Annotated in this window: 62 protein-coding genes and 4 pseudogenes (2 of these 66 only partly in view); 40 read left to right on the plus strand and 26 right to left on the minus strand. The window is 72.6% G+C overall.

Annotated features, from left to right (window positions below):
• The 8 genes and pseudogenes from ACLJTM_RS17640 to ACLJTM_RS17675 all read left to right on the plus strand — a co-directional run.
• Positions 1-3,031, plus strand: a pseudogene (locus ACLJTM_RS17640) (SDR family NAD(P)-dependent oxidoreductase); its annotated part reaches 1,727 nt to the left of the window's first position; the annotation flags it as partial.
• Positions 3,032-3,334: 303 nt separating this feature from the next.
• Positions 3,335-3,775 (plus strand): annotated as a pseudogene (locus ACLJTM_RS17645) (phosphopantetheine-binding protein); the annotation flags it as partial.
• Between the two features lie 94 nt (positions 3,776-3,869).
• Complete coding sequence (locus ACLJTM_RS17650; protein WP_411104780.1) at positions 3,870-10,460, plus strand: type I polyketide synthase; 6,591 nt, start codon at positions 3,870-3,872, stop codon at positions 10,458-10,460.
• Between the two features lie 89 nt (positions 10,461-10,549).
• Positions 10,550-34,384: an SDR family NAD(P)-dependent oxidoreductase gene (locus ACLJTM_RS17655; protein WP_411104557.1), complete on the plus strand. Its 23,835-nt coding sequence runs from the start codon at positions 10,550-10,552 to the stop codon at positions 34,382-34,384.
• A complete protein-coding gene (locus ACLJTM_RS17660; protein WP_411104558.1) occupies positions 34,381-35,901 on the plus strand; it encodes a cytochrome P450 in 1,521 nt (506 codons plus the stop codon). Before ACLJTM_RS17655 ends, ACLJTM_RS17660 begins: the two co-directional genes overlap by 4 nt.
• Entirely contained in the window at positions 35,898-36,620 is a 723-nt protein-coding gene (locus ACLJTM_RS17665; RefSeq protein WP_411104559.1) for an SGNH/GDSL hydrolase family protein, read from the plus strand. Before ACLJTM_RS17660 ends, ACLJTM_RS17665 begins: the two co-directional genes overlap by 4 nt.
• A 26-nt stretch (positions 36,621-36,646) precedes the next feature.
• Positions 36,647-38,062: an MFS transporter gene (locus ACLJTM_RS17670; RefSeq protein WP_411104560.1), complete on the plus strand. Its 1,416-nt coding sequence runs from the start codon at positions 36,647-36,649 to the stop codon at positions 38,060-38,062.
• Between the two features lie 165 nt (positions 38,063-38,227).
• A complete protein-coding gene (locus tag ACLJTM_RS17675) occupies positions 38,228-40,639 on the plus strand; it encodes a bifunctional serine/threonine-protein kinase/ABC transporter substrate-binding protein (RefSeq protein ID WP_411104561.1) in 2,412 nt (803 codons plus the stop codon).
• 61 nt (positions 40,640-40,700) lie between these two features.
• Here ACLJTM_RS17675 and ACLJTM_RS17680 read toward each other — a convergent pair whose 3' ends face one another.
• Positions 40,701-42,071 (minus strand): phosphatase PAP2 family protein, encoded by a 1,371-nt coding sequence (locus ACLJTM_RS17680; protein ID WP_411104562.1) that lies wholly within the window; start codon positions 42,069-42,071, stop codon positions 40,701-40,703.
• A gap of 203 nt (positions 42,072-42,274) precedes the next feature.
• Between ACLJTM_RS17680 and ACLJTM_RS17685 the strand changes: the two genes are divergently transcribed.
• Entirely contained in the window at positions 42,275-42,568 is a 294-nt protein-coding gene (locus ACLJTM_RS17685) for a hypothetical protein (RefSeq protein ID WP_411104563.1), read from the plus strand.
• Between the two features lie 45 nt (positions 42,569-42,613).
• On the opposite strand, the gene ACLJTM_RS17690 is transcribed toward ACLJTM_RS17685, so the two are convergent.
• Positions 42,614-44,728 (minus strand): SpoIIE family protein phosphatase, encoded by a 2,115-nt coding sequence (locus ACLJTM_RS17690; RefSeq protein ID WP_411104564.1) that lies wholly within the window; start codon positions 44,726-44,728, stop codon positions 42,614-42,616.
• 1,390 nt (positions 44,729-46,118) lie between these two features.
• Here ACLJTM_RS17690 and ACLJTM_RS17695 point away from each other — a divergent pair.
• From ACLJTM_RS17695 to ACLJTM_RS17705, 3 genes are read left to right on the plus strand one after another with little or no spacing between them, the layout of a single operon-like run.
• Complete coding sequence (locus ACLJTM_RS17695) at positions 46,119-47,501, plus strand: acetyl-CoA carboxylase biotin carboxylase subunit family protein (RefSeq protein WP_411104565.1); 1,383 nt, start codon at positions 46,119-46,121, stop codon at positions 47,499-47,501.
• Between the two features lie 26 nt (positions 47,502-47,527).
• Complete coding sequence (locus ACLJTM_RS17700) at positions 47,528-49,678, plus strand: PEP/pyruvate-binding domain-containing protein (protein ID WP_411104566.1); 2,151 nt, start codon at positions 47,528-47,530, stop codon at positions 49,676-49,678.
• A gap of 48 nt (positions 49,679-49,726) precedes the next feature.
• Positions 49,727-51,028 (plus strand): MFS transporter, encoded by a 1,302-nt coding sequence (locus ACLJTM_RS17705; RefSeq protein ID WP_411104567.1) that lies wholly within the window; start codon positions 49,727-49,729, stop codon positions 51,026-51,028.
• Between the two features lie 43 nt (positions 51,029-51,071).
• Here the strand turns inward: ACLJTM_RS17705 and ACLJTM_RS17710 are convergent, their stop codons facing one another.
• Together ACLJTM_RS17710 and ACLJTM_RS17715 are read right to left on the minus strand one after the other, a co-directional pair.
• Entirely contained in the window at positions 51,072-52,139 is a 1,068-nt protein-coding gene (locus tag ACLJTM_RS17710; protein ID WP_411104568.1) for a PAS domain-containing protein, read from the minus strand.
• A gap of 549 nt (positions 52,140-52,688) precedes the next feature.
• Positions 52,689-53,297 carry a hypothetical protein gene (locus ACLJTM_RS17715; RefSeq protein ID WP_411104569.1) on the minus strand — a complete coding sequence of 203 codons (609 nt, stop codon included), beginning with the start codon at positions 53,295-53,297 and terminating at the stop codon, positions 52,689-52,691.
• 580 nt (positions 53,298-53,877) lie between these two features.
• Here ACLJTM_RS17715 and ACLJTM_RS17720 point away from each other — a divergent pair.
• The 7 genes from ACLJTM_RS17720 to ACLJTM_RS17750 all read left to right on the plus strand — a co-directional run bounded on the left by ACLJTM_RS17720 (position 53,878) and on the right by ACLJTM_RS17750 (position 60,046).
• Positions 53,878-54,282: a hypothetical protein gene (locus ACLJTM_RS17720; RefSeq protein ID WP_411104570.1), complete on the plus strand. Its 405-nt coding sequence runs from the start codon at positions 53,878-53,880 to the stop codon at positions 54,280-54,282.
• Between the two features lie 312 nt (positions 54,283-54,594).
• Positions 54,595-55,179, plus strand: a complete 585-nt coding sequence (gene sigK / locus ACLJTM_RS17725; RefSeq protein WP_411104781.1) for an ECF RNA polymerase sigma factor SigK — start codon at positions 54,595-54,597, stop codon at positions 55,177-55,179.
• Positions 55,176-56,027: an anti-sigma factor domain-containing protein gene (locus ACLJTM_RS17730; RefSeq protein ID WP_411104571.1), complete on the plus strand. Its 852-nt coding sequence runs from the start codon at positions 55,176-55,178 to the stop codon at positions 56,025-56,027. Before sigK ends, ACLJTM_RS17730 begins: the two co-directional genes overlap by 4 nt.
• 138 nt (positions 56,028-56,165) lie before the next feature.
• On the plus strand, positions 56,166-57,734 hold the full coding sequence (locus tag ACLJTM_RS17735) for a phospholipase D family protein (RefSeq protein ID WP_411104572.1): 1,569 nt from the start codon (positions 56,166-56,168) through the stop codon (positions 57,732-57,734).
• Positions 57,735-58,006: 272 nt separating this feature from the next.
• Positions 58,007-58,894, plus strand: a complete 888-nt coding sequence (locus tag ACLJTM_RS17740; protein ID WP_411104573.1) for a peptidoglycan recognition family protein — start codon at positions 58,007-58,009, stop codon at positions 58,892-58,894.
• Between the two features lie 169 nt (positions 58,895-59,063).
• Positions 59,064-59,447: an STAS domain-containing protein gene (locus ACLJTM_RS17745; protein WP_411104574.1), complete on the plus strand. Its 384-nt coding sequence runs from the start codon at positions 59,064-59,066 to the stop codon at positions 59,445-59,447.
• 140 nt (positions 59,448-59,587) lie between these two features.
• Positions 59,588-60,046, plus strand: coding sequence for an ATP-binding protein (locus tag ACLJTM_RS17750; RefSeq protein ID WP_411104575.1), 459 nt, complete (start codon positions 59,588-59,590; stop codon positions 60,044-60,046).
• Positions 60,047-60,062: 16 nt separating this feature from the next.
• Here the strand turns inward: ACLJTM_RS17750 and ACLJTM_RS17755 are convergent, their stop codons facing one another.
• Positions 60,063-60,623 carry a dihydrofolate reductase family protein gene (locus ACLJTM_RS17755; RefSeq protein WP_411104576.1) on the minus strand — a complete coding sequence of 187 codons (561 nt, stop codon included), beginning with the start codon at positions 60,621-60,623 and terminating at the stop codon, positions 60,063-60,065.
• A gap of 36 nt (positions 60,624-60,659) precedes the next feature.
• Here ACLJTM_RS17755 and ACLJTM_RS17760 point away from each other — a divergent pair, with 36 nt between their 5' ends.
• Complete coding sequence (locus ACLJTM_RS17760; RefSeq protein ID WP_411104577.1) at positions 60,660-61,736, plus strand: enoyl-CoA hydratase/isomerase family protein; 1,077 nt, start codon at positions 60,660-60,662, stop codon at positions 61,734-61,736.
• Between the two features lie 58 nt (positions 61,737-61,794).
• Here the strand turns inward: ACLJTM_RS17760 and ACLJTM_RS17765 are convergent, their stop codons facing one another.
• Positions 61,795-62,718: an SDR family oxidoreductase gene (locus ACLJTM_RS17765; RefSeq protein ID WP_411104578.1), complete on the minus strand. Its 924-nt coding sequence runs from the start codon at positions 62,716-62,718 to the stop codon at positions 61,795-61,797.
• 238 nt (positions 62,719-62,956) lie between these two features.
• Here ACLJTM_RS17765 and ACLJTM_RS17770 point away from each other — a divergent pair, with 238 nt between their 5' ends.
• Entirely contained in the window at positions 62,957-64,171 is a 1,215-nt protein-coding gene (locus tag ACLJTM_RS17770) for a cytochrome P450 family protein (protein ID WP_411104782.1), read from the plus strand.
• Positions 64,172-64,197: 26 nt separating this feature from the next.
• Here ACLJTM_RS17770 and ACLJTM_RS17775 read toward each other — a convergent pair whose 3' ends face one another.
• The 4 genes from ACLJTM_RS17775 to ACLJTM_RS17790 form a co-directional block, all read right to left on the minus strand.
• Complete coding sequence (locus tag ACLJTM_RS17775) at positions 64,198-65,265, minus strand: alpha/beta hydrolase (protein WP_411104579.1); 1,068 nt, start codon at positions 65,263-65,265, stop codon at positions 64,198-64,200.
• 124 nt (positions 65,266-65,389) lie between these two features.
• The gene (locus ACLJTM_RS17780; RefSeq protein ID WP_411104580.1) at positions 65,390-65,647 is read right to left on the minus strand and encodes a hypothetical protein; all 258 of its coding nucleotides are present in this window, start codon (positions 65,645-65,647) and stop codon (positions 65,390-65,392) included.
• Between the two features lie 134 nt (positions 65,648-65,781).
• Positions 65,782-68,091, minus strand: a complete 2,310-nt coding sequence (locus ACLJTM_RS17785) for an alpha-N-acetylglucosaminidase (RefSeq protein WP_411104581.1) — start codon at positions 68,089-68,091, stop codon at positions 65,782-65,784.
• A 57-nt stretch (positions 68,092-68,148) separates the two neighbouring features.
• Positions 68,149-69,840, minus strand: coding sequence for a ricin-type beta-trefoil lectin domain protein (locus ACLJTM_RS17790; RefSeq protein WP_411104582.1), 1,692 nt, complete (start codon positions 69,838-69,840; stop codon positions 68,149-68,151).
• A gap of 214 nt (positions 69,841-70,054) precedes the next feature.
• Here ACLJTM_RS17790 and ACLJTM_RS17795 point away from each other — a divergent pair, with 214 nt between their 5' ends.
• Positions 70,055-70,696 (plus strand): TetR/AcrR family transcriptional regulator, encoded by a 642-nt coding sequence (locus tag ACLJTM_RS17795; protein ID WP_411104583.1) that lies wholly within the window; start codon positions 70,055-70,057, stop codon positions 70,694-70,696.
• A 14-nt stretch (positions 70,697-70,710) separates the two neighbouring features.
• Positions 70,711-71,658, plus strand: a complete 948-nt coding sequence (locus tag ACLJTM_RS17800) for a serine/threonine dehydratase (protein WP_411104584.1) — start codon at positions 70,711-70,713, stop codon at positions 71,656-71,658.
• A 70-nt stretch (positions 71,659-71,728) separates the two neighbouring features.
• Here ACLJTM_RS17800 and ACLJTM_RS17805 read toward each other — a convergent pair.
• Positions 71,729-72,070 (minus strand): annotated as a pseudogene (locus tag ACLJTM_RS17805) (hypothetical protein); the annotation flags it as partial.
• Between ACLJTM_RS17805 and ACLJTM_RS17810 the strand changes: the two are divergent.
• The 4 genes from ACLJTM_RS17810 to ACLJTM_RS17825 all read left to right on the plus strand — a co-directional run bounded on the left by ACLJTM_RS17810 (position 71,973) and on the right by ACLJTM_RS17825 (position 76,493).
• A complete protein-coding gene (locus tag ACLJTM_RS17810; protein WP_411104585.1) occupies positions 71,973-72,338 on the plus strand; it encodes a hypothetical protein in 366 nt (121 codons plus the stop codon). The pseudogene ACLJTM_RS17805 and the gene ACLJTM_RS17810 sit on opposite strands and share 98 nt — an antisense overlap.
• Before the next feature lie 197 nt (positions 72,339-72,535).
• Positions 72,536-74,560: an FAD-dependent oxidoreductase gene (locus tag ACLJTM_RS17815; RefSeq protein ID WP_411104586.1), complete on the plus strand. Its 2,025-nt coding sequence runs from the start codon at positions 72,536-72,538 to the stop codon at positions 74,558-74,560.
• 103 nt (positions 74,561-74,663) lie between these two features.
• Positions 74,664-75,077 (plus strand): PaaI family thioesterase, encoded by a 414-nt coding sequence (locus ACLJTM_RS17820; RefSeq protein ID WP_411104587.1) that lies wholly within the window; start codon positions 74,664-74,666, stop codon positions 75,075-75,077.
• A gap of 93 nt (positions 75,078-75,170) precedes the next feature.
• Positions 75,171-76,493, plus strand: coding sequence for an MFS transporter (locus ACLJTM_RS17825; protein WP_411104588.1), 1,323 nt, complete (start codon positions 75,171-75,173; stop codon positions 76,491-76,493).
• 93 nt (positions 76,494-76,586) lie between these two features.
• Here ACLJTM_RS17825 and ACLJTM_RS17830 read toward each other — a convergent pair whose 3' ends face one another.
• From ACLJTM_RS17830 to ACLJTM_RS17850, 5 genes are all read right to left on the minus strand, one after another.
• Positions 76,587-78,194: an alpha/beta hydrolase gene (locus ACLJTM_RS17830; RefSeq protein ID WP_411104783.1), complete on the minus strand. Its 1,608-nt coding sequence runs from the start codon at positions 78,192-78,194 to the stop codon at positions 76,587-76,589.
• Positions 78,195-78,419: 225 nt separating this feature from the next.
• Positions 78,420-78,965, minus strand: a complete 546-nt coding sequence (locus tag ACLJTM_RS17835; RefSeq protein ID WP_411104589.1) for a hypothetical protein — start codon at positions 78,963-78,965, stop codon at positions 78,420-78,422.
• Between the two features lie 112 nt (positions 78,966-79,077).
• Entirely contained in the window at positions 79,078-80,154 is a 1,077-nt protein-coding gene (locus ACLJTM_RS17840) for an SCO0930 family lipoprotein (RefSeq protein WP_411104590.1), read from the minus strand.
• A 107-nt stretch (positions 80,155-80,261) separates the two neighbouring features.
• A complete protein-coding gene (locus ACLJTM_RS17845; protein WP_411104591.1) occupies positions 80,262-81,710 on the minus strand; it encodes an NADH-ubiquinone oxidoreductase-F iron-sulfur binding region domain-containing protein in 1,449 nt (482 codons plus the stop codon).
• Positions 81,707-82,600 (minus strand): hypothetical protein, encoded by an 894-nt coding sequence (locus ACLJTM_RS17850; protein WP_411104592.1) that lies wholly within the window; start codon positions 82,598-82,600, stop codon positions 81,707-81,709. Before ACLJTM_RS17850 ends, ACLJTM_RS17845 begins: the two co-directional genes overlap by 4 nt.
• 452 nt (positions 82,601-83,052) lie before the next feature.
• Between ACLJTM_RS17850 and ACLJTM_RS17855 the strand changes: the two genes are divergently transcribed.
• The gene (locus ACLJTM_RS17855; protein ID WP_411104593.1) at positions 83,053-84,495 is read left to right on the plus strand and encodes a PucR family transcriptional regulator; all 1,443 of its coding nucleotides are present in this window, start codon (positions 83,053-83,055) and stop codon (positions 84,493-84,495) included.
• A 123-nt stretch (positions 84,496-84,618) separates the two neighbouring features.
• On the opposite strand, the gene ACLJTM_RS17860 is transcribed toward ACLJTM_RS17855, so the two are convergent.
• The 4 genes from ACLJTM_RS17860 to ACLJTM_RS17875 form a co-directional block, all read right to left on the minus strand.
• Positions 84,619-86,010 carry a DUF1996 domain-containing protein gene (locus tag ACLJTM_RS17860; protein WP_411104594.1) on the minus strand — a complete coding sequence of 464 codons (1,392 nt, stop codon included), beginning with the start codon at positions 86,008-86,010 and terminating at the stop codon, positions 84,619-84,621.
• Positions 86,007-86,705 carry a DUF4142 domain-containing protein gene (locus tag ACLJTM_RS17865; protein ID WP_411104595.1) on the minus strand — a complete coding sequence of 233 codons (699 nt, stop codon included), beginning with the start codon at positions 86,703-86,705 and terminating at the stop codon, positions 86,007-86,009. The genes ACLJTM_RS17860 and ACLJTM_RS17865 overlap by 4 nt, the downstream gene beginning before the upstream one ends.
• 394 nt (positions 86,706-87,099) lie before the next feature.
• Positions 87,100-88,812: an alpha-amylase family glycosyl hydrolase gene (locus ACLJTM_RS17870; protein ID WP_411104596.1), complete on the minus strand. Its 1,713-nt coding sequence runs from the start codon at positions 88,810-88,812 to the stop codon at positions 87,100-87,102.
• Between the two features lie 2 nt (positions 88,813-88,814).
• Entirely contained in the window at positions 88,815-89,849 is a 1,035-nt protein-coding gene (locus tag ACLJTM_RS17875) for a questin oxidase family protein (RefSeq protein WP_411104597.1), read from the minus strand.
• Positions 89,850-90,440: 591 nt separating this feature from the next.
• On the opposite strand from ACLJTM_RS17875, the gene ACLJTM_RS17880 reads away from it, so the two are divergent.
• The 9 genes from ACLJTM_RS17880 (at position 90,441) to ACLJTM_RS17920 (ending at position 100,469) form a co-directional block, all read left to right on the plus strand.
• Positions 90,441-92,201: a WD40 repeat domain-containing protein gene (locus ACLJTM_RS17880; RefSeq protein WP_411104598.1), complete on the plus strand. Its 1,761-nt coding sequence runs from the start codon at positions 90,441-90,443 to the stop codon at positions 92,199-92,201.
• A 29-nt stretch (positions 92,202-92,230) separates the two neighbouring features.
• Positions 92,231-93,022 carry a GTP cyclohydrolase II RibA gene (ribA, locus tag ACLJTM_RS17885; protein ID WP_411104599.1) on the plus strand — a complete coding sequence of 264 codons (792 nt, stop codon included), beginning with the start codon at positions 92,231-92,233 and terminating at the stop codon, positions 93,020-93,022.
• Positions 93,019-94,029, plus strand: a complete 1,011-nt coding sequence (locus ACLJTM_RS17890) for a formylglycine-generating enzyme family protein (RefSeq protein ID WP_411104600.1) — start codon at positions 93,019-93,021, stop codon at positions 94,027-94,029. The genes ribA and ACLJTM_RS17890 overlap by 4 nt, the downstream gene beginning before the upstream one ends.
• Positions 94,030-94,035: 6 nt before the next feature.
• Positions 94,036-95,121 (plus strand): glycosyltransferase family 4 protein, encoded by a 1,086-nt coding sequence (locus tag ACLJTM_RS17895; RefSeq protein ID WP_411104601.1) that lies wholly within the window; start codon positions 94,036-94,038, stop codon positions 95,119-95,121.
• Between the two features lie 109 nt (positions 95,122-95,230).
• Positions 95,231-96,166: a nucleoside hydrolase gene (locus ACLJTM_RS17900; protein ID WP_411104602.1), complete on the plus strand. Its 936-nt coding sequence runs from the start codon at positions 95,231-95,233 to the stop codon at positions 96,164-96,166.
• A gap of 28 nt (positions 96,167-96,194) precedes the next feature.
• Entirely contained in the window at positions 96,195-97,619 is a 1,425-nt protein-coding gene (locus tag ACLJTM_RS17905; protein WP_411104603.1) for an MFS transporter, read from the plus strand.
• Positions 97,616-98,422, plus strand: coding sequence for a hypothetical protein (locus ACLJTM_RS17910; protein ID WP_411104604.1), 807 nt, complete (start codon positions 97,616-97,618; stop codon positions 98,420-98,422). Before ACLJTM_RS17905 ends, ACLJTM_RS17910 begins: the two co-directional genes overlap by 4 nt.
• The gene (locus tag ACLJTM_RS17915) at positions 98,419-99,780 is read left to right on the plus strand and encodes an NCS2 family permease (protein ID WP_411104605.1); all 1,362 of its coding nucleotides are present in this window, start codon (positions 98,419-98,421) and stop codon (positions 99,778-99,780) included. The genes ACLJTM_RS17910 and ACLJTM_RS17915 overlap by 4 nt, the downstream gene beginning before the upstream one ends.
• Before the next feature lie 32 nt (positions 99,781-99,812).
• Positions 99,813-100,469 carry an HD domain-containing protein gene (locus ACLJTM_RS17920; protein ID WP_411104606.1) on the plus strand — a complete coding sequence of 219 codons (657 nt, stop codon included), beginning with the start codon at positions 99,813-99,815 and terminating at the stop codon, positions 100,467-100,469.
• 130 nt (positions 100,470-100,599) lie between these two features.
• Here ACLJTM_RS17920 and ACLJTM_RS17925 read toward each other — a convergent pair whose 3' ends face one another.
• Positions 100,600-102,270: a carbohydrate binding domain-containing protein gene (locus ACLJTM_RS17925; protein ID WP_411104607.1), complete on the minus strand. Its 1,671-nt coding sequence runs from the start codon at positions 102,268-102,270 to the stop codon at positions 100,600-100,602.
• Positions 102,271-102,628: 358 nt separating this feature from the next.
• Between ACLJTM_RS17925 and ACLJTM_RS17930 the strand changes: the two genes are divergently transcribed.
• Positions 102,629-104,611, plus strand: a complete 1,983-nt coding sequence (locus ACLJTM_RS17930) for a flavin monoamine oxidase family protein (protein WP_411104608.1) — start codon at positions 102,629-102,631, stop codon at positions 104,609-104,611.
• A gap of 74 nt (positions 104,612-104,685) precedes the next feature.
• Here the strand turns inward: ACLJTM_RS17930 and ACLJTM_RS17935 are convergent, their stop codons facing one another.
• The 4 genes from ACLJTM_RS17935 to chvE form a co-directional block, all read right to left on the minus strand.
• Positions 104,686-106,602 carry a CASTOR/POLLUX-related putative ion channel gene (locus ACLJTM_RS17935; protein WP_411104609.1) on the minus strand — a complete coding sequence of 639 codons (1,917 nt, stop codon included), beginning with the start codon at positions 106,600-106,602 and terminating at the stop codon, positions 104,686-104,688.
• An 875-nt stretch (positions 106,603-107,477) separates the two neighbouring features.
• Positions 107,478-108,713: a multiple monosaccharide ABC transporter permease gene (gene mmsB, locus ACLJTM_RS17940; protein ID WP_411104610.1), complete on the minus strand. Its 1,236-nt coding sequence runs from the start codon at positions 108,711-108,713 to the stop codon at positions 107,478-107,480.
• A gap of 3 nt (positions 108,714-108,716) precedes the next feature.
• Entirely contained in the window at positions 108,717-110,264 is a 1,548-nt protein-coding gene (mmsA, locus tag ACLJTM_RS17945; RefSeq protein ID WP_411104611.1) for a multiple monosaccharide ABC transporter ATP-binding protein, read from the minus strand.
• Positions 110,265-110,385: 121 nt separating this feature from the next.
• Positions 110,386-111,480 carry a multiple monosaccharide ABC transporter substrate-binding protein gene (chvE, locus tag ACLJTM_RS17950; protein WP_411104612.1) on the minus strand — a complete coding sequence of 365 codons (1,095 nt, stop codon included), beginning with the start codon at positions 111,478-111,480 and terminating at the stop codon, positions 110,386-110,388.
• A 972-nt stretch (positions 111,481-112,452) separates the two neighbouring features.
• On the opposite strand from chvE, the pseudogene ACLJTM_RS17955 reads away from it, so the two are divergent.
• A pseudogene (locus ACLJTM_RS17955) lies at positions 112,453-112,731 on the plus strand (transposase); the annotation flags it as partial.
• 399 nt (positions 112,732-113,130) lie between these two features.
• Positions 113,131-114,561, plus strand: a complete 1,431-nt coding sequence (locus ACLJTM_RS17960) for a non-reducing end alpha-L-arabinofuranosidase family hydrolase (protein ID WP_411104613.1) — start codon at positions 113,131-113,133, stop codon at positions 114,559-114,561.
• A 227-nt stretch (positions 114,562-114,788) separates the two neighbouring features.
• On the opposite strand, the gene xylA is transcribed toward ACLJTM_RS17960, so the two are convergent.
• Positions 114,789-115,343 carry the end of a xylose isomerase gene (gene xylA / locus ACLJTM_RS17965; protein ID WP_411104614.1) on the minus strand. The gene runs 618 nt beyond the window's last position, so only the last 555 of its 1,173 coding nucleotides appear in the window; its start codon lies off the right edge, out of view — the gene reads right to left on this strand; it ends in the stop codon at positions 114,789-114,791.

Consider the following 115,343-nt stretch of genomic DNA (forward strand, 5'->3'; position numbering starts at 1 on the left):
CGCGTATCCGGTGTTCGCCGAGGCGCTGGATGAGGTCTGTGCGCAGCTGGACGACCTGCTGGGTCGGTCGTTGAAGGGGCTGTTGTTTGCGAGGGAGGGCTCGCCGGAGGCCGCCCTGTTGAACCGGACGGAGTTCACGCAGCCTGCGTTGTTCGCGGTCGAGGTGGCTCTGTTCCGGTTGCTGGAGTCCCTTGGGGTTCAGGCGGATGTGCTGGTCGGGCATTCGGTGGGCGAGCTGGCGTGTGCGCATGTGGCGGGGGTGCTGTCGCTGACGGATGCTTGCACGTTGGTTGCTGCGCGTGGGCGGTTGATGGGTGCGCTGCCTGCGGGCGGTGGCATGGTGGCCGTCCAGGCGACCGAGGCGGAAGTCAATGCCTCGTTCACCGGCTTCGAGGGGCGCCTGTCGGTGGCCGCGGTGAACGGGCCGCTGGCGACTGTGGTCTCAGGGGCCGTGGAGGTTCTGGAGAAATGGCTCCCCGTCTGGCGGGAGTCCGGTCGTAAGACGTCGCGCCTCAAGGTCAGCCACGCGTTCCATTCGCCACTCATGCAGCCGATGCTGGACGAGTTCCGCAGGGTCGCGGAGAGCCTCAGCTTCCAACAGCCCCAGGTGCCGGTTGTCTCCAACCTGACCGGGCGGCTTGCCACTGACGAGCTGACGGACCCGGGTTATTGGGTGTCGCACGTACGTGAGGCCGTCCGTTTCGCGGACGGTATCCGCACGCTCGCTGACGAAGGCGTGACGCGTTTCGTTGAGGTGGGCCCGGATGCGGTGCTCACCGCCCTGGCCCAGCAGACCCTCGACAGTGATGCCGACGGCGGTGCGGTGTTCGCCCCGGTGCTTCGTGCACGCACCCCGGAGGTGGAGGCGTTCGCCGGCTTCCTCGGTCAGGTGCATGGGGCGGGTGTGCCGGTGGATTGGGCCGCGTTCTACGCCGGTTCGGGTGCGCGGCGCGTGGAGCTGCCCACGTATGCGTTTCAGCGGGAGCGGTATTGGCTGGCGCAGAGTTCGGGGGCTGGGGATGCGGTGGCTGCCGGGCTCGGGCGGATGGATCATCCCGTGCTCAGTGCGGTGGTTGCGGTGGGTGATCGGGACGAGTGGGTGTTCACCGGTGTGCTGTCGCAGGATGCGGCGCCGTGGGTGCGGGATCACGTGGTCTACGGGTTGGTGGTCGTTCCTGGTACGGCGTTGGTGGAGCTGGCTGGTGCTGCCGGCCGGCATGCGGGCAGTGCGGTGGTTGAGGAGCTGGTGCTGGAGGCGCCTTTGGTGTGGGAGGGCGGTAGGGCGGTTCGGGTGCAGGTGACCGTGGGCGCTGCTGATGGTGAGGGTCGTCGTGAGGTGGCGGTGTACTCCCGTTCTGCGGTGGCGGGGAGTGGGGAGGGGGCGGAGGCGGCGACGTGTCATGCCCGCGGCACCCTGATCGGCGCCCCGGCGGAGGCGGAGGCGTTGGCCGACTGGTCGGCGCAGTGGCCCCCGGCCGGCGCGCAGCCGGTGGCGGTGGACGCGGTCTACCCCCGGTTCGCCGGACTCGGCCTCGACTACGGGCCGGCGTTCCAGGGAGTGCGAGCCCTCTGGCGTCATCAGGACACCGTCTACGCCGAGGTGGCCCTGCGCGAGGAAGAGGCCGGGGCATCGGCGGGCTTCGCCCTCCACCCGGCGCTGTTCGATGCCTGCCTGCACGGCGGCCTCGACTGGCTGGACGCAGGCGACGGCTCGGCCCGGCTTCCCTTCTCGTGGTCCGGAGTGCACCTGCACGGGACGCGCGCGGCGTCGGTCAGGGTGCGGATCGGATCCGTCGGCGAGTCCGCGCTGCGCATCGACATCGCATCCCAGCACGGCGAACCTGTCGCCGCAGTCACCCGGTTGGCGTTCCGGACGGTCGAGCAGGCGCAGTTGACCTCGGCACGGAGCCGGCAGGGGACGGCATCGGGTGACGCCTTGTTCCGGCTCGACTGGGTGCCGGTCGAACCGGTCAGCCGGGCCGGGCAGGAACCGGTCGGGGTGGTCACCCTGGGACCACGGCACCACACCGACCTCGACGCACTCGAACGGGCCGTGGCAAGCGGCGGCGCAGCCCCCGACCTCGTCGTCGCAGCCGTGACGCCTCCCGAGGGGCCGACCGCCGCGGCGGCCCACACCGTAACCCGGGACACGCTGGCCCTGATCCGGCGCTGGCTGGCCGCCGAGACCCTGGAGCCCGCCCGGCTGGTGATCGTGACCCGCCGCGGCGTCGCCGTGGGCGACGAGGCCCCCGACCTGGCGCTGTCCCCGGTGTGGGGGCTCGTCCGCAGCGCCCAGTCCGAGCATCCGGACCGGTTCCTCCTCGCCGACGTCGACGGGGAGGTGCCCGACTGGGCCGTGCTGGCCGCACCGGCCGAGCCGCAGTTCGCAGTCCGCTCGGGGCGGATGGTCGCGCCGCGCCTGGTCAGGGCCGGTCTCCCCGAGGAGCCCACCGGGTCCCCGCAGCCCTGGAACCCGGACGGCACCGTCCTGATCACGGGCGGAACCGGCGGCCTGGGCGCGGTGTTCGCCGAGCATGTGGTACGGGAGTACGGGGCGAAACACCTCCTGCTGGTCAGCCGGCGCGGCCCGGCCGCCGAGGGCGTACCGGAACTGGTCGCCGGACTCGAAGCGCAGGGCGCGCAGGTCCGGGTGGCGGCCTGTGACGTCGCCGACCGCGGCCGGCTGGCACAGCTCCTCGGCACGCTGGAGCACCCGCTGACGGCCGTGGTGCACGCCGCCGGTGTCCTCGACGACGGCCTGATCACGTCGATGACACCGCAGCAGGTGGAGCGCGTACTGCGCCCCAAGCTCGATGCCGCCTTGCACCTGCACGAGTTGACCGCGGACGCCGACCTGTCGGCCTTCGTGCTGTTCTCCTCGATCACCGCACTGATCGGTACGCCCGGACAGGCCAACTACGCCGCGGCCAATGCCTTCCTCGACGCCCTCGCCGCCCGGCGGCATGCCGACGGGCTGCCCGCGGTCTCCCTGGCCTGGGGTCTGTGGGCCGAAGCCGCCGGCATGGGCGGGGAACTGGACGACAACGACCGGGCCAGGCTGGGACGGATCGGGATACAGGCCCTGACCACCGCCCACGGCCTCGAACTCTTCGACCAGGCCCAGCAGTTCAGTGCCCCGCTGCTCGCCCCGGCCCTCCTGGACCTCGGCGGCCTGCGGACCCCGGCACACGCCGGCGCCCTGCCGGTGCTGCTGCGGGCCCTGGCCCCCGTACCGGCGCGCCGCACCGAGGCCACGACCACCACCCTCGCCCAGCGCTTCGCCGGCATCCCGGCAGCCGAACGGCCGCGGGCCGTCCTCGAACTCGTACAGCAGCAGGTCGCCGCCGTACTCGGACGCTCCTCCCCGGGCGGCATCAGCCCGGCGCGCGCCTTCAAGGACCTCGGGTTCGACTCGCTCTCCGCGGTCGACCTGCGCAACCGGCTGACCCGGGCGAGCGGTGTGCGCCTCGCCCCGACCATGGTCTTCGACCACCCGACCACGGCCTCGGTCGCGGAACTCCTGCTGTCCGAACTCGGCGGCACCGACACCGTGCACACCCCGGCCGGCCCCCGCATCGAGCAGCAGCTCGACGCCCTCGAAGCGAGAGTCGCCACCTTGGAGGACGTCGAGAAGGCGCAGGTGGCCGGGCGACTGCGCCTCCTCCTCAGCACGATCACCGACAGCGGCACGCAGCGGACCGGTGACCGGATCGATGCGGCCAGCACCGTGGACGAGGTCTTGGAGCTGCTCGACGCCGAATTCGGCGAGGCGTGAACCGCATGACCGAGACCACGACGTACCGAACAGGACACGGCGGATGAGCACTCAGACCAACGACGCCCAGCAGCAGGAGAAGCTCGTCCGCTACGTGAAGCGGCTTGCCACGGACCTCGACGCGACCCGGGCCCGGCTCAAGGACCACGAGGACCGCGCGCACGAACCGCTGGCCATCGTCGGGATGAGCTGCCGCTACCCCGGCGGCGTCACCAACCCGGACGAACTGTGGCAGCTCGTCGCGGAAGGCCGCACCGGCACCGCGTCGGAGTTCCCGGCGGACCGCGGCTGGGACCTCGACAACCTCTTCGACCCGGACCCGGACCACCCCGGCACCTCGTACGCCCGCGGTGGCGGATTCGTCGACCGGGCGGGCGAGTTCGATGCCGAGTTCTTCGGCATCAGCCCCCGCGAAGCCCTCGTCATGGACCCGCAGCAGCGCCTGCTGCTGGAGTCGGCCTGGGAGGCCTTCGAGGACGCCGGGCTGGACATCACGTCCCTGCGGGGCAGCGACACCGGCGTGTTCTGCGGAGTGATGTACCAGGACTACGGATTCGTCGCCGGAACGAGCGACCGGCGGCCCGAGGTCGAGGGCTACCTGTCGATCGCCTCGGCCGGCAGCGTCGCCTCCGGGCGCATCAGCTACACCTTCGGCTTCACCGGCCCCGCCGTCACCGTGGACACGGCCTGCTCGTCCTCGTTGGTCGCCGTCCACCTGGCCTCCCAGGCGCTGCGCTCCCGGGAATGCTCGCTGGCCCTGGTCGGCGGGGTCACCGTGCTGGCCCGGCCGAGCGTCTTCGTCGAGTTCAGCCGCCAGCGGGGCGTCTCACCGGACGGGCGCTGCAAGGCCTACGCCGCCGCGGCCGACGGGGTCGGCTGGGCCGAGGGCGCCGGTCTGCTCGTGGTCGAACGGCTGTCCGACGCCCGCCGCAACGGGCACCCCGTCCTCGCCGTGATCCGCGGCAGCGCCGTCAACCAGGACGGCGCGAGCAACGGCCTGACGGCACCCAACGGGCCGTCCCAGGAACGGGTGATCCGCCAGGCACTCGCGGACGCGGGGCTGCGCGCCGCCGACGTCGACGCCGTCGAGGGCCACGGTACGGGCACGCCGCTCGGCGACCCCATCGAGGCGAAGGCGCTGCTCGCGACGTTCGGGCGCGAACGCGAGAACGGTCCCCTCAGGCTCGGCTCGGTCAAATCCAACATCGGGCACACCCAGGCCGCGGCAGGCGTGGCCGGGGTGATCAAAATGGTCAAGGCCCTGCAGAACGGCCTGCTGCCGCGGACCCTGCACGTCGACGCCCCGTCCACCAACGTCGACTGGACGGCCGGCGAGGTCGCCCTGCTCACCGAGGCGCAGCCCTGGCTGCCCGGCGAGCGGCCGCGCCGCGCGGGCGTGTCCTCCTTCGGTGTCGGCGGCACCAACGCGCACGTGATCCTTGAGGAAGCCCCTACGGAAAGCCTCGTGGACACACCTGCGGGAGCCCCCGCGCAGGCATCCGCGGAAGCACCCGCGCAGGCATCCGCGGAAGCACCCGCGCAGACGCCCGCAACAGCGCTTGCGCAGGCGTCCGCCGGGGCGGACGGGCAGCCCGCCGGCCGAGGCGCCCCCGCACCTCCGGCAGCCGTACCGGTCCTGCTGTCCGCGACCAGTGACACGGCCCTGCGGGCCCAGGCCGACCGCCTGCGCGCCCTGATGATCGCCCGGCCCGAGCTCTCCGTCCTCGACCTCGGCTTCTCGTCGTCGACGACCCGGGCACAGCTGGACAAGCGGGCCGCCGTCGTCGCCACCGACCGCGGCGCCCTCCTGTCCGGCCTCAAAGCCCTCTCCGCCGCCGAACCCGCCGCGCACGCGGTGGAGAGCCGCGTCACCGGCAACCGGACGGTCTTCGTCTTCCCGGGGCAAGGAGCCCAGTGGGAGCGCATGGCCGTCGACCTCCTCGATTCCGCACCCGTCTTCGCCGCCGAGATCACCGCGTGTGGCGCGGCCCTCGGCGCCTACGTGGACTGGAATCTGGAGGACGTGCTGCGCGGGACGCCCGGCGCCCCGTCCCTGGAACGCGTCGACGTGGTGCAGCCCGCGCTCTTCTCGGTGATGGTGTCGCTGGCCGCGCTCTGGCAGTCGTACGGCGTGGTCCCGGAGGCGGTCCTCGGCCACTCCCAGGGAGAGATCGCCGCCGCCTACGTGGCCGGCGCCCTGTCACTGGACGACGCCGCCCGCGTCGTCGCCCTGCGCAGCCGCGCCATCCGAGAACGGCTGGCCGGCCACGGCGGCATGGCGTCGGTGGCACTGCCGGTCGCCCGCGTCGAGGAATTGATCGCCCCGTACGACGGCCGAATATCCGTCGCCGCGGTCAACGGCCCCTCGGCCGCCGTCGTCTCCGGGGAACCGGAGGCACTGGACGAGCTGGCCGCGGCCTGCGAGCGCGCCGAGGTCCGCATGACGCGCGTATCCGTGGACTACGCCTCGCACTCGGCCCAGGTCGCCACCATCGAGACCGAGCTCCTGGACCTGCTCGCGCCCCTCACCCCGCGCCCCGGACGCATCCCGTTCTACTCGACGCTGCAGAACGAGTTCGTGGACACGACCGAACTCGGAGCGTCCTACTGGTACCGGAACCTGCGCGGCCAGGTCCGCTTCGAGTCGGGGGTGCGCGCCCTGATCGACCAGGGCATGAACTGCTTCATCGAAGCGTCCCCGCACCCCGTCCTCAGGGTGCCGGTCGAGGAGACGATCCAGGCGCTGGACGCCGCCGACCGGGCCACGGTGCTCGGATCGCTGCGCCGCGACGAAGGCGGCTTCGAACGGTTCGCCCGGTCCCTGGCCGAGGCGCACGCCGCCGGCGCCGTGGTCGACTGGAACGCCTTCTACGCCGGCAGCGGGGCCCGGCGCGTCCAGCTCCCCACGTACGCGTTCCAGCGGCAGCGGTACTGGATGATGCCGGGCTCCGCCGGCGACCCGGCGGCCGCCGGACTCGCCCGCTTCACGCACCCGGTGCTGTCCGCCGTGGTGCAGGTCGGCGACCGCGACGAAACCCTGTTCACCGGGCGGGTGTCGCAGGACGCCCAGCCGTGGACGCAGGACCACACCGTCTTCGGCACGGCGCTCCTGCCGGGCGCCGCCCTCGTCGAGCTGGCGCTCGCTGCCGGAACCGAGGTCGGCTGCCCGGTCGTGGACGAACTGGTCCTGCGGGCACCGCTGATCCTCCCCGAGGAGGGCGCGCGCCAGGTCCAGGTGACCGTGGGCGCACAGGACGCGGACGGCCGCCGCGAGGTCGCGGTGTACTCCCGGCCCGAGACGGCTGCGGAGCCCGCCATCTGCCACGCCCGCGGCTGGCTGACGGCGCAGGCAGAACCGGTGCGGCCGTTCGGTACGCAGTGGCCCCCGGCCGGAGCCCGGGCGGTGGCGGTCGACACGCTCTACCCGAGGGCCGCGACTGCCGGATACGAGTACGGGCCGGTGTTCCAGGGACTCCGGGCGGCCTGGCGCGCGGGCGGCGACCTGTTCGTGGAGGCGACCCTGCCCGAGGGAGCCGGCGGGGCGGACTTCGCCCTCCACCCGGCCCTGCTCGACGCGGTGCTGCACGGCGCACTGGTGGAACGGGATCCGGCTGCCGGAGTCGACCTGCCGTTCTCCTGGTCGGGGGTGCGGCTGGGCCGTGGCGCCGGACCGCGGGTGAGGGCCCGTATCAGCGGCTCCGCAGCGTCGGCGCTGCGCATCGACGTGGTCGACGAGCACGGGGTGCCCGTCATCTCGGTCGATGAGCTGACGGTGCGGCCCGTGGACCAGGCCCAGCTGGCCGGCGCCCAGGGAACCGGGCACAACGCCCTCTTCCGACTGGACTGGGTCGCGCTGACGGATGCTTCGGCGAAGTCGCCCGCCTCGGTGGCCGTGCTCGGCGCATGCCCCGTACCGGGGGAGCGCTTCGAGGACCTGGAAGCGCTGGAACAGTCCGTGGCCGAAGGCGCGCAAGCGCCGCAGGTCGTGGCCGTCGCGGTGGACGCGCCATCGGACCCCTGCACGGCCCAGGCTGCGCGCACGCTGACGGCGGACACGCTGGCGCTGCTCCGGCAGTGGCTGGCCAGCGAGGCGCTGGGCGGGGCGCGGCTGATCGTCGTGACGCGTGGCGCGGTCGCCGTCGGCGAACAGGCACCGGACCTGGTGCAGGCGCCGGTATGGGGCCTGCTGCGCAGCGCGCAGTCCGAGCACCCGGACCGGTTCACCCTGATCGACCTCGACCTCGACCTCGACCTCGGCCGCGTCGGCGACAGCGACGGCGAGGGCGAGGGCGGTACGGGCGGGGACGACGGAGGCCGGCCGGACTGGGCCGCCGTCGTCTCCCTGGACGAGCCGCAGATCGCCGTCCGTTCCGGCGCCCTCCTCGTACCCCGCCTGACCAAGGCCGAGACCCCCGCGCTCGACGGCCCCTGGCGGCTGGGCAGCAAGCGAAAGGGCTCGCTGGAAGACCTCGCCCTCATCCCCTCGACCGGCGACCGGCCCCTCGGCGTCCACGAGGTACGCATCGGGATCCGCGCCGCGGGCCTGAACTTCCGGGACGTGCTCATCGCCCTCGGGACGTACCCGGGTGAGGCGCCGCTGGGCAGCGAGGCGGCCGGTGTCGTCCTGGAGGTCGGCGCCGAGGTGCGCGACCTCGCCCCCGGCGACCGGGTGTTCGGCCTGGTACTGGACGCCTTCGGCCCCGTGGCCATCGCGGACCGCCGCACGGTCGTGCCGATGCCCGACCACTTCTCCTTCACCGAAGCGGCCGCCCTGCCCGTCGTCTACCTCACCGCGTACTACGGTCTGGTGGATCTGGCGGGTGTGCAGGCCGGTGAGCGGCTGCTGGTGCACGCGGCGGCCGGTGGGGTGGGTATGGCTGCGGTGCAGCTGGCCCGTCACTGGGGCGTCGAGGTGTACGCGACGGCGAGCGAGCCGAAGTGGGACGCGGTGCGGGCGCTGGGTGTGGCGGGGGAGCGGATCGCGTCCTCCCGGGATCTGTCCTTCCGCGAGGAGTTCCTGGCGGCCACCGGCGGTGCGGGCGTGGACGTCGTCCTGAACGCCCTGGCCGGCGGGTTCATCGACGCCTCGCTGGACCTCCTGCCGCGCGGCGGCCGGTTCATCGAGATGGGCAAAGCCGACCTTCGCGACCCCGACGTCATCGCCGCCGAACACGACGGAGTGCGCTACCGCTCCTACGACCTCCTCGAAGCGGGACCGGAGCGGATCCAGGAGATGCTGTCCGAGGTCGTGTCCCTGTTCGAGAAGGGGGTGCTGGAGCACGCGCCGATCCGCACGTGGGACGTACGCCGGGGCGCGGAAGCCTTCCGGTTCCTGCGCGAGGGCCGCAACACCGGTAAGGTCGTCCTGACCGTCCCGGCCCCCCTCGACCCCGAAGGCACCGTCCTGATCACCGGCGGCACCGGCGGCCTGGGCGCCCTCTTCGCCAAGCACCTCGCCCGGCAGCACGGCGTCAAGCACCTGCTGCTGGTCAGCCGACGCGGCCCCGCCGCCGACGGCGTACCGGAACTGCTCGCCGAACTCGCAGAACTCGGCGTCGAAGCACACGCCGCGGCATGCGACGTAGCCGACCGGGAACAACTCGCGGCGCTTCTGGGGAAGATCGACCGCCCGCTCACTGCCGTGATCCACTCGGCGGGCATCCTCGACGACGCCACGATCGAGTCACTGACCCCGGAACAGGTCGAACGGGTGATGCGGCCGAAGATCGACGCAGCCCTGCACCTGCACGAACTCACCGCGGACACCGACCTGTCGGCCTTCGTGCTCTTCTCGTCGCTCGCCGCGATGATCGGCAGCCCGGGACAGGCCAACTACGCCGCCGCCAACTCCTTCCTGGACGCCCTCGCCGCCAAGCGGCGCACCGAAGGAAAACCGGCCAGCTCCCTGGCCTGGGGCCTGTGGGGAGACGCCACGGGCATGACCGGTGAACTCGGCACCACCGCACTGGCCCGCCTCGAACGCATGGGCGTTGCCCCCCTGTCCAACGAGCTGGGCCTCCAACTCTTCGACGCGACACGGCAACTCGACGACGCGCTGCTCGTACCCGCTCGCCTCGACCAGAGTGCACTGCGCGCCCAAGCCCAGTCGGGCCTGCTGCCCGCACTGATGCGCGGACTCGTCCGGACGACGGCACGACGCACCGAAACCGTCGGAGGCTCGCTCTCCGACCGGCTGGCCGTGGCGGAGCCCACGGAGTGGGAGCGCATCACCCTCGACCTGGTACGCGCCCAGGTCGCCTCCGTACTCGGGCACGCATCCGCGGAGACCGTCGACCCCGACCGCGCCTTCAAGGAACTCGGCTTCGACTCCCTGGCAGCCGTGGAACTGCGCAACCGGCTCACCCCGGTCACCGGCCTGAGACTGCCCACCACCCTCGTGTTCGACCACCCGAACCCGCTGGCCGTCGCACGCTACCTGATCCCCCTCGCCATGCCGGGCACGACGTCGGCCGATGCGGGCCGACGCTCGGAGGAGGACGACATCCGCGACCTCCTCACCTCCATCCCGATCGGCCGCCTGCGGCAGGCAGGACTCCTGGAGGCACTGCTGGAGCTGGCCTCCGGCGAGCCCACCGACCACCCGTCCCCCGATACCGGCGCGGCCTCCATCGACGAGATGGACGTCGAAGCGCTCATCAGGATGACCCAAGAAGACGTGGAGTGAGCTGCCGCTCCACCACGCCCTGCACGCAACCACGTTGAGAAGTAGAGAACACGGCCGCGGAAACGCGTCCGAACGGGGGAACGAAGGCGATGTCCGCCAACCAGAACGAGCTCGTTGAAGCACTCCGCAAGTCGCTGAAGGAGGCCGAACGCCTCCGGCAGCAGAACCGCCGACTCCTGGCCCAGGCCTCGGAACCCCTGGCGATCGTGGGCATGAGCTGCCGCTACGCGGGCGGGGCCACCTCGCCGGAAGCACTGTGGCAGCTGGTGGCGGAAGGCCGGGACGGCATCGTCGGCCTGCCCACCGACCGCGGTTGGGACGTGGAACGCCTTTACCACCCCGACCCCGACCAGGTCGGCAAGGTCTACGCCAGCGGCGGCGGCTTCCTCGACCGCGTCGGCGACTTCGACGCCGGCTTCTTCGGGATCAGCCCCCGCGAAGCCCTGGCGATGGACCCCATCCAGCGGCTGCTGCTGGAGGCCTCCTGGGAGGCCCTGGAGGACGCCGGACTCGATCCGGCCGCGCTGCGGGGCAGCGACACCGGCGTCTTCGCCGGCGCCGTCATGTCCGACTACGGAAGCTCCGACCAGCCCGAGCTCGAAGGCTTCCGACTGGCCGGCACCGCGTCGAGCGTGATCTCCGGCCGCGTCGCCTACAGCTTCGGCTTCGAAGGCCCGGCCGTCACCGTGGACACGGCCTGCTCCTCCTCCCTCGTCGCCATGCACATGGCCGCACAGGCACTGCGGGCCGGTGAGTGCTCGCTGGCACTCGTCGGCGGCGTCACCGTGCTGGCCGGCCCTTTCCTGCTCCAGGAGTTCAGCCGCCAGCGCGGCCTGGCGGAAGACGGCCGCTGCAAGCCTTACGCCGCGGCCGCCGATGGCACCGGCTTCTCCGACGGCGTCGGCTTGGTCGTCCTGGAGCGCCTGTCGGAGGCCCGCCGCAACGGCCACCGGGTACTGGCCGTCATCCGGGGCAGCGCCATCAACCAGGACGGCGCCAGCAACGGCCTCACGGCTCCCAACGGCCCCGCCCAGGAACGGGTCATCCGCCAGGCCCTCGCCAACGCGGGGTTGTCGCCTGCGGATGTGGATGCGGTGGAGGGCCATGGCACGGGTACGCGGTTGGGTGATCCGATCGAGGCGCAGGCGTTGCTGGCGACGTATGGCCAGGAGCGGGTGAATGGTCCGCTGCGGTTGGGTTCGATCAAGTCGAATATCGGTCATACCTCGGCTGCTGCGGGTGTGGCGGGTGTGATCAAGATGGTGAAGGCGATGCAGCACGGTGTGCTGCCGCAGACCCTGAACGTGGACGCACCCTCGCCGCACATCGACTGGACCACGGGCGCCGTCGAGCTCCTGACCGAAGCCACGGAATGGCCCGCCACCGGGGATCGGCCGCGCCGTGCAGGTGTGTCCTCCTTCGGCATCAGCGGCACGAACGCCCACCTGATTCTGGAGGAGGCGCCGGCCGAGCAGCCGGCGGCCGCCTCTGTCGAGGGGTCGCGCGTGCGTCCGCCGGTGGTGCCGGTGGTCGTGTCGGGCAAGAGCGGTGAGGCGCTGGCTGCGCAGGCGGGGCGCTTGCGCGGGCATCTGTTGGCCCGGCCGGAGTTGGACGTACTGGATGTGGCGTACTCGGCAGTGACGTCGCGGGCGCAGTTCGAGCAGCGTGCCGCTGTGATTGCCGCCGATCGGGACGGTCTCCTGGCCGGGCTGCAAGCTCTGGCGGAGCAGCCGAATGCCGCGGGTCTGGTTCCGGGTAAGACCGGGTTCCTGTTCACGGGGCAGGGTGCGCAGCGTGCGGGGATGGGTGCGGGTTTGGCTGCCGCGTATCCGGTGTTTGCTGCGGCGTTGGATGAGGTGTGTGCGCGGCTGGACGGCCTGTTGGGTCGGTCGTTGAAGGAGCTGTTGTTTGCGGGCGAGGGCTCGCCGGAGGCGGCGCTGTTGAACCGGACGGAGTTCACGCAGCCTGCGTTGTTCGCCGTCGAGGTGGCTCTGTTCCGGTTGCTGGAGTCCCTTGGGGTCACGCCGGATGTGCTGGTGGGGCATTCGGTGGGCGAGCTGGCGTGTGCGCATGTGGCGGGGGTGCTGTCCCTGGAGGATGCCTGCACGCTGGTTGCTGCGCGTGGTCGGCTGATGGGTGCGCTGCCTGCGGGCGGTGGCATGGTGGCCGTCCAGGCGACCGAGGCGGAGATCGCCGAGTCGCTGGTCGGCTTTGAGGGGCGCCTGTCGATCGCTGCCGTGAACGGTCCCTCGGCGGTGGTGGTCTCCGGCGCTCTGGAGGCCATAGCGGAATGGCTTCCGGTCTGGCAGGAGTCGGGTCGTAAGACGTCGCGGTTGAAGGTCAGCCATGCGTTCCATTCGCCGCTGATGGAGCCGATGCTGGATGAGTTCCGTGCGGTTGCGGAGGGGCTGACCTTCCACCGGCCTCGGCTGGCCGTCGTATCGAATCTGACCGGTGGCCTGGTGTCGGAGGAGCTGACGGACCCGGGCTACTGGGTGTCGCATGTACGTGAGGCCGTCCGTTTTGCGGATGGGATTCGCACGCTTGCTGACGAAGGTGTGACGCGTTTCGTTGAGGTGGGCCCGGATGCGGTGCTCACCGCCCTGGCCCAGCAGATCCTGGACGTTGAGGGTGGTGCGGTGTTCGCCCCGGTACTCCGTGCGCGCACGTCCGAGGCGGAGGCGTTCGCCGCCTTCCTCGGGCAGGTGCATGGGGCCGGCCTGCCGGTGGACTGGGCTGCGTACTACGCGGGTACTGGCGCGCAGCGCGTCGAGCTGCCGACGTACGCCTTCCAGCGCGAGCGGTACTGGCTGGCGCCGGGTACCGGTTCCGGGGATCCGGCAGCTGCCGGGCTCGGGCGAATCGATCACCCCGTACTCGCCGCCGGTGTCCGGGTCGGGGACAGGGACGAGTGGCTGATCACCGGCTGCCTGTCGACGGAGTCCCAGCCATGGACGGCCGAACACGTCCTTCTCGGCAACATCGTCGTACCGGGTACCTCGCACATCGAGTTGGCTCTGACCGCGGGACGTCAGGCGGGCACTCCCGTGGTCGAGGAGCTGGTGCTCGAAGCGCCGCTGATCCTGCAGGAGAACCAGCCGGTCCGGATTCAGGTCACCGTCGGCGAAGCCGACGAGGAGGGCCGCCGTTCCGTCGCGATCTACTCCCGCCCCGAGGGCGACAACGACGGCGACGCGACGCACGAGGCGATCTGCCACGCCCGAGGTGTACTCGCCCCCGAGAGCCAGCCCGCTGCGCCATGGCCCGCCGAATGGCCGCCGCGCGACGCGGAGGAGGTGGCGGTGGACGACGCGTACGCCCGCCTCTCCGAGATCGGCTACGACTACGGCCCCCTCTTCCAGGGCCTGCGCGCCCTGTGGCGCGACGGCAGCGATGTGTACGCCGAGGTGGAACTGCCCGACGAGGCGGCCGCCGCGGGCTACGGCATCCACCCGGCCCTGTTCGATGCCGCCCTGCAGAGTGGCGCCGCCGTGCTGCTCCTCGGCGGGGAGAGCGGCGAACGCAAGATGCCGTTCAGCTGGTCCGGCGCCCGGCTTTCGACCCGCGGAGCCACCCGGCTGCGCGTGCGGGCCGTCGCCACCGGTGATTCCGCGCTGCGTCTCGATGCCGTGGACGAGCACGGGGCCGAGGTCGTCTCGGTCCACTCGATCGCGGTGCGCCCCGTCGCGGAAGCGCAGCTGGCGGGACGGCAGCGAGGCGTGCAGGACGCGCTCTTCCGTGTCGACTGGGCGGACGTCCGAACGGACGGACACGCCAACGTCCCCACGGATGGACCGAGGGACGGACACACGGAATCAGCCGGTGTGGAAGTCCTCGGCCGTGCCGACGGATACGCGGACCTGGCCGCGCTCCGGTCCGCCGTCGCGGACGGGGCGACGGCCCCCGACCTCGTCGTCGCCGTGATCGAGGGCGCCGAAGGTCCGGTGGCCACGGCTGCGCACGCGGTCACGGGACGCGCCCTGAAGCTGGTGCAGGACTGGCTGGCACAGAGCGAACTCCCCACCACCCGACTCATGGTGGCCACCCGACGCGCGATCGCCGTAGGCGGCGAAGCACCGGACCTTGCCATCGCCCCCGTGTGGGGTCTGGTGCGCAGCGCGCAGTCCGAGCATCCCGGACGTTTCCTGCTGGTCGACTTCGACGCGGACGAGCCCCAGTGGTCCGACCTGGCCGCCGCGGACGAACCGCAGATCGCCGTGCGGGGCGGTCGTCTGCTCGCACCGCGACTGAGCCGTCCCGAGGCCACACCGAACCGTGCCGTCCTCGGCGACGGTCCGGTGCTGGTCACGGGCGGTACCGGCGGCCTCGGCGCCCTGGTGGCACGGCACCTCGTCCACACCCACCGCACGAGCAGTCTGCTGCTGGTGAGCCGCCGGGGCATCGCGGCCGACGGCGCCGCGGAACTGGTCGCCGAACTGGAAGCCGCCGGAGCCCGGGTGCAGGTCGAAGCCTGTGACGTCGCCGACCGGGACCAGCTGGCCGGCGTGATCGGCTCGTTGGATCGGCCGTTGACGGCGGTGGTGCATGCGGCCGGTGTGCTGGATGACGGTGTGGTGGAGTCGTTGACGTCGGAGCAGGTGGAGCGGGTGCTGCGTCCGAAGCTCGACGCGGCGGTGCACTTGCACGAGTTGACGGCCGGCATGGAGTTGTCGGCGTTCGTGCTGTTCTCGTCCGTCGCAGCACTCGTGGGCAGCTCCGGCCAAGCCAACTACGCCGCGGCCAACGCCTTCCTCGACGCACTCGCCGCCAGTCGGCAGACCGACGGCCTGCCGGCGACCTCACTGGCCTGGGGTCTGTGGGCGAACGCCACCGGCATGACCGGCGCCCTGGACGAAGCCGAACTCGCCCGCCTGGCACGGCAGGGCGTGGAAGCACTCCCCGTCGCGCTCGGCTTGGAGTTGTTCGATCGGGCTGTGGGTCTGGGTGAGGCGTTGGTTGCGCCGGTGTTGTTGGATGCGGGTGCGTTGCGGGTGCAGGCGCGGGCGGGGTTGCTTCCGGCGTTGTTCCGTGGGTTGGTGCGGGTTCCTGCGCGTCGGGTGGGTGCGGGTGGTTCGTTGGCGCGGCAGCTGGCCGATGTTGCGGTGGCGGATCGTGTGCGCGTGGTGGTGGATCTGGTGCGGGCGCAGGTGGCTGCGGTGCTGGGTCATGCGTCGGGTGCGGCGGTGGATGCGGATCGTGCGTTCAAGGAGTTGGGGTTTGATTCGCTGGGTGCGGTGGAGTTGCGTAACCGGTTGACGCAGGTCAGTGGGGTGCGGTTGCCGTCCACGCTGGTTTTCGACCATCCGACGTCTGCGGCGGTGGCGCGTTTGCTGCTGAGTGAGGTGGGTGGCGTCGAGTCGGCTGCGGTGGTTCCGGTGCGTGCGCAGCGTAGGCGGCCGGTGGTGGATGAGCCGTTGGCGATCGTGGGGATGGCGTGCCGGTATCCGGGTGGTGTGGGTTCGCCTGAGGAGTTGTGGGAGTTGGTGGCGGAGGGCCGGGACGCGATCTCGGGCCATCCGGCCGACCGAGGCTGGGACCTGGAACGCCTCTACCACCCCGACCCGGAACACACCGGGACCGTGTACACGCGCGGCGGCGGCTTCCTCGACAACCCGGGCGACTTCGACGCCGGTTTCTTCGGGATCAGTCCGCGCGAGGCCCTGGCCAGCGACCCCCAGCAGCGTCTGCTGCTGGAGGCGGCATGGGAGGCCCTTGAGGACGCCGGGATGGACCCGACGACCCTCCACGGCTCGGACACCGGCGTATTCACAGGCGTCGTCACCTCCGACTACGGTGCGTCGACACCGCCGGAGCTGGAAGGATTCCGACTGACGGGCTCGACCACCAGCGTGGTCTCCGGCCGGATCGCCTACTCCCTCGGCCTGGAAGGCCCCGCGGTTTCCGTGGACACCGCCTGCTCCTCCTCCCTCGTCGCCCTGCACTTGGCCTCGCAGGCCCTGCGGTCCGGCGAGTGCTCGCTGGCACTCGTCGGCGGCGTCACCGTGCTGGCCGGCCCTTTCCTGCTCCAGGAGTTCAGCCGCCAGCGCGGGCTGGCGGAGGACGGCCGCTGCAAGTCGTACGCGGCCTCCGCCGACGGCACCGGCTTCTCCGACGGCGTCGGCCTGCTCGTCGTCGAACGCCTCTCGGATGCCCAGCGCAACGGCCACCGGGTCCTGGGCCTGGTGCGTGGCAGTGCGGTCAACCAGGACGGCGCGAGCAACGGCCTGACTTCGCCGAACGGCCCGGCGCAGGAGCGGGTCATCCGCCAGGCCCTCGCCAACGCGGGGCTGTCGCCTGCGGATGTGGACGCGGTCGAGGGCCATGGCACGGGTACGCGGTTGGGTGATCCGATCGAGGCGCAGGCGTTGCTGGCGACGTATGGCCAGGAGCGGGTGAATGGTCCGCTGCGGTTGGGTTCGATCAAGTCGAATATCGGTCATACCTCGGCTGCTGCGGGTGTGGCGGGTGTGATCAAGATGGTGAAGGCGATGCAGCACGGTGTGCTGCCGCAGACCCTCAATGTGGATGCGCCGTCGCCGCACATCGACTGGACCTCTGGAGAGGTCGAACTGCTCACCGAAGCCACGCAATGGCCTGCCACGGCGGGCCGGCCGCGCCGCGCGGGCGTGTCCTCCTTCGGCGTCAGCGGCACCAACGCGCACGTGATCATCGAAGCGGCGCCGGAGCTGCCGGTGGCCGCTGAGCCGGTGTCCGTACAGCGTCCGCCGGTGCTGCCGGTGGTCGTGTCGGGTAAGAGCGGTGAGGCGCTGGCTGCGCAGGCGGGGCGGCTGCGGGCGCATCTGCTGGGGCGGCCGGAGCTGGATGTGCTGGATGTGGCGTACTCGGCGGTGACGTCGAGGACGCAGTTCGAGCAGCGTGCCGCTGTCACCGCTGTGGACCGCGACAGCCTGCTGGCCGGGCTGCAAGCTCTGGCGGAGCAGCAGACCGGTGTGGGTCTGGTTCCGGGGAAGACCGGGTTCCTCCTCACGGGGCAGGGTGCGCAGCGTGCGGGGATGGGTGCGGGTCTTGCCGCCGCGTATCCGGTGTTCGCTGCGGCGCTGGATGAGGTCTGTGCGCAGCTGGACGGCCTGCTGGGTCGATCGCTGCAAGAGCTGCTGTTCGCGGTTGAAGGCTCGCCGGAGGCGGCGCTGTTGAACCGGACGGAGTTCACGCAACCTGCGTTGTTCGCCGTCGAAGTGGCTCTGTTCCGGTTGCTGGAGTCCCTCGGGATTCAGGCGGATGTGCTGGTCGGGCATTCGGTGGGCGAGCTGGCCTGCGCGCACGTGGCGGGAGTGCTGTCCCTGGAGGACGCCTGCACGCTGGTTGCTGCGCGCGGTCGGCTGATGGGTGCGCTGCCTGCGGGCGGTGGCATGGTCGCCGTCCAGGCGACGGAGGCGGAAGTCACTGCCTCGCTCACCGGCTTCGACGGCCGACTGTCGACCGCTGCCGTGAACGGTCCGTCGGCGGTGGTGGTCTCCGGTGCTCTGGAGGCCATAGCGGAGTGGCTTCCGGTCTGGCAGGAGTCGGGTCGTAAGACGTCGCGGTTGAAGGTCAGTCATGCGTTCCATTCGCCGCTGATGGAGCCGATGCTGGATGAGTTCCGTGCGGTTGCGGAGGGGCTGACCTTCCACCGGCCTCGGCTGGCCGTCGTATCGAATGTGACCGGCGGGCTGGTGTCGGCTGAGCTGACGGACCCGGGCTACTGGGTGTCTCACGTACGTGAGGCCGTCCGTTTCGCGGATGGGATTCGCACGCTCGCTGACGAAGGCGTGACCCGGTTCGTCGAGGTCGGCCCGGATGCGGTGCTCACCGCCCTGGCCCAGCAGACCCTCGACAGTGATGCCGACGGCGATGCGGTGTTCGCCCCGGTGCTCCGTGCACGCACGTCCGAGGCGGAGGCGTTCGCCGCCTTCCTCGGCCAGGTGCATGGGGCCGGCCTGCCGGTGGACTGGGCCGCGTACTACGCGGGTACTGGCGCGCAGCGCGTCGAGCTGCCGACGTACGCCTTCCAGCGCGAGCGGTACTGGCTGGCGCCGGGTACCGCTTCCGGGGATCCGGCAGCTGCCGGGCTCGGGCGAATCGATCACCCCGTACTCGCCGCCGGTGTCCGGGTCGGGGACCGGGACGAGTGGCTGTTCACCGGCCGCCTCTCCCAGGACACCGCGCCGTGGACCCAGGACCACGGCGTCCTGGGCCTGGTCGTCGTGCCCGGCACCACCCTCGTGGAACTGGCCGGTGCGGCCGGACGAGAAACAGGCAGCGCGCTGCTGGACGAGCTGGTGCTCGAAGCGCCGCTGATCCTCGACGCGGACACGGCTGTGCGCATCCAGGTGACCGTGGGGGAACCGGACGAGCACGGACGCCGTCCGGTGGCGATGTACTCACAGCCCGAAGCCGGTCAGCGCGAGGCGACCTGCCACGCGCGGGGTCTCCTTGCGCAGGACGAGGCTTCGGCGGCCCCGCCGTGGCTGCCCACGGCATGGCCGCCCGTCGCGGCCGAACCGATGGCCGTGGACGTGCTCTACGCGCGGCTGGCTGACATCGGCTTCGACTACGGCCCGGTCTTCCAGGGACTGCAGGCCGCCTGGCGCCTCGGCGACGAGGTCTTCGCCGAGGTGGCCCTGCCCGACGATGACGTGGAGAAGGCCAAGGGCTTCGGGATCCACCCGGCGCTGTTCGACGCCTCCCTGCACGGCGGGCTCGACTGGCTCGACCTGGGGGACGGGTCGGCACGACTGCCGTTCTCCTGGTCCGGTGTCCGGTTCGGTCAGTGCGGCCAGGCCCGGGTCCGGGTGCGGATCGGCTCGGGCGGTACCTCTTCGCTGCGCGTGGACATCGCCTCGGAGCAGGGGGAACACGTCCTCAGCGTCACCCAGTTGGCCTTCCGTACGGTGGAGCAGTCGCAGTTGCGCCAGACACGGCGGGAGCACGGCGACGCGCTGTTCCGCTTGGACTGGACCGAGGTCACGGGTGAGACCGGGGCAGGTGCCGGTACGCCCCGCACGGCCGGCCTCGATGAGGTACTGGAACGGGTGCCGGCCGAAGGCGAGCCCGTCCCGGACCTGGTCATCGCACGGCTCACCGACTCCGAACAGGACGGAGTGGCGGCGGCCCGGGCCATGACCGGGAGCACGCTCCAGCTCCTCCAGCGGTGGCTCACCGACGACCGCTTCGCCGGTGCCCGCCTCGCCGTGGTGACGCAGAACGCCGTCGCCGTCGGGGAGCAAGCGCCTGACCTGGCACAGGCCCCGGTGTGGGGTCTGGTGCGCAGCGCACAGTCCGAGCACCCGGGCCGGTTCGTCCTGGTCGACATCGACGGCGACATCGACGGCGACAGCGACAGCGACGGTTTGCCCGACTGGGGTGCGGTCCTCGCAACGGACGAGCCGCAGCTGGCCGTCCGTGCCGGGCGGATGTACGCGCCGCGCCTGGCCAAGACGGGACAGGCCGCTGCGGAACCGCTGCGGCTGGACCCGGACGGCACGGTCCTGATCACGGGCGGTACGGGCGGCCTGGGCGCATCGTTCGCCGGGCACTTCGTCCGGGAGTACGGGGCCAGGCACCTGCTGCTGCTCAGCCGCCGCGGCAGGGCCGCCGAAGGCGTCACGGAGCTCGTTGCCGGGCTTGAGCAGGCCGGTGCCCACGTACGGGTGGAGGCGTGCGACGTAGCGGACCGCGCCGAGCTCGACACACTGCTGAGCTCGTTGGAGCGGCCGTTGACGGCGGTGGTGCATGCGGCGGGTGTGCTGGATGACGGTGTGGTGGAGTCGTTGACGTCGGAGCAGGTGGAGCGGGTGCTGCGTCCGAAGCTCGACGCGGCGGTGCATCTGCACGAGTTGACGGCGGGCATGCAGCTGTCGGCGTTCGTGCTGTTCTCGTCCGTCGCGGCACTCGTCGGCAGTCCCGGTCAGGCCAACTACGCGGCAGCCAACGCCTTCCTCGACGCACTGGCCGCCGTCCGCCGGGCGGAAGGCCTGCCGGCGACCTCACTGGCCTGGGGTCTGTGGGCGAACGCCGGCGGCATGGCCGGCGACCTGGACGAGAGCGACATCGCGCGGCTGGAGCGCATGGGCACCGCAGCCCTGAGCACCGACCTCGGCTTGGAGTTGTTCGATCGGGCTGTGGGTCTGGGTGAGGCATTGGTTGCGCCGGTGTTGTTGGATGCGGGTGCGTTGCGGGTGCAGGCGCGGGCGGGGTTGCTTCCGGCGTTGTTCCGTGGGTTGGTGCGGGTTCCTGCGCGTCGTGTGGGTGCGGGTGGTTCGTTGGCGCGGCAGTTGGCTGATGTTGCGGTGGCGGATCGTGAGCGTGTGGTGGTGGATCTGGTACGGGCGCAGGTGGCTGCAGTGCTGGGCCATGCGTCGGGTGCGGCGGTGGATGCGGATCGTGCGTTCAAGGAGTTGGGGTTCGATTCGCTGGGTGCGGTGGAGTTGCGTAACCGGTTGACGCAGGTCAGTGGGGTGCGGTTGCCGTCCACGCTGGTTTTCGACCATCCGACGTCTGCGGCGGTGGCGCGTCTGCTGCTGAGTGAGGTGGGTGGCGTCGAGTCGGCTGCGGTGGTTCCGGTGCGTGCGCAGCGTAGGCGGCCGGTGGCGGATGAGCCGTTGGCGATCGTGGGTATGGCGTGCCGGTATCCGGGTGGTGTGGGTTCGCCCGAGGAGTTGTGGGAGTTGGTGGCGGAGGGCCGGGACGCGATCTCGGGCCTGCCGGCCGACCGAGGCTGGGACCTGGAACGCCTCTACCACCCCGACCCCGACCGGCTCGGCACGATCTATGCGCGCGGCGGCGGCTTCGTCCACAACGCCACCGACTTCGACGCGGGCTTCTTCGGAATCAGCCCCCGTGAAGCGGTGGCCATGGACCCGCAGCAGCGCCTGCTGCTGGAGGCGGCCTGGGAGGCCCTGGAGGACGCGGGACTCGACCCGGCCGCGCTGCGCGGCAGCGACACCGGCGTCTTCGCCGGCGTGGGCCCCTCCGACTACGCGGCGACGCCCGCCGGGTCCCTGCCCGAACTCGAAGGCTTCCGCCTGACGGGCGGTACGACCAGCGTCGTCTCCGGCCGGGTCGCCTACAGCCTCGGCCTGGAAGGCCCCGCGGTGTCCGTGGACACCGCCTGCTCCTCCTCCCTCGTCGCGATGCACCTGGCCTCGCAGGCCCTGCGCTCCGGGGAGTGCTCATTGGCGCTCGTCGGCGGCGTCACCGTACTGGCAGGCCCGACCCTGCTGATGGAGTTCAGCCGACAGCGCGGGCTGGCGGAGGACGGCCGCTGCAAGTCGTACGCGGCCTCCGCGGACGGCACCGGCTTCTCCGACGGCCTCGGCCTGATCGTTCTGGAGCGCCTGTCGGACGCCCAGCGCAACGGACACCGCATCCTGGGCGTGGTCCGGGGCAGCGCGGTCAACCAGGACGGCGCGAGCAACGGCCTCACGGCCCCCAACGGCCCCGCGCAGGAGCGCGTCATCCGCCAGGCCCTGCAGAACGCCGGCCTGAGCCCCTCCGACGTGGATGCGGTCGACGGTCACGGAACCGGCACCCGCCTTGGCGACCCGATCGAGGCGCAGGCGTTGCTGGCGACGTACGGCCAGGAGCGGGTGAACGGTCCGCTGCGGTTGGGTTCGATCAAGTCGAATATCGGTCATACCTCGGCTGCTGCGGGTGTGGCGGGTGTGATCAAGATGGTGAAGGCGATGCAGCACGGTGTGCTGCCGCAGACCCTGAACGTGGACGCCCCCTCGCCGCACATCGACTGGACCTCTGGAGAGGTCGAACTGCTCACCGAAGCCACGGAATGGCCTGCGAACGCCGACCGGCCGCGCCGTGCCGGCGTGTCCTCGTTCGGTGTGAGCGGGACGAACGCCCACCTGATTCTGGAGGAGGCGCCGGCCGAGCAGTCGGTGGCCGCCTCCGGTGAGGGGTCGCGCGTGCGGCCGCCGGTGGTGCCGGTGGTCGTTTCCGGTAAGAGCGGTGAAGCACTGGCTGCGCAGGCGGAGCGGCTGCGGGCGCGTCTGCTGGCGCGGCCGGAGTTGGACGTGCTGGATGTGGCGTACTCGGCGGTGACGTCGCGGGCGCAGTTCGAGCGGCGTGCCGCTGTGGTTGCCGCCGATCGGGATGGTCTGCTGGCCGGGTTGCAAGCTCTGGCGGAGCAGCCTGCCGGTGTGGGTCTGGTTCCGGGGAAGACCGGGTTCCTGTTCACGGGGCAGGGCGCGCAGCGTGCCGGGATGGGTGCGGGTTTGGCTGCCGCGTATCCGGTGTTCGCCGCGGCGCTGGATGAGGTCTGTGCGCAGCTGGACGGCTTGCTGGGTCGATCGCTGCAAGAGCTGCTGTTCGCGGTTGAAGGGTCGCCGGAGGCGGCGCTGTTGAACCGGACGGAGTTCACGCAGCCTGCGTTGTTCGCGGTCGAGGTGGCTCTGTTCCGGTTGCTGGAGTCCCTCGGTATTCAGGCGGATGTGCTGGTCGGGCATTCGGTGGGCGAGCTGGCGTGTGCGCATGTGGCGGGGGTGCTGTCCCTGGAGGATGCCTGCACGCTGGTTGCTGCGCGCGGTCGGTTGATGGGTGCGCTGCCTGCGGGTGGCGGAATGGTGGCCGTCCAGGCGACCGAGGCGGAGATCGCCGAGTCGCTGGTCGGCTTTGAGGGGCGCCTATCGATCGCTGCCGTGAACGGTCCCTCGGCGGTGGTGGTCTCCGGTGCTCTGGAGGCCATAGCGGAATGGCTTCCGGTCTGGCAGGAGTCGGGTCGTAAGACGTCACGGTTGAAGGTCAGCCACGCGTTCCATTCGCCGCTGATGGAGCCGATGCTGGATGAGTTCCGTGCGGTTGCGGAGGGCCTGACCTTCCACCGGCCTCGCCTGGCCGTAGTGTCGAATGTGACCGGCGGCCTGGTGTCGGAGGAGCTGACGGACCCGGGCTACTGGGTGTCTCACGTACGTGAGGCTGTCCGTTTCGCCGATGGGATTCGCACGCTCGCTGACGAAGGTGTGACGCGTTTCGTCGAGGTGGGCCCGGATGCGGTGCTCACCGCACTGGCCCAGCAGACCCTCGACAGTGATGCCGACGGCGGTTCGGTGTTCGCCCCGGTGCTTCGTGCGCGCACGTCCGAGGCGGAGGCGTTCGCCGCCTTCCTCGGCCAGGTACATGGGGCAGGCCTGCCGGTGGACTGGGCCGCGTACTACGCCGGTACCGGCGCGCGACGCGTCGAGCTGCCGACGTACGCCTTCCAGCGCGAGCGGTACTGGGTGGCGCCCGGAATGGGAGCCGGCGACCCGGCCGCAGCCGGGCTCGGGCGGATCGACCACCCCATCCTGAGCGCTGCGGTGCCTGTCGGTGACCAGGACGCATGGCTCTACACCGGTCGGCTCTCCCAGGACACCGCACCGTGGGTCCGGGATCACGTGGTGATGGGTTGGGTGATCGTCCCCGGTACGGCGCTGATCGAACTCGCCGGCACCGCCGGACGGCACGCAGGCAGCCCGGTGGTCGAGGAGCTCGTGCTCGAAGCACCGATGATCCTGGATGAGAACGCCTCGGTGCACGTCCAGGTCAAGGTCGGCGAACCCGATGAACACGGCCGCCGCGACGTTGCGCTGTACTCACGACCCGAAGGCGAGGGTGTCGCCGCGGACCAGGCGACGTGCCACGCGCGCGGCACACTCACCTCGGCGGACGACGCCGTCACGGACTGGCCCGCACAGTGGCCTCCGGCGGGCGCGGAACCCGTCGCCGTGGACACCCTCTACCCCCGGTTCACCGACTTGGGCTTCGACTACGGACCGGCCTTCCAGGGCGTACGGGCCGCATGGCGTGACGAGGAACTCGTCTACACCGAAGTCACCCTCCCCGACGAGTACGTCGAGGTCGGCAGTAGCTTCGGTATCCACCCGGCCCTTTTCGACGCATCCCTGCACGGCGGCATCGATGGCCTGACGACCGATGACACGTCGGGTACGAAGCTGCCGTTCTCCTGGTCCGGCGTCCGCTTCGGGCAGAGCGCTTCGGCGCGCGTCCGGGTCCGCATCGCTCCGGCCGGTGAATCCGCGCTGCGGCTCGACATCGCACGCGAAGACGGCGCTCCGGTAGTGAGCGTGGCCAGGCTGGCCTTCCGCCCCGTCGACCCGTCGCAGCTCCAGAGCGCGAAGCAGGACTCCAGCGCCTTGTACCGGTTGGACTGGACTCCGGTTTCGGGTGTGGTGGGTGGTTCTGTTCGGGTGGCGGTGTTGGGTGGGTGCCCGGTGCCGGGGGAGCGTTTTGCGGATGTGGGGGCGTTGGAGGGGGCTGTGGCTGGGGGTGCGCCTGTGCCTGAGGTTGTTGTCGTTGGCATCGAGTCGCCGTCGGAGTCCGAGACGGTGTCGGGTGTGCATGCGGTGGTGGCGGGGACGTTGGCGTTGCTTCAGCGGTGGCTTGCCAGTGAGGTGCTGGGTGGGGCGCGGTTGGTGGTGGTGACGCGGTCTGCGGTTGCTGCTGGTGTGGTGGGTGAGCAGGCGCTTGATGTGGTGCAGGCGCCGGTGTGGGGTCTGGTGCGCACGGCGCAGTCGGAGAATCCGGGCCGGTTCACGCTGGTGGACCTCGACGCGGACGCGGGCGTGGGTATCGACGAGGGCGGTATCGGCGGTGTCGGTGAAGGGCGGCCGGATTGGGCTGCGGTGGTGGCTCTGGACGAGCCGCAGATCGCGGTGCGTGCCGGCGCCCTGCTCGTACCCCGTCTCGGTCGGGCCACGGTGCAGCCCCCGATGGGTCGTGCATGGCGGTTGGGCATCACCGAGAAGGGTTCGCTGGACGGGCTGACGATCCTGCCCTCCGATGCCGAGCGGCCCCTCGGGCCGGAGGAAGTGCGGATCGGGATTCGGGCTGCGGGTCTGAACTTCCGCGATGTGTTGATTGCGCTGGGGACGTACCCGGGTGAGGCGCCGTTGGGCAGTGAGGCGGCTGGTGTCGTCCTGGAGGTCGGCGCCGGGGTGACCGGTCTCGCGGTCGGGCAGCGGGTGATGGGTCTGCTGATGGATCCGTTCGGTCCGGTGGGGGTCACTGATCACCGCATGGTGGTGCCGATGCCGGAGGGGTGGTCGTTCACGGAGGCGGCGGCGATGCCGCTGGTGTTCTTGACGGCCTACTACGCGCTGACGGACCTGGGTGGAGTGCGCTCCGGTGAGCGGCTGCTGGTGCATGCGGCGGCCGGCGGGGTGGGGATGGCTGCGGTGCAGCTCGCCCGGCACTGGGGTCTTGAGGTGTATGCGACGGCCAGTCCGGCCAAGCAGGACGCGGTACGCGCCTCCGGGGTGCTGAGCGAGCGCATCGGGTCCTCGCGTGACCTGTCGTTCCGCGAGAGGTTCCTGGAGGAGACCGGGGGAGCCGGTGTCGATGTCGTCTTGAACGCCTTGGCCGGTGAGTTCGTTGACGCCTCCCTGGACTTGTTGCCGCAGGGTGGTCGGTTCTTGGAGATGGGCAAGGCCGATGTTCGTGATGCGGAGGTCATTGCCGGGTCGCGTTCCGGGGTCCGTTACGTTGCCTTTGATCTTCTGGAGGCGGGGCCGGAGCGGATTCAGCAGATGCTGCGGGATCTGGTCGGGTTGTTCGAGGTGGGTGCTCTGCGGCATTCGCCGATCCGGAGTTGGGATGTGCGTCGTGGTGTGGAGGCGTTCCGGTTCCTGCGTGAGGGTCGCAACGTGGGCAAGGTGGTGCTGACGGTCCCGGCGCCGCTGGATCCGCAGGGCACGGTCCTGATCACGGGTGGTACGGGAGGCCTCGGCGCCTCCTTCGCCGAGCACTTCGTCCGGGAGTACGGGGCCAGGCACCTGCTGCTGCTCAGCCGCCGGGGTGCCACTGCCGAAGGCGCCGGCGAGCTTGTCTCCTCCCTGCAGGCATTGGGAGCGCACGTCCGGGTCGAAGCGTGCGATGCCGCCGACCGAGCTGAACTCAGCGCAGTCATCAGCTCGTTGGAGCGGCCGTTGACGGCGGTGGTGCATGCGGCGGGTGTGTTGGATGACGGTGTGGTGGCGTCGTTGACGGCGGGGCAGGTGGAGCGGGTGCTGCGTCCGAAGGTGGACGCGGCGGTGCATCTGCACGAGTTGACGGCGGGTATGGAGCTGTCGGCGTTCGTGTTGTTCTCGTCGGTGTCGGCGTTGATCGGTGGTCCGGGTCAGGGCAACTATGCGGCGGCGAATGCGTTCTTGGATGCTTTGGCTGCGCGTCGTCGGGCGGAGGGTTTGGCGGCGGTGTCGTTGGCGTGGGGTTTGTGGGCGACGGCTGGTGGTATGGCCGGTGGCCTGGGTGAGGCGGAGGTCGCCCGGTTGGAGCGGATGGGGACGCGGGCGTTGCCGACCGGGTTGGGTCTGGAGTTGTTCGACCTGGCGCGGCAGGTGGATGAGGCTGTGCTGGTGCCGGTGTTGCTGGATGAGGGTGCGTTGCGGGTGCAGGCGCGGGCGGGTGTGTTGCCGGCGTTGTTCCGTGGTCTGGTGCGGGCTCAGGTCCGGCAGTCGGGCGCGGGTGCGGGTGGTGGTTCGTTGGTGCAGCGGCTGAGCGGTGTTGCTGAGGGTGAGCGGGAGGCTGTGGTTCGGGAGTTGGTGGTGGCTCAGGTGGCGGCTGTGCTGGGTCATGCGTCGGCTTCGGCGGTGGATGCGGAGCGGGCGTTTCGTGAGCTGGGGATCGATTCGCTGGGTGCGGTGGAGTTGCGCAACCGGTTGACGCAGGTCACCGGGTTGCGGCTGCCGACCACGCTGGTCTTCGACCATCCGACCCCGGCGGCCATCACCCGCCTCCTCCTCCACGAGATCGGCGAGGCAGAGCCGGCGGCGGCGCCGTTGCGTGCACAGCGCAAGCGGCCGAAGGCGGACGAGCCGCTGGCGATCGTGGGCATGGCCTGCCGGTACCCGGGTGGTGTGAACTCACCGGAGCAGCTGTGGCAGCTGGTGGCGGAGGGCCGGGACGCGATTTCGGGCCTGCCGGCCGACCGCGGCTGGGACCTTGAGCGCCTGTCCGACCCGGACCCCGAGCAGCCGGGCGCTCTGACCACGCACGGTGGCGGTTTCCTCGACGCCGTCGCCGATTTCGACGCCGGATTCTTCGGAGTGAGCCCGCGTGAGGCCCTGGCCATGGACCCCCAGCAGCGCATGCTGCTGGAAGCATCCTGGGAGGCACTGGAGGACGCGGGATTCGACCCGGCGTCGCTGCGCGGCAGTGACACCGGCGTCTTCTGCGGTGTCGTCTCCAGCGACTACGGCATCGCCTCCACGCCGCGTGAACTGGAAGGCTTCCGCCTGACCGGAACGACCACGAGCGTGGTGTCCGGCCGGGTCGCCTACAGCCTCGGCCTGGAAGGCCCCGCGGTGTCCGTGGACACGGCCTGCTCCTCCTCCCTCGTCGCGATGCACCTCGCGTCGCAGGCGCTGCGGTCCGGTGAGTGCTCGCTGGCGCTGGTGGGTGGCGTGACCGTGATGTCCAGCCCCTTCCTCCTGCAGGAGTTCAGTCGGCAGCGCGGGCTGGCGCAGGACGGCCGCTGCAAGTCGTACGCGGCCTCCGCCGACGGCACCGGCTTCTCCGACGGGCTCGGTCTGCTGGTCGTCGAACGCCTCTCGGACGCCCAGCGCAACGGGCACCGCATCCTGGGCGTCATCCGCGGCAGCGCCGTCAACCAGGACGGCGCGAGCAACGGGCTCACGTCCCCGAACGGGCCTTCGCAGGAGCGGGTGATCCGCCAGGCCCTGGAGAACGCCGGTGTGGACGCGGCTGATGTGGATGCAGTGGAGGGCCACGGGACGGGCACCCGCCTGGGCGACCCGATCGAAGCCCAGGCCCTGCTGGCAACGTACGGCCAGGACCGGGTGAACGGGCCGCTGCGGCTCGGGTCGATCAAGTCGAACATCGGCCACGCATCAGCAGCCGCCGGTGTGGCCGGTGTGATCAAGATGGTGAAGGCGATGCAGCACGGCGTGCTGCCGCAGACCCTGAACGTGGACGCGCCCTCGCCGCACATCGACTGGACCTCCGGAGAGGTCGAACTGCTCACCGAAGCCACGCAATGGCCCACCACGGCCGGCAGGCCGCGCCGAGCCGGCGTGTCCTCGTTCGGCATCAGCGGCACCAACGCGCACGTGATCCTCGAAGCGGCGCCGGAGCTGCCGGTGGCCGCCGAGCCGGTGTCCGTACAGCGTCCGCCGGTGCTGCCGGTGGTCGTCTCGGGCAAGAGCGGTGCGGCGCTGGCCGCGCAGGCGGAGCGGCTGCGGTCGCACTTGCTGGCGCGCCCGGACCTGGACGTGCTGGACGTGGCGTACTCGGCGGTGGTGTCGCGGGCCCGGTTCGACCGGCGTGCTGCGGTTGTGGCTGCCGATCGGCAGGCCCTGCTGGCAGGGCTGCAATCCGTCGCGGAACAGCCGACCGGCGCGGGTCTGGTTCCCGGGAAGACGGGATTCCTGTTCACCGGGCAGGGTGCGCAGCGTGCAGGGATGGGTGCCGGTTTGGCTGCGGCCTACCCGGTGTTCGCTGAAGCGCTGGACGAGGTGTGTGCCGAGCTGGACGGGCTGCTGGGTCGGTCGCTGAAGGAGATCCTGTTCGCGGCCGAAGGGTCCCCGGAGGCAACGCTCCTCGACCGTACGGAGTACACACAGCCGGCCCTTTTCGCCGTCGAAGTGGCTCTCCACCGCCTGCTGGAATCCTTCGGGGTGAGGCCGGACGTACTGGTCGGACACTCGGTCGGTGAACTGGCCTGCGCGCACGTGGCAGGAGTGCTGTCACTGCACGACGCGTGCACACTGATCGCCGCACGCGGCCGGCTGATGGGGGCCCTGCCCGCCGGCGGTGGCATGGTCGCCGTCCAGGCGACCGAAGCCGAGACCACGGAGTCGCTCGTCGGCTTCGAGGGCCGTCTGTCGATCGCGGCTGTCAACGGCCCGGCAGCCGTCGTCGTCTCGGGAGCGGCGGAAGCCCTTGAGGAGTGGCTGCCCGTCTGGCGGGACACGGGTCGCAAGACGACACGCCTGCGTGTCAGTCATGCGTTCCATTCGCCGTTGATGGAGCCGATGCTGGATGAGTTCCGTGCCGTTGCGGAGGGGCTGACCTTCCACCGGCCTCGGCTGGCCGTCGTATCGAATGTGACCGGCGGGCTGGTGTCGGAGGAGCTGACGGATCCGGGTTACTGGGTGTCTCATGTGCGGGAGGCCGTCCGTTTCGCGGATGGGATTCGCACGCTCGCTGCCGAAGGTGTGACGCGTTTCGTCGAGGTCGGCCCGGATGCGGTGCTGACCGCCCTCGCCCAGCAGACCCTCGACAGCGATGCCGATGCCGACGCCGATGCCAACGGCGGTGCGGTGTTCGCCCCGGTGCTCCGTGCGCGCACGTCCGAGGCGGAGGCCTTCGCTGCCTTCCTCGGCCAGGTGCATGTGGCGGGCCTGCCGGTGGACTGGGAGGCGTTCTACGCCGGCTCCGGCGCGCGTCGCGTCGAGCTGCCGACGTACGCCTTCCAGCGGGAGCGGTACTGGCTGGCGCCGGGCACCGGTGTCGGGGATCCGGCCGCTGCCGGGCTCGGGCGGATCGACCACCCCATCCTGAGCGCCGCGGTGCCGGTCGGGGACCGCGACGAGTGGGTGTTCACCGGCCTCCTGTCCCAGGACGCCGCGCCGTGGGTACGGGACCATGCGGTCTACGGCACGGTCGTCCTCCCCGGCACCGCCTTGGTCGAACTCGCCCTGAATGCGGGCGGCCTGACCGGCTGCCCGGTCCTGGATGAGCTGGTGCTCCAGGCGCCGCTGACCCTGCCCGCGCAGGGGGCGCGCCAGGTCCAGGTGACCGTGGGGGCGCAGGACGCGGACGGCCGGCGGGAGGTCGCGGTGTACTCCCGGCCCGATGAGGCCGGGGAGACCGCCACCTGCCATGCGCGGGGCTGGCTGACGTCCCGGGCCCAGCCTTCGACGCCCTTCCCCGCTACCTGGCCGCCGACTGCGGCGGTGCCCCTCGCAATCGACGGGCTCTACGTACGCCTCGCCGAGGCCGGATACGAGTACGGGCCGGTGTTTCAGGGGCTCCGGGCGGCCTGGCGCGCGGACGGTGACCTGTTCGTGGAGGTGGCGCTGCCCGAGGGCGCCGAAGCTGCGGGCTTCGGTGTGCATCCGGCCCTGTTCGACGCGGTGTTGCACGGCGGGCTGCTGGAGCGGGATCCGAGCGCCGCAGTGGATCTGCCGTTCTCCTGGTCGGGAGTGCAGCTGGGTCGCGGTGCGGGGTCGCGGGTGAGAGCCCGTATCAGTGGTTCCGGTGAGTCGGCGATGCGCATCGAAGTGGTCGACGAGCACGGGATGCCGGTCGTCTCGGTGGATGCACTGACGGTGCGGCCGGTGGACCAGGCCCAACTCACGGGCCCGCAGAACGAATCGCAGAACGCCTTGTACCGGTTGGACTGGACTCCGGTTTCGGGTGTGGTGGGTGGTTCTGTTCGGGTGGCGGTGTTGGGTGGGTGCCCGGTGCCGGGGGAGCGTTTTGCGGATGTGGGGGCGTTGGAGGGGGCTGTGGCTGGGGGTGCGCCTGTGCCTGAGGTTGTTGTCGTTGGCATCGAGTCGCCGTCGGAGTCCGAGACGGTGTCGGGTGTGCATGCGGTGGTGGCGGGGACGTTGGCGTTGCTTCAGCGGTGGCTTGCCAGTGAGGTGCTGGGTGGGGCGCGGTTGGTGGTGGTGACGCGGTCTGCGGTTGCTGCTGGTGTGGTGGGTGAGCAGGCGCTTGATGTGGTGCAGGCGCCGGTGTGGGGTCTGGTGCGCACGGCGCAGTCGGAGAATCCGGGCCGGTTTACGCTGGTGGACCTCGACGCGGACGCGGGCGTGGGTATCGACGAGGGCGGTATCGGCGGGGTTGGTGAAGGGCGGCCGGATTGGGCTGCGGTGGTGGCTCTGGACGAGCCGCAGATCGCGGTGCGTGCCGGCGCCCTGCTCGTACCCCGTCTGGGAAGGACGACCGTCCAGCCCGCGGGCCGTGCGTGGCGGCTGGGCATCAAGCAGAAGGGCTCGCTGGACGGGCTGGCGATCGTGCCGTCCGACAGCGACCGTCCGCTCGCCGCCCATGAGATACGCGTCGGAATACGGGCTGCGGGTCTGAACTTCCGCGATGTGTTGATTGCGCTGGGCACGTATCCGGGTGAGGCGCCACTGGGCAGTGAGGCGGCTGGTGTCGTCCTGGAGGTCGGCGCCGGGGTGACCGGTCTCGCGGTCGGGCAGCGGGTGATGGGTCTGCTGATGGATCCGTTCGGTCCGGTGGGGGTCACTGATCACCGCATGGTGGTGCCTATGCCGGAGGGGTGGTCGTTCACGGAGGCGGCGGCGATGCCGCTGGTGTTCTTGACGGCCTACTACGCGCTGACGGACCTGGGTGGAGTGCGCTCCGGTGAGCGGCTGCTGGTGCATGCGGCGGCCGGTGGCGTGGGCATGGCTGCGGTGCAGCTCGCCCGGCACTGGGGTCTTGAGGTGTATGCGACGGCCAGCCCGGCCAAGCAGGACGCGGTACGCGCCTCCGGGGTCCCGGACGGCCGGATCGCCTCCTCCCGTGACCTGGCCTTCCGAGAGGCGTTCCTCGCCGCGACCGACGGTGCCGGGGTCGATGTGGTCCTGAGCGCCCTGGCCGGTGAGTTCACCGATGCTTCCCTGGACTTGTTGCCGCAGGGCGGTCGGTTCTTGGAGATGGGCAAGGCCGATGTTCGTGATGCGGAGGTCATTGCCGGGTTGCGTTCCGGGGTCCGTTACGTTGCTTTTGATCTTCTGGAGGCGGGGCCGGAGCGGATTCAGCAGATGCTGCGGGATCTGGTCGGGTTGTTCGAGGTGGGTGCTCTGCGGCATTCACCGATCCGGAGTTGGGATGTGCGCCGTGGTGTGGAGGCGTTCCGGTTCCTGCGCGAGGGCCGCAACGTGGGCAAGGTGGTGCTGACGGTCCCGGCGCCGCTGGATCCGCAGGGCACGGTCCTGATCACGGGCGGTACGGGAGGCCTCGGCGCCTCCTTCGCCGGCCACTTCGTCCGGGAGTACGGGGCGAAGCACCTGCTGCTGCTCAGCCGCCGGGGCAGCGAGGCAGAAGGCGTCGCGGACCTCGTCTCTGAACTCGAAGCGGCCGGTGCACACGTTCGGGTCGAAGCGTGCGATGCCGCCGACCGAGCTGAACTCAGCGCGGTCATCAACTCGTTGGAGCGGCCGTTGACGGCGGTGGTGCATGCGGCGGGTGTGTTGGATGACGGTGTGGTGGCGTCGTTGACGGCGGGGCAGGTGGAGCGGGTGCTGCGTCCGAAGGTGGACGCGGCGGTGCATCTGCACGAGTTGACGGCGGGTATGGAGCTGTCGGCGTTCGTGTTGTTCTCGTCGGTGTCGGCGTTGATCGGTGGTCCGGGTCAGGGCAACTATGCGGCGGCGAATGCGTTCTTGGATGCTTTGGCTGCGCGTCGTCGGGCGGAGGGTTTGGCGGCGGTGTCGTTGGCGTGGGGTTTGTGGGCGACGGCTGGTGGTATGGCCGGTGGCCTGGGTGAGGCGGAGATCGCCCGGTTGGAGCGGATGGGGACGCGGGCGTTGCCGACCGGGTTGGGTCTGGAGTTGTTCGACCTGGCGCGGCAGGTGGATGAGGCTCTGCTGGTGCCGGTGTTGCTGGATGAGGGTGCGTTGCGGGTGCAGGCGCGGGCGGGTGTGTTGCCGGCGTTGTTCCGTGGTCTGGTGCGGGCTCAGGTCCGGCAGTCGGGTGCGGGTGCGGGCGGTGGTTCGTTGGTGCAGCGGCTGAGCGGTGTTGCCGGGGGTGAGCAGGAGGCTGTGCTCCGGGAGTTGGTGGTGGCTCAGGTGGCGGCTGTGCTGGGTCATGCGTCGGCTTCGGCGGTGGATGCGGAGCGGGCGTTTCGTGAGCTGGGGATCGATTCGCTGGGTGCGGTGGAGTTGCGCAACCGGTTGACGCAGGTCACCGGGTTGCGCCTGCCGACCACGCTGGTCTTCGACCATCCGACCCCGGCGGCCATCACCCGCCTCCTCCTCCACCAGATCGACGAGGCGTTGCAGACCGCATCCGCTGCGTCGGCGTCCGTGCCCGCAACCACGGTCGCGGGCACGGACGCGGGCACGGACACCGGCACACCCGCCGGCGCGCACGCCGCCACGCACGGCAGCACGCCGGGGAGCGGCACGCTCGGCGCGCTCCTGCGCCACGCACACGCCGCCGGGTCCATCGCCGAAGCCGTCCCGCTACTGACCGGAGCGGCTCGGTTCCGGCCGACGTTCACCTCGGCCGCCGAACTGGCCGGCGACGAGTATGCCGTGCAGCTGGCCTCGGGCGGCGGACGTACGAAGGTGGTCTGCGTGCCGTCCTTCGTGGTGGGGTCGAGCCCGCACCAGTTCATGCGGTTCGCCGACGGCTTCGCCGGTGAACGCGACGTGTATGCGTGCTCGTTGCCCGGATACCGGGACACCGAGCCGGCCCCCGGGTCCTGGGACGCGGCCATCGAGGTCCTCGCGGACTCGATCGCCCGGGCGGTCGGCGAGGCACCGTTCGTCCTGGTCGGCTACTCCACGGGCGGAGTCCTCGCGCACTCCCTCGCCGCCCGGTTCGAGCAGCGCGGTGTGCAGCCGGTCGGCGTCGTCCTGATCGACACGCCCATGCCGGGCGCCGGGGAGGAGACGAACCGCGTCTTCAGCTCGGTGATGACCGAGATCCTCGGCCGTGAAGCCCTGGCCGGAGCCGTCACCGACACGGACTGGCTGACCATGGGCGCGTACATGCGGCTGCTGGCCGAACACACCCCCGCCCCGATCGGCGCCCGCAGCCTGATGATCCGCGCCGACGTGCCTCTGGACGCGGACACGTGGCCGTCCTGGAAGGTCGCCGACACCGAGGTGAAGATCGCCGCGGACCATTTCGCCCTCATCGAGGCGGAGGCCGCCGAGACCACTGCGGCCACCCGGCGCTGGCTGGAGGAACTGGACCCGGAGCAGAGCCGATGAACACGAACAGCAACAGCAACACGAACAGCAACAGCAACACCGACACGTACCCGACCCCCACCCCGAAGGCCCGAGAAGGGAAAGATATGAGCAACTCCGAGGCGGCCCGGCCCGACCGCTGCCCCGTCGACCACGGCGGCGCCGCGCCCCGTACCGTCATCCCCGCCACCGCACTGCCGGGGTCGAAGAAGCATGCGGTCGTCCAGCTGTTCAACTACTGGACCAACCCGCAGGCGTTCATCGAAGGCTGCCGCAAGGAGTACGGTCCGCGGTTCCAGCTCAGCATCCGGCTGCCTCCCCGGCCCGTGTACGTCCTGACCACCCCGGACGACGTCAAGGCCATGTTCACCGCCCCCGCCGACGTGCTGCACACCGGCAACGGCTCGGCCACCATCGAGAAGTACACCGGCCAGTCCGGCCTCGCCTGGCTCGACGAGGACGCCCACAAGGCCCGCCGCAAGGCCATGATGCCCAGCTACCACGGCGGGGCCCTGGAGCGGATCGCGGAGGCCATCACCGAGACGGTCAGGACGGACGTGGCGACCTGGCCGCGGAACAGGCCCGTCCAACTGCACGCGCACATCCACAGCTTCACGATGAACGTGATCCGCGAGGTGATCTACGGTGCGAAGGGGCCGACGCGCTGGAACGAACTGCACCGCCTCCTCCTGGAGATGATGGAGTTCAACAACGGCCCGGTCTCCCCGATGCTGCTGCACAAGATGCCGCCGCGGATGGTCAAGGTGCTGCGGGCGATCCGGCCGCTGGGCCTGGAACGCTTCCTCACCCTGCGCGACCGCGTCGACGCCCTCGTCTACGAGAGCATCGAGGAGCACCGCGCCGCCGGCCACCGCGGGGACGACCTGCTCTCCGAGCTGCTGGAGATGACCCATCCGGACGGGACGCCGCTCACGGACAGCGAGATCCGCGACGAGATGTCCACGATCTTCCTGGCCGGTACGGAGACGACCGCGGCCGCCATAGCCTGGGCGTTCGTGTACCTGGCCCGCGACCGGGAGGTCACCGGCCGGATCCGCGAGGAGATGGCCACCGGCGAGGACACGTACCTCACGGCCGTGGTCAACGAGGTGCTGCGGCTGCGCCCCTCGATCCCGAACATCATCGTCCGCGAGGTCAAGAAGCCCATCGAGATCGGCGGCGTCCGCTACGAGGTGGGCCAGCACCTGTGGGCGAGCGCCTTCCTGCTCAACCGGGACCCGGACCTGTACGAGGACCCGGACGTGTTCCGGCCCGAGCGGTTCCTCGGAGTCAAGCCCGGCACCTACTCGTGGATCCCCTTCGGCGGCGGCCGGATCCGCTGCCTCGGCGACCGGATCGCCCTGCTGGAGATGAAGGCCGTGATCCGCGAAGTGCTCGGCCAGTGCGACCTGCACGTGTCCGACGCCGCGCCCGAACGGGCCCGCAGCCGCATCGTGGTGAACGTGCCCTCGGACTTCGCCCGCATGGAGCTGCGCAGCCGCGTCACCGCCCCCCAGACGCAGGAGGCCGGCCGGTGAACGCCCTGCTGCTGCCCGTCATCGCCGTCCAGGGCCTGTGGGTGCGGGCCACCACCGAAGTGCTGCCGCCTGCCGCTGGCCCGCACACCGGGACGGTCGGGGCCGAAAAGGCCGGCACGCCGATGCGGATCGCCGTCCTGGGGGAGTCGACGGCCGCGGGCTGCGGAGTCGACTCCCACGACGAGGGCTTCCCCGGCAGCCTCGCCCGCGCGCTGTCCGCGCAGCACGGATGCCCCGTCACCTGGGAGGTCGTCGGTCAGTACGGTGCCACCGGACGCCGTGTCCGCCACCGGCTGCTCCCGCAGCTCGGCGACCACTTCGACCTGGCCGTGCTGCTTGCGGGCTCCAACGACGTCCTCAGCCGGCGCACGGCCGAGGAATGGGCGGACGACCTCGCGGCGATCGTCGACGACCTGGCCGAGCGGGCCACGTCCGTCGTGGTGGTGGGCACCCCGCCGTTCGGCGAGTTCCCCTCGCTGCCCAAGGCGCTCGCACGCTACTGCGCCGGACGCTCGGCCGTCATCGACGGCGCGTCCGAGCAGGTCTGCGCCGAGCGGCCACGGGCGACCTACATGAACTCGACCGACCTCATGGACATCACCCCGGACTTCTTCGCGCGGGACGGCTTCCACCCCTCGGCGCACGGCTACCGCCAGTGGGCCGAAGCCGTCGCCGCCCACCTGGACGCCGACCAGAGCTCCGGCCGGCACCAGCGGTGACCCGTGACCGAGAGGACGTCCGCAGCATGACGCCGCCCCCCGGCACAACGCCCCGGAGGGGATGGAGCATCACCGTCCTCCTCCTCGGCGTCTTCGTCTCCTCGCTGGACCTGTTCATCGTCAACATCGCCTTTCCCGACCTGGCGCAGTCGTTCCCGTCGTCGACGCTGAGCAGCCTCTCCTGGGTGCTCAGTGCCTACGCGATCACCTTCGCGGCGTTCCTCGCGCCGGCGGGACGGTGGGCGGACCAGTCCGGGCGCAAGCGCGCCTTCCTGGCGGGCCTCGCCCTGTTCACCCTGGCGTCGGCCGCGTGCGCGGCGGCCCCGTCGCTGGGCGCGCTCGTGGCGGCCCGTGCGCTGCAGGCCATCGGCGGCGCGCTGATGCTGCCGAGTTCACTCGGCCTGCTGCTCCCGCTGTTCCCGGCGGAACGCCGCGGAGCGGCCGTCGGCCTGTGGTCGGCCATGGGCGGCGCGGCCGCGGCGCTGGGACCGCCGATCGGTGGACTCCTCGTCCAGGCGGGCTGGCAGTGGGTGTTCCTCGTCAACCTGCCGGTCGGCGTGGCGGCCGTCGCCGTCGGCGTCTGGGCGCTGCGCGAGATCCGCGAGGAGTCCCGTACCTCGCCCGACGTACTGGGCGCCGTCGCGCTCGCGGTGACGGTGGGCGCGCTCGTGGCGGCGATCGTGCAGGGCGAGACCTGGGGGTGGACCAGCGGGCGGGTCCTGGGCCTGTTCGCCCTGGGCGTGCTGGGCGCCGTGTTCAGCGCCGTACGGGCGGTCCGGCATCCGGCTCCCGTCATCGAACCGGCGATCCTGCGCATCCGGGCCGTGGCGCTGGCCAACCTTGCGACGATCCTGTTCTTCGCCGGCTTCGGAGCGATGATCCTCGGCTCGGTGCTGTTCCTCACCGACCTGTGGGACCACTCGGTGCTGCGCGCCGGCCTGGAGATCGCCCCCGGCCCGCTGATGGCGGCGGTCTGCGCGGTGCCGGGCGGCCTCCTCGCCACCAAGTACGGCACCTACGCGGTGGGGTTCGCCGGCAGCGTGCTGTTCGCCGTCGGCGGGGTCCTGTGGGCGACGGCCACCGCCACGGACGCGGCGTACGCGAGCACCTTCCTGCCGGCCGGCATCATCGCCGGCGTCGGCGCGGGGCTGGCCCTGCCAAGCCTGTCCGGCGCGGCCACCCTGCCGCTGCCCCCGGAACGCTTCGCCACGGGCACCGCCATGGTCTCCATGTGCCGTCAGATCGGACTGGCCCTCGGTGCGGCGATCGTGGCGGCGGTCCTCGGCGCCCGTCCGGACCTGGGATCGTTCCACGCCATCTGGTTCTTCATGGCCGGGTGCGGCCTGACCGGCGGGCTGGCGCTCCTCGCGATCCGTGACACCACCCGCCGGCCGGCGCCGCCCAGGGCCACGGCCACGGAGGGGCTGCCGGCCGCCCGTTGAGACGCCCAGGGTGCGGCAGCCGCCCGGGGCTCCGCCCAGCCCCGCCCTCCTCGCGCACCCCCGCGGCCCCGCCGCGGGGGCCCCGTGCGCCCCGAAGCCATCCAGGCACGTGATCAGGCCATCATGTGGTCATCTGATCGGCCCGACACGCCCTAGAGTGTGCGCGTGACCGAGCAGAACGCCGAACTCATCGCCGGGCGCTACCAGCTGCTCGAACGCATCGGACAGGGCGGCATGGGCCGGGTCTGGCGGGGCGCCGACCAGCAGCTCTTCGGGCGCGAAGTCGCCATCAAGGAGATCGTCTTCCCTCCGGGGCTCGCCGACGCCGACCGCGCCACCCTGCTCGGGCGCTTCACCGGTGAAGCGCGGGCGGCGGTCACTCTCAGCCATCCCGGGATCATCACCATCCACGACGTCGTGGAGCACCGCGGCGCCCCCGTGATCGTCATGGAGTACATCCGGGGGCAGTCGCTCGGCGCGGCCCTGCGCCGCGAGGGCCGGCTGCCCGTGCAGCGGGTGGCACAGATCGGATCCGCGGTACTCGACGCGCTCGCCGAGGCGCACCAGGCGCGGATCGTCCACCGTGACATCAAGCCGGACAATGTGCTCCTGGCCAAGGACCGCGTCGTCCTCACCGACTTCGGCATCGCCCACCTCGCGGACGCCACGACGAAGCTCAGCCACAGCGGGATCGTCATCGGCACCCCGCAGTACATGCCGCCGGAGCAGCTGGAGGGCAAGCGCCCGACGCCCGCCAACGACCTGTGGGCACTCGGCGCCACCCTCTACCACGCGGTCGAAGGGCATCCGCCGTTCGACGCCGAGGGGTTGCACGCCCTCGCCGTGGCCGTCTTCACCCGCCCCCACCGGCCCCCGGTCCATGCCGGCCCGCTGGGCCCCGTACTCGACGCACTGCTGGCCAAGGACCCGGCGCGACGAGCCGGCGCCGCCGAGGCCGCCGAGCTGCTCGCGGCGGCCCTGCGGCCCTCCGGGCCCCGGGCAGGCACCCGGGCCCCCACCCACCCCCCGACCCGCACCACCGGGGCATCCGGTACGGACGAGGCGTCCGGCGCGGCCGAGTCCGCCGCGGGCGGTGCAACCGCCGGAGCTTCCGGGTCCACGGAAGGGCGGCCCACCGTGGGAGCCTCCGACGCCGCCGGATCCGGGACCCCGCCGGATGCGGCGACACCGACCGTCCCCGCGCCCACCGCCCCTACGCAGCCTGCCCTGCCCCCGCCCCCGACCGTCCCCGCGCCGACCGAAGACCTGGTCTCGCTCGGCGGAACGGACCCCGCAGGACGCGGTACGGACGCGTCCGCCCGGCGCCGCACCCTCACCCGGCGCTCGACGGTCCTCGCGGCCGTGGCCGCGCTCACCGTCGGCTCCGTCCTGACCTGGACCCTCGCTCAGGACGGGCGGGGCGACGGCAAGCCGGCCGGCAGCGGATCCGCGGCATCCCCCGCCACGGTGGTCATCGGCGTGGACGCCCCGCTCAGCGGCGACCTGTCCTTCCTCGGCGCGGGCATGAAGAACTCCGCCGACCTGGCGGTCAGGACCGCCAATCGGACCCGGCACGTCCCGGGCGTCACCTTCGAGATCAAGGCCTTGGACGACCAGGGCAGTCCCGCCCTGGGCGGGCCGAACGCCGCCCGGTTCATCGCCGACCGGAAGGTGCTGGGCCTCGTCGGCCCGCTCAACTCCGGCGTCGCCCAGACCCTGGTGGAACCGCTCGCCCAGGCGAACCTGGTGAACGTGTCGCCGGCCAACACCAACCCCGCGCTGACGCTGGGCCCCCAGTGGGCCAAGGGCGTCACCTCCCGCCCGTACAAGACCTACTTCCGCACCGTGGCCACCGACGCCGACCAGGGGCCGTTCGCCGCCCGGTACCTCCACGACACGGCCGGGAAGGGCAAGCCGTACGTCGTCGACGACAACAGCGCCTACGGCACCGCCCTCGCCGCCGGTTTCACGGCCGAGTTCCGCAAGCTCGGCGGCGCCGTCGCCGGCGCGGACCACGTCGACCCGGCCGCAACCGACTTCTCCGGCCTCGCCTCCAAGATCCGTGCCTCGGGCGCCGACTCCGTGTACTTCGGCGGCTACTCCACCACGGCCGTCCCGCTCTCCCGGCAGCTCCGCCAGGCAGGCGCCGACATCCCCCTGGCGGGCGGCGACGGAATCTTCGACCAGCACTACCTGACGGCCGGGGCGCAGGCCGCCGGCGACCTCGCCACGCACGCCGGTGCGCCCGCCGAAGAACTGGCCGCAGGCGCGGACTTCCTCACCCGGTACCGGGAGGCCGGCTACCCGGAGGAGGCCGGCCTGTACGGGCCCTACGCCTACGACGCGGCGTGGGCCGTCATCGAGGCGGTGAAGTCCGTCGCGGCAGCCCACGGCGGCACCCTCCCGGCGGACGCCCGGGCGAAAATGCCCGCGGCCGTGGCGGGCCTGGGATTCGACGGGGTCACCGGCCGCGTCGCCTTCGACGCGCACGGGGACACGCTCAACCGCCGGCTCGCGGTGTTCGCGGTCAAGGACGGCGGCTGGAGCGTCGTGACGAGCGGCCCCCGCATCCCCTGACCGGGCCCGCCCGCCTGCGGGGCCGGGCGCCTTCGACGCGCCCGGCCCGCAGCACCGCGGATCACACCAGCTCGGGCTGCGGTTCCTGCTCCCGGCGCGGCTGCGGCAGGTGCACCGGTACGGCCTGCCGGTCCCACTGCCTGGTGGTGCGTACGTAGCCGTAGACCACCGAGGACATCGCCGCCATGACCAGGGGCCCGGACAGCCAGGGACGGGCCGCCATCTCCACCGGCAGGAAGCGGTAGGACAGGAGCAGGGCGGTGAAGACCACCGTTCCGTACACGACGAGGCGGACCCCCTGCCGGTCCCAGCCGCGGTCGAGCGCGCGCAGCCCCGCCTCGATCGTGAGCGTGAAGACCACGCCGGCGACGATGTCCGCACCGTAGTGGTAGCCGAAGCCCAGGGTGGCGCCGAGCGTGGCGATCAGCCAGAACGTGCCTGCGTAGCGCATGACCCTCGGGCCCCTGCGGGAGTGGAGGAAGATCGCCGTGGCCCAGGCGGTGTGCAGACTGGGCATGCAATTGCGCGGGGTGAACTCGTCGAAGGGCATCGCCTGCGGGGCGGTCAGCGGCGGGGGCGTGGCCGGCCACAGATCGGCCACCGCCCAGTGGCCCCCGTCGGCGCCGTACGCGAAGATCGGCCCCACCACCGGGAAGACCATGTAGATCCCCGGCCCGAGGAGACCGATGACCAGGAAGGTGCGGACCAGGTGGTGACGCGGGAAGCGGCGCCGGGCCGCCACATGGCGCAGCTGGTACAGCGCCACGGCGACCGCGGCCACCGCGAGCTGGATGTAGACGAACTCGAGCACGTGGGCGCCGACCGTGCCGGTGGCCTCGACCAGCCGGCCGACCAGCCACGACGGGTTGCCCAGGGCGTGGTCGGCAGTGGCCACGTACTGGTCGAGCACCATCGGGCGCGTCTTCGACGTGATCAGCAGCCACGCGTAGCCGGTCTTGCGGCCGGCGACCAGCAGCAGCGCCAGGCCGACGCCCTGCAGCAGCAGGACGCGCTCCCGGCCGGTGCGCCGCGTCACGGCGATGACGGCGCAGGCCAGAGTCACCCACAGCGCGCCGTTGCCGAACATCATCTCGGCGCCGACCGACCACCGCACCAGCCAGAAGACCAGGTCGATCCCGACCGCTGCGCCGAAGGCGATGAACCGCTGCCGCCAGGTGAGCACGACCAGCATCAGCGCCATGCTGACGTACAGCACCGTCCCCGACTTGGGGGCGAAGACCACCTCGCGCGCCTGGTCGGTGAGGGGGCCGCGCTGCCCGTAATGACGTGCGGCGATCTCCAGCGCGATGAGGAAGCCGAGGGCCACCACACCCACCGTGACCCACAGGGCGACCCGTGCCGGGCGGTGCGCGGCCGCCCCGGAGTCATGGCCGTCTCTTCGCGAAAAGGCTCGCGTTATCGTAGATATCAATTTGTTTTCAGCCGATTTGTGTATTTCAACCTGATCGTCGCAAGCTCGAACATGTTAACGGAGGGGGTCGGGCCCGCGGCCTACGGGTGCCGTCCAGAGGTCCGAGCCCACCCCGCCCGCGGGTCGCACCGGGGCCGTATCCGCCGGTGGGAGAGCCGGGGCGCCGCGTTTGGCCGCCCCCGGGGGAGCGCAGGATCGGGGGCATGAGCACACAGAGTGGGCCAGTGGCCGCCCCGCCGCGGGCTGCCGCGGCACGGGCCGGAACTCCCGGCGGGGGAGCAGCCGGCGCCGGTGGAGTGACTCCCGCGGTACGGGAGACGGTCGAGGCGATCGTGCGGGCCGTGGGGGCCGGTGACGACGTCATGATCGACCGCCTGCTCGCCGGGTTCACGGAGGTCGCCGACTACGCCGCCCTCGTCCACCTGCGCACCCGCCTGCACACCGCGCTGCGCGCCACCAGGCAGGCGATGTCCCCCTACCGCATACCGGCGCTGTGACCCCCGCGCGGAGGGGGCCGCTCTGCCGGGGACGGGCCGCCCCCGTCAGTCGGTGAGGTCCAGCTCGGTCCAGACCGTCTTGCCCGCGGCGGTGTACCGGGTGCCCCACCGCTGGGCCAGCCGGGCGGCGATGAACAGGCCGCGGCCGCCCTCGTCGACGGTACGGGCGTGGCGCAGCCGGGGGCTGATGGCGCTCGCGTCGTGGACCTCGCAGGTCAGGCTGCGGTCCTTGATGAGGCGCAGCCGCACCGGCGGGCTGCCGTGGCGCAGGGCGTTGGTGACCAGTTCACTGACGATCAGCTCGGCCGCGGCGGTGGTGTCCTCCCCGATGCCCCATCCGCTGAGCGTCCGGCGGGTGTGCCGGCGGGCGGTGGCCACCTCGGTGAGCCGGTCCTCCAGCAGCCAGCCGGCCGAGGAGTCCCGGGGAAGGGGGTGGGTGCGGGCGAGCAGGAGGACCGCGTCGCCGTCACCGCTCCCGGCGCCGAGCGCGTACAGCGCGTCGTCGCACAGGTCCTGCAAGGACCGGTCGGGGTGGGCCAGGAGGCTGCGCAGGAGGCCCGCGGCGTCGTCGGTGCCCGCCCGCTCCGCGCCGAGGAGCCGCGGGGTGTGCAGGGCCAGGGTGGAACCCTCGGCGAGTTCGACGGTGGTGGCGGCGAACGGGGACCCCTCCCCACTGCCCAGGGCAGGCCCGGCGGCGATGTCCACGGTGTCGACGGCGCCGTCGGGGCGTACGGTCAGCGGCGGCGCGGACCGGCCGGCGCAGGCGAACGTGCAGGTGCGGGTGAAGGGGTCGTACACCGCGTAGATGCAGCCGGCGATCAGCGGCTGCTGGTGCATCGGGTCGCCCGGCGGGAGCGCCGCGCGCTCCTCCGCAAGGAAACGCGTCGTGTCGTCGAGACGTGCGAGGAGTTCGTCCGGCTCCAGGTCCAGCGCGGCGAGCGAGTGGACGACGGTGCGCAGCTGCCCCATCGTGGTCGCGGTGTGGATCCCGCGTCCGGCGACATCCCCGACGACCAGGGCGGTACGGGCGCCGGACAGGGGGATCGCGTCGAACCAGCCGCCGCTCCCGTCGGCGCCGGGGACGTGGAGGTGGGCCGTCTCCAAGGTGCTCTGGGTCGGCGGCCGGCGCGGCAGCAGATGACGCTGGACCATCGCGGCGACCGTGTGCTCGCGCGTGAAGCGGCGGGCGTTGTCGATGCACAGGGCGGTGTGGGCGCTCACCTCGCGCACGAGCGCGAGATCCCCCTCGGTGTAGGGCTCGGACCCCTCGCTCCGGTAGAGGCTGATCAGGCCGAGGGCCTTCCCGCGCAGGGCCAGCGGCGCCACGATCATGCTGTGGGCCCCGGCCGCGCGGATCGCGCCGGCCTTGGACGGATCGGCCTGCAGCCAGGGGCTGTCCTCGCGGACGGACACGATCCGGGGCCGCAGGTCGGCCAGGGCCTGGGTGTAGGGGGTCGGGAAGCGCAGGCTCCGGACGTCGCCCACCGGATGGGCCTCGGCGTGTCGGCGGCCGTCGCGGGCCTGGAAGGCCGCCCGGCGCAGGGGTACCTCCTGGGCGAGCGGCCCCGGTGGCGGCTCCTCGCCGCGGACCACCGCCTCCACCACCTCGACCACCGCGATGTCGGCGAAGGCCGGCACCAGGGTCCGTACGAGTTCCTGGCAGGTGGTGATCGCGTCCAGGGTCTTGCCCACCCGCTCGCGCACCGCATCGCGGACCCGCAGCCGGGCGCGCGCCTCCTCCGCGTCCGTCACGTCGACCGCCGAGATCGCCACCCCCAGGACCGCCCCCTGCGGATCGCTCAGCCGGAACACCGAGACCGAGCGCGTCCTCTCCCGCCCGTGGTCGATGACGCCGAGCCGCGAACGCACCAGGTGCTCCCGCACCGGTACGCCGGTCTCCAGCACGCCGCGGATCATGTCCTCGACCTGCTCGGGCGAGGTGAGTCCGGTGAACGCGTGGCGGAAGTGCTGCCCGAGGAGATCCTCGACGGCGACGTCGTGCATGGGCCGTGTGGCGGTGTTGATCCGCACCAGCCTCAGCTCCGTGTCGAGGACGTGCAGGCCCACCGGCGACTGGGTGAACAGGGCGTCCAGCACCGCCAGCTCGACATCCTCCGGGATGCTCTGCCGCGCCTGCGGGGCCGGATCATCGTGCGTCACAGGGATCACCTCCGCCGTCCACCCTGCCCGACCGGGCGGGCCGGGGCCCTCCGCGCAGCCGGGGACGCAGGGAACTCCTGCGATTGTCACCCTGTCGGCTCGGTGCGGCTCGGTGCGGTGCGGCTGGGTGCGGCTCGGTGCGGTGCGGCTGGGTGCGGCTGGGTGTGGTGCGGTGCGGTGCGGCTGGGTGCGGTGCGGCTCGGCGCCGCGGCGGTTGCCGTCCCGGCCCGCACGGCCTTCCACCACGTCCGCGTCGCCTCATCGTCGTCGCATTCGCCCTGCTGGTCACCGCCCTCACCTGAGCCCGAGGTCCGGACCGCGGGGCCGGGTGCCGGTCCGGGTGCCGGGTGCCGGTCCGGGTACCGGGCGAAGCCGTCGGGCGGCCCGGTCGGGCCCGCGCCCGCGCCCGGTCGGGCCTGCATCGTCCGGGCGGGTGCGGCGGGGATGCTGCCGCCGGCCCCGCCCGGCGGCGGCCGAACCGCACCTTTAGGCCGTGGGTTCTCCGGCCGCCCTCGGCCGGCCCCTCGTCGTCCCGGCAGCCGGGCGAGGCCTCCGGCTGGTCGCCGCTGCGCTGCGGCTCCTCGGTTCCCCATTCCCGATACGAAGCCGTGCTGGCGGGCGCGCAGCAGACCCCGGGCGGAGCCCCGGAGGCGCGAGCCGCCCCGCCGCAGCGCCCGGCCGCCCGGCCTGCAGCGGTACCGCCGGACCGCCCCGCCCGCCGCCCGCCCCGCCTGTGGCGGTACCGCCGGACCGCCCCGCCCGCCGCCCGCCCCGCCTGTGGCGGTACCGCCCGGCCGCGCCGCCCGCTGCCCGGCCGCGCCGTCCGCCCGCGCCGTCCGCCCGGGGCACCCGGCCGCGCCGCCTGAGGCGGTACCGCCTGGCCGCGGCGGTACCGCCCGGGCGCGCCCGCCGTCCGCCGTCCGCGACGCCCGGCCGCCCGCCCTGCGGCGGTACCGCCCGACCGCCCCGACCGCCCCGACCGCCCCGACCGCGCCGCCGGGCCGCGCCGCCCGGCCGCGCCGCCTGAGGCGGTACCGCCTTGCCACGGCGCCCGGCCGCCCCACCCGCGGCGGTACCGCCCGCCCGCGCCGCCCGCCCGCAGCGCCCGGCCGCCGCCCGCCCGCCCGCGGCGGTACCGACCGGCGGCCGCGAGGGCCGGGACTTCTCTCCGGCGGCGCCACAACTGGCCGAAAGTCCTTCGTTTGCGCGGCCGTTGGGTGGCGAGATTGTTTGGCGAACGCCTAAGCGAGTAGGCCTACAAGTGTGCGCTCACCGTCTCCCGTCGTGCTCTAGTTGCCCCTGGTCCGTACGTGGCGCCGCCATGCGGACCGTCCGCCGATGCCGCCGACGCCGCGTCCGGCGTCGCCGCTGACCCACCCTCAGGAGCACCATGACCCCGATCCTGTTCGTCTATGCCAAGGGCGGCCCCCCGCTGGAGTACGCGGTGCCCAGAATCGCGGTCCACGCCGACGTGCACGTCCTGGCGCTCGCGCCGCTGCCGGTGAACACCGCACCGCTGTGGCGGCCCGAATGCGCCTCGGTCACCACGGCGCAGCCCGGTGAGGGCGGGGAACTGGTCGACCTGATCTGCGCGCACGCCCGCCGCGTCGGAGCCGCCGCAGTGCTGACGCTGTCGGAGTACGCGGTCGTCGCCGTCGCCCACGCCTGCCTCCAGCTCGGCCTGCGCGGCGCCGGCGAACACGTGGCGGCCGCACGGGACAAGCGGCTGATGCGCCGGATCTGGCGCGATGCCGGGGTGCCCGTACCGGGCTTCACCGAGATCCACACCCCCGGGGACATCACCACCGCCTTCGCCGAACTGACGCCGCCGCTGCTGCTCAAAGCGGCCTGGAGCGCCGGGTCCACGGCCCACCTCACCGTGCGCGACGAACGCCAGGCCGAGGAGGCGTGGAAGACCGGCCGCTCCGTCATGGAGGCCTCTTCGGCGCAGGGGTACGCGGAACTGCACGCCGCAGACGAGGGCGTGAGCGACTTCCTGCTGGAGGAGATCGTGACCGGTGACGCCTCCGACTGGTTCGAAGAGCCGGGCTGGGGCGACTACGTCAGCGTCGAGGGGATCGTCGCCGGCGGCCGCTACCACCCGCTGTGCATCACGGGGCGGATGCCCACCGTCGCCCCGTTCACCGAGCGCGCGAGTCTGGCGCCGGCAGCCCTCCCCGAAGGACTCCAGCGCCGCCTCGAAGAAGTCTCCCGGGCAGCGGTCGACGCGCTCGGACTCGACACCTGCGCCACCCACACCGAGATCAAGCTCGGCGCCGGCGGCGCCGTCTGGCTCATCGAGACCGCGGCCCGGTTCGGCGGAGTGATGACGACCCGCCAGGTCGAGACCGTCTTCGGGCTCGACATGATCGGCATGCTGGTACGCCAACTCCTCGGACAGGACGTCGACTACCCCCGCCGGATGCTCACGGAGGGCAAGGGCGCCGCGGGCTCCCTCGTCGTCCTCGCGGTCGGTCCCGAGGGGCAGCCCTGGCCCGAGCTCCCCTCCTGGGACTTCACCGCCGTCGACTGGGCCGCCCTGCTCGGACCCGGGTCCCGCATCGAGCTGGTGCGCGAGCACAGCCTCGCCCCCGGCACCCCCGTGCCCCCGTACGAGGAGGCGGGAGGCGCCAACTCCATGGCCGCCCTCTGCTTCCTCACCGCCCGGTCCGGCTCCGCCCTGCTGGCCGACTGCCAACGCATCGTCGCGGCCCTGCCCGGCGCCCTCACCGGCGCCCACGCCACCCGCCCGGCAGCCGGGAGCACCCGGTGAGCGCCCGACCCGTGAGGAGCCACCCCGTGCAGAGCCGGCCCGTGGACAACCCCGTGGACAGCCCCGTGGACAGCCCCGTGGACAGCCCGGTGGACAGCCCGGTGGAGGGCCCCGTGGAGAACCGTCCTGCCGAGGGCTCCGGCCCGGCCGCCCCCGCAGCCCCGGCTGCCCCCGCCGCCCCGGCCGCCCCCGCAGCCCCGGACGGCCCGGACGGCCGGGCCACCGCCTCCGACACCCTGCTGACCCTCCCGCTGTTCGAGCAGCTGGCCGGGATGCTGGGCGGACACCCGTACGTGAAGATCGTCGTGGACCGGCACCAGGGCGGCTGGCACATCCTCGACAGCGCCGTGCACTCCTTCCACGTCAACTACATAGCCACCGAGATCCAGGGGATGACCCTCGAAGAACTCGACGCGGAACTGGACGGCTTCAACCACAGCGTCTACCAGGACCCCGCCCGCCGCTTCCTCCTCGGAGTCCTGTCACTGCACTCCCGCGGCGGCCCGGAGCAGCGCGAACCCTTCATGGTCCTGGAGACCACCGAGGCCGACACCATGGGCGCCGCACTGCTCACCGAGTTCCACGCCTTCGTGCGCGCCCACCTCGACCCCGCCCTGGAACTCCTGGTGAAACCGGCCAACCACGGCCAGGAGAGCGCCCTCGCCGCGGTCCCCGAGACCGTCGTGCCCCGCACCCGGGGCCACGCCCTGTCGGCGACCGCGCCGTTCGTCCCCCTCACCCTCGCCTCCGCCACCGGACGGCTGCGGGCCTTCGCCACCCGGGAGGACTACCTCGCCGCGCGCCCGGACCTCGCCTGGTACGACATCGTCGCCATGCCGGTCGTCCCCGACGACATCCCGCGCCTCGCGGGCCTCCTCAACGCCCAGCCGACCACCCCGCTGTCCCACACGAACATGCTGGCGGCCGGCTGGGGGATCCCCAACGCGATCGTGCGCGGGGTCCTCGACCGGATCGCCGACGACAAACTCGACGGAGACTGGGTCCGCTACGAGGTCACCGCGGACTCCTACGTCCTCGAACGCACCGAGCAGCCCGCCGACCTGGCCGAGCCGGCCTGGCACACCCAGCGGATCCGCCTCGACACCCCGCAGGTGGCGGACGCCCCCCTGGTGCCGCTGTCCGCGCTGCGCGCCCGGGACCGCAACCGCTACGGCACCAAGGCGGCCAACCTCGGCGAACTGCACCACGTGCTGCGCCACGGCTCGAACCGCCTCACCGGCTACTACTCCGTGCCGCGCCCGCCGCGCCCCGATCTGCTCGGCCACCTCGCCGCCCGGCTGCGGATGCCCGCCGACGGCGATCTGGCCCAGCACGCGGCCGAGTTCCTGTCCCGCCACCTCCAGGCCCCGGCGGGCATCGCGGTCCCCTTCTCCGTCCAGCAGCGCTTCCTGGACTCCTCGCCCGCGGTGCAGCAGAGCATCGGCAAACTGAAGATGGCGCTGGAACTGGGCGCCATGGACGCCGCCGACACCGTCTGCGTGCAGTTGCAGCACCTGGTGCGCACCCTCCCGGTGCCCGAGGACCTGGTGCGGGCCCTGGACTCCCAGGTCGTCGAGCACCTCGCGGGCACCAGCCGCTTCGCCGTCCGCTCCTCCTCCAACGCCGAGGACCTGCCCGGCTTCTCCGCGGCCGGCATCTACGAGTCCCACACCAAGGTCACGGACCTGCCGGGACTGCTGGACGCCATCCGCCAGGTGTGGGCCTCGCTGCTGTCCCCGCGCAGCGTGCGGCTGCGCCACCAGGCCGGGATCTCCCTGGACGACACCTACATGGGGGTGATCGTCCAGCGTTACGAGCCGTCCCCGCTGGGCGGCGTCATGGTCACCTGCAATCCCACCAACCGGGCCGACTTCCGCAATGTGTACCTGAACTGCGCCCACGGCTCCACCGCGGACGTGGTGGACGGCCGGACGCTGCCCCTGCAGTACCTCTACAACACCGTCGAGGGCGGCGGCCGGACGATCTCGCTGGGAGCGGCCGCCGAGGACCTGGAACAGGAGACCCGGGCCCATCTGGGACGGCTGGCGCTCGCGGGCCGCCTGCTCCAGTCGCACTTCGCCGCCGACTACACCTTCGCCGGGCCTCTCGACGTCGAGTGGCTCCTCGCGCCCGGAGGACGGCTCCACATCCTCCAGCTGAGGCCGTACAGCGCCTGAGGGCGGCGCCCTCCTCCTGCCGCGCACACCCCTACGAAGGCCGTACCCATGCCCCTCTCCTCCGTCTCGCCACGCTCCCGCCTGCGCGGGAAGCGCCGCGTGCGGCCGCCCGCCGCCGTGCTCCGCGTGATCCGCCTGAACAACGGGTTCCAGCTGCTGTTCAACCTGTTGTGGTGGATGCCCGTCTTCTACCAGTACCAAAAACAGGCCGGCCTGTCGGACAGTCAGATCTTCGGCATCCAGAGCATCTACTACGTGGCGTTCTGCCTGCTGGAGGTGCCCACCGGCTTCATCGCCGACCGCATCGGGCAGCGCCGGTGCATGCAGCTGGGAGCGGCCGTCATGACGGCGGCCAATCTCCTCCCGGTCTTCCGGCCCTCCTTCACGGGCTTCCTGGCGCACTTCCTGGCCATCGCCGCGGCCCGCTCGCTGGTGTCCGGGGCGTCCAGCGCCTACCTCTACGAGTACCTGCACGGCCACGGGGCGGGCGAGCACTACGTGCAGGCCGAGGGCACCGCCCGGGCCCTGGGCCTCTGGGCCAAGATCGCCTGCTGGCCGCTGGTCGGCCTCCTGATGCAGGTCCGGCACGAGGCGCCGTACGTGCTGACCGCGGTGTCCGTCCTCGGCTCGCTGGCCTGCGCCGCGGCCCTGCCGGCCGTCCCCGTCCGGCCCGCGGCCGCCGGGCGGCACGGGGCTGCGCCACCGCCCGGGGAGGGCGTGGGCCTGCTCGACTCCGCCCGTCAGGCCTTCAAGGTGCTCAGGGGCTCCCGGGCGCTGGGGCCGCTGATGGTGCAGGGCGTGGCCGTCTTCACCCTGGCGCGGATCTGCCAGGTCAACCTCTTCCAGCCGCTCCTCCTGGAGAAGGACCTCCCGGTCGCCGACCACGGCACGGTGCTGTCGGCGATGACCGTCGCCGAGGCCGTGGGATCGGCCCGGACGAACTGGGTGCGCGGCAGGGTGTCCGACACCGCGGTGGTGAGCGCCCTCAGTGTCGTCATGGCACTCACCCTCGCGGCCACCGCCTGGTCCGGGGCGCTGGGCACGGTCGCGTGGCTGTGCGTCTTCGCGGCCGCGGCGGGGCTGGCCTACCCGGTCCAGCGGAACCTGATCAACGCGGCCATCCCGCCGACCCCTTACCGGGCGACCCTGCTGTCGGTGGAGTCCATCATCGACCGCGGCGTGTGCGCGCTGGTCGCGCTGGCGGTGGGCGCCTACCTCGCGGCGGACCGCCTCGACGCGCTCCTCGTGCACGCCGCCGCGGGCACCTGCGTCCTGCTGCTCGTCGTGGGGGTGGCCCTGCGGCGGGTCGCACGCGCCGGCGCATCGCCGGCCGCCGCCGACCGCCCCTGACGCGGGCCGCTGCCGGTCAGTACGGGGTGTGGGCCGCCACCGGTCAGTGCGGGTGCGGCGGGAGGGCGGCCCGGGGCGGCCAGGCCCGCCCGTCGAGGATGCCCAGCGTGTAGGCGCGCGCCACCAGCGCGGGACGCGAGGCCGCGTCCAGTGCCTCGCGCAGCCGGCGCAGGTGGTAGTCCAGGGCCTGGCGGGACAGCCCCAGGTGGGAGGCGATGGCCCCGTTGGACTCGCCGCCCGCCATCAAGGACAGGACCCGCAGCTGTACGGGGCTCACCCGGGCCGCGGCAGCGGACTCGGGGCCCAGCGCGTGCAGTACGGCCGAGATGCGGTCGGGGGCTCCCCGGTGCCGGATCACGCCGAGGTCCGCGCGCAGGACCAGGCTGCCGCCGGCGGCGGTGCGGCAGACGACGGAGCACGTACGCCGGGCGGCCCGGCCCAGGATCAGGTCCGCCCAGGCCCGCCGCACGGCGCGGCAGTCGCCGCTCAGGTGGCCGGCGGCCCGGCTGCCCTCCAGGTGGGCCCGGTCGCCGCCGAGCAGTTCCGCGACGCCGCCGCTGACCCGCTGGACCCGGCCCCGCAGGTCCAGGGTCACGATCGCCAGCCCCGAGCGCTCCCAGAGGGCGTGGAGCTCCTCGGCGGCGGCGGCCTTGTCCTCCAGGGCCTGGGCCTGATCGGTGACGTCCCGGTAGATGCCGCCGACGCGGGGGCCCCGGCCGAAGTCCAGGACGAAGCGGTGCCCCGTGACCTGGCGGGGTGTCCCGTCGGGGTGCCGGAAGAGCAGCGTGTGGCGCACCGGGCGGCCGGACGTGAGCACCTCGCGGTCCAGGGCGCGGAACACGGCCGCGTCGTCGGGGGCGTCGACCTCCTCCACGGTGCGGCCCACGACCGCGTGTGCCTCCAGGCGGTACAGGTGCGCGTACGCGGCGTTCACCCACAGGTAGCGGCCGTGCCCGTCGCGGATGAAGGCGGGCGCGGGGGCGTAGGCGGCGAGGGCCTCGAACCAGCGCGCCGCCTCGGGCAGCTCCGGGCTCCCGGCCGCTGCGCGCCCCGGCTCCGTCCCCCCGCCGGCCGCCGGCCGTGTCTGCCCGTGCTCGTTCTTCACGTACATGCCTGGTTCTGCCTCCCGGGATTCCTGCGCGGTTCGCCCTCCCCGGGGCGGAGCCGCTCACGTCAGGGCGCGGGCCGAGGCGCACACGGGCGCACCGGGCCGTCGGCGCCCTGGCGGGAGGTCAACTTAACCGGTTTTGAGCTGCGTTGCGGCAACGGGAGCGGATTGTCTGATTCCGGTCGGTCGCCGGCGGGCGGACTCCGGCGGGCCGCCCGGGTGGGGTCCGCTGTCCGCTGCCGAACCGGTCACCGCTGCTGCGGGCGCCTCAGGAGCGGGGGAGCGGGGGTGGGCAGCGGGCTCGCAGCGGCCGGGGTCAGGCCGTCCAGGACCCTCCGGGAACGGCTTCCGGACCGGCCTGCTCCCGGGCGGCTGCTTCGCCCTGCTGTCCGCAGCCGTCGCCGCCCTGATCCCCGCTCCCGCACCCGCACGACCGACCCCGGCCGCCCCCGCCGGCCCCGCACCGGAGACCACCCTCGCAGCCACGGCCCCATGACGGCGCGCCATCGACCTGGTGAGGGATGACCGAGCTGCGGTGGCAGTGCCAACCCGTCAGCTGTCTGGGGCCAGCTGCTTCCTGATGGCCGCGACGGCGGTCTTTGGTTCGTCGGCGTGGCAGCGGACCGTATGAACCTCCGTGCTCCGCCCCAACAGGCTCACGGTTGTGACTGGTCGGATCAGCTCGATGGTGATCGAGGTCTGCGACGCGATGGCCACGTCCAGCACGCCGTTCTCGGACTTGTTCGCGTCCGGGAAACGGAGGTCGTAGCGGGCGGACGCTATCCGCCCCAGGGGTATCCGCAGATCGAGCCGTGCACCTCGCCGTATCCGCAGCCCGCCCGGCCCCACGACGTGTGGGCGTGTGACGGCGGCGGCGTGCAGCCCCAGGGCCAGGAACACCGTGTAGAGGTCGAGCAGCAGCATGACCAGGTGGGCGACCGGGTACGCGGCGAGCATGAAGGACACCCCGACCGTCTCGACCACGAACACGAAGACCAACCCGTACGCCGTCGGTGCCTGAGCACGCGCATACCCGACAGCGATATCCGCGTCCCCGACTCCGTGCGAGCGCCGAGCCACCCACAGCCCGAGGCTCGCCATCCACCGCCCCTCGTGTGCTGCCAGCCGTCGCGCCTGCGTGATGAACGCCCCGATCCCCATGCGCCTCAGTGAATCAGAGAGACCCCTGAATTCCCCCGGGTCGTAGAGCCCCGCATCGGCAACCTTCAGGCGGAGGGGCGGGGTCCGGTGCAGGACCGGGCGTTCGTGCAGCCCCAACCCCCGCCATGAGATGTCGTCAGGACGGTGCAAGGGGTGAGAAGGCGGACTCTGTTGCCCCGCTCTCATGAGCACTGCACGCACCCGCGCCGTGCACCGAGTGCGATGGAGTCCGCATTCCGTCGGCCGCACCGCCGCGGGAAGCAGCCCGTGTGGCCGGATGCGAGCATGCGTTGCTGTCGCCCGCAGCGGCCTCTGCGCTGCCCAGTCGATCAGCCGCGACAGCCTCTGTCCCCACCGCTCCCTCACCGACCAGCTCCGACACGTCCTGACGGATTGCGCGGGCAGCGTGCCGCACGCTTCAGCCGTTGCTCTCTGGAGATGACGGACGGATTTTTAGTGTGACATGCGCGTATTTGAAACGAATCGGACAAAAATCCATCCAGCGGGTCCCGGGGCTCGAATCCCTTGTGCCACATCAAACGCAGCCCTCCCCTCGGGTGAGGGCGAGGAGGTGGGATTCATGTCCGCTGGATACCGGGTCAGGCGCCTGGCAGTCGCCGCCGGCACAGCCGGTCTGCTGGCCGGAGGCGTGGCCCTCGGAGGCGCGGCGCAAGCGGTCGCGGCACCCCGGGCGACCGTCGCCGCATCCGTCACCCACACCCAGGACCACGGCAAGAAGTGTGTCTGGGAGAGGGGCCACTGGGACAAGCGGTGGGTCAAGGGCCACTGGGAGAAGAAGTGGGTCCGCGGCGGGGAACGGGACCACGACTGGAAGGACGGGCACGACGGGAACCGCGACCGCAACGGCGGATGGCACGACTCCCGCAGCCGCCAGGGCCACGGGAAGTGGGTCTACGTCCCCGGCCACTGGGAGAAGGAATGGGTCAAGGGCCACTGGGACTGCTCCTACAAGGACCGCTGGTAGGACGTGCTGCACACGCCTGGCGGCGGGGAAGGCGGCGGGGGCCCGGTACCTGCGGGACCCCGCCGCCTCCCGCGCTCCGCATGCGTCCTGCCCGCATCGGTGGTGGGATCGGGAGCAGGTGCACCCGAGGACACGGGACGTCTGATGGAGGACAGGGCAGGGAGGGCGGACGCCGACGCGGCGTCCCCCGCGGCCGACGCGGGCGGGGTGGACGTCCCGGCCGTGGACGCCCCGGCCGTCGATGCCCCGACCGTCGACGCGCCGGCACTGGACGCCCGGGCCGTGGACGTTCCGGCGGCGGATGCGGCCGCCGTGCCCGGCGCGGACCCCGCAGGCGCCGAGGACGATCCCGCCGACGCACTGGACACCATGCTCCTGCAGGTCGCGGAGGGCGACCAGGAGGCGTTCACCCCGATCTACGACGCCCTCGCCGCCCCCGTCATGGGCCTGGCCTGCCGGATCCTGCGGGACGAGGCCCAGGCGGCGGAGGTGGTGCAGGAGGTGATGGTCGAGGTCTGGCGCACCGCCGGGCGCTTTCGGCCCGAGCTCGGCACCGCGCGGGCGTGGGTGCTGCTGCTGGCGCACCGCCGGGCCGTGGACCGCGTCCGCTCCGCCGAGGCCCGTACGCAGCGCGAGGAGAAGGCCGCGCTGCTGGACCGGCTGCCCCCGTACGACGAGGTGGCCGACACCGTCGAAGGGCGCGACGAGCACGCCCGGGTGCGCCGCTGCCTGGGGGCCCTGAGCCACGACCAGCGGGAGGCCGTCCGGCTGGCCTACTACGAGGGGATGACCTACCGCGAGGCCGCCCGGACCCTGGACTCCCCGGAGGGAACCGTCAAGTCGAGACTGCGCGACGGACTGCAACGGCTGCGCAACTGCCTGGAGGCGTCCCGATGACCACCGCGCCCGACCCGCACCCCGCGCCGAACCCGCACCCCGTGCCGAACCCGCACCCCGCGCCGGACCCCCACTCCGCGCTCGCCGTGTACGTGCTGCACGCCCTCCCGCCCGAGGAGGACGCAGCCTTCGCCCGCCACCTCGCGGGCTGCGCCCGCTGCCGCCGCGAGGCCGCCGCCCTGCGCGCCGTGGCCGGCGAGCTGGCCGGGCTGCCCGGAGCCGCGCCGCCGCCCCCCGCCCTGCGTGGCCGCGTCCTGCGGCGGATCGCGGCCACCCCGCAGGAACGAACCGCATCCGGCGCCGCCCAGCCCCAGCCCCAGCCGTATTCGCACCCGCAGCCGCATGCCGCCGCGGTCCGGCCCTCGCGGTCCGGCCGCGCCCTGCGCTGGGCCCTCGCCGCCTGCCTGGCCCTGGCCGTCGTCCTCGGCGGGACCGCGTACCAGCAGCACCGCGAGGCCGAGGACGCGCGCTCCCGGCTCGCCGCGGTCCGCCAGGCTCCCGCCGCCCGGCTCGCCGGGGTGCTGGCGGCCCCCGACGCCCGGATCAGCACCACCGAGTTCCCCGACGGCGCCACCGGTTGCGTGATCGTCTCCCGCCGCGACGGCCGCGCCGCCTTCATCGTCTCCGGCCTGCCCCGGCTCTCCCCGGGCCAGGTGTACGCCCTCTGGTACGACGACCTGGCCGGGGCCCGCCCCGCAGGCACCTTTCCGGGCCGCGGCACCTGGCACATCGAGCTGCTCGACGGGCCCGCCGCCCGCGCCCGGGCCGTCGGCGTCACCGTGGAACCCGTCGGCGGTTCGGCCCGGCCCTCCACCGAGCCCATCGGCGTGATCGACATCCCGGCCTGACCCGGCCTGACCCCGCCCGCCTGACCCCGCCTGGCCCCTCCGACTCCAGCGGCCGCCTGCGCCGCCCGTCCCGGGGGCCCGGCGCCCCGGGGTGAAGGGGCTTTCCGCGGGTAGGAGCCGATCCGGAGGTGTGATCCCGTGACGCAGGCCCAATGGCTCCTGACCGCCGCCGAGCGCGGCAACCCCGCAACCCGCCTCGACCGCCGCCGCGCCGACGGCAAGGCCTGGTCGGAGGGCAACCACGTACGCCCCCTGGTGCACGGCGCCGTCTACTTCGCCGAGCTGCTGGCGTCGATCCGCGCCATGCGCGCCGGCGATCTGCTCCTGTTCACCGACTGGCGCGGCGACCCCGACGAACGGCTCGACGGGGAGGGCACCGAGATCGGCACCGTCCTGGGCCAGGCCGCCGAACGCGGCGTCATCGTCAAGGGCCTGGTGTGGCGCTCCCACTGGGACAGCCTGCAGTTCAGCCAGGAGGAGAACCTCCACCTCGGCGAGGAGATCGAGGAAGCGGGCGGCGAATGCCTGCTCGACATGCGCGTGCGCCCCGGCGGGTCCCACCACCAGAAAATGGTCGTCCTGCGCCACCCCGGCCGCCCGGAACGGGACGTGGCGTACGTCGGCGGCATCGACCTCTGCCACAACCGCAACGACGACTCCTCCCACCGCGGCGACCGCCAGTCGCTGCCGATGGCCGAGGCTTACGGACCGCACCCGCCCTGGCACGACGTCCAGCTCGCGCTGCGCGGCCCGGTCGTCGGCGACCTCGAAGCCGTCTTCCGGGAACGCTGGGAAGACCCGTCGCCGCTCAGCCGCAGCCCGCTCACCCGGCTGCGGGAGAGGGCACACCGGGAGGACACCGTCGCGGACCGGCTGCCGCCCCAGACCGCCGACCCCGCACCCTGCGGCACCCACACCGTGCAGGTGCTGCGCACCTACCCCAACCGCCTCCTGCGCGGCTACCCCTTCGCCCCCGACGGCGAACGGAGCATCGCCCGCGCCTACCTGAAGGTGCTGGACCGGGCCGACACGCTCGTCTACCTGGAGGACCAGTACCTGTGGTCGCCCAAGGTGGTGGCCGGTTTCGCCGAGGCGCTGCGCCGCCATCCGCAGCTGAGGCTGATCGCGGTGATCCCCTCCATCCCGGACCAGGACGGCCCGCTCACCGGGCCCATGAACCTGATCGGGCGGATCAACGCCCTCGCCGAACTGCGGCGGGCGGGCGGCGACCGGGTGGCCGTGTATGGCCTGGAGAACCACGCGGGCACCCCCGTCTACGTGCACGCCAAGGTGTGCACGGTCGATGACGCATGGGCCTCCGTCGGCTCCGACAACATCAACCTCCGCTCGTGGACCCACGACTCCGAGCTCAGCTGCGCCGTCCTGGACGACACCGGCGACTTCGCCCGCGAGCTGCGCCTGGAGCTCATGCGCGAGCACCTGGACGCGGACGAGCCGCAGGGGCGGCTGGCGGCCGACGCCCTGGACGACCCGGTGGCCGCCTTCGACGCGTTCGCGAAGGCGGCCGCCGACCTGGACGCCTGGTACGAGGGCGGGTGCCGCGGACCGCGGCCACCGGGCCGGCTGCGCCGGTACCGCCCGCCGGAGCTCCACCCGCTGCGCCGACTGCTCGCCGTCCCGCTGCACCGGATGCTGGTGGACCCCGACGGGCGCACCTTCAGGCTGTGGCTGCGCAACCGCTTCTGACCCGTACCGAAGCCTGGTCCCGCACCTGACCCCGAGCCGGACCCCCACCCGACCCCGACCCCGGCCCCGGGTAGGCCCGAGCCGGGGACGCCGCCCGAGCCCGCTCCCGCGCCGCGTCGCGCCCGCTCCCGCGCCGCCGCCCCGGTGCGCCGTTCGGTCTACGGGCCCCCCGGGCGGCGGTGCAGGGACGTTGCCTCTTGATCTTCCGGTCGTTGTGCGTGTGCGCGGCATCCTGCCGTGATCGCCCCCCGCCGGTGAGAGGGAGTCCCCCCATGCGTGTGCGCGCCCTGACTGCTGCCCTTGCGGAGGCCTGGACGCCTCCCGCGCGCCGGAGGGGGCGGCCGGCGCCCGGGCTCCCCGGGGCCGCGGACGGAGCCGGCCCGACCCCGGAGCAACTGCGCCGGGTCACCCGCCGCATGCTCCTCTCCGGAGCGCTGGCCCTCGGCACCACGGCGGCCTGGCCCCGGGCGGGCGCCGCGTACGCCGACGGCGCGGCCGGCCCGGAGATCATCGACTGCGAGTCCTGGGGCGCCCGCCCGCCGTCCGAGTCCGTCGTCATCCTGTCCACGCCCCCGGAGCGCATCATCGTGCACCACACGGCGACCGCGAACGTGGCGGACTTCTCCCGCGGGCGGGCGGTCGCCCTCGCCCGGGCGATCCAGAACTACCACATGGACACCCAGCACTGGATCGACACCGGGCAGCACTTCACCGTCAGCCGCGGGGCGTTCGTCACCGAGGGCCGCCACGAAAGCCTCGCCGAGCTGACCGCGGGCTCCCGCCAGGTCCGCTCGGCCCACTGCGTCGGACAGAACAACGTGGCGATCGGCATCGAGAACGAAGGCACCTACACCAGCGTGGAGCCGCCCGCCCAGCAGTACGCGGCCCTGGTCGCGCTCTGCGCACACATCTGCCGCCGGTACGGGCTGCCGCCGTCGGAGATCCACGGCCACCGGGACTTCAACGAGACGGCCTGCCCCGGCGACCGGCTGTACGCCCTCCTCCCCAAGCTGCGCCAGGACGTTGCCCTCCAGGTCGGCGAGAACCTGTGGGACACCATCGACGTCGAGGAGCGCCACCGCTGGCCGGGCCCCTCCGAGTACCTTCCGCAGGACGTCCTGGACCGGACGCTCCAGGGGCGGCTGCCCGGCCGTCCCTGAACCCCACTCCTGCGGACCGTGCCGGGCCCGTTCGGACGCGGCACGGCGCGGACTTTCGGGCCCGGGGCGGCAGCGCGCCTTCCCCGGCGCCGCACGGCCCATGCGCGCCGGATGCGTATCCTCGCCGCTTCCGGGAAGGTGCCTGTCAGCAAGGGAAGGGTGATGCCGGATGGTTCCGGGAGCGGACAGCGGACGTTTCACCGTCGCGGTGCGGACCGTGGACGGGGCCGTGGTCGTGCAGCTCGCGGGCGAGCTGGACCACGACACGGCGCAGCCCCTGCGCCAGGCGCTCGACGAGGCGGTCACCCCCGGTGGCCGCCTGCTGGTCGACCTCACGCACCTCGGGTTCTGCGACTCCACCGGGCTGAACGTGCTGCTGCACGGCCGGCTCGCGGCGCGGGAGGCCGGCGCGGGGCTGGAACTGGTGGGCCTGCGGGGATCCGTGGCCCGGATGTTCCGCATCACCGGAGCCGACGGCGTGTTCCCGGTGCACGCCGACGTGGAGCAGGCCCTCACCGGACCCGGCGGCCCGCCGGGCCGGCACCCGGTCTGAGCCGGGGGCGCGGACCGGGGGCGCGGACCCGGGAGTGTGGACCGGCGGACAGCGGGCACCCGGAAGGGCGGACACGCAGACAGCCGGACACCCGCAGCGGCGGACATCGGTCCGCGCCGACACGGAGGAGCCTGAGCGCCATGGAACAGCGGGGGTCACCCGACCGGACCTGGTACCTGGTGCTGGAAGGGGTCACCGACGTCGTGACGCGCAGCCGGGACTTCACCCGGCGGGCGCTCACCGCATGGCACTGGCTCCCCGCCGAAGACCCGGACGACCTCGACGCCGCCGAGGACGTCCTGTTGCTGGTCTCCGAGGTGGTCGCCAACGCCTGCCTGCACGGCGGCGGCCCCGGCTCCCTCTACCTCGACTGCACCGAGGACCGGCTGCGCATAGAGGTCACCGACGGGAACCCGGCCCCGCCCGTCCGCCCGCCCCCGGGGCAGTCGCGCCGACCGGGCCGGCCCGGCGGACACGGCCTGCTGATCGTGGAACGGCTGTCCCGCGGCTGGGGGTCGCAGCCCTGGTCGGGCGGCAAGAGCGTCTGGGTGGAGGTGGCCTGCCCGTCACCGGTGCGCCGGATGTGGGCTGGTTCCTGATCGGTCGGGGCGCTGCTCAGGGCCGTTCGTAGCGCAGTTGGACGACGCCGTTGCCGAAGGTCCGGGTGCCGTCGAGACGCAGCGGGGTACGGGCGGCCGACGGCGGGAAGAGCGGGGTGCCGCCGCCGATGAGCACCGGGTGCACGTAGATCCGGTACGCGTCGACCAGGTCGTGCCGCAGGAAGGAGGCGGCGAGACCCGCCCCTCCGACGATCAGGTCGCCGCCCGGGGCGGCTTTGAGCGCGGCGACCTCGGCCGGGACCACGTCGCGTACGAGCGTGGCGTTCGGGCCGACCTGCTCCAGGGTGCGCGAGTACACGTACTTGTGCGTGTCCCGCCAGATCCCCGCGAAGTCGGCCTCGATCGGCGAGGCCGCCGGGTCCTCGCCGACGGCCGGCCAGTACCCCTCCATCAGCTCGTACGTCACACGGCCTTCGAGGAAGCCGCCCGTCGCACGGGCCTCGTCATTGAAGTGCTGGTGCAGCTCGTCGTCGACCACGTGCCAGTCGATCTGCCGCCCAGGGCCCTCGATGTACCCGTCGAGGGACATCGAAATCATCAGGATGATCTTCCGCATACCGGCCCACGCTACCGCGCGGACATACTGATCGCTGTGAGAACCGAAGACGACAACGCCGCGCCCCCCGTCCTGTTCGAGATCCGGGGCGGCACCGGGGTGATCACCCTCAACCGGCCCCGGGCGCTCAACGCCCTCACCCACCCCATGGTCCGGCAGATGGACGCGGCCCTCGCCGCCTGGGAGCAGGACCCGGACGTGCAGCAGGTGCTGGTCCGCGGAGCCGGCGAGCGCGGGCTGTGCGCGGGCGGCGACATCCGGGCCATCCACGACGACGCGAAGGCGGGCACCACGGCCTCCGTCGCCTTCTGGTACGACGAATACCGGCTCAACGCCCGCATCGCCCGCTACCCCAAGCCCTACGTGGCCCTCATGGACGGCATCGTCATGGGCGGCGGCGTCGGGGTCTCGGCCCACGGCAGCGTACGGATCGTCACCGAACGCTCCCGGGTCGCCATGCCGGAGACCGGGATCGGCTTCGTCCCCGACGTCGGCGGGACCTACCTCCTCGGCCGCGCCCCCGGCGGCCTCGGCACCCACCTCGCCCTGACCGGGGCCGCGGTGGGCGCCGCCGACGCCATGCTGTGCGGGCTCGCCGACCACTTCGTGCCCGCGGAGCGGATCGAGGAGTTCACCGAAGCCCTCGCAGGCGGACCCGCCACGGAGGCGGTGGCACGGTACGCCGCCCCGCCCGCGCCCGGCGACCTGGCCGCCCGCCGGCCCTGGATCGACCACTGCTACGCGGCGGACTCCGTCGAGGAGATCGTGGACCGCCTGCTGGGACACGGCGACCCGGCGGCGAAGGAGACCGCCGAGACGATCCTGGCCAAGTCCCCGACCGCCCTCAAGGTCACCCTCGCCGCGCTGCGCCGGGCCGGTGCGCCGCGCACGCTGGAGCGCGTCCTCGCCCAGGAGTTCCGGGTGTCCTGCCGGGCCCTGGGCCGCCCCGACCTGGTGGAGGGCATCCGGGCCCAGGTCGTCGACAAGGACCGCAGGCCCCGCTGGTCGCCCGCGGAGCTGGCGGCCGTCACCGACGCCGAGGTGGAGCGGTACTTCGCCCCGCTCGGGGCCGGCCGCGAACTGGTCTTCGGCGAGGCAGGCGTCCGCCCGTGACCGGCCCGCCCCGGCCCGGCCCGGCTTCCGTGCCGGCCCCGGGCTCGGGCAGGAGGCGTCAGCGGTAGCCCGCGGTGTCCGCCGGGCGGCCCGGGTCCTGTACCTCGACCATGTACCGCCAGGCGTCCGGCCGGCTGCCGTCGAGGTCCGTGAAGCCGTACACCCGGGCCAGCTCCCCGCTGGACAGGGACCGGCCGTTCCAGCGGGACACCTGCGGGTCCGCGGCGAGCGCGGCGACCGCCCGGCCCACGTAGGAGGGGGTCTCGGAGATCGCGAAGTGCGGAACCTCGCCCAGGGCGTCCCGCCAGTTCTCCTCCGTCACGCCGAACTGCTCCAGCATGATCTCCGAGCGCATCCAGCCCGGGGTCAGGGCCACCGCGGTGGCGCCGCGCGGGCCCAGCTCGTGCCCCAGCGCGAACGCCATGCGCAGCACCGCGGACTTGGCGATGTCGTAGAAGAAGGAGACCCGGTAGCGCGTCGCGTTGTACTCGGCGGTGCCGTCCGTCATCTCCACCACCAGCCCGCCGGGCCGCCGCAGCAGCAGCGGCAGGGCGAAATGGCTGGTGACGGCATGGGTCTCCACCGCCAGCCGCGTCAGCCGCAGCCCCTTGTCCAGGTCGTGCTCCCAGACCGTGCTCTCCCACTCGAACAGCAGCTCCCCGCCCCAGATGTCGTTGACCAGGAGGTCCAAGCGCCCCTGTTCGGTGTCGATCCGCCGGATGAGGGCCTCGACCTGGTCCGGCACCAGGTGGTCGGCGACCACCGCGATACCCCGTCCGCCGGCGGCCGTGACCAGCTCCGCCGTCTCCTCGACGGTCTCCGGCCGGTCGTACTCGGAGCGCCTGCCCCGGGTGCTGCGGCCCGATGCGTACACGGTCGCGCCCTGCGCGCCCAACTGGACCGCAATGCCCCGGCCCGCCCCCCGCGTCGCCCCGGCGACCAGGGCGACCTTCCCCTCAAGAGCCCGCTTCGCTTCCGGCATGCCCCGACCCTACGGCGCCCCGGCCGGCGGACTGTACAACCCGCCCGACAGGCCGCAGTGTTGACCGCGTCCGGACCACGAAGCGAGGAGAACGGGCTTGCCGTCACGCGAGGAACCCACCGCCACGGACGCCACCGCCACGGAGGTGACCGCCACCGACACCACCGCCACGGACGCCACCGCCACGGACGCCACCGCCACGGACGCCACCTCCACGAGCGTCACCGACCCGTACGTCATCGACCCCGCCGGCGGCTGCCCGCACGCCCTCAACGCGCGGTTGCGTGCCCGGGGAGCCGTTGCGGACGTCGTCCTGCCCGGCGGGGTGCCCGGGGCGGTCGTCCTGGGGCACGAGGCGCTCAAGGAGTTCCTCGCCCACCCCGATGTGGCCAAGGACGCCCGGCACTGCCCCGCCCTGCACGACGGCAGCATCCCCCGGGACTGGCCTCTGCGGGTCTTCGCCCAGGCCCAGGGCATGCACACCGCCGACGGCGCCGACCACCGCAGGCTCCGCTCGCTGGTCGGCAGAGCCTTCACGGCCCGCCAGGTGGAACGGCTGCGCCCCCGCGTCGGGGAACTGGCCGCCGCCCTGCTCGACGACCTCGGCCGGGCCGCGGCGGCCTCGCCCGACGGGGTGGCCGACCTGCGCACCCACTTCGCCCTTCCGCTCCCGATGGGCGTCATCTGCGAGCTGCTCGGCGTGGACCCCGAGCACCGCGGCCGGCTGCACCACCTGTCCCACACGGTGATCGTCGCGACCGACACCGCCCCGGCCGAGGCGATGGCCGCCGTACGCGAACTGGTCGCCCTCATGGGCACCATCGCCGCCGCGCGGCGGGCCAGGCCCGGCGACGACCTCACCAGTGCCCTGATCGCCGCCCACGAAGGCGACGGCGACCGGCTGAGCGAGGCCGAACTCATCGGCACCATGCGGCTGATGCTGGTCGCCGGCCACGAGACCACGCTCAACCTCATCAGCAACGCGGTCCGCGCCCTGTGCACCCACCGGGACCAGCTCGCCCTCGTCCTGGAGTCCAAGGCGAGCTGGTCGGACGTGGTCGACGAGACCCTGCGCTGGGACGGGCCCGTCAGCTGGTTCCCCTTCCGCTACCCCACCCGCGACCTGTCCGTCGGCGGGACGACGCTCCGGCGGGGCGCCCCGGTGCTTGCCGGGTACACCGCGGCCGGCCGCGACGAAGCCTTCCACGGACCGGACGCCGACCGCTTCGACATCACCCGGCCCACCGCCGCCCGCCACCTCTCCTTCGGCCACGGCGCGCACTACTGCGTGGGCGCCCCGCTCGCCCGCCTGGAGGCCACCGTCGCCCTGGAGCAGCTCTTCACCCGCTTCCCCGACCTGGAGCTGGCCGTCCCCGCAGCCGACCTCGCGCACCAGCGGAGCTTCATCGGCAACAGCGTCGAGGCCCTGCCGGTACGGCCCCAACCCGCCTGAGCGCCGCCCGCCGGGCGCGCCCCCTCTCAGCGGGCCCTGGGCGCGGTGATCTCCGTGCTCAGCCAGCCCAGCGCGTCCGGGTACATCCCGGTCCAGGTCTGGAAGTTGTGGCCGCCCGCCGGGCGGACGAGGGTCCTGACCCGGACCCCGCTGCCCGCCGCGGCCGCCGCGAAATCGGCGAGCTGCTGCGGCGGACTGTCCTTGTCCTGCGCGGACGTGGCGAGGAACAGGCCGGTGTCCGCGTTCTTTGTGTGCTCCACCAGCCACACCGGGCTGTTGCGCTCCCGCAGGCCCGGATCGGCCAGTACCTCGGGGTCGCCCGTCAGCGGATCGGGGTCCAGGGCCGCGCCCGCCCGGAACGCCTTCGGGTACTGCAACGGCAGCTTGGCCGCGCAGAAGGCCCCGGTCGACACGCCCATCAGCCCCCAGCCGCCCGGTGCGGGCAGCGTACGGAAGTTCCGCGCGACCAGGTCCGGCACGTCCTGGACCAGCCAGTCGGCGGTCCTGCGCTGCGGGGTGTTGCTGCAGTCGGTGTTCACCCCGCCCGGGTCGATCTCCGGGACCACCAGGATGAAGGGGTGCGCCGCGCCCTGGCGCACCAGGGCGTTCAACGCCCCCGGCATGCCGCCCAGGTCGATCCAGGTCCGTGGGGTGCCCGGATGGCCGTGGAGCAGCATCAGCACCGGGAACCGGGTCCGCTGCGCCCCCGGGGCGTCGTACTCCGGGGGAGTCAGGACGGTCACCTGTCCGGCGAGCTTGGAGTGGGAGCCGCGGAAATAGCTGCCCAGGGCACCGTCACCGGCCGCGGTGAACCTGGCCCGGCCCACCGGCGGCCCCGTCATGTCCCCGGCCTGCTGTCCGGCGCCGGTGCCGAGCAGGTCGTCCCAGGAGGCGTACAGGCCGTAACTCTGGTTGATCCAGGTGGCCGTTCCGCAGATGGCGGTGAGCTGGCACAGCCCGATCATGAGCACCCGCGCCGGCCACCGCAGCCATCCGGGCCCCGGCACCCGGTTCCACAGGAGCAGCGCGGCGAGCATGGCGAGCGCGGTGGCGACGATCAGCAGGACGAGGAACGACGTACTGGTCAGCTCCACTGCGTCGGCTCCTGACGGACGGGACGGCCTGCGAGGGATGTCCGATTGTTCCCGTGGTTGCGTCCATCCGGGCCGCGCCCCGCCGCCCGGCCTGATCACCGCCGCCCGGCCGGCCGTGCCGGGATCACCCGCGCGGACGGTCCGCCCGGTCGGCCGCCCGGCGGGAGAGCAACTCCAGCCACTGCACCGGATCCGCGGCCGGGTTCCAGGCGCCCGGCCCCCGGCGTTTGCGCAGCTCCACCACCCCGTCGGGGAACGGTGCGGCGCCGCACCGGCACGGGGCCGGCCCGTGCCCGGCCCCCGACCGGTCCGGGGAGGCGGGTGCGGGCACCGTCGGGGGCTCGCCGGCGGTCTCGGGCCGGTCCCGTTCGCTCTCGGACATGGCCCCGATGATTTCCGCGCCGCTCCCGGGCGGAGGGCCGCCCGGTGCGCTCTCCCCCGCACGGGTGGGGAGATTCCCACGGGAGGGTGACGGCCGCCCCTTCGGGTGGGCAGCGCCGCGTCCCCCGGTGCGGCTCAGCGACCGCCCGCAGCAGGCCGCAGTCCTTCGGCGATCCGGGCGGCCAGGGCGTACGAGTCCCCGACGGGCTCAGCCGGGTGCCGGGTGGTCCGGCGGGCCCACTCCTCCTCGAAGGCGTACCAGTCGATCGCCCGCGGAGCCGCCCGGTGCACCAGCGCCTCCTCCAGGGAGTCGAAGTACGCCCGCCAGCGCCGCGCGTACAACTCGCCGACCAGGCCGTTCCACTCCCGGTTGGCGTAGTCGTGCAGGAAGCCGCCCTCGCTGGTGCTGCGCCCGCCCCACACGCTGAGGACCGAGCGGGCGTCGTACTCGTACCGGTCCTGCTCCGCCCGGTCGGCCCCGGCGGACCGGGCCGCCTTCAGCCACCGCCCCAGCAGGAAGTTCGGGTCTGATCCGGTGAGCGCGTCCAACTGCCGCTCCCCGTCGTGCCACTGCGCGGTCAGCGCACGGAACCGGGCCAGGTCCTTCGCCTCGTAGGCCGCCCTGATCTGTGGCAGCAGCACCCGCGAGTGGTTGGCGAGGGCCTGCCGGGCCGTGTCCACCAGGTCGAAGCGGTAGGCGCTGGAGCCGCGCAGGTGCGGGGCCACCTTCAGCAGGTGCTCCAGGGCCCGGCGGACCCCTTCGGCCGGGTAGCGCATCGACCGGGGGCTCCAGTACGCCGCGCCCGCCGCGGTCAGGCTCGGCCGGGCCGTGAAGAGGCTGTCCTGCGATTCGGACCACAGCCCCGAGGAGGTGCTGTACGGGCCCTTGCGCAGCTCTTCCCAGGCCGCTGCGGCCGCGGGGTCGGGACCGCCGTACCTGCGGGCCGCGAAGTCCGCGAACCAGGCCCGCTGGTCGATCGGCGAAGGCTCCCACGCCAGGTCGGTGAAGAGGTCGAAGGCGGCCGGATTCGTCCCGGTCGCCTCCGGCAGGTAGGCGGTCCCGGCGAGTGCGCTGTCGCCCTTCGTCCGCCACGGCCCGAACCGCTCGATCCACACGGAGGTGTTGGCCCCGACCGTGGTGTGCCCGCCGAAGTTGTAGATGCTGCCCATGGCGTAGGGCGCGCCACCCCAGCGGGCTTCGCGGTCCAGGCGGTTGTACCGGTCCGAGAGGCCGTCCAGGATCAGCAGCCGGGAGGTGTCCACCCCGGCCAGGAGCTCCGCGGTGGGATCGTCCTGCCAGCCCAGGACCGCCCACAGCGCATCCGGGTGGGCGGCGTGCAGGGCCGCCTGGATGGCCCCGGCGGCGGACTTCACGTCCACGGCGCCGGTCTGCCCGCCCTCGTGCAGCGGGCTCATCCGGTACATGGCGCTGTCCCCGAACACGGCCCGCTGCTCCGCGTAGTACGCGGCGGCCAGCTTCCCGAACGCCGGCGAGGCCGGGTCCAGCCAGTCAGGCCGGTCGAAGCCCGCCCAGTCGCCCTGCGCGACCGTGGCCGAGCCCGGGTTGCGGGCGGCGAAGCCGGGCGGGACGGTGCCGAAGTACCCCGGGAGCACCGGCGTCATGCCGAGTCCGCGCAGCTGCTCGGCGATCCGCCCGCCCAGCTCGGCGCGCTCCCGCATCAGCCGCTCGGAGACGGGCCCGCCGAATCCGCTCAGGTTCTGCAGCAGCCACCAGCTCTGGTGGGCGGGGCCGGGGACCCACGCGCGCAGCTCCGCCGCGGAGTAGCCGAAGCCCTGGAGCGCCCGGTAGTACGGGTACTCGGCACCGACCTGTACGAACACCTCGTTGACCCCGTGCAGGGCGAGCAGGTCGACCTGCCGCTGGTGCTCCTCGAACGAGCGGTAGGGGCCCGCGTACCCGTCGTCGGTGTCGTTGAGCGCGTACCGGTGCGCCACCAGCGCGCTGCGGGTCACCGGCGCCGGAACGCCCGGCAGCCGGGCGGGGAGCGCCCCGAGGCTGTCCCCGGGCCAGCCGATGTCGACCCCGGCGACGTGCTGGAGGTACCAGCCCACCCCGGTGAGCAGCGTGGCTCCGGTGCTCCCGCGGACGGTGATGTCCCCCGGGGCTCCGGACACGCTGAAGGTGTCGGCCGCGGCGGCCGTGTCCGCCACGAAGGTGAACTGCCCGGCGTGCCGGGGCAGCAGCCGTCCGAGCGCGGCCCGCGCGGGGCCGGTGTCGAAGGTCCGCGGGCGGGCGGCCCCCGGCCGCACCTGCGCCCGTACCGCTTCCCGTACTGCACCGGACGCGCCGGCCCGTACGGGTACGGGGCCGTCCGGGGCGGTGGCCCCGGGGGCCGCGCCCGCGCAGACGAGGGTCAGCAGCGCTGCGGGCAGCGCGGCGAGGACGACCGGGCGGGGGCGCGGCCTGCGGGGTGTGCGGGGCATGGGGTTCGTCATCCGTTCGCCGTCGTGTTCGCCGTCGGATCCGCCGGATCCGCCCGGTCAGGCCGGAAGGGACCAGGTCTGGTCGGTCCGGTGGTCGCCGCAGGCGTCCAGGCGCAGTCGCGCGGCGGGGGCGTCCGGGGTGGCGGCCGCGGCCGGCGCCGTCAGGCACCGTCCGCTCGCCGTCTCGACCAGGGCCCCGTCCCGGCGGTGCTTCCAGCGCTGGCCGGGCTGCTCGTCCGGCCGGGACGCGCAGTCCGCCAGCTCCACCAGGCCGTCCCGGCCCGCCGACAGGCAGTCCCCGGCGAGCCGCAGACGGGTGTCGCCGCCCAGGATCCAGCGCTGGTCGGGCGCCCCGGTGCACGAGGCGAGCACGACCGCGCCGACGCCGGTGGTGTTCGCCCCGTCGGCGCACCGGGCCCCGTCACCGGTGATCTGCCCGGTGGGCACGGCCTCGGCGCAGCCGTGCGGCGTGAGCCGCCAGACCCCGGTGTCGTGCGCGGCCACCCGCCCGGTCAGGGTGCCCGCGACCTCCCGGGTCCGGCCGGTCCACAGGTCCTTGGCGTCGGCGGCCGCGCACCCGTGCAGTCCGAGCTCCTCCAGCGGTACGGCGATGTCGCGTTCGCGCGCCGACCGGTTGAGCACGGCCACCGCGCGGTCGCCGTCGGCGAGCGGCCGGACCAGGATCTCGAACGTGGCGTTGGAGGAGACGACCGCGCCCTGACGGCCCATCGGGTCCTGGTCCAGGGCGATGAGATCGGTGTTGCCCAGCGCGGCCAGGCCCTCGGGGGTGAGGGCGGACACGTCGGAGGACAGGATGAAGGGGGCCGCCATCATGGCCCACAGGGCGACCTGGCTGCGGCCCTCGGCCGCGGTCAGGCCCGGGGCGCCCGCGATCAGGAAGTCCGGGTCGTTCCAGTTGCCGGGCGAGGCGTACCGGCCGAGCCACCGGTTGTAGCCGTAGTTGCCGAGCACCGAGCTCCAGCGCGAGGTGGCGGGCGAAGCCCGGTTGTACACCTTGATGTCCCGGCCCTCGCGCCAGAGCTGGCCGGTCTCGCCGACCCAGCCGAGCACCTTGTGCCAGTCCGGGCCGCCCCATTCGCCCTGCTGGAAGTAGGCGGGGGCGGAGGCGGACAGGACCATGTCGCGGCCGCTGGCGCGCAGGGCCCGTGCGACGGCGCCGTAGGCGTCGCGGTACGCCTGCTCCTTGGTGGTGCCCTCGGGTACCCGGAGGTTGCAGCCGTCCATCTTGACGTAGTCCACCTTCCAGGAGGCGAACTGCCGGGCGTCCTGCGCGTAGTGGTCCGGTCCGCCGTCCTGGGGCGCACCGCTGCCGGGGTACTTCTCGCAGGTCAGGTAGCCGGCGTCCTGGTAGATGCCGAACTTCAGGCCCTTCGCGTGCAGGTACGCGCCGAGCCAGGCCATGCCGTGCGGGAACTTCTGCGCGTCGACGACGAGGTTGCCCCGGTCGTCGCGGCTGCGGGTCATCCAGCAGTCGTCGACGGTCACCGTGTCGTACCCCTTGGCGGCGAGCCCGGTGGACACGAGGGCGTCCGCGTTGGCGACCACCGTGGCCTCGTCGATGTCGCACAGGTAGTGCGCCCAGTTGTTCCAGCCCATGGGCGGGGTGAGGGCCAGAGGGGTGTCCGAGGTCGCCGTCGGTTCGGCCGCCGCCGGGACGGGTGCCAGGGCGAGGGCGAGCAGGGCGGCCGCGGTCAGGCAGGGGAGCGACGCACGCAGGCGAGGCGGCACGGAGTCTCCTTGACGGGCAGGGCAGTGGTGCACCCAGTGCAGCGGTGCGATCACCCGGTGTCAACGAAAGGTGCCGGTTGTCGGCCAATGACCAGCAGGATGGCCGCAGTCAGTCCACGGCCGGTCCGCGAACAGCCCGCAGCCGACGCCGCGCGGACGGGCCGGGGGAGTCGGCGATCCCGTGCGAGATACAGTGGCTGATACGGTGTATCTCATGCCGAGGAGATCAGCTGCCCTGGACCGCGCGACGCCGGAGGCCATCGCCGTCGCCGCCCTGCGGATCATCGACGAGGAGGGTCCGGCCCGGCTGAGCTTCCGGGTGCTTGCCGAGCGGCTCGACGTCTCCCACGCCACCGTCCAGCGCCGTTGCACCGACCTCGCGGGACTGCTGGACCTGTGCACCGAGCACCTGGCCGCGCAACTGCCCGAGGTCCCCGCCGGGACGGACTGGGCCGAGGCCGCCGAGCTGCGGTTCACCGCCCTGTACCGGCTGCTCACCGCCCACCCGGGACTCCTGGTGCTGCGCGGCGGCCGGCCCTGGCTGGGACGGCAGCTGCTGGCCCGGCTCGTCGAGCCCGCGCTCGCCGACAGCGTGGCCGCGGGGATGACCGCGGCCGAGGCCATGACGGTCTACCGCCGCATGTACCTGCTGACCCTCGGCAGCGCGGCCTTCGTGGACCACCGGGACCCGGCCGCCGTCACCGAGGCCTCGCGGGCGGCCCTCGCCGCACTGGACCCGCAGCGCTTCCCCGTGCTGTCCGCAGGACTGGCCGACGTACTGCCCGCACTGACCGACCACGAGGTCTACCACGGCGCCCTGCGCCAGCTCATCGAGGCCGCCCGGCCCGCCGTCTGAAAGGCAGTCGCCCCATGGAACAGCACAGCGAACGGCAATTCGACTACGCGGCCGTACGCGCCGCCGCCGACCGGATCGCCGGCGGGATACGCCCGGTCGCCGTGGCCCCCGCGGCCGAGGGGCTCTGGTACGCCTTGGAGCACCTCCAGCACACCGGGTCGTTCAAGGCCCGTGGCGCGCTCAACTTCCTCGCCGCCCACCACGCCGCCGGTACGCTCCCGGTCGCCGGCGTCACCATCGCCTCCGGCGGGAACGCGGGCCTCGCCTGCGCCTGGGCGGCCCGCACCCACGCCGTGCCCGCGACCGTGTTCCTCCCCGAGAACGCCCCGCGCGTCAAGGTGGAACGGCTGCGGGGCTACGGGGCCCGGGTGCGCCTGGCCGGCGACCGGTACGCCGAAGCGCAGGCCGCCTGCCAGGAGTTCGCCGCATCCTCGGGAGCCCTCAGCAGCCATGCCTACGACCACCCGCTCGTCGCGGCGGGCGCCGGGACCCTGCTCGACGAGATCCGGGCCGCCCTCCCCGGCCTGGACACCGTGGTCGTCGCCGTCGGGGGCGGGGGGCTCCTCGCCGGGATCGCCACCGCCGCACGCGAGCAAGGCGTCCACGTGGTCGCGGCCGAACCGGAGAACTCCCGGGCGCTGAACGCGGCCCTGGCGGCCGGACGCCCCGTCGACGTGCCCGTGGACTCCGTGGCCGCGGACTCCCTGGGCGCCACCCGGGTCTCGGCGGACGCACTGGCCGCCGCGCGCGCGGCGCACGTGGAGTCGGTGCTCGTCCCCGACGCGGCCGTCACCGCCGCCCGGCGCACCCTGTGGGAGGAGCACCGGATCGTGGTCGAAGCCGCGGCCGCCACCGCCCTGGCGGCGCTGCAGGCCGCACCCAGGCCGCCGGGCGAGCGGGTCGCTGTCGTCCTGTGCGGCGCCAACACGGACCCCGCGGACCTGGCCGCACCCGCCGCGTAGCCCCCCGCCGCCCGGTCTGCGCGCCGTACGCGGGTCGGTCGTCCTCGTCCGCGCCCTCCCGGACCACCACGACCGTGCAGGGGGCGTACTGCACCACCTGGCGGCTCACCGACCCGAGCAGGACGCCCTTGAAGCCGCCGTAGCCGCGGCGATGACCGGTTGCTCGCTGTGGTGTCGGGACGGCGGGTCCGGCCTCGAACGACGTTCGTCGCGGCGGTCCACGACTTTGGAGGGCAGCTCCGCACCCCCCGCCGCGGCGAAGGTCGGACATGACGGTGGACGGCACCGGACGGGGACGGCAGGGAGGAACGGGCGTGGCACAGCGCAAGGGTTGTCTGATCGGGTGCGGCGTGGCACTGGTGGGGGGAGTCGGACTGCTGGCCGCCCTGGTGTTCGGCGTGGGCAAGGTCATCGACGCCGCCGACCGCACCCTGCTGGACCCCGCGGTCTACGAGGCCGTGCAGAGCGGCGACACGGAACAGGACGTCCGCGCGAAGCTGCCTTCGGGCGACAGCTTCGTCAAGGGCGCCCTCAAGGAGGGCGGCCCCGCGGAGCCCGAGGGCAGCAGCTGCTCCTGGTACGTCTCCAGCGGCGCGACCAAGGCCGGCAAGGAGACCGTGTTCCGCTTCTGCTTCAAGGACGGCACGCTCGCCCAGAAGGCCGCGTACCCGATGCAGTAGACCCGTACCGCCGGGCGGGCGCGCCTCGATCCGGGCGCGTGAACTGCGCCACAGCCGGTGCGGGGAGCGGGCCCGGGGTCCCGGGAATCCCGGGGCGGGCCACCGCGGGGGCTCCCCGCCCGGTTATGCACTTAGTTGCAAAACCTCCGTCCCCTCGCTAGAACAGGTGCATCACCCCCGCGCGAGGAGGCGCCCCCATGAGTTCCCAGAGCCGGTACCCGCATCTGCTGAGCCCCCTGGACCTCGGTTTCACCACCCTGCCGAACCGCGTGATCATGGGCTCGATGCACACCGGCCTCGAGGAGCACCAGGGAGGCTTCGAGCGGCTCGCCGCCTTCTACGCCGAGCGCGCCCGCGGCGGCGCCGGCCTGATCGTCACCGGCGGCATCGCCCCGAACGACGCCGGCCGCCCCTTCGAGGGCGGCTCCCGCCTCACCACCGAGGACGAGGCCGCCGAGCACCGGGTGATCACTGAGGCGGTGCACGCCGAGGGCGGGAAGATCGCCATGCAGATCCTGCACTTCGGCCGGTACGCCTACCACAAGGACCTGGTCGCCCCCAGTGCCCTGCAGGCCCCCATCAGCCCCTTCGTGCCGAACGAGCTCAGCGACATCGAGGTCGAGCGCACCGTCGAGGACTTCGTCCGGGCCGCCCGCCTGGCCAAGCTCGCCGGCTACGACGGCGTCGAGATCATGGGCTCCGAGGGCTACCTGGTCAACGAGTTCATCGCCGCCGCCACCAACCGGCGCACCGACCGCTGGGGCGGCGCGTACGAGAACCGGGTGCGCTTCCCGCTGGAGATCGTCCGGCGCACCCGCGCGGCCGTCGGCGAGGACTTCATCCTGATCTACCGGCTCTCCATGCTGGACCTGATCCCCGGCGGCTCCACCCTCGACGAGGTCGTCCACCTCGCCAAGGAGATCGAGGCGGCCGGGGCCACCATCATCAACACCGGCATCGGCTGGCACGAGGCCCGCATCCCCACCATCGCCACCTCCGTCCCGCGCGGCGCCTACACCTGGGTCACCAAGCGGCTGATGGGCGCCGTGTCGGTCCCCCTCGTCACCAGCAACCGCATCAACACCCCGGAGATCGCCGAGGAGCTGCTTGCGGACGGCCGCGCCGACCTGGTCTCGCTCGCCCGGCCCTTCCTCGCCGACGCCGAGTTCGTCGCCAAGGCCGCGGCGGGCCGCGCCGAGACCATCAACACCTGCATCGGCTGCAACCAGGCCTGCCTCGACCACACCTTCAGCGGCAAGATCACCAGCTGCCTGGTCAACCCCCGTGCCTGCCACGAAACCGAACTGGTCCTGTCGCCCACGCGGGTGAAGAAGCGCGTCGCCGTCGTCGGCGCCGGCCCGGCCGGCCTGGCCTGCGCGGTCTCCGCCGCCGGACGCGGCCACGCCGTCACCCTCTTCGAGGCCTCCGGCCACATCGGCGGCCAGCTGGACATCGCCCGCCGCATCCCGGGCAAGGAGGAGTTCGAGGAGACCATCCGCTACTACGGCACCCAGCTGGTGGAGAGCGGCGTGGACGTCCGCCTCGGCGCCCGCGCCGACGTGGCCGCCCTCCAGGGCTACGACGAGGTGGTCGTCGCCACCGGAGTCACCCCCCGCACCCCCGACATCGACGGCGTGGACCATGCCGGCGTCGTCAGCTACCTCGACGTACTGCGCGACGGAGCCCCCGTCGGCGAGCGCGTCGCCGTGGTCGGGGCGGGCGGCATCGGCTTCGACGTCGCCGAGTACCTCACCGACAGCGGCGAAGGCGCCTCCCAGGACCCGGAGGTCTACTTCCGGCACTGGGGCGTGGACACCGCCTACACGGGCCCCGGCGGCCTCACCGCCCCCGACCGCCCCGCCCCCCCGCGCCAGGTCCACCTCCTCCAGCGCAAGACCGGCAAGGTCGGCGCCGGCCTCGGCACCACCACCGGCTGGATCCACCGCGCGGAACTCAAGCACCGCGGAGTGACCACCGTCGCCGGAGCCGCCTACGACCGCATCGACGACGAGGGCCTGCACATCACCGTCGGCGGCGAGCAGCGCCTCGTACCGGCCGACACGGTGGTGCTCTGCACCGGGCAGGAGCCGCGCCGCGACCTGTACGAGGCGCTCCGCGCCGCCGGGATCGAGGCGCACCTGATCGGCGGCGCCGACGTGGCCGCCGAACTCGACGCGAAGAGGGCGATCCGCCAGGGCACGGAACTGGCCGCCACCCTCTGACGGGGAACGGGCCGCCCCTTCCGACCGCGGGAAAACCTGCCGATACCGATCGTCTTCGCGCCAGGTGTTGTGGCGGCCCGCCCCGGGCCGCCACAATCTCCCGGTGACGCTGACACCGGCAGACGCCGACAAGATCCTCGCCGACCACTTCGCCCCCTGGGTGCTGGCCCTCGGGCTGACCGTCCAGGAGACCGGCGAGCGGCACGCCGTCCTGCGGCTGCCCTGGTCCGACGCCCTGGCCCGGGACGGCGGCGGCCTCTCGGGGCAGGCCCTGATGGCGGCGGCCGACACCGCGACCGTCATCGCGATCTCCGCGGCGCGCGGCGAGTACGGGCCGATGACCACCGTCCAGCAGTCCACGAGCTTCCAGCGCCCGGTGGTCGGCGTGGACGTCCTGGTCCACGTACGGGTCACCAAGCTCGGCCGGCGGATGGCCTTCGCCGACATCACCCTGACCCCCGAGGGCGCCCGGGAGCCCGCCGCCACCGCCTCCACCGTCTACGCGCTGCTCGGCTGACGGGTCGCGCGCCCGCCCGCGCCCGCCCGCGTCCGGCCGCGTCCGCGTAAAAAGCGCGCGACACCCGGGGACCCGCCGGACTACCGTCCCCGGGTGACCGATCAAGGTGAACGCCCCGCGCTGGGGCGGAACAAGGACTTCAACGTCTTCTGGCTCGGGCAGGCGCTGTCCGTCCTCGGCGGATCGGTCTCGCTGCTCGCCCTGCCCCTGCTGGTCCTGCACGCCACCGGGTCCGTGGCCCAACTGGGCCTGGTCACCGCCGTGTCCGGGGTCGCGGGCATCGGCACCGGGGTGTTCGCGGGATACCTGGTGGACCGGGTGGACCGCCGCCGCCTCATGATCGTCTGCGATCTGGGACGGGGACTGCTGCTCGGCACGCTGCCGCTGCTGTGGGCGGCCGCACCGCGGATCTGGCTGCTCTACGTACTGACCGTCCTGGTCGGTGTGTTGAAGACCCTCTTCGACGTGGCGTACGTGACGGCGGTGCCGAACCTGGTGCGCCCGCAGGACCTGACCGCCGCCAACGGCCGGCTGATGAGCACCTTCGCCTTCGGCACCCTGCTCGGCCCGGTGGCCGCCGGCTTCCTCGCGGTCGCGGTGGGACCGGACTGGGCGCTGGGCGTGGACGGGGCGACCTTCCTCGTCTCGGCCGCCAGCCTGGCCTGGGTCCGCTTCCCTCGTCCGGCCGGGGAACCGCAGGCGCCCCGACGGGATGCGGCCGGGCAACGCCTGCTCCAGGAGGTCTTCGTCGTGGGCTTCCGGTTCCTGTGGACCCACCCCCTGATGCGCCCGCTCACGGTGCTGCTCACCCTGCTGACCTTCGTCACCATGGGCGCCACCGACCTCCTGATCTTCCGGGTCCGGGAGGACCTCGGCCGGGACGCCGCGACCCTGGGCTACGTGATGGCCGCGGGCGGGGCCGGCGGCCTCCTCGCGGCCTTCGCCGCCGGCGCGCTGCGCCGCAGGCTCGGCTTCGGCACCTGCTGGCTGGCCTCGGTCGCGCTGATCGGCCTGGCGGTGGCGGGCACCGGCATCAGCCGCAGCGTGCCGCTGATCGCCGTACTGGCCGCGGTGTCCATGTTCGGCATGACCCTGGCCGGAGTGTGCAGCATGACCCTGCGGCAGGAAGTGACCCCGGACCACCTGCTCGGCCGGGTCACCTCCGCCTTCTGGACCGTGCACAACGCCTCGGGGCCCGTCGGGGCGGCCGTGCTCACGGTCCTGGCCGCCCGGCACGGGGTCCCGGCGGCCGGCCTGGCCGGCGGCGCGCTGTGCCTGCTGATCCTCGCCGCCGGACTGCTCACCCCGCTGCGCGCCGGCCGGACCGCAGCCGTCCCGAAGGCGGCCGTCGCCGGTGCCCCGGCGGGCGCTCCCGCCGGCGGGCCCCGGCGCCCGTGGCGTCCGTACCACCGCTGAACGGCCGCACTGCCTCCCGGTCCGGGCGGCCGGCGGAACCGGCCGCCCGCCCGGCGTCCGGGGTCCGGCGACGGGGTCAGCAGGCGCCCGGGATCAGAACCGGCCGGGGCCGGGGAGCGGCGCCCGCGGGGTCAGGGACTCCCGTGACGGCCCGGCTCCCGGCGGGTTCTGGCAGGTCACGTCCTCGGCGGGCAGCCGGCCGGTGGCCAGGTAGGCGTTGACGGGCGCATTGGCACAGGACGCGGGGTCGTTCAGGTACACGCCGTGGCCCTCGCCGCCCGCCACCAGCACCATCCGGGAGCCCTTCAGCGACCGGTGCAGGCCCTGGCCGCTGACCAGCGGGGTCTGGGAGTCCCACTCGTTCTGTACGGTCAGCACCTTCGCCGCCGTCTTCATCGGCGTGGCCGCCTCCTTCGGCCGCGGCCAGAAGGCGCACGGCATCACGTTGGAGACGAAGTCACCGTAGAGCGGGTAGGCGGCCTTGTCCCGCGCCGCATCCCGCTCGTACTGCTCGGTGTAGCGCGGCCAGTTGCCCGTGTCCCCGCACACCACGGCGAGGAAGGCCGCCGTGGAGTTGTCCGCGGGCGTCTGCGCGGCCCGCGCACCCGCCGCGACCGCCGGCCGGGTGACCGCCGCCGGTCCGGCGGCGCCCGCGGTCAGCAGCCGCTTCACCTCGGGCAGGGCGGGAGCGTCGGGCTGCGGGGCGCCCTCCGCCGCCGCCTTCAGCGCCACGATGACGGGAGTGGCCTGCGCCGGGGAGAAGAACAGCGCCCGGGCGGCCCGTATGTCGTCTCCCGTCAGCTTCATCCCGTCGAGTTCGACGGGCTCCCGGTCGGCGCGCGCCACCAGCGCCCAGAAGGTGTCCGAGACCGCCTTCGGGGTATCCCCGAGGCCGTACTCGGCGGAGCGCTCGGCCGCCCAGCCGGTCCACCGGACGAAGGCGGGCTCGGCCTCCGAGGCCCAGACCTGGATCATCCCGCGCCAGATGCGCTGCGGGTCCACGCCGCTGTCGAGGACGAAGCGGTCAGTGCGCTCCGGGAACATCTGCGTGTACACCGCGCCCAGGTAGGTCCCGTACGAATAGCCCACGTACGAGATCTTCCGCTCGCCCAGCACCGCACGGATCGTGTCCATGTCCCGGGCCGTGTTGCGGGTGGTGATGTGGGGCAGGACCGAACCGGCCTTCTCCAGGCACTTGTCGGCGACGGTACGGGCCCATGCCACGTCCGAGGGGAAGCTTTCGGGCCGGTAGGGCCGCAGGAAGTTCTGCTCCTGATCGTCCAGTCCGCAGCCGACGGGGCTGCTGGCGCCGACCCCGCGCGGGTCGAAGCCGATCATGTCGTACTGGTCGCGGACCTCCTTCGGCATCGCCTCGTTCATCATCAGCGGCAGGTCGAGGCCCGGTCCGCCGGGCCCGCCGGGGTTGAACAGCATCGCGCCGCGGCGCTTGGCCGGGTTCTCGCTCTTGATCCGGGACAGGGCGAGGTCTAGGGCGGGCCCGTCGGGGCGCCGGTAGTCGAGCGGGACCTTGATGGTGGCGCACTCGTAGGAGGCCGGCTGCTCGGGACTGCAACGCTGCCACGCGGGCTTCTGCTGGAGGTGGGCGCCTGCGGGGGCCGCGGATGCCGGCGCGGCGGACAGCACGGGCACGGTGCCCGCCATGAGTCCGGCGGTGGCGAGCAGCGGTGCGAGGCGTTTCATGCGCACGATGCCGTGTCCTTTCGGTGAAATCGCTTGTGGCTTCACCCTGTTGCACGGCACGGCCCGGGCGAATCATCCCCGAGGGTCGGCCTTCATGCTCCTCACGAACGAGACGACATCGGGACAACTGGCCGACACGCCGCACGGGGCGGACCGTGCGGTGCGTCGACGCGGAGCACCGCCCCGGGCGACGGGCCGGGGCGGTGCGGTGGGTGCGCTGCGCGCTCAGTGCCCGGTGTGGGGCCCGGAGTGCGGTCCGGGGGAGCCGTCCCCGGGGCCGCTCGCAGCGGGGTCGGCGGACACGTCGGGGACCGGCGGGCCGGAGGCCGGTGGAGCCGGCTGTTGCGCGGGCGGTCCGGCCGGGTGGCCGCCGTGGTCGGCGCCGGTCTCCAGATGGCCGCCCAGCCGGCCCCGCAGGGTGGTGAGGGCCTCTTCGGACGGGGCGGTGACCACCCACCGGTTGCCCACCAGGTAGGTGCCCCCGTAGTCCTGTGCCTCGGCCAGCCATTCCCGCAGTCCCCGGTCGGCCGCGAAGGTCGCCATGCGGTACGCGTCCGGCCCGCTCCCGCAGCCGCCCTGGCTCAACTCCTCCGCCTGCACGCTCACTTCGGCGGTGCAGCCGATGGCGGCGGCGATCTGCTCGATCGAGGCCGGCGCACTGTCCGCGGGCCGCGGGCCGGCGCAGGCGCCGTAGAGCAGAGCGGCGGACAGCACGGCGAGGGCGGCGTATGCGGGGCGGGCGAGGGGGGACCGGCGGTCCGGCGGTGCCATCGTGACCTCACAGGCGAGGGGGAGGGGTCGTGGCGCCCGGGAGGGGAGGAGGGCCCGGGCGCCACGTCTGGGGGTGCGGTCCGGGGGACCGCACGGAGGGGGCGGCCGGCCTTCAGGAGACCTTGGCCTTCTTGCCCTTTTCGGTGACGGCGAACCACAGGCCCTGCTTGTTGTGGCCCTTGATGTCACCGGGCTGGGTGTCACCGGTGAAGGAATAGACCGGCCAGCAGTCGATGGTCAACTGCTCGGTCCCGTCGGGGCGCTTCACCGAGCCGATCAATTCCGGGGCGATTCCGGATACCTTTGCCTTGTCCACCGGCGCGGCCGGCTTCCAGGTGTCCACGCAGGCGCCGACACAGCCGATCTTCATCGGCCAGGCGCTGTCCTTGTCGAAGCGGTAGAGCGTCCGGCCCTGGGCGTCGGCGACGACATGGCCGAGCATGGCGTTCGGGTTGACGGACAGCTCGGCTTCCTTCTTCTCCTCCTTCCCCTCCTCCTCCTTCTGCTCCTCGGGGGCCGGGGCCGCCTTGGCCGCGGTCGACGGTTTGCCGTCGGGGCCCAGTGCGTGCCAGGTGCCGCCGACGCCCTCGCCGAGGGTGTCGCCCGCCTTGGTGTCCTTCGCGTAGCGGTACACCGGCCAGCCTGCGAGGGTCAGCTGCCGCGTGCCGTCCGCCCTGGCCACCGAGCCGAGAAGGCCCGTCTCGATGCCCTCGCCGGCCGTGGCCTCGTCCGCCGGGACCGGCGGCCAGGCCTTGGCGCAGTCGCCCTCGCAGGAAGACTTGGGAGGATTGGGGGTGTCCTTGTCGAAGCGGTAGAGCGTGAAGCCCTGGCCGTCGGTCACCGCGGTGCCGAGGTCGCCCAGCTGCTGCACCTTCAGCTGCCCGGCCGCGGCGCCCGCCGCGGCGGCCCCGGCCGCGTCCGCCGGCGCCGCGCCCGGGTTCGTCCCGTACCCCGATCCGGCCCCGTACGCGTCGGACGAGTCACCCGCGCCGTTGGCCGACCCCAGCTTCCGGCTGTCGCCCACGGGGACTGCATTTCCCGTTCCGGAGGCCTTGTCGGAGCTTCCGCATCCGGCCGTCAACAGAAGTACCGCGATGGCCGAACCGGCGAATATCCCACGACGCACATTCTTCACGATCTCTCCTAAAGATTCGGATCCGCGTTTCTTTCCTTCGGTCCCTTCGCTCATTGATACGGGCCTCGGGAGATCCGGGGCGGATATCCGGGGGAATTTGTCAGATCGCGCCAACATTGAACTCGGGTCCGCGGGGGCACGTTCAACAGGCCGTGCCCGCTTCACTCCTGGATGCGCAGGGCGAGCGCCGGACAGCGGCGCACCGCCCGCAGGGCCTTGGGCCGCAGCCGGGCCGGCACCGGCATCGAGGCCTCGGCCGGGAAGCCGTCGGCGTCCAGCCGTACGACGTCGGGCAGGACGTCCACACACAGCCCGTGCCCCCTGCACAGCGTCCAGTCCACGACCAGCCGCTCGGGACTCTCGTCCTCCGGCAGCGGCAGCGCGCCCAGCACCCGCCGGCCGCATCCGCTCCCCACGGCGTGGTCGCGGAACTCGTCGGGGAAGGAGGACAGGGCCGAGGCCACGAAGGAGGAGGTGCCGTCGGGATGGCTGCATGCACCGCGACGCCGCACCGAGCCCATCCGGGCCTCCACCGCCTCCAGGGCGGACCCGCCGCCGCCCGCGACGACGGCGTCCAGCACATCGGCGAGCGCGGGCAGCCCCCGTACGCACGGCCCGCACTGCCCCGCCGACTCGTTCGCCATCCAGCGGGTGACCCGCGCCACTTCCCCCGCCGGACAGGTGTCCTCCGGCAGCGGCAGCACCGCCCCCGCCCCCAGCACCGCGTCGAAGGCCGCCAGGGACTGCCGGGAGACCTGGGCGGCACGGGCCGACACGGGGTCCAGCCAGCGGCCGTGGTAGCCCCCGACGAGCACGCCCTGACCGGGTTCGGTCCCGCACAGGTCCAGCACGTAGGCCAACGAGGTCCCCGTCGGCACCTCGACCACCGTGGTGCCCGCCACGGTCAGCAGAACGGTGCCAGGTTCGTTCGGCAGGCCCGCCGAACGGTAGTCCAGGGCTCCGATCCGGGCGGCGACGGCCAGTTGGGCGTAGGTCTCGGTGTTCGACAGCAGGGTGGGCATCCCGCCCAGGCCCCGTTCGCTGGTGCGCACCTTCCGCCCGGACGGCAGCACCGGACCCCCGTTCAGCCCGCTCACGAGGGCGGTGCCCTCACCCGTCACGAAGCGCTCGGGCAGCAGGGCCACCCGTACCCGGCGGCCCCCCGGACCGCGCTCGGCGATCGCGGCGCGCACCGACTGCTCCACGTCCGTCCGGGTCACGCCCACCACGACGTCCTCGGCATCGAGCGCGGCGGCGGCCAGCAGGGCCCCGTCGAGCACCAGGTGCGGGGCGTGCAGCAGCAGCGCGGTGTCCTTGAGGCAACTCGGTTCGCCTTCACTGCCGTTGACCACCACCGCCGTCGTCCCGCCCTGGGCCTTGGCGGACCGCGTGACGGCGCGCAGTTTGCGCGCGAAGGGGAAGCCCGCCCCGCCGCGGCCCCGCAGCTCGATGTCCTCGGCCAGGGCGAGGAGTTCGTCGGGCCGGTAGCGGGGCAGCGAACCGTGCGCGGTCAGATGGGCGACCCGGTCGAGCCGGGAGACCTGGTCGAGTCCGGCCAGCAGCCGGGGCGCCCCCACGCATCCCAGTCCGGGGCGGGGTTCGAGGCTCACAGCTGACGCTCCCCGGCGGCGAGCGAGTCCACGAGCGGCGCGTGGACGAAGGACCGTTGCGCGGGCACCGGCGGGCGACCCGAGGGAGTGCGGGCGGCAGCGGGCGGCGCGGCCGCAGGCCTGACGGGCCTGACGGGCGGCCGCGCCGGTACGGCGCCGCGCATCCGGGTGCGCAGCCGGAAGGCGAGGACGGCGGCCACACCCGCCAGGCACAGCGCGTAGGCCGCCGTCACCCAGGCATCCGCGGGCCGGCCCGCCTTGAGCCCGTGCACCAGCGAGGCGCCCCACGCGGGGTAGGCGCCGATGTGCAGGGCACGCCACCACAGGGAACGGCTCTTGGTGGCGAAAGCGCTGCGGACCGCGCCGGAGACCGCCACGGCCACGAAGAGATACCCGGCGAGACTGCCGAGGCCGATGAGCACGGGCTGTGCCGGATCGGTGAAGGGCACGGCCGCGGAGGCCGCGCTGGTGCGCTGCTCCGCGATCTTGACCCAGATGTGCAGGGCCAGGAAGCCCAGCCCCGCCACGGCGAGCCCGCGGTGGGCGCCTTGGGCGAGCAGCCGGTGGCCCGACTCCAGCACCACCCGGTCGGTGGCCACCAGCCCCCACAGGACGGTGGCGCTGAGAGAGACGAGGGAGAGGACGCCCGCACCGAAGTCCAGGAAGTCCCACAGGTGGGTCAGGGCGCCCGCACGGGCCGTCACCACGAGGGAGGCGACGGCCGCGAGGGAGGCGGCGAGCACGCCCGGGCGCAGCCGCCCGGTGGCGGGCAAGAGGGAGGGCCGCCGGACGGCCCGGCGTCCGGCGGCCGGGGCCGTTGCCGCTGCCGCGTGGCGACTTCTGCGGCGGGCTCGGTGCGAGCGGGGCATGTGCGGCTGGGACAGGGGCATCCAGTTCTCCTGTGCGCCTGGGCCCGAGCTCTCCACCTGGCGCTCGGCACCCGGGGCTTGTCGTCGGTCGTGCCCGGCAGCGCTGTGAACTCCTGCGCCGGCCGAGGGAGCTTGGGCCGGAGGGCAGCAGCATCGTGGAGCTACGCATCATCTCCACAGGATTTATCGAAACGTGATAATTTCTCGCACCGCGTCTCCGGGGCATCGAACAACACCGGAAGATTCCCCTCCAGCGGAGGTTGCGACAGGCCACCGCGCCGCCCGCCGCCTACGCGTCCCCGACGGCAAAATGACGGCAAAACCATGGGACGGCACGTGGCCGGACCGCTCCAGGAGGGAGTACGAGGGTCGCAACTCGCCTGTCAGACACACATGTTGGCATGCGAGGCCACCCCGGCGGGCTTGTCGCTCCTTCACCGGACAAGCCTCACCCCGGCACGAACGAGGTAACGATGTGCGAACTTCTGAACCGCATCTGGTCCCGCCCCCGAGGCGAGTGGACCCGTGTCCTGCGCAGGGAACTCCCCGCGCTCGCCGCGGAGATAGTGGAGGAGCTTCTGCATGGAATTCCAGGATTTTCCGACCTTATCGATGACAACGATGCCATCGATGACGAATTGGTCCGACAGCGGGTGGAAGAGGCGCTTCTCTCCGTTCTCGGCTACCACGAAGCGTCCCGGCGGACGGCTGCACCGGCACCGGCACCGGCATCGGACGGGTGCGAGGACCGGCACGACGGCCGGCGCGACGCCCGCCGCGAGGACATGCGCGAGGCCGTACGGGACGCGGTGCGCGAACCCGCCAGCGAGGCCGTACGGGACTTCGTGCGCGAGCCCGCCTGCGAATCCGTACGGGAGCCGGCGCGCGAACCCGCGCCGGAGCGGGCCCGGGAGCACACGCGGGAGCAACTGCGGGCCCCGGTGCGCGAACCCGCACGGGACGACGTCGGGGAGGCGCACCCGCAGGGAGACCAGGGAGACCAGGGAGACCGGGGCGGCCAGGGCGGCCAGGGCGGCCAGGCGAGCCACGGGGGAGGGCCGGCGGCCGCCCAGGGCGGTCACGGTGAACGACCGGAGGTCACCGGGCCGTCCGAGCGCGCACGCCAGGACCTCTTCAAGGCCCTCACCGACGACCGGGCCGCGTCCGAAGGCTCCCTCGCCGAACTGGCCGGGCTCGCCGAGGCGGCCGGCTGGCCCCTGCCGACGGCGGTGCGGGCCATCGCGCCGGCCCTGCCCGGCGAGACCCACCAGCTGGCCGCGGCGCTGGATGCAGCCCTCCCGGGAGTCTTCGCGGGACGGCCGTGCCTGCTCGTCCCCAGTCCGGACCCCGACACCCGGGCCCCGCTCGAACTCCCGCTGCGCGGCCGTTCCGCGGCCGTCGGCCACGCGGTACCCCTGCGGGACACCGCGTCCTCGCTGCGCTGGGCGCTGCGCCTGCTCGCCCTGACCCCCGCCCGGGCCGGACTCGAAGCCCGGCCCGTCTTCGTCGACGACCACCTCTCCACCCTGCTGCTGCTCCAGGACGAGCCCCTGGCCCACGCCCTGGCCGCCCGCTGGCTGCACCCGCTCGCCGACCTCACCCCGCGCCAGAGCGAGCGGCTGGAGGTGACGCTGCTCGCCTGGCTGGAGGGCGGCGGCGCCCCGGAGGCCGCCAAGGCCCTCAATGTGCACCCGCAGACCGTGCGTTACCGGATGCGTCAGCTGGAGAAGCTCTTCGGGCCCGGACTGCGCGACCCCCGCACCCGCTTCGAGCTGGAGATGGCCCTGCGCAGCCGCCGCCTGATGGCGCAGGTGCGGCGCCAGAACGCCCGGGTGGGCCGCAGGACGGCGCGCGTGGTCACGGCCGACTTCACCCCCGTCGTCGTCGGCCGCATGGCGCGCGTCAACGGTCTGTAGCCGCCCCGTAGGAATTACCGAAGGACCAAGGAGAGGACCCCGGCCCGGCCCCGTGATCAGGGGGCCGGGCCGGGGTCATTATGTCAGGTACGCGTCATTCGGTGGGTGGTGCCGGCCGCCCGGTCACGTGCAGTTGCGGCCGCTGTTGATGCAGTCCACCGCCTTGGACATCAGCCCGTTCGACATCACGTTGATGAAGTCGCCGTGGTCGGTCACCGGCTTGTGCAGCTGCTCGGGGAAGCTGTCCACCGCGAAACGGGCGCCGGGGGAGACCCCGTAGGTGATCCGCTGCACGAGCTGCGGCAGGGCGGTGAACCCCTTCTTGCAGCGGCCGTTCTGGTCCGCGAAGGCCACGTGCGTGCGGTGGTTGGCACTGTCGGTGTTCTTGCCGTCCCAACAGCTCTGGAAGGTGAAGGTGCGCACCACGTCACTGCCCTTGGGGCAGATCGGGTACTTGTCCTTCAGCTGCCGGTTCTCGAAGCCGGTGCAGCTCCACGAGGCGTTGGCGTTCGCGGTGCCGTTCGTGAAGGCCTTGGCGTCCCCCGTGATGATGCGCAGGAAGCGGGGCATGGCCGTGACCTTCCCGACGGGGCTCCCCTTGAAGGTGGTGGTCACCTGCTTCGGCCGCAGGATGGTCCCGACGTTGCCGTCCTGGCCGCCGCCGGGCGCCTTGGCGTCCTTCTCCGCCTTGCCGTCGCGCAGTCGCAGCACCGGCCAGTAGTAGGTCGACTGGTCGCCGTTGCTGCACGTGGTTCCGGAGGCGGCGAGGCTGTCGTTGGTGGAGAAGGCGTCGGTGGACTTGTTCCCCACGTAGTCGTGCATGTGGTGCGCGCCGTTGGAGACGCCGGGGGCGACGATCACGTTGTCGGGGTTGAAGTGGCCGTTCTCGTTGCGGCCGCACCGCGAGCTGAAGGACCCCGTCGAGGCGCGGCCCGAGGCGGCCGGGGTGCGCACGTTCGGCCGGACCTTGGTGATGTTGACGAAGTCCCCGCGGGCCGGGGCGCCCTTGCGCGAGGCGGCGGCCGCGCCCTGCTGGCCCGCCGCGGCCAGGGCCTGGGCGTCCGGTGCCTGCGCGCCCTCGTCCGCGATGTCGGCCTGCTTCATCTCACACGTCTTCAGCGCGTCCAGGCCCTCCGGCTTGGCGCCGCCGGAGCGGCCGATCGCCTCGGACACCGCGGCGATGGACTTCCCGCGCTGGTCCTGCAGTTCGCCGAGGAGCGGGTCGCCGGCGGCCTCCCCGGCGGCGAGCCGCCGGTAGGCGTCGGCCACCTGGTCGTCGAGGGCGGCGAGCTTCTCGTCCACCTCGGGCTTGGCCTGGTCGGGGACGGCGGTGAGCTTGTCACCCACGTCCGGGCAGTCGATGGTGGCGGTCACCTGCGTCGTACGGTCGCCCTCCTGGCCCGCGGAGGCGTTGCCGGCGACCACGGCGACCCCGCCGCCGCCCAGTACGAGGGCGGAGACCACGGCCAGGAGTTTGTTCGACACACGGGGGCGTTTGTGGCCCTTCGGGCTCATGCGATCACTTCACTTCGTCGGTCGGACATCAAAGGGGCGGAACGTGCGGAGCGGGCGGGCGCGGGCACCGTCTTGCCGTCGACGAGCGAGTCGAAGTCGACGAGCCCGCTGTCCTCCAGGACCGTGATGTGGTCCAGGACCGTGGCGTTCGCCGAGGTGGCGAGGGCCCGCACCATGGAGTTCTGGGTCTGGGCCCGGATCCCGGCCAGCAGCGCGAACACCTTTCCGTGCGCCCGGCGCAGCAGCTGGACGAACAGCCGCTCGTACTCCTCTCCGGCCTTGGCTTCGGTCAGCTGCCCCAGCCACTCCTGCTGCTGGACGCTGGGCTGGTTCGGCAGGTCCACGCCGAGGGCCTGTCCCACCTGGATGACCTGCCGGTCCAGGTCGGTGTGGCCCTCGACGAGGTGCTCCCCGGCGGTACGCACCGAGGGGCGCGTCCCGCGCTGCTGGGCCTGGCGCCCGGCCGGCAGCTCCCACAGCCCGGCCAGCCGCACCTTGCGCACGAAGTCCCGGTCAGCCGGGGTCAGCGGCCCGTACGCCGTACTCAGGATTCCGGCGCCGTCGTCCTCCGCTGCCGGAGCCGCGGCGGCCGAGGAACGCCCGCCGAAGCTCTCCACGGGGATCAGCAGGGCGACCAGCGTCAAGGCCAGGGCGGCGATGACGACGACGCTTCCGATCGCGTATCTGGTGGCCACCGAAAAGCCGCTGACGGATCTCCGCCGCAATGACAGCACAAGTGCCTCCTCGCTCCGTGGGCCGGGAGGGGCGGGGCCCGCAGGGCCTGCAGACGCCCTGCGGTGCACACCCGCAATCCCGGGGTGCCACGGGACGCTAGTGCCACTGGCGGTGCCGTCGGCGCGGGTCCATCACCATCGGACAAACATCGGGGCGCCCCCCGGAAAGGCTGCTACGGTGCCGCCACCGAGGCCTCCCCGAAGGGGCCGGCACGGCCCCTTCCCACGCCCTGCCCCCGCGCGCGCGCGTACGCGTGCCCCGCAGGCCGGGGACCCGGTGGCCGGGCGGGCTGCGCACCTGGTGTGCGGGCCGCGGGCGGAGCGGGGCCACGGCTTACGGGTGCCGGGTGCCGGGCTACGGGTGTCGGGTCCAGATCGCCCCTTCGTGCGGGGACAGGACCCGGGCGTCGGCGGGGGGACGGGGGACGGGCGCCGTGGTGAGGCGCCGCCGCCAGGAAGGCGCGGCGGATGCGCCGGTGAGGCGGACGGGGGCCGCCGTCAGGTTGAGGGTGACCAGGAGGGGGCCGGCGCCGTCCGGACCGGTACGGGTGTAGGCCAGCACGCCGGGGGGTGCGGCGGTGAACCCGATCGCGCCGGGCCCGAGCGCCGGGTGCTCCCGGCGCAGTGCCAGGACCGCCCGGGTGAGGCGGAGCAGGGAGCCGGGGTCGTCCTCCTGGGCGGCGGCGTCACCGCCCGGGGGCAGGGCCAGGGGGAGCCAGGGCCGCACCCCGGGCGCGGTGAACCCCGCATGGGGCCCGGCGTTCCACGGCATGGGCGAGCGGGCCGGGTCGCGGCTCAGCCCGGGGGTGCGCAGCCCCCAGGGGTCCCGGATGTCCGCGGGGCCGATGTGCGCGTCCGGCAGGCCGAGTTCGTCGCCGTTGTACAGGATCGCCGCTCCGGGGAGGGTCAACAGCAGGAGCATCGCGTTCGGCGCCTGGTCCGCGCCGACGCGGGAGGCGACCCGCGGGTCGTCGTGGCTGCCCGCCACCCAGGTCGGGACCGCCCCGGCGGGCAGGGCGTCCACGACCTCGCGTACCAGTCCTTCGATCGCCTCCGGCTCCCAAGGGGTCTGGAGCAGGCCGAAGTTGATCGGGAGGTGGATCTCGTCGAGGCCCTGCCCGAAGTAGCTGCTCCACACCTTCCAGTCGTAGGCGTGGACCTCCCCCAGGCAGATCCGTTCGGCGGGTCCGTCCCCGTACCCGTCGAGCAGGGTGCGGAACTCGCGGTAGACAGTGTGCAGATCGGGGTGGCCCTGGTCGTGCAGGTGCAGCTGGCTGTCGTACCCGCCCATGGGGCGGTGGTGGGCCACCGCCCCCACGGGGGCCGGCGGGTTGTCCCGCAGTGCGGGGTCCTTGGCGACGAGGGGCGCGCAGTCCACGCGGAACCCGTCGACACCGCGGTCGAGCCAGAACCGGGCCACGTCGAACATGGCCTCCTTCACCTCCGGATTGCGCCAGTCGAGGTCCGGCATGGAGGGGAGGAAGGAGTGGAGGTAGAACTGGCCGCTGTCCTCGTCCAGGGTCCAGGCGGACTCCCCGAACAGGGTGATCCAGTTGTTCGGGGGACCGCCGCCGGGAGCCGGGTCCCGCCACACGTACCAGTCGCGCCGCCGGCCGCCGGGCGGAGCGCTGCGGGACTCCCTGAACCACGGGTGCTCGCTGGACGTGTGGTTGGGGACGTAGTCGATCAGTACCCGCAACCCGTGGGAGTGAGCCGTGGCCAGGAGTGCGTCGAAGTCCGACAGCCGCCCGAAGAGGGGGTCCACGGCGGTGTGGTCCCGGATGTCGTACCCGAAGTCCGCCATGGGGGAGGAGAAGAACGGGGAGAGCCAGAGCGCGTCCACCCCCAGGGACGCGAGGTGGGGGATGCGGCGGCTGACGCCCGGCAGGTCCCCGACCCCGTCGCCGTCGGTGTCCAGGAAGCTGCGCGGGTAGACCTGGTAGACCACGGCGTCGTGCCACCAGCGCGGCCCCGCCGCGGGCCCGCGCCCATGTCCGTACCCGCGGCCGTACGCGTGGCGCTGCCCGCGCCCGGACTCGTCCTCGGCCCCCTCCCCGTGCCCGGTCACGGTCAGAAGGAGCCCGTCTCGCAGCGGCGGACCCAGTCGGTCGCGGCGACGGCGTACGCCGGGTCGGGGCGCAGCGCGTCCTCGCGGCGGCAGGCCTCCACATACTTGATGGCGTGCGGGTCCTCGGTGGCCAGGGCCCGTTCGGCGAGTACGGCGTAGTCCCGGGCCGGCTCCTCGGGGTGGTGCTCGCGCCGGCCGGTCCCGTAGGCGCTGCGGATGGCCGCGGAGAAGCGGACGGCGGCGGCGACGGTGGGCCAGTGCAGTTCCGGCGGCAGGTGCGGCAGGACCAGCCGGGCCGCCGCCGGTGTGGTGAGGGCGTGGACGAAGGCCATGGGGGTCTTGTGGTCGTCGGTGAGGTAGCTGCCCGCCGCGGCGCGGGTCAGCCGGCTGAGCGCACGGTCGGCGTCGTCCTCGGGCAGCAGGGAGTCCACGGCGGGCGCGAAGTCGGGCTCCAGCCAGACCGTTTCGAGCCGGATCCGGAAGATCATGCCCATGCCCTGGTCGCTGCGCAGCTTGGGGACGGCCTCCCAGGCCTGCAGCAGGTCGCGGGCGCGCGGGGTGGCCGGAGCCGCGGGGAGTTCCTGGTATCGGGCGGCCCAGTAGCCCAGCCCCCGGGCAAGCTCTTCCAGGCGCCAGGGGGTGTGGGCCTCCGTCAGCATCCGTACGGCGTGCCCGGTGCGGATGACGCCGTGGCCGCCCCCGGCGGCGAAGCCGTCCAGCAGGCGCGGCCACCACCGGGCGAGGACCTCGGTCCAGGGTGCGCTGTCCAGCTCCCGCCGGAAGAATTCGTTCCAGTCGCCGAGCAGGCGCATGTTGCCCAGGGCGGGCTGCCAGGTGTCGTGGGTGATCTCCTGGAAGCGTCCGTAGGTGTCCTCGTACAGGACCTTGCGGTACGAGGACACCCAGGCCCCGATGGACGCCCCGTGTCCGAGCTGTCCGAGAGCCTCTGCGGCCATGGGTCCGTGGTTGCTCACTCCGGGGCCGAACTCGGGTCCGGAGTCGCTGAGGTAGTGAAGGGCGCCGTCCAGGTCGTTCACCGTTCCCCCTAGATCGATACCTCTCCATGGAAGGGTGCGGCGAGCCCCTACAGCAACATGGCATGTACACATTGGCTTGTTCTGCCGTGGGTACGCGGGGCGGCGGCGGGTGCATCCCGGCGGCCCGCGGAAAGCCGGGCCGTGCCGGACGATCAAGGACCGGTTCGGTCCGCGCAGGCGGGGCCCGGTGGGCGAGCGCAAGGATCACCGCATCCCGGGGGAGCGGCGTACGGGCGGCCCGGAGCGGCAGGCCAGTGAAAACAGGACAGCCGGGAGGCAGCCGTTGACCTCGGCATGTGCCAATAGCTAGTGTCCGACTTCGTCCGAGCTGAAGTCCGCCCTCGCCCCACCGGTCGGTTCCGGCAGCTCATTCCATCGGCGGGTATCGCCGTTCAGTCGTTCGCGCACCTGCCGACGCTCCCCTTTCGGCATTCGACATTCCCGATCCGCGGTTCACGGTTCACGGTTCACGGTTCACGGTTCACGGTTCACCCTTCACCGTTTCCCTTTTCCTGCCGGTCCCTCTCTCCGTACGGGCGCACAGCCATGCCTGCGAACGGGGGCGACCTCGCGTGACGATGAGGAGAATTCATGATCAAGCACACGTCGCCGATCAGTGGAATCGACGCTCACGGCGATCTCGTGGTAACTGCCGGATATGACAACCGGATCATCTTATGGAATGCGTTAACCCGTACGGCCATGACCGAGGCGCGCCACGACCACCTGGCCAACCAGTGCCGGTTCTCCTCGTCCGGCCGCATCGTGGTGACATCGAGCAGCGACTACTCGGCGCGCCTGTGGTCGGTTCCGGACCTGAGGCTCATCAGCGTCCTCACGGACCAGAAGGACGATGTGGAGATGACCGTCGTCTCACCCGACGAAACCCGGGTGGCGACCGCCTCGCGTGACCACATCGCGCGGATATACGACCTGGACGGGCGGCTCATCCACCGGCTGGAGGGACACGAGGAAGACGTCCTGTCCGTCGAATGGGTCCGGGACGGAGCCGAGTTGGTGACCACCAGCGACGACGGGACGGTGCGCCGCTGGGACGCCGCCGACGGCGCCCTGCTGAGCACCGTGGACCTCGGGGACGTCGAGACGGACACCGTCGCGGTCCTCGGCGTGGACCGTTTCGCCCTCGGCAACGACGCGGGGGAACTGATCCTGATCGACCCCTCGGGCACCCGCCGCCACCGCGTCCACGACGCCGGGATCAAACGGATCGCCTACGACGCCGACGCCGGACTCCTGCTCAGCTCCAGCTACGACCGCACCGTCCGGCTGTGGCGGCTCGCGCCGGGCGCCGACCCCGTCCACCTCCTGACGAGCGAGGTGCCCGCCGAGGTGTGGCTGCGCTCCTGCGCCAGGCTGGACGCGACCCGCTGGGTCTTCGGCACCTTCGGATCGAGCTACGCCGTCTTCGACCGGGCCGACGGCAGCTGGGACCTGACCGGAGTCACGCCCACGCCCGGACTCAACGCGGTGACAAACGCCCCCGCGGGCCGGTTCACCGTCGGCGACAGCGGAGCCGTGCGGCGCGACGGCGAGACGGTGGCCGAACTGGGCAGCTGCTGCAACTTCATCACCGCCGTCGCGGGCACCGTCGTCAGCGGCGGCCAGCTCGGCGCCCTGTACGACGCGACCACCGGAGCCCTCCTGCACCAGCACCGCTCCCCGCTCAACTGCGCGGCCGTCCACACCTCCGCGGACGGCGAGACCCTCGTGGTCGGCACGTACACCGGGGAGGCACTCGTCCTGCGGGACACGGCCGGCACCGGTCTGCAACTGGTCGGCGAACACCGCATCCAGGACAACGCCGTCAAGGGGGTGGCGGTCCAGGGCGACGTGCTGTTCAGCGTGTGCGCCACCGGCGCCGCAGCCTGGCACTCCCTGCCGGACCTGAAGTCCGTCGCCACCGACGACGCGGCGCACGCCCGCATCGCCAACGGGGCGGCCGCCCTCCCGGACGGGCGGTTCGTCAGCGTGAGCCGGGACCTGACCCTGCGGATCTGGACCGCGGCCGGGGAACCGGAGGCGGTGGTGAACACCCCGCACCTCAACAGCATCAAGTGCGTGGCCGTCGACCCGCACACCAGCCTGATCGCGACGGGCGGCTACCACGGCCAGGTCGCCGTCTACGATCCCGGCTCCGGGGCGTGGGTGTCCGACACGCGGCCGACTCCCTCGGGGATCTCCGCACTGGCCCCCGCCGGCAGCCCCGGCCGGTTCCTGGCCTCCTCCTACGACGGCTGCGTGTACGAGATCGCCGCCGGTGCCGCCGACACCGCCGATGCCGCTGACACCGCTGACACCGCCGGTGCCGGCGCCGGCCGGGACAGCCGGTGACGGCGGCCGGCGAGGCCCCCGTGGTGCGCTTGGCGAGCGCCCCCCTGCCCGTCGCCTCCACCCTGATGCAGCTGACCGTCTTCGGGCAGGTAGCCGCCGACGGGCAGGAGACCGAGGAGGTCGTCACCCTGCGGACGGTCTCGCCGCGCAGTGAAACCGCCGCGCCGCCGATCGTACGGATCCACAGCGCCTGCTTCACCGGGGACGTGCTCGGCTCCGAGAAGTGCGACTGCGGCCCGCAGCTCCACGCCGCCCTCGACGCCGTCGTCCGGTCGCACAACGGGGTGCTGGTCTACATGCTCCGCCAGGAGGGCCGCGGCATCGGGCTGGCCAACAAGATCCGTGCGTACGCGCTCCAGGCGGCCGGCCACGACACCATCAGCGCCAACCTCGCCCTGGGCTTTCCGGCGGAGGGCCGCGACTTCCGGATGGCCGCCGACTGCCTGCGCCAGCTCGGCATCACCCGGGTGCGGCTGATGACCAACAATCCGAAGAAGGTCGAAGGACTCGCCGCCCAGGGCATCGCGGTCGAGGACCGGGTGCCGCTGGGCGGCTTCCGCACCCCCTTCAATGAGGCCTATTTGGAGGTCAAGGACCGCCTGATGGGACACCTCGACGCACTCGGCCTCGGCCTCGCCGCCGATCCGGGCCGTCCGGCCGCCGCCCTCGGTGCCCCTGCCCTCGATGCCACCGCTCTCGCAGCGGCCGCCCTCGAAGCAGCCGGGCTTGAAGCGGCCGCGCTGGACGCCACCGCCCTCGAAGTGACCGCCCTGGAAGCAGCCGCATTCGAGGCCGCCGCCTCGGGCCGGAGGGCGCCGTGACCCGCATCGCGCACACCGACCTGGTCGACGCCGACATCAACGCCCTCACCGACCGGGCGGCGATGGGCCTGCCCGAGGGCTATGTGGAACCGAGGGCCGAGCGTCTCGACTGCTACACCCAGGTCGCCGGCCACTCGGCCGCCGAACTGGCCGCCCTCGTCGAGGACCCGGCGCTCACCCTCGAACACCGCCTGGCGGCCGGCACCGCCCTCGCCCTCGCGGGCGACCCCCGCACCCGCTGGGACGCACCCCAGATGCTGCCCGTCCCCGCCGGACAGGCCCTCATCGGCACACCCGTGGACGAGGTCGACGAACTGCACGCCGACGCAGCCCGGTTCGGGGTGCAGCGGTCCTGGGTGGAGAAGGAGTGCCCGCGCCACGCCCGGCCGGTCGCCGCCTTCGCCCTCGCCCGGTACCCCGTCACCAACGCCGAGTTCGCCGTGTTCCTCAAGGACACCGGGCACCCGGAACTGCCGAGCAACTGGCACTACGGCAGGTTCGACCCCGCCACCGCCAACCACCCGGTCTACACCGTCACCGCGGAGGCCGCCGACCGGTACGCGCTCTGGCTGGCCCGCCGCACCGGCCGCCGCTTCCGGCTCCCCACCGAGCAGGAGTGGGAGTACGCGGCGGGCGGACCCGAAGGGCTGCGCCACCCCTGGGGCCGCACCTGGAACCCCCTCGCGGCGAACACGCTGGAGACGGGCCTCCTCATGGCCAGCCCTGTCGGGGCCTTTCCCGACGGCCGGTCCTGGTGCGGGGCCCTGGACATGGCGGGCAACGTGGAGGAGTACACCAGCAGCACCTACGGGCCCTACCCGGGCGGGACGCTCGTCCGCGACGACCTGTACCTGCGGCTCGGCGCGTACCGCATCGCCCGGGGCGGGGCCTTCAACCGCTTCCGCGACCTCGCCCGCTGCCAGCGCCGCCACGGACCCTACCCGCGCTCGCTGTACGCGATGGGCTTCCGGCTGGCCGAGGACACCGACACCAGCGGCGAAGGGTGACGCGCGGTGCGCATCGTACAGATCCACTGGACCGGACTCCCGGTCACCGGTGGCGTGGAGACCCACCTGGAGGCCCTGTCCGCGCAGCTCGCCGCCCTGCCCTGCGAGGTGCGGGCCGTCACCGGCACCCGGGAGTCCCCGGGGTGCATCCATGAACCGGTCCTCGACATCGGCGTGCCCTTCGACCCCGCCGGGGCCGAGCGGCTCGCCGCACTGTGCCGGGACGCGGACGTCGTGCACTGGCACAACCCGCAGTGGCACAAGGCCGAGGCGGTGACCGCCACCGTGGCGGCGCTGCACGCCCGGGGCTGGCAGGGCCGCTTCGTCTTCGACCTGCACAACATCGACGAGCGGCCCGAGCAGTGGGAGTTCCTCGCAGGCCTCCCCGGACCGCTGGCCGTCCACTCGCCCTTCGTCGCCGCGGAAACCAGCCGACGGCTGCCCGGGGCGCAGACCACCGTGCTCCCGCTGGCCCTGCCCCTGGCGGAGGAGCCCTTCCGACTGCCCGCGACCGGCGGCACCACCGTGCTGCAACCCAGCCGGATGACCCGCTGGAAGGGCTCGCACCTGAGCCTGGAGGCGTCCTTGACGCTGTTGGACGAAGGCCGCGACCTGCACTTCGTGCACGCCGGGACCCGCCACCTCATCTGGCCCCCCGGCATCCCCGAACCCCTGATGGAACGGGCGGCGGTGTGGCAGGACAAGGGCCGCGTGCACTTCACCCACTACCGTCCCGCGCAGAGCTGGTCCGCGATCCGGGCCGCCGACGTCGTGGTCCACCCGACGATCGACCGGGGCGCGCACGGGGAGCCCTTCTCGCTGTCCGTCGCGCAGGCCGTCATCTGCGGCCGCCGCATCGTCGCCAGCGACTCGGGCAACCTGCCCCTGCTGTTGCGGGACTACTCCGCCGCCACCCTCGTACCCGCCGGGGACCTCGGGGCGCTCACCGAAGCCCTCCGGGAGGCGGTGGCACGGCCCGCCACCGCACCGACCGAAGGCGACCGGGCACTGGGCCGCCGACTGCGCGAGTCCTTCGCCACCGCGGGCCGCCGCCACCTGGCCTTCTACCGGACCCTCACGGGTCCTCGGTGACCCGCCCGGCCGCATCCCGCCCCGCACCGCCGTCCCCCGTACCGCCGTCCCCCGCCGTCCCCCCCGTACCGGACCGCCGCCGCCCGGCCGACACCCCCTGGAGCCCTGCATGCCCACCCCCGTCATCCTGGACTGCGACCCCGGCCACGACGACGCGATGGCCATCCTCCTCGCCGTCGGCGACCCCCGCATCGACCTGCGCGCCGTGACCACCAGCGCCGGCAACCAGACCGTGGCCAAGACGGCCCTCAACGCCCGGCGGATGTGCGCCCTCGCCGGTGCCTTCGACGTACCCGTCGCGGCCGGCTACCCCAAACCGCTCACCGGTCCGCTGCTCATCGGCGACGACGTGCACGGCGAAACGGGCCTGGACGGATGGGACTTCCCCGATCCGGCCGAGGTCCCGCTGCACTCCGCACACGCCGTCGACCTCATCCACGGCCTGCTCGCCGACAGCCCCGAACCCGTCACCCTCGTCGTCACGGGCCCCCAGACCAACATCGCGGGCCTCCTCGCCCTCCACCCCGAGGACCGGCACCGCATCAAGGAGATCGTCTGCATGGGCGGGGCCACCCACCGCGGCAACACCCAGCCCTACGCCGAGTACAACATCCTGGTCGACCCCGAAGCGGCCCACGAAGTGCTCGCCAGCGGCGTCCCCATGACGTACTGCGGCCTCAACGTGACCCACCAGGCCCCGGTCACCCGCGAGGTGCTGGACCGGATCCTCGACGTGGGCACGCACATCAGCAAGGTGTCGGCCGCCCTCCTCGCATTCCGCTCCGGCACCTACGACCAGATCTGGGACCTGCCCGACGCCCCGCTGCACGACCCGGTGGCCATCGCCCGGGTACTGGACCCGACCCTGGTGGAATGCGTCGAGGCACCCGTCTGCGTCGAACTGCGCGGCGAGTTCACCCGCGGCGCCACGGTGATCGACCTCTACGGTGTCACGGGGCGCGAACCCAACGCCCTGGTGGCGACCCGCCTGGACACGGAACGGTTCTGGGACGTGTTCCTCACGGCGCTCGCCGCCCTGGGATGACCTGCTGACCTCGGAAGGCTGACCCACCTTGCCCGCTTCTCCCGCACCGACACCGGGCGTTCGCCTCCTGACGGCGCTCGCCGGGGCCCAACTGCTGGTGGCACTGGACTTCTCCATCATCTACGTCGCGCTGCCCGACATCGGGGCCGGCCTGCACTTCTCCACCGTCGCCCTCCAGTGGATCGTCAGCGCCTACGCCATCTTCTTCGCCGGATTCCTGCTGCTGGGCGGACAGTTGGCGGACGCATTCGGCGCGGGGCGGGTGTTCCTCGCCGCGCAGCTGCTCTTCGCGGCGTCCTCGGTCGGCGCCGCGCTCTCCGGCTCCGCCGCCCCGCTGATCGCAGCGCGCGTCGGGCAGGGGGTCGCGGCGGCCCTGCTGGTCCCCGCCACCCTCGGCCTGCTGGGCGCGGCCTACCCGCCGGGTCCGCAGCGCGACCGGGCCGTGAGCGTGTGGGGCACCACGGGCGCCGTCGGCCTGGCCCTCGGGGTCACCGCCGGCGGCGCCCTGCTCGCCGCGGCGTCCTGGCCGTGGATCTTCTGGATCAACCTGCCCATCGTCGCGGTCTGCCTGGCCGCGGCCGGCAGCGCCCTGCGTTCCACCGGGGCGGCAGAGCGCGTCCCCGTCGCCGTCTCGGCCACCCTCTGCGCCTGCACCGCGGTCGTCGCCGTGGTGCTGGCCTGCACCGAGCTCTCCCGCGCCCACCCCTCCCTTCCCGTCGCCTCCGCCGCGCTGGCGGCAGCCGCCCTGGCCGGCGCCCTCCTCGTGCTCGGCCGCGGCCGCCGCCGGCCACTGGTGCCCCGCTCGCTGCTCCGGGTCCGCACCCTCCAGGTCGCCTGCCTGGCGGCCGCCCTCTACATGGCGAGTTTCGGAGCCGAGTTCTACCTCGTCACCCTGTACCTCCAGGAGGTACGGGCCTACAGCGCCCTCGCCGCCGGCCTGGCCTTCCTGCCGCTGGCCGGGGCCATCGTCGTGGGCAACACGGTGGCCGGCCGGCTCGCCGGACGCATGGCGCTGCAGCGGCTGCTGGCCGGCGCCTTCACCACCGGGGCCGGTGGACTCCTCGTCCTCGCCCTCGCGGCCGGGTCCGGCGGCGGGTACGCGGCGGGCATCCTGCCCGGACTGCTGCTCAGCGGCCTCGGCCAGGGCATGGCCTTCACCGGCATGTTCATCACCGGTACCCGGGACCTCCCGCCGGAGAGCAACGGCACCGGCAGCGCCCTCGTCACCACGGCCCAGTACACCGGCGGCTCCGTCGGCCTGGCCCTGCTCGTCCTGCTCCACGGGGAACGGCCCGCGGCGCCCGACTTCGAGCTGGCCTTCCTCGTCACCGCGGTGGTCGCCGCGGCCGCCGCACCGCTGGCGCTGCTCCTGCTCGCGCCCACGGGACGGGGCTCCGGCCCCGCCACCCGGCAAGAACAGCCCTCACAGCCCAAGACCGGAGGTCCACGATGAACACCGCCCGCTTACTCGACCGCACCGGACTCCTCCCGGAGGCCCGGCGCACCGTCGAGGAGTACGAGAAGGACCACCAGACCTACTTCAGCCACCTGGTCCACTTCGAGCCCGGCGCCCTCCAGGCGCTGCACGCCCCGGGCCCGCTGCCGGCCACCGTCCGCGTCGCCTCCGACATCCGCCCCGCGGTGGTCGACCGGATGGACACCGTCACGGAGATCGCCAACCTGCCCGCACAGAGCGGCGCGGACCGCGCCCGCTACCTCCAGGCGCTCCTCGACATCTACGGCCTGCTGCCCGCCCGGGTGCAGGAGAGCGCCGCCCGGCCCGGTACGACCGTGGTGGCCCCGGAACGCGAAGGGCGGATCCTGGCCGAACGCCTGGGCCTGCTCGCACAGCGCCGGAACTGGGCGCCGCAGGCCAAGCGCATACCCCTGGCCGGCGGGCTCCTCGTCGGCGTGGACGAATGGCTGCCCTCACAGGCCGACCGGCTGGTGATCGTCGACGGGGTGGTGGCCAGCGGCGTCACCCTGATGGCGGTGATGCGCCTGACGGCCCGCCCCGGAGCCACCGTCGAGATCTTCACCTGCCACGCGACGCGGCAGGGCGCCCTTGCCCTCGCCCGGTACGCGGACCGGCTGGAGGTGGCCCTGACCCTCCACGTCGGCCACGTCTCGGGCGAACTGAACGCGAAGTTCTACGCCGTGGCACCGGACGCCCCCGGCCGGCTGCTCCTCGGCGACGTGGGCGACACCATCAGTCCGGTCGCCGCCGCCTCCCCACCCCCCGGGAGCACGCCGTGACCCCGCCGCAGCACCCCGGCCGGGGGCCGGAACTGCTCAGCCGGGAACCGGCGGCCCGCCCCGGCGCCCTGGACCGGTACTTCCGCCTGACGGCCCGCGGCTCGACCTGGCAGCGCGAGGTCCTCGCCGGGGCCTCCACGTTCCTGGCCCTCTCCTACATCGTCGTGGTCAACCCAGCCGTCCTGGGCGAGGCGGGCATCCCGCACGCCGCCGCCTTCTTCGCGACGGCCGCCGTGGGAGGCCTGGCGACCCTCGCCATGGGGCTGTGGGCCCGGCTGCCGTTCGCGGTGGCACCCGGCATGGAGATGAACGCGATGATCGCGTTCTCCGTCGTCGGCACGCTCGCCTACACCTGGCCCGAGGCGCTGGGCATGGTGTTCTGGTCCGGTGTCGCCATGCTGGTCGTGTCCCTGCTGCGGTTGCGGGAAGCGGTGGTCGACGCGATCCCCGCGGAACTCCGTGCGGCCCTGGCCACCGCCGTCGGCGCCTTCATCGGCCTGGTGGGCCTGCAGATCGCCCACCTCGTCCGGACCTCCGACGGCCGGCTGTCCGGGCTCGGCGACTGGACGGCGCCGCCCGCCGTCGCCCTCTACACCGGCCTGGCCGTCGCCCTGCTGCTGGACGCGTTCGGCGCGCGGGCCGCGGCCGTCCTCGGCGGCATCGCCGCCTCCGCGCTGTACTGCGCCCTCGCGGGCGTCGAGGCCGCGGCGGTTGAGGGTACGGTCGAGGGGAGCGGGGCGGCCCTCTTCCGGTTCGACCTCACGGTGGTCGCCGACCCGCGGGCCTGGGGCGTGATCCTCGTCCTGTTCGCCCTGGACTTCTTCGGCAGCATTGCGAAGGTGGTGGGACTGTCGGCGGACACACCGCTCCAGGACGCCCACGGTAAGGTGCCCGGCATGCGCCAGGCACTGCTCGTGGACGCGGGCGCCACCGTGGCCGGGTCGGCCGCCGGCTCCTCCAGTTTCGTGGCGTTCGTGGAGAGCGCGGTGGGCATCCGCGCCGGAGCCAGGACCGGCATCGCCTCGGCGGTGACCGGAATCCTGCTGTTCTCCTGCCTGTTCCTCGCCCCGGTCCTGGCCCATGTCCCGGTGGAGGCCACCACCGGGGCCCTGGTCTTCGTGGCGGTCAAGATGCTGAGCGCCCGCCGGCCCGAGGCGGCGGACCGCCTCGGCCGGGCCGTCATGGTGACCGCGCTCCTCGTCACCGTGGCCACCCTCGCGATCGACCAGGCGATGGCCGCCGCCTTCGTGGTGTGCACCGTCGCCGGGGTCCTCGGCGGCCGCAGGCCCCGGCCCGCGCTGTGGGTGACCACCCTGCTGCTCGTGGCCGCCGTCGTCCTCCAGTACCTCAACCGCTGAGCCGCTGCTCACCGAACCTGCAAGGAGCCCGTATGACCCCCGAGGACCTCCCTCTCCTCGCCGCGTCCGTCCGCCAGCCCGAGGGGACCCCCGACCGGCTGCGGCAGCAGATCGAGTTCGTCATCGAGGTGGACCGCCTCAAGAACGTCTTCCGGCAGAGCCCGCTGCTGGCCGCCGACCGCAAGGAGAACGACGCCGAGCACTCCTGGCACCTCGCCCTGATGACCCTGGTCCTGGCGGAGCACGCCGACGAGCCCGTGGACACCAGCAAGGTGCTCGCCCTGGTCCTCGTCCACGACCTGGTGGAGATCTACGCGGGGGACACCTTCCTGTACGACACGGCGGGCGCCGCCGACCAGGAGGAACGCGAGCAGCGCGCCGCGGACAAGCTGTTCGCGCTCCTCCCGCCGGACCAGCAGGAGCACTTCCGGGCGCTGTGGGACGAGTTCGAGGCCCGTGAGACCCCCGAGGCCCGGTTCGCCAAGGCCATGGACCGCCTCCAGCCGCTGCTGCTCAACTACGGCAACCAGGGCGGCACATGGCGCACCCCGGGGGTGACGGAGGAGGTGGTGCTCGCCCGCAAGTCCGTGATCGGGGACGCTTCCGCCGGCCTGTGGGAGTACGCGCAGAGCCTGATCCGCACCGGTGCGGACCGGGGCTGGGTGCCCCGCGACCCCACCGGCGCCTGAGGGATCCGGCAGACCCGGTCCGCCCGGACCGGGTCTGCCGATCGATCAGCCGGCCTGATCGGCAGGCTCGTTCGGCCGGCTCGTTCGCGGCTCGTTCACCGGCTCGTTCGCGGCTCGATCACCGGCTTGATCAGCCGGTGAACCCGGCGGTGATGGAGGTGAACTGCCAGTCGCTCTGGGCGATTCCGGAGCAGGTCTCCTGGAGGCCGCCTCCGGGGCAGCCCCGGTCGCGGTTGACGGACCAGAACGCGAGCCGGGCGATGTGGTGGGCGTTGGCCCAGTCGCGGATGTCGGTCCAGTTCTGGACGGTGGTGGTCTCCTGGGTGTCGCTGACCCCGTTCATACCGGAGATGCCGATGTGGGAGTAGGCGGTGGCGTCGTCCCAGCCGTAGGTGGACTTGAGCTTGGCGGCGAGCCCCTGGGTGGCGCTCACCGTGCTCGCGTACATGTCGGTCGAGGCGTTGCCGAAGTCGAACGGCATGATCGTGAAGACGTCGATGCCCGCCCCGAGTTCCTTGGACCGTTCGATGAGCCGGTTGCCCCACGAGGTCGGCCCGGAGGTGCTGGTGCCGAAGGTCAGGATGGTCTTCAGGCCGGGGTTGTTCTGCTTGACGATCTTGAGCGCGCCGAGGATGCGGTCCTGGACCACGGCGTTCTCGAACTCGTCCGTGTTCTCGATGTCGACGTCGATGGCCTTCAGGCCGTAGGCGTCGATGACCTTCTGGTAGGCGCCGGCCAGGGCCTCGGGGGTGGCGCAGTTGGGGCCGAGCTTGTTGCCCTGCCAGCCGCCGATCGACGGGACGATGTCGCCGCCTGCCGCCCGGACGGCGTTGACGGTGGACTGGTCGACCCCGCCGGTCAGGGGGCGCTGACCGTCCCAGGCCGGGTTGCAGCCGCCGGAGGAGAGGATGAAGGCCATGGTGAACCACTTCACGCCCGTGGCGTTCATGACCGTCGTCGCACTCGGCGGGTTGCCCCAGCCCTGGTACAGGTAGGGCGCGGCCTGCTTGAAGCCGGCCGGGACCGTCCCGCCGTCGGTGGTGACGGCCAAGGCCGTCGAGGCGGGCGAGGTGTTGCCGGCCAGGTCGCGGGCGCGGACCGTGAAGGAGTACGCCGTGTCGGCGGCCAGGCCGGTGACGGTGGCGTTCGTGGTGGTGGAGGTCGCGACCTTGGCCGTGCCCCGGTAGACGTCGTAGCCGGTGACGCCGACGTTGTCGGTGGAGGCCGACCAGGCCAGCGAGACGCTGGAGGAGGTCTTGCCGGTGGCGGTGAGGCTGCCCGGTGCGGTCGGGGCGGAGGTGTCGGCGCCGCCGCCTCCGCCGGGGCCGTCGAGGCTGATGTCGTCGGCGTGGTACGTGCCCTGCCCGTACCAGCCGTTCACGTAGACCTCGGCGCTGGTCTGGGACGGGCCGGTGGTGAAGGAGGCGCTGAGCTTGGTCCAGGTGCCTGCAGAAGGGGTCCAGGTGGAGGCGCCGCCGGTGACGCCGAGGTACACGTAGCTGCCGCGGACCCACCCGGAGAGGGTGTAGGCGGTGTTCGGCTGGACGGCGACCGTCTGCGTGCACTTGGCGTTGTCGCCGGCGGTCGCGGCGCCGGCCAGTGCCCTGGCGCCGCCGTGCACGGGCGAGGCCACGACGGAGCCCAGGCCGCCTGAGCAGGACCAGCCGCCGGTGCCGCCGGTCTCGAAGTCTCCGTTGGCGAGCAGATTGGCGCCGAAGGCCGCGCCGGGTGTGCTCAGCACCGCGGCCGCGCCGAGCAGGGTGGCGCCCAGCCCGCAGGCCAGTCGAGTGGGGGTACGCACGGAAATGCCTCCAGAGGTGGGGGGAGGGGGGAGCGCAGCCGTGGGGTCACGCACGTGTGGGGGTGCCGGGAACCTAGTGCGCTGCACGTGCCGCCGTCAACAGGTCTGGACCAATTGGCCGGTGGGCGAACCCGCCGGGCGGCCAGGGGACTTGACGCATGCGCCCGGCGGATGGTCGCCGCCCGAGGTCCCGGCGGCCGGGACGGTACGACGGGGCGCTCCGGCCGGAGCGCTCCGGCCGGAGCGGTCGAAACCTCGTTCGTCAGCCGCGTGAGGCCGTCCCGCACGTCCGAGTGGTAGTTGCCCGCCCGGGGCCTTTTCGGCGTGGGGGCCGGGCGCGGACCGGAAGAGTTGCCCCATGATCATTGACCCGCCCCCCACCGCCGGCTCCCCGGACGACTCCGCACCCGGACCGGCGCCCGCCACCGGTACGGCATCCGCCCGCCGCCCCTCCCGCCGTACCGTCATCGCCGGCGCCGGCGCGCTGACCGTCGCGGGCGCCGGTGCGCTGGGCGTCGCCGCGGCCTCCGCCGAGACCCCGCGGACGGCGCCCGGCAGCGCCCGGCCCGACTGGGAGACCTGCCTCACCGTCGCCCGGGCCGTCCTCGTCCGGGACGCCGAGGACCAGCCGCTGGTGCCCCGGTACGCCGACGTCCTGCTGAAGAACGGGCTGCCCCGCTCCCGCATGCCCCGCAAGAAGGTCCTGGTGGTCGGCGCCGGACCGGCCGGACTCACCGCCGCCCACCTGCTGCGCGAGGCCGGGCACCAGGTGACCGTCATCGAGGCCAACGGCAACCGGGTGGGCGGCCGGATCAAGACCTTCCGCACCGGCGGGCACGAGAACTCCCCCGCCGTCTTCGCCGACCCCCGGCAGTACGCCGAAGCCGGCGCCATGCGCATCCCGGACAGCCACCCCCTGGTCACCGGCCTGATGGACAGCCTCGGCCTGCGGCGGAGGCGCTTCCACCTCGTCGACGTCGACGCCTCCGGCCGCCCCGCCCACCGCACCTGGATCCTCGTCAACGGCATCCGGGTCCGGCGCGGCGACTACGCCCGCAGCCCGCAGGCCGTCAACCGCTCCTTCGGGGTGCCCGCGGCCTTCGAGTCCGTGCCCGCCGCACAGATCCTGCGGAACGCCTTCGCCCCCGTACGCAAGGAGATCGAGGGCCGCAAGGACCGGGAGCTCGTCGAAGGCTGGGCCCGCGTCGTCCAGCGCTACGGCCACATGTCGATGTACCGCTTCCTGACCGAGGTGGCGCAGCTCGACGACCGGACCGTCGACCTGGTCGGCACCATCGAGAACCTCACCTCGCGCCTGCACCTCGCCTTCATCCACAGCTTCATCGGCGCCTCCCTGATCAGCCCCGACACCGCCTTCTACGAACTGCCCGACGGCACCGCCACCCTGGCCGACGCCCTCTACGCCCGGGTGAAGGACCTCGTCCGGCTCGACCGGCGCGCCACCCGCATCACCCACGACGAGGGCAGGGTGAGCATCGACACCGTCTCCGAGGGCCGCGGAGGAAGCCCCGTACGGCGGGAGACCTTCACCGGGGACAGTGCGATCATCACCGTGCCCTTCTCCGGCCTGCGCCACATCCAGGTCACCCCCGCCCTGTCCTACGGCAAACGGCGCGCCATCACCGAGCTGCACTACGACGCGGCCACCAAGGTGCTGCTGGAATTCAGCCGCCGCTGGTGGGAGTTCGACGAGGCGGACTGGAAGCGCGAACTGGAGGCCGTCAAGCCCGGCCTGTACCGGAACTACCAGGTCGCCCGGACCCCGGAGGACGGAGCCCTGCTGGGCGCCCACCCCTCGGTCCCCCCGGGCCACATCTCCGAGTCCCAGCGCGCCCATTACGCCGCCTGCCGCCGCACCACCCGCGACCAGCCCGAGGCGGCCGGGGTGATCGGCGGGGGCTCGGCCACCGACAACCCCAACCGGTTCATGTTCCAGCCCTCCTACCCGGTCGAGGGCAGCCCGGGCGGGGTCGTCCTCGCCTCCTACAGCTGGGCCGACGACGCCCTCAAGTGGGACTCCTTCGACGACGCGGAGCGCTACCCGCGCGCACTCGCCGGACTCCAGGAGGTGTTCGGACAGCGCATCGAGGTGTTCTACACCGGAGTCGGACGCACCCAGTCCTGGATGCGCGACCCCTACGCCTACGGCGAGGCCTCCGTCCTCCTGCCCGGCCAGCACACCGAGCTCCTCCCGTACGTCCGCGAGCCCGAGGGCCCGCTGCACTTCGCCGGCTGCCACACCTCGGTCAAGCCCGCCTGGATCGAGGGGGCCCTGGAGTCCGCGGTGCGCACCGCCCTGGAGGTCCACTCCGCGTCGTAGGGCGCGCCGGAGCCGCCGGCCCCCGGCGGCACGGCGGGCTCCCGGCGAGCAGAATCAGCTCCCGGCGAGCACGGTCAGCTCTCGGCGAGCACGATCAGCCAGTCCCCGTCGGTGAACCGCACCGGCTGCCGCTTGTCGGGGTTGATCCGCACCCCGTGGGCGGGAGCCGTGGCGGCCTCCGCACGCAACCGGTACCCGATCGCACACTCGCCCCGCCGCCGGGCGGACTCGACGAGGGTGGCGAAGGCGACCTCGCCGTCCGCCCGGACGTAGTCCGTGACCGGCTTCAGGTACAGCTCGTGGCCCTCCGCCCGGAACAACTCCTCGAAGACGGCGGCGAGGTGGCGGCTCTCGGAGATCTGGGTCATCAGCAGGCTGATCAGCCGTCCGCTGACGATGAAGTCCGCGCCCTCCCGGGCGGGGGCGAGCAGCCGGTTGCCGTCGTCGGACATCTCGGTGGTCAGCGCCAGCTCCCGGTGGGCCGCCTGCGCGACGGCCCGCAGGTGCAGCAGGGTGACCAGCGTCCGGTCGTCGGCCTGGGACTCGCTCCGCGCATCGGACCCCGCCTCCGCCAGCGGATCCGTCTCGCCGATCACGATCACGCTGTCGTACGCGGGCACGTCCAGCTTGTCCAGGACCCGCGGATCGGTGATGTCCCCGGCCAGGAAGGTCACTTCGAGGTTGCTGCGGGACGCCGCGGCCGCCCGGGCGCTGCGCGCGGTCACCTCGTCGCCGAGAGCCACCACGTCCAGGGTGGTGCCGGGATTCACGTACTCGTCGAGCTGCTCCACGATGAGCGGGGCGCGCCGGTTCCAGCCGAGCAGGAGCAGGCGTTCCGCGGGGCGGGGGAGCGGGCGGGACGAGAGGATCGCGCCCTCGTCGACCCAGCAGGCGGCGTCCGCGGGCAGGGCCGTGTCGTCGTCCTGGGTGACGACGAGGATCCGGTCGCCCGCCTCGATGGGCGTCCGGCCGTCCGGGTTGAGCACCACGCCCCCGCCGGGACCGAGCAGGCCGACCACCGAGGACGTGGTGAAGGCGAGCAGGGCCTCGCCGAAGGTCCGTCCGACGAGGTCCCCGGCGGGGACGGTGTAGAACTCGTCTCCGTCGAAGTCCAGCAACTCCTGGTAGACGAGCGAGAGTCCGGGCTGGCGGGCGGTCTGGACGAGGAGCCGGGCGACGATGTCGTCCACGCAGAGCACGTGCCCGCCGGGACCGGCGGCCAGCCGCGCGGTGAGGTGGTTGCGGGTGTCCCGGACGGCGGCGACCACCACCGCGCCACCGGCGCCGGGCGTCGCCGCGTCCAGGGCGAGCAGGGTCTTCACCACCTGGGCATCGCCGGTCTCCCCGTCGGGCGGCAGGACGAGCACGGCCTTCGCGCTCTGCGGGCTGACCCGGGCCAGCTCCGCCGGGTCGGTGGTCCGGCCGGTGCGGCAGATGATCCGGGTCCGCCCGGTGTCCGGGACACGCGTGGCGATGGCCTCCTCCATCTCCACCTTGTCCATCGGGGCGAGGACGGCCAGCGCCGAACGCCGCTGGTTGGCGTTGGCGGCGACCAGCTCCCCGACCACCGGGAAGATCTGGTCGGACCAGCCCAGCACGACGGTGTGCCGGGTCTCCAGCACGGTGGAGTGGCCCAGGCGCAGGTCCATGATGCGCTGGTTGATCCCGGTGGTGATCACGCTGACGAGCGTGGACACGTACAGCAGGGCGACCAGGGCGAGGGCCACGGAGGCGAGGACGTACAGGGGCGGCCCGACCGCCCCGCCGATCTTCAGGGTCTGCCCCACGCTGACCCACACGGCGGTGAGCTTGCCCCGCAGGTTGTCCGGGGCCGTCTGGTCCGCCCAGACGAGGACGGCGCTGGCCGGGAGGACGACGGCGAGGCAGGCCGCGGCCAGCCAGCCCACCAGCGCGGCGGTCCCACCCGCCACCAGGTGGTCGAACAGGTAGCGCAGCCGCAGCCGGACGGACGCCTTGTGCTGCCCCGCCATAACGAGCTCCCGAGCTGAGACCACGCACCCACCGAGCGGCTGCCCGCCACTCCCCGGCCCACGTTAGACACTTCCGGCGCATCCGCCCTCCTCGAAGGCCCGGCCCTCACCCGGAGGAATGAACGCCCCTGCCGGGCACTCCCGTGCCCAACCGCACCATCGCCGCACACCTCGACCGCGGCCCGGCCTTCAGCCAGGGCTACGGCATGACCGAGACGTCCCCCGGAGTCCTCTGCCCGGACAGGGAGCAGGCCCCGGTTAAGGCGGGCTCAACCGACATGCCGCAGACACGGAGGCTGCCACCGACGGCCACTGGCTCGCCCTACCCGCCTTCGGCTTCGGACCGGCCGGTACCTCCAAGGGTCCGATCCGGCGCGGGGCCCTTTCCGGGGCCCTTGCCCGTTGCTCCGCCGCTGCCTGCCGTCTGGAGTGAACCTCTGCGGACAGACCGTGGGGAAACCGAACGGTCGTGCAGTCTGCATGTCTGTCCGTTCGAAGATCCGATGCGAGGTGCACTGCCTTGTCGCCGCAGGACGCGAGAGGGTTGCCGACGGTGGGAAGCAGGTGCGCGGCGGGTCCCCCGCGAGGCCCACGGCGGCGAAGCACAGCTGCTGTACGGGGACGCCGTCATCGACCTCGGGCCGGACGCCCTCGCCTTCGACCGGTGACGCTGGGGATGGGCGGAACGCTCACCGTGCCGGGCAGGCAGCTCGGGCACCCCCGGCGGATCAGCGAGTCCGACACCGGCCGCCACCGGAATCTGCGAGGCCTGACCGACCGACGGGATGTCAACCGCCTCGCGGAGGCCCAGGCATGACGACCGGAGCGGTCCTCCCCGAGCGGGCGGAAGGCGCCGCGCCGGGGAGGGGGCAGGGTCAGCCTCCGGCCTTGCGCTTGTTGTAGACGTCGAACCCGACGGCTGCCAGCAGTACCAAGCCCTTGATCACCTGCTGGTAGTCGGTACCCACGCCGACCAGCGACATGCCGTTGTTCAGCACGCCCAGCACCAGCCCGCCGGTCAGCGCACCGAGGACGGTACCCACACCGCCGCTCGCGGAGGCGCCGCCGATGAAGGCTGCGGCGATCGCCTCCAGCTCGAAGTTGATGCCGGCTTGCGGCGTACCCGCGTTGAGCCGCGCGGCGAAGACCATCCCGGCCAGGGCCGCGAGGACGCCCATGTTCACGAAGGCCAGGAAGACGACCCGCTTGCTCTTCACCCCGGACAGCCGCGCCGCCGCCTCATTTCCGCCGATGGCGTAGGTGTGCCGGCCGAGGATCGAGTTGCGCATCACGTATCCGAAGCCGACCAGCAGGACGCCGAGGATCAGCAGCACGATCGGCACCCCGTGGTAGCTGGCCAGCAGCAGGGTGAAGGCCACCACGGCCGCGGTGATCGCGCCGAGCTTGACCAGGAACAGGCCGGACGGGAGCGGTTCCAACCCGTACGCGGCGGCCCGCCGCCGCCCGCGCACCTCCTGCAGGATCGCGACGGCCAGCACCACGAGGCCCAGCAGCAGGGTGAGGTTGTGGTAGTCGGTGTGGGGGCCGACCGCGGGGAGGAAGCCGCTGCTGATGTTCTGGAAGCCCTTGGGGAACGGCGCCACCGACTGGCCCTGAAGGAGGATCTGGGTCCCACCGCGGAACAGCAGCATGCCGGCCAGCGTGACGATGAACGAGGGTATGCCGAGATAGGCGATCCAGAACCCCTGCCAGGCTCCGGCGAGGGCTCCGATCAGCAGCGCGGCCACCAGCGCCACGGGCCACGGCGCGTGGTGTTTGACCATCATCACCGCCGCGGCCGCCCCGACGAAGGCGGCGAGCGACCCGACCGACAGGTCGATGTGCCCGGCGATGATGACGATCATCATGCCGATGGCCAGGATGAGGATGTAGCCGTTCTGTTGGATCAGATTGGTGATGTTGAGCGGCTGGAGCAGGATGCCGCCCGTCCAGAACTGGAACAGCAGCACGATCAGCGCCAGCGCGAGCAGCATCCCGTACTGGCGCAGGTTGCCGCGCAGCGCTCGGGCCAGTACGGCACCGGCCGAAGGCCGTCGGCCGGGCTCCGGTGCGTGGGGCGCGGTGTCGGGGGTGGTCTTGGTCTGGGCCATGCCTCACACCTGCTTGTCGGGGTATGCCGCGCTCATGGTCATGAGCCGCATGAGGGATTCCTGGGTGGCTTCCGCGCGGTTGACCTCACCGGTGATCCGGCCTTCGGCCATGGTGTAGATCCGGTCGCACAGGCCCAGGAGTTCGGGGAGTTCGGAGGAGATGACGAGCACCGCCTTGCCCTGGGCGGCGAGTTCGGCGATGACGGTGTAGATCTCGGCCTTGGCGCCGATGTCGATGCCCCGGGTGGGTTCGTCGAGGATCAGCACCTCCGGCTCGGCGAAGATCCACTTGCTGAGGACGACCTTCTGCTGGTTGCCGCCGCTGAGTTTGCCGGTCTCTGCGAACACCGAGGGGGCCTTGATGTTCATGGACCGCCGGAAGGATTCGGCCACCTTTGCCTCCTCGTGCCGGTCGACCCAGCCCCGCCGGGCGACCTTGCCGAGGGCGCTCAGCGAGATGTTCCGGCTGATGTCGTCGCCCAGGTTGAGGCCGAGCTGCTTGCGGTCCTCGGTCACGTAGGCGATGCCGTGCCCGATCGCCTCCGGCACCGTCCGGGTACGGATCTCCCGGCCGTCCAGCCGCACCCGGCCGCTGGTCCACCGCCCGTACGAGCGGCCGAAGACGCTCATGGCCAGTTCGGTGCGGCCGGCGCCCATGAGGCCGGCGATGCCGACGATCTCGCCTCGACGGACGGTGAGGGAGACGCCGTCGACCACCTTGCGTCGGTGGTCGATCGGGTGTCGGACGCCCCAGTCCTCGATCTCGAAGGCGACCTCACCGATCTCTGAGGTGTGCTCGGGGTAGCGGTGTTCCAGGTCGCGGCCGACCATGCCGCGGATGATCCGCTCCTCGGAGATGCCCTCCGAACCGATCGCGATGGTCTCGATGGTCCGCCCGTCGCGCAGGATGGTGACGGCATCGGCGACCCGGGCGATCTCGTTCAGCTTGTGCGAGATGAGGATGCAGGAGATGCCCTGGGCCTTGAGTTCGAGGATCAGGTCGAGCAGCTTGCGGCTGTCCTCGTCGTTCAGGGCGGCCGTCGGCTCGTCCAGGATGAGCAGCTTGACCTTCTTGGCGAGCGCCTTGGCGATCTCGACCAACTGCTGTTTGCCCACTCCGAGGTCGGCGATCCGGGTGTGCGGGCTCTCGCCGAGTCCGACCTGCCGGATCAGCGCGGCGGCGTGGGTCAGCGTCTTGTGCCAGCTGATGACGCCCCGGGTGGCGTGCTCGTTGCCGAGGAAGATGTTCTCGGCGATGGACAGGTAGGGCACCAGCGCGAGTTCCTGGTGGATGATCACGATGCCGCGCTGCTCGCTGGCCCGGATGTCCCTGAACCGGCAGGGCTCGCCCTCGAAGGAGATCTCGCCCTGGTAGCTGCCGTGGGGGTGGACCCCGCTGAGTACCTTCATCAGCGTGGACTTGCCGGCGCCGTTCTCGCCACAGACGGCGTGCACCTCGCCCGCGGCGACGGTCAGGTTGACCTCGGAGAGGGCCTTGACGCCGGGAAACGTCTTGCTGATCGACCGCATCTCGAGAACGGGTCGGGCCATGGTTGTGCATCCGTATCGTCGGGGCGGTGCGGTGCCGGGTGGTCCGGGTGGTCCCGGGTGGTCCCACGGGCCTCGCACCGCCGTGTCGTCGTCGCCGGACCCGTCGGTCGGGCTCCGTGGGCTACTTGAGCTGGTCCGCGGTGTACTGGCCGCCGTCCACCAGGACCTTCCGATAGTTCTCCTTGTCGACGCTGACCGGCTGGAGCAGCTGCGCCGGTACGGTCTTGACGCCGTTGTCGTACTGGCCGGTGTCGTTGACCTCGGGCTTGCCCCCGGTCAGCAGTGCGTCGCCCATCTGGACTGCCGCCTTGGCCAGTTGGCGGGTGTCCTTGTAGACGGTCTGGGTCTGCTCACCCGCGATGATCGACTTCACCGAGGCCAGCTCGCCGTCCTGGCCCGTGACGACGGGAAGGGGCTGGCCGGCGCCGTAGCCGACGCCCTTGAGCGAGGAGATGATGCCGATCGAGATGCCGTCGTACGGCGAGAGCACGGCGTCGACGCGTGCGGCGGTGTACGACTTGCTGAGCAGGTTGTCCATCCGGGACTGGGCGAGGCCGCCGTCCCAGCGCAGCGTGGCGATCTGGTTGAAGGAGGTCTGGCCGCTCTGCACGACCAGCTTCTTGTCGTCGATGTACGGCTTGAGGACGCTCATCGCACCGCTGAAGAAGAACGTGGCGTTGTTGTCGTCCGGTGAGCCGGCGAACAGCTCGATGTTGAACGGGCCCTTGCCGTCCTTGAGGCCGAGCTTTTCGACGATGTAACTGCCCTGGAGGACGCCGACCTTGTGGTTGTCGAAGGTTGCGTAGTAGTCGACGTTCCCGGTGCCGCGGATCAGCCGGTCGTAGGAGATGACGGGGACGTGGGCGTCGGCGGCCTTCTGCAGCACGTTGGTGAGCGAGGAACCGTCGATGGCGGCGATCACCAGCAGCTTGGCGCCCTTGGTGATCATGTTCTCCACCTGAGAGACCTGGTTCTCCACGACGTTGTCGCCGTACTGGAGATCGGTCTTGTAACCCTTGGCCTGGAACTCCTTGACCATGTTGTTGCCGTCATTGATCCAGCGCTCCGACGACTTGGTCGGCATCGCGATGCCGACGAGGCCGCCTTTGACCTCCCCGCCGCCCCCGCCCTCGCCCGCGCCGTTGGCGCTCTGGCCGCAGGCTGCCAGCGACAGCGTCAGACCCAGGGTGACAAGGCCCGCTGAAAGCTTCCGCACAGTTCCTCCAGTGATGTTCCGCGACCGGCACGGTGCGACCCGGTTGGGAGAAACCGGAAGCGGTCGAGCGGGGCCGACCGGGAGCCGGTTCCTCGCACTGTGTGAAGTCCGGGTTCGCGGCTCCGGCCTGGCGTTACCTGAGTGTTAACGCTCACAAGTGTGCCGTCAAGGGTCTGTTCGGATCGCCGTCGGGGCAACGGCGGTGCGGGGATCGCCGTTGCGCGCGATGCATCTCCGCGATGCATCTCCGCGATGCATCTCCGCATCGAGCACGTCCGGGGCGGGCTGACCGCAAGCAGCGGCTTCTGCGGCTGGGGTGAGGCGTATCCACGAGTGGACAGGGTCATGGTCCTGGGCACCTCGCCTGCCTCTCGCCGACCGTTCGTCTGCTCGCGGGCGGGAGTGTGACGGGGTTGGGAGGGGCCCGCCCCGCCCCGGTGTGCCAGTTCCGTGGCGCACGTCGCGGTCGGATCCAGCAGCCGGCCGAGGGTCCCATGGCTGCGTGCAGAAAGGATCCGGGCCCCGAGGCGGTGACCAGGCACGTTACCTGCTGCCCGGTCTCGGCTGCCGCGCCGTGCACGATCCGGGCGGCCGGGGTCGGTGGCCTGGTCTGAGGTCTTTTACTGCGCGTTCGGACCGCCCATGCGGAGGAGCGACGGAGCGCAGAGGCTCTGGGTATGGCTCGTTGCCTTGCTCGGTCAGTATGGCTTGGTGCAACGGGGCCGCCCCGAGCCTCGCGGCGACTCGACCGCCCATGGGGATTCGCGACTCGATCGCTTGGTGAGACACGTCGGCGGGCCCGCCTGCGGGAACGGTGTGGCGACGCGCCGGCGGAAAAATTCGTTCCCGAGATCGGGGCCGGACGGGACATCGGCGAGAAGCACGACCACGCGGAGGTGATCACCGTGGACGGAGAGCGGCTGCTGTCCCGCCGCCTCATGAACGACGGGACAGAACTGCTCCAGCGCGACCGGCGGTGACCCCACCGCTTTCGCCGGCCCCGCCTACCTGGCTGCGTTTGCCGGCCTGGCACCCGTCCCCTGGAACTCCGAGAAGGTCGGCGGGCACCTGCGCAGACCCCGCCGCCACCGCCGCGGCCTCCAGCGGGCCCTCTACCTCTCCGCGCAGGTCAGCGCATTCATCCGCCCGGTCTCCACGGCGTACGAAGACCGGAAGGGGAGGGAAGGCGAAGGGCGCAAGCCGGCAGTCCGCGCCCTCGCCCGGTGCCGCGTCAAGGTTCTCGGGCCTTGATCCGCGACCACACGCCTTTCCGGGCCGCCCCAGTCCGCGGCAGAGCCGCTGGGCTTCAGGTCGGCAGTACGGCGCCGTTGCGGGGGGAGGCCGACTTGCTGTGTCCCGGTCCGCCAACTTGCCGTGCGGTCAGGTCGCCTGATGGTGATTCAGTGAACCGCCGGACTCTTGCAGAAAATCTTGACAGCCGGTCAGCCCCCTGGTCTCCTGCCCCCAGCGCCGATGTTCGAGCTGCAAATTGTTAGCGCTAACAATACTCCGGCGTCCCCACACTCCAGGGGACACACCTTGTCGCCGCTCCGACGGGCCGTGCCCGATTCAGTCGGATCCGCAGGCGCCGACGGCAGGTCGCCCCTGCCTCACCGAGTGACAGCTCATCAGGTCACAAAGGAGATCTCCATGCGCAGACAAACTTCCGGCCGCAGACGACTCCCTGCGGTGCTCGCCGCCGCGGTTGCGGCCCTGGCCGCGTTGGCGGGGCTGCTCGTCGGCGGCCCGGCTCAGGCGGCCACCACCAGCAACGTGCGCGGTGTTGCTTCCGGCCGCTGTCTCGATGTGGCGGGCTTCAGCCAGGCCGACGGCGCAAACGTGAACATCTGGGACTGCCACGGTGGAACCAACCAGCAGTGGACGTTGACGGGCGGCAGCCGGTTGACCGTGTACGGCAACAAGTGCCTGGATGTCCGGGGCGGCGCCACCACGTCCGGGACCCCGGTGCAGATCTGGACGTGCAACGGCAGCGAGAACCAGCAGTGGCGGGTGAACCCCGACGGCACGATCGTCGGCGTGCGGTCCGGGCTGTGCCTGGAGGTCTCGGGCTGGGGTACGGCCAACGGCACGGGGGTGCAGGTCTGGTCGTGCCACGGCGGCACCAACCAGAAGTGGACCGGCCTGTCCGGGGCGGGCAATTCGTGTGATCTTCCGTCGACCTACCGGTGGACCTCCACGGCCCCGCTGGCGCAGCCGGCGAACGGGAAACTCGCGCTGAAGGACTTCAGCACCACCACGTACAACGGCAAGCACCTGGTCTACGCGACCACCTCCAACGGAACGACGTGGGGCTCGACGGCGTTCAGTCCCTTCACGAACTGGTCGGACATGGGGGCGGCCACCCAGACCGGGATGAACGAGCCCGCGGTGGCGCCCGAACTGTTCTACTTCGCGCCCAAGAACGTCTGGGTGATGGTGTCCCAGTGGAGTCAGTGGCCGCTCTACTACCGCACGTCCAGCGACCCCACCAACCCCAACGGCTGGTCCGCCGCGCAGCCGCTGTTCACCGGCAGCCTCCCTGCGGGCCCCGGGGGCCAGAGGGACGCCCCGATCGACCCGACCATGATCGCCGACGACCAGGACATGTACCTGTTCTTCGCCGCCGACAACGGCAAGATCTACCGGGCGAGCATGCCGATCGGGAACTTCCCGGGCAACTTCGGCTCCTCGTACACGACGGTCATGAGCGACGCGAAGGACCTCCTGTTCGAGGCGCCGGAGGTCTACAAGGTGCAGGGCCGGAACCAGTACCTCATGATCGTTGAGGCGCAGGGTTCGAACCGCTACTTCCGCTCGTTCACCGCCTCCAGCCTGAACGGTCCGTGGACCGTCCAGGCCGGCAGCGAGAGCAGCCCCTTCGCGGGCCAGGCCAACAGCGGTTCCACCTGGGCCAAGGGCGTCAGCCACGGCGACCTGGTCCGCAACAACCCCGACCAGACCATGACCATCGATCCCTGCAACCTGCGGTTCCTCTACCAGGGCCTCCCCACCGACACACCGGCGGGCACTGACTACCTGAAGCTCCCGTATCGGCCGGGTCTGCTCACCCTGCAGCGCTGACCCGCCCGAGCCGCGGTGATCGCGATGTGGTGCGGTCCGCCGACGGTTTGACGAGCGGTTCACGGTGCGGGCGACTCCACCTGCTGACCCCTACCCATCGCACCGGGGAACCCCGGCCGCGCATCGGGCGGGGTTTCCTCATCCCTGTCCCTTACCGCTCCCATGCGGCCACGGAGCAGGGGAGCCGGGCCGTGGAACGCCACGGCCCGGCTCTCGGGTGCACCGGCTCAGCGGGCGCCGAGGAGGTGTTCGAGGGCGAGCTGGTCCAGCTGCTCGAAGGCCATGCCGCGGCGGGCGGCGGCATCGACGTCGAATGCGTCGAAGGCGGAACGGTCGGCCAGTAGCCCGGCCAGGCCGTCCTCGGCGGTGGGAAGGGCCAGTTCGGGCAGCCGGGAGGCGGCGAGCGCGGCCTGCACCTCCGGATCGGAGCGGAAGGCGCGGGCACGCTCCGCCAGGAGCAGGTAGGTGCGCATGCAGCCGGCCGCCGAGGCCCAGACTCCGGCGGAGTCCTCGGTGCGCGGCGGCTTGAAGTCGAAGTGGCGGGGGCCTTCGTAGCCGGCCGACTCCAGCAGGTCGACCAGCCAGAAGGCCTGGCGCAGGTCGCCCGCGCCGAAGCGCAGGTCCTGGTCGAACTTGATGCCGGACTGGCCGTTGAGGTCGATGTGGAACAGTTTGCCGTGCCACAGCGCCTGGGCGATGCCGTGCGGGACGTTCAACCCGGCCATCTGCTCATGGCCGACCTCCGGGTTGAGACCGACCCGCTCTGGCCGCTCCAGCTCGTT

This window comes from Streptomyces sp. cmx-4-9 (assembly GCF_046548835.1).
Lineage (GTDB): Bacteria > Actinomycetota > Actinomycetes > Streptomycetales > Streptomycetaceae > Streptomyces.

Bases quoted from the DNA above. Each gene is read 5' to 3' on its own strand.
- ACLJTM_RS17655 (WP_411104557.1), top strand. From the start codon at position 10,550: ATGTCCGCCAACCAGAACGAGCTCGTTGAAGCACTCCGCAAGTCGCTG.
- ACLJTM_RS17900 (WP_411104602.1), top strand. From the start codon at position 95,231: ATGCCCACCCCCGTCATCCTGGACTGCGACCCCGGCCACGACGACGCG.
- ACLJTM_RS17730 (WP_411104571.1), top strand. From the start codon at position 55,176: ATGACCACCGCGCCCGACCCGCACCCCGCGCCGAACCCGCACCCCGTG.
- ACLJTM_RS17830 (WP_411104783.1), bottom strand. From the start codon at position 78,194: ATGAAACGCCTCGCACCGCTGCTCGCCACCGCCGGACTCATGGCGGGC.
- ACLJTM_RS17850 (WP_411104592.1), bottom strand. From the start codon at position 82,600: ATGCCCCTGTCCCAGCCGCACATGCCCCGCTCGCACCGAGCCCGCCGC.
- ACLJTM_RS17835 (WP_411104589.1), bottom strand. From the start codon at position 78,965: ATGGCACCGCCGGACCGCCGGTCCCCCCTCGCCCGCCCCGCATACGCC.
- ACLJTM_RS17720 (WP_411104570.1), top strand. From the start codon at position 53,878: ATGTCCGCTGGATACCGGGTCAGGCGCCTGGCAGTCGCCGCCGGCACA.
- ACLJTM_RS17765 (WP_411104578.1), bottom strand. From the start codon at position 62,718: ATGCCGGAAGCGAAGCGGGCTCTTGAGGGGAAGGTCGCCCTGGTCGCC.
- ACLJTM_RS17780 (WP_411104580.1), bottom strand. From the start codon at position 65,647: ATGTCCGAGAGCGAACGGGACCGGCCCGAGACCGCCGGCGAGCCCCCG.
- ACLJTM_RS17755 (WP_411104576.1), bottom strand. From the start codon at position 60,623: ATGCGGAAGATCATCCTGATGATTTCGATGTCCCTCGACGGGTACATC.
- ACLJTM_RS17840 (WP_411104590.1), bottom strand. From the start codon at position 80,154: ATGAGCGAAGGGACCGAAGGAAAGAAACGCGGATCCGAATCTTTAGGA.
- mmsB (WP_411104610.1), bottom strand. From the start codon at position 108,713: ATGGCCCAGACCAAGACCACCCCCGACACCGCGCCCCACGCACCGGAG.
- ACLJTM_RS17860 (WP_411104594.1), bottom strand. From the start codon at position 86,010: ATGAGCCCGAAGGGCCACAAACGCCCCCGTGTGTCGAACAAACTCCTG.
- ACLJTM_RS17710 (WP_411104568.1), bottom strand. From the start codon at position 52,139: ATGTACGTGAAGAACGAGCACGGGCAGACACGGCCGGCGGCCGGCGGG.
- ACLJTM_RS17910 (WP_411104604.1), top strand. From the start codon at position 97,616: ATGAACACCGCCCGCTTACTCGACCGCACCGGACTCCTCCCGGAGGCC.
- ACLJTM_RS17935 (WP_411104609.1), bottom strand. From the start codon at position 106,602: ATGGCGGGGCAGCACAAGGCGTCCGTCCGGCTGCGGCTGCGCTACCTG.
- ACLJTM_RS17800 (WP_411104584.1), top strand. From the start codon at position 70,711: ATGGAACAGCACAGCGAACGGCAATTCGACTACGCGGCCGTACGCGCC.
- ACLJTM_RS17815 (WP_411104586.1), top strand. From the start codon at position 72,536: ATGAGTTCCCAGAGCCGGTACCCGCATCTGCTGAGCCCCCTGGACCTC.
- ACLJTM_RS17920 (WP_411104606.1), top strand. From the start codon at position 99,813: ATGACCCCCGAGGACCTCCCTCTCCTCGCCGCGTCCGTCCGCCAGCCC.
- ACLJTM_RS17715 (WP_411104569.1), bottom strand. From the start codon at position 53,297: ATGGGGATCGGGGCGTTCATCACGCAGGCGCGACGGCTGGCAGCACAC.
- ACLJTM_RS17930 (WP_411104608.1), top strand. From the start codon at position 102,629: ATGATCATTGACCCGCCCCCCACCGCCGGCTCCCCGGACGACTCCGCA.
- ACLJTM_RS17795 (WP_411104583.1), top strand. From the start codon at position 70,055: ATGCCGAGGAGATCAGCTGCCCTGGACCGCGCGACGCCGGAGGCCATC.
- ACLJTM_RS17660 (WP_411104558.1), top strand. From the start codon at position 34,381: ATGAACACGAACAGCAACAGCAACACGAACAGCAACAGCAACACCGAC.
- ACLJTM_RS17695 (WP_411104565.1), top strand. From the start codon at position 46,119: ATGACCCCGATCCTGTTCGTCTATGCCAAGGGCGGCCCCCCGCTGGAG.
- ACLJTM_RS17740 (WP_411104573.1), top strand. From the start codon at position 58,007: ATGCGTGTGCGCGCCCTGACTGCTGCCCTTGCGGAGGCCTGGACGCCT.
- ACLJTM_RS17750 (WP_411104575.1), top strand. From the start codon at position 59,588: ATGGAACAGCGGGGGTCACCCGACCGGACCTGGTACCTGGTGCTGGAA.
- ACLJTM_RS17880 (WP_411104598.1), top strand. From the start codon at position 90,441: ATGATCAAGCACACGTCGCCGATCAGTGGAATCGACGCTCACGGCGAT.
- ACLJTM_RS17705 (WP_411104567.1), top strand. From the start codon at position 49,727: ATGCCCCTCTCCTCCGTCTCGCCACGCTCCCGCCTGCGCGGGAAGCGC.
- ACLJTM_RS17960 (WP_411104613.1), top strand. From the start codon at position 113,131: ATGCGCAGACAAACTTCCGGCCGCAGACGACTCCCTGCGGTGCTCGCC.
- ACLJTM_RS17685 (WP_411104563.1), top strand. From the start codon at position 42,275: ATGAGCACACAGAGTGGGCCAGTGGCCGCCCCGCCGCGGGCTGCCGCG.
- ACLJTM_RS17670 (WP_411104560.1), top strand. From the start codon at position 36,647: ATGACGCCGCCCCCCGGCACAACGCCCCGGAGGGGATGGAGCATCACC.
- ACLJTM_RS17855 (WP_411104593.1), top strand. From the start codon at position 83,053: ATGTGCGAACTTCTGAACCGCATCTGGTCCCGCCCCCGAGGCGAGTGG.
- ACLJTM_RS17745 (WP_411104574.1), top strand. From the start codon at position 59,064: ATGGTTCCGGGAGCGGACAGCGGACGTTTCACCGTCGCGGTGCGGACC.
- mmsA (WP_411104611.1), bottom strand. From the start codon at position 110,264: ATGGCCCGACCCGTTCTCGAGATGCGGTCGATCAGCAAGACGTTTCCC.
- ACLJTM_RS17785 (WP_411104581.1), bottom strand. From the start codon at position 68,091: ATGCCCCGCACACCCCGCAGGCCGCGCCCCCGCCCGGTCGTCCTCGCC.